Genomic DNA, 114137 nt, shown 5'->3' with positions numbered 1-114137 from the left:
CGGCCTGACCGGCCTTCACGTCGCCGACGCCGAGCGTCACATCCAGCGCCCCGGCCGGCGCCTGGGGCTGCGCCGCGATGTCGACGGCGACGAGGCGCAGGGCCGCCGCCTTCGGAAGCGCGAACGCGACCGAACCGGAGGCGTCGGGCCGTGCCGTCACGGGGACCGCTTCGCCCGCCGAAGTCGCCAGCCAGGCCGTAGCGGCGGCGGCCTGGATGCGTCCGGTGCCGGCGGACGCGGTGATCCGCAGCGTCAGCTCCTTCAGCCCCGCTGGGAGGTCGGCACCGGGGATGCCGCCGCGGTCGGGCAGGCCCGCGGCGATCCCTGAGCTGTCGAGGAGGTAGGAGCCCACCGGTGTCAGGGCGGGAAGGCGGGTCGCATCCGCGACGACGACCGCGATGTCCGTGTCCCCCACCGTCCCGTCGTCGACGATGGCGGGCGACACGCTCACCCCTCGCCGTTCCATGGCGGTGGCGGGCGACAGGTCGGACGCAGAGCTCGGTGCACCGCTCACGCCGAGGTCGGCGCGGACCTCCGCACCCGCGACGAGCAGGCTCGAGTCGCGCAGGAACCCGCCGAAGGTGCCCGCGTATCCCGCCGCAAAACTGAGCGACCCCACCGCCAGGACGATCAGGGCGACCGGGCCCGAGAACAGGGCGACGCCGCGTCCGACCTGACGCGCGGGCAGGACGCCGGCGACGCCGCGACCGCGTCCGGCCAACCGCTCGACGGCCGCGGACGCCGGTCCGAACAGCGAGAGACCGAGGAGGGCGATCGCGCACAGCACGGCCGCCGGGGCGAGGACTCCGGCCGGATCGGGGCCGGCCGCACCGCCCGCATCGGCCGCTGAGGAGCTGAAGAGTACGAACCGCCATAGCGTCACGGCGGCCGCGATCAGCGCCAGCACGGCGAGCCCGGCCGACACCGCGCTCCGCGCCCGTCCCGCCTCGACCGCTCCCGGCGAGTCGCTGAGCGAGCGCGCCGACGCCACCGCGGTCAGCGTCGCGGTGACGATCGCGGCGACCAGCGTCACCAGCGCGGGCAGAGCCACGTCAAGGACACCCGCCCGGGCGCCAGGGCCGCCGGTCAGAGGAGCGAGGACGAACTGGGCCGCGACCGTCCCGACCGCGACGGCGACGACGGCCACCGCCGCGGACTCCCCCGCTGCAGCCCCCGCCAGCGCGGGATACGTCACCCCGCGCGAGCGGAGCAGCCGGGTCTCGATCCGGCGCGCGTCGGCCAGCAACTGCCCGAGGAGCGCGAGAGCGAGCACCGAGCACACCGCGAGCACGGCGAGCGGGACGGGGATGACGGCCTGGAGGGCGACGACCGAGCGCTGCATGGCCGTGACGGTGGCGAGCGCCTCCCCGCTCGAGGAGAACGGGCTCGCCGCCGTGTCGGGCTCCTCGCTGAGCGCATCGGCGACGCCGGAGAAGCCGCGGTGCAGGCGCGGAAGATCGGCTGCGGTGAGCCCGACCGCATCCGGAGTCAGCACCCACTGGGCGGACGTGCCGTCCCCGGCCGACTCCGCCACCGCGTCCGAGACGATCACCCGCCCATCCGTGCCGCCGAGGCCGCTGGTGAGTCCCAGCCAGGCGGCGGCCGACGGATCGGAGGCCCGCCACACGCCGCTCACGGTGACGCGTACCGCACCGTCCGGTCCGGCGAAGTCGAATGCGCGGCCGTCCCGCAGGTCATGGGCCCGGGCGAAGCCGTCATCCACAGCGACCTCGCCTGGCAAGGACGGCCACTGCCCGGCCGTCAGCCGGACTCGTCCCTTCAGGGCGTCGTCGGCCACCAGCAGCAGCGCGGTCCCGCCACCGGCGACCGGGGCGGCCGGGACGAACGCCGTCCGCGCGGAGAGCAGCGGAGCGCCGGAGAACGCGCGCCGCACGACGGAACGGACCGCGGCGGATTGGGCGTCCGCATCCGTCGCCAGGGAGGACAGGACCGCGAGCGAGGTCACGGCGGCGGGCTCCTGCTCGACGGTGGCGCGGACGGCCGCATCCGGCGACCGCAGCGCCAGACCGGTCATCAGCGAAGCGAGGAAGGCGACGACGAGCACGACCAGCGCGGTGGAGACGAGGGTCCCGCGCTGGGCGCGGCCGCGGAGCAACCAGAAGGGGCGCACCCGTCCTCGCCCCTCCTGCGCACGCACCGTCTCAACCTAGCGCGACGGACCCCCGGCGCTTCGACGCGTCGCCCGTCAGGCGGATTCCCGCCAGGTGATCTCGGTCTGCAGGATCACTCCGGCGGTGTCGATCTCATCGCCGGCGATCTGCTGCAGGACGAGCCGGGCGGCTTCCTGACCCAGCGTCATGGCGGGCTGGTGGACGGTGGACAGCTGCGGCTGGGACCGGAGCGCCCAGGCGCTGTCGTCGAAGCCGACGACGCCGACTTCCTGCGGGACCGCCTTGCCGTGAGCGCGGAGCACGTCGATCGCGGCCGCCGCGATCGCATCCGATGCGGCGAAGACGCCGTCGATGCCGGGGTCGCGCGCGAGCAGTTCGCGCATCCCCGCCAGTCCGCTGTCGTAGCTGTAGAACGGATACTCCACGACGAGGTCCGGGTCGAACCGCTCCCCGAGAGCCTCGCGGAATCCCGCCAGACGGTCCTGACCCGAGTCGCGGTCCAGCGCGCTGGCGATCATCCCGACCCGCTTGCGCCCGGTGGCGAGCAGCCGCTCGGTGATCGTGCGGGCCGCACTGACGTTGTCGATACCGACGTAGACGATGTCCGCGAGTCCGGGCGGATGCCCGACGAACACGGCCGGGATCTTCATCCCGGTCGCGGCGCGACCGATGGGGTCCTGCGCACGAGCCGAGATGATGATGACCCCGTCCACGAAGCCGCCCCGCAGATAGTCGGCGACGCGCTCGCTGTCGCGATTCGAATCGACGACCAGTGTGACGAGCTGGTAGTCCGCGTCGGAGAGCACGGAGTTGGTGCCCAGGACGATGGCGCCGATGTTCGGGTCTTCGAGGAACAGCGAGTGCGGTTCGTGGACGATCAGGGCGACCGCTCCGGACCTGCGCGTCTTCAGGTTGCGGGCGGCCGTGTTCGGCACGTACCCGACTTCGATGATGGCGGATTCGACGGCGGCTTTGGCGGCGGGTGAGACGTACGGCTCGCCGTTGATGACGCGGGATACGGTCCCCCGCGACAGGCCCGCAGCGGCGGCGACGTCGTGGATCGTCGCCTGACGCGGCCTGGTCGAATCGGAAGCCATACGCACACATTAGCTTGACAGCGCACCCGCGGCCTGCTTAGTCTGTGCACGTTCCCAGACCTTCTCGGCCTGTTGACCCTGAGAGGCTCTGGGAACGTTCACAGAAGATGCGACGAGGAGGTCGATGTGACGCTCGGTACGGTGCGCTCCGCGCTTGAGGGCCTGACGACGGACGTCGACGAATCGGGCAGCCGGTTCGTGTTCGGCTGCGACTACAACCCCGAGCAGTGGGACCGCTCCGTCTGGGAGGAGGACATCCGGCTCATGGTCGAGTCCGGTGTCTCGCTCGTCGCCATCAACGTCTTCGGCTGGGCCCAGCTCCAGCCCAACCCGGACGAGTTCGACTTCTCCGCACTCGACGACATCATCGGACTGCTGCACGGCGCGGGCATCGGCATCAACCTCGGAACGGGCACGTCGTCTCCCCCGCCGTGGCTGAGCACGCTCCACCCGGAGATCCTGCCCGTCTCGCAGGAGGGCCTCCGGGCCTGGCCCGGCGGCCGGCAGGCCTACTGCCCGAGCTCCCCGGTCTTCCGCGCGGCCGCGGAGCGTCTCGTCACGGCCGTCGCCACCCGCTACGGCTCGCACCCCGCGGTGCGGCTCTGGCATGTGTCCAACGAGCTGGGCTGCCACAACGCGCTCTGCTACTGCGACGTGTCGGCCGACGCCTTCCGCCGGTGGCTGGAGCAGAAGTACGGCACGGTCGAAGCGCTCAACCGGGCGTGGGGCACCGCGTTCTGGAGCCAGCACTACGGCGCCTGGGAGGAGATCCTCCCGCCGCGCCGCACCCTCTCCTCGGGCAACCCCGCGCAGGCGCTCGACTTCTCGCGGTTCTCCTCCGACGAGGTACTCGAGTGCTACCTGATCGAGGAGCGCATCCTCCGCCGGCTCTCGGACGTGCCGGTGACGACCAACTTCATGGTGACCTCGCACATCCGCACCCAGGACTACTGGCAGTGGGCACCGCTGGTCGACGTCGTCGCGAACGACCATTACCTGGACCACCGGCTGCCCGTCCCCCACCAGGAGCTGTCGTTCTCCGCCGACGGCACACGCGGCCTCGCCGGCGGCCGCCCGTGGATGCTGATGGAGCAGTCCACCGGCGCCGTCAACTGGCAGCCGCGCAACATCGCCAAGCAGCCGGGCGAGCTGATCCGCAACTCTCTCGCGCATGTCGCCCGCGGTGCGGACGCGATCTGCTTCTTCCAGTGGCGCGCATCGGCCCAGGGCACCGAGAAGTTCCACTCCGCGTTACTCCCCCACGCCGGCACGGACAGCCGGAAGTGGCACGAAGTCCTCGAACTCTCCCGCACGCTCGACGCGATCCGGGAGGTCGTGGGCACCGAGGTCGTCGCCGAAGTGGCGATGGTCTTCAGCTGGGAGACGTGGTGGGCGACCGACCTCGACTCCCACCCGTCCGAGGAGGTCCGGTACCTCGACCAGGTGCACAAGATCTACCGCGCCCTCTGGGAGGCGGGGATCACGGTCGACCTGGTCGCGCCGGGCGCCGACCTCAGCCGCTACCGCATGGTCGTCGTCCCCTCCCTCTACCTCGTCCGCGACCACGAGGCGGCCACGATCAGCGACTTCGCCGCCGCAGGCGGAACCGTCGTCGTCACCTACTTCTCGGGCATCGTCGACGAGGACGACCGGGTCCGCCTCGGCGGCTACCCCGGCGCCTTCACCGAGTTGCTCGGCCTCCGCACTGAGGAGTTCTTCCCGCTCCCCGAGGGCGCCCAGACCCGGCTGGACAACGGCGCCACCGCCTCCATCTGGACCGAGCGCATCCAGACCACGACCGCGGACACCGTCTCCTCGTTCCTCGACGCCCCGCTGCCCGGCGAGCCCGCCCTCACCGTGAACGAGTTCGGATCGGGCCGGGCCTGGTACCTGGGGACGGACCTCGACCACGATCATCTTTGGGAACTGCTCGAACAGGCCGCCCTCGGCGCGGGCGTCACCGTCCCGCCCGCCCACGTCACCGGGATCGAGTCGGTCCTGCGCCGCGGACCCGAGGCCGACTACCGGTTCTTCATCAACCACACCGGCCTGCCGCACACCCACACCATCAGCGGTCACGAACTGATCACGGACCAGCCGGTCACCTCCCTGGAGATCCCCGCCGGCGCCGTCCGCGTCGTCCGAACCGAGCGCACCGAAAGCTGAGGACACAGCGATGACAGCGACGTCACCCACCACCACGAGTCCGGCGACACGGCCGACGGCACCCCGCCGCCGAGGACGGAGCCTCTGGCGATCCATCCTGATCTTCGTCGCGCCCTTCGGCGTGCTCTACCTCCTCTTCTACGCGGTCCCGATCGCGTACGCCGTCTACCAGTCGCTCCTGACCGTCGAACGTCAGGGGACCTTCGGGCCCGCGACCCAGGTGTTCGGGGGACTCACTCAGTACGTCGCGGTGTTCCAGGACAGCGCGTTCTGGACGTCCGTCGGCCGGGTGCTGCTCTTCGGCGTGGTCCAGGTCCCGGTCATGCTCATCCTGGCGCTCGTGTTCGCCCTGCTCCTGGACTCCCCGCTGCTGCGCGGCAAGAAGTTCTTCCGGCTCGCGTTCTTCGCGCCCTACGCCGTCCCCGGCGTCATCGCCGCAATCATGTGGGGCTTCCTCTACTCGCCCTCGCTGTCCCCGTTCACGGCGCTGACGCAGAACGTCAACTTCCTCGGAGCCGACCTGGTCCTGTGGTCGATCGCGAACATCGTCACCTGGGTCTACATCGGCTACAACATGCTGATCATCTACTCGTCGCTCCTGGCGATACCGCAGGAGATCTACGAGGCCGCGAAGCTCGACGGCGCCAACAACTGGCAGGTCGCCGTGCGCATCAAGATCCCGCTGGTGATGCCGGCGATCATCCTCACCGCCGTGTTCTCGATCATCGGCACGCTCCAGCTGCTGGCCGAACCGCAGACCCTGCGCACGTTCAGCACCGCCATCAACAGCACCTATACACCGAACCTCGCGGTCTACACCACGGCGTCCATCCCGAACTACAACCTCGCCGCAGCGATGTCCGTCGTGCTGGCGCTGTTCACGTTCGTGCTGTCGTTCGTGTTCCTCAAGCTCACCCAGAGAAGGGCGTTCGCATGACCACCATCACGGCTGCCACCCGCCGCATCGCGCGCGGCGACGCCCCGCCGCGCGGAGCGGGCCGCGAGAACGTCGTCTCGCGCACCGGCGCCATGCTGGTCATGGCGATCTTCACCTTCTACTTCCTGATCCCGATCTGGTGGCTGCTGGTCTCGTCCACCAAGACCCGGGCGGAGTTCACGAGCACCGCTGCGCTGTGGTTCACGCCGAACGGCTTCGCGACGTTCGTCAACAACCTCGGGACGCTGTTCACCTACGACTCCGGCGTCTACATCCACTGGCTGATCAACAGCGTGCTCTACGCCGGTTTCGGCGCGTTCCTCGGAACGCTGGTGGCGGCGATGTGCGGGTACGCGCTGGCGAAGTACCGCTTCCGCGGGCGGGAGGCCCTGTTCAACGGCGTCCTCGCCGGAGTGCTGGTGCCGGCGACGGCGCTCGCGCTGCCCCTGTTCCTGATCTTCTCCCAGGTGCAGCTGACCAACACCTACTGGTCGGTGTTCCTCCCCAGCATCGTCAGCCCGTTCGGGGTGTACCTGGCGCGGATCTTCGCCGCCGCCAGTGTGCCCGACGAGCTGCTGGAAGCGGCCCGTCTCGACGGGTCGAGCGAGGTGCGCACCTTCTTCACCGTCTCCGTGCGACTCATGTCGCCGGCACTCGTGACCATGTTCCTGTTCCAGTTCGTCGCGATCTGGAACAACTTCTTCCTGCCGCTCATCATGCTGCGGGATCAAACCCTGTTCCCGGTGACCCTCGGTCTCTACGCCTGGAACAGCGCAATCGGCCAAGCCCCGGAACTCCGATCACTGGTGATCATCGGGGCGTTCGTGTCGATTGTCCCGCTGATCATCGCGTTCCTGAGCCTGCAGAGGTTCTGGTCCGGTGGTCTCGCCGCGGGAAGTGTCAAGTAACCACATCCCCCACCACGACAAACGATCAACAAAGGACACATGATGAAAGCACGGACAAGGATGGTCGCCGCCGCCGTCGGCCTCACCGCAGCTCTCGCCCTCACCGCGTGCACCGGTCAGGGCTCCAGCGGCTCGGGCACCGCGGCCGCGAGCGGAGACTGCAAGCCGTCCTCCGGCAAGGTCAACCTCACCTTCACCACCTGGGTCCCCGGGATGGAGAAGGTCGTCGACCTGTGGAACAGCAAGAACCCGGACATCCAGGTGAAGTTCCAGACGGGCCCCTCGGGCAACGCCGGCACCTACCAGAACTTCTTCAACCAGATCAAGGCGGGCAACGCTCCCGACCTCGGCCAGGTCGAGTACGACGCCCTCCCGAACTTCCGCGTGCAGGACGGCCTGACGAACATCGCATCGTGCAAGCCGGTCGCCGACGCCAAGAACGACTTCGTCGACTGGACCTGGAACCAGGTCACCTTCGGTGAGGACAACGCCGTCTACGCGGTCCCGCAGGACACCGGCCCCATCGCACTGTTCTACCGCAAGGACCTCTTCCAGGCGGCCGGCATCCCGGTGCCGACCACGTGGGACGAGTACGCCAAGGACGCCGCCCTGATCAAGGCGAAGGGCGCCTACATCACCAACTTCCCCAAGACCGACGTGAACTGGTTCGCGGGCATGGTGTGGCAGGCCGGCGGCGAGTGGTTCAAGAACGACGGCAACAAGTGGACCGTCAACCTGACCGACGACAAGTCGAAGCAGGTCGCCGACTACTGGCAGAAGCTCATCGACGCCGGCCAGGTGTCCAAGCTGGCCTCCTTCTCGGACGACTGGAACAAGTCGTTCGACGACGGACAGCAGTGGACGTGGGTCTCCGCCGTGTGGGGCGCCTCCACCCTCGAGACCGGAGCGCCGAGCACCGCCGGCAAGTGGGCCGTGGCCCCCATGCCGCAGTGGTCCGCGGGCGACAAGAAGGCCGGCGACTGGGGCGGTTCCTCGACCGCCGTCCTCAAGGGGTCGAAGCACCCGTACGAGGCCGCGAAGTTCGCCATGTGGCTGAACACCGACCCGGAGGCCCTGGCGCTGGAGAACAAGCTCGGCGGCCTCTACCCGGCGGCCAAGGCCGGCGCCGACCTCGACGCGTTCACCTCCGGCCAGCCGTTCTACGGCGGTCAGAAGATCTACGACGTGTTCAAGCAGGCCTCCAGCGAGGTGGACCCCGACTTCACCTGGGGCCCGACGATGACGCAGACGTACACTGACGTCTCGGATGGCTTCGGCGCCGCCCTCGGTGGCAACGGAACCCTGCTGGATGCGCTCAAGACGGGTCAGCAGAAGACCATCGACGCACTGAAGGCCCAGTCGATCCCGGTCAAGGAGTAGACCAGGCGATCGTCACTGCGGGCGCCGGGGGTCACCCCCGGCGCCCGTACCGTTTCCCCACCGCTCATCGAGGAGATCATGCGCCCCGACCTCATCCACCTCACCGCCGACGGCGTCAGCGCCCTGCTCGATGTCCGCCGGGGACGGCTCCCCGCCCTCGTGCACTGGGGCGCCGCCCTCGGCCCCATCGATCTGGCGGACGCCACGGCGATCGCGCTGACCGACGTGCGCCCTCCGGCCCCCAGCTCGCCGGACGACCCGGTGAGGCTCGCGGTCCTGCCGGAGCAGCACACCGGGTGGCTGGGACGGCCGGGGCTGAGCGGCAGTCGCGACGGGGAGTCGTGGTCGCCCTGGTTCCGGGTGACCGAGGTGAGGACCGGGACGGCGGATGCCGACGGGTTGATCACGCTCTCCGGAGGCGGACGGGTCGAGCTCGAGGCAAGTGACGACACCGCGCAGCTCGGGCTGGAACTGGTCATCGAGCTCAGCGCCGCCGGCGTTCTCCGTGCGGCGGCGACGCTCACCAATCGGGGTGCGACCTACCGGCTGGACGACCTCTCGCTCGCGTTCCCGCTCCCCGCGCGGGCGCACGAGGTGCTCGACTTCGGCGGCCGCTGGGCGAAGGAGCGCACACCGCAGCGCGGGCCGCTGAACGTCGGCATCCACCTGCGCGAAGGACGCCGCGGCCGGACGGGTCCGGACGCCGCGACGCTGCTCACGGTTGGCGAGGCCGGCTTCGGCTTCGCGCACGGCGAGGTCTGGGGCGCGCACGTGGGCTTCAGCGGCAACCACCGGCATTACGCCGAGCGGCTCTCCAGCGGCGAGCAGGTCATCGGCGGCGGCGAGCTCCTGCTGCCCGGCGAGATCGTGCTCGAGCCAGGCGAGAGCTACCGCACGCCCTGGGTCTACGGGGTGTACGGCGACGGGCTCGACGACCAGGCGCGGCGGCTGCACCGGCACCTGCGGGCGCGGCCCCAGCATCCCCGCCGCCCGCGCCCGGTCACCCTCAACGTGTGGGAGGCGGTCTACTTCGACCACGACCTCCCGAAGCTTCTCGCCCTGGCCGAGCGCGCGGCGACGGTCGGTGTGGAGAGGTACGTTCTCGACGACGGCTGGTTCCGCGGACGCCGAACCGATCGTGCCGGCCTGGGCGACTGGTACGTCGACGACGAGGTCTGGCCGGACGGTCTCACGCCGCTCGTCGATCACGTGACAGCGCTCGGGATGGAGTTCGGCCTCTGGTTCGAGCCGGAGATGGTGAACGCCGATTCCGATCTGGCACGCGCCCATCCCGAGTGGATCATGCAGACCGGTGGCCGCCTGCCCGTCGAAGCGCGCCACCAGCAGGTCCTCAACCTCGGCATCCCGGAGGCGTACGCCTACGTCCGCGACCGCATGGTGCAGATCATCGCGGAGAACGATGTCCGCTACGTCAAGTGGGACCACAACCGCGACCTGGTGGATGCGGGGACGGCGCCGGGCGGCGCCCCCGGCGTCCACGAGCAGACGCTCGCCGCCTACCGTCTGATGGCCGAGCTCAAGGAGCGCTTCCCCGGTCTGGAGATCGAATCGTGCTCCTCGGGCGGCGCCCGGGTGGATCTCGGCGTGATCGAGCACACGGATCGGGTCTGGGTGTCCGACTGCAACGACCCCTTCGAGCGGCAGGAGATGATGCGCTGGACGCAGCAGCTCCTGCCGCCCGAGCTGCTCGGCGCGCACATCGCCTCGCCTCGCTCGCACACCACGCATCGGGTGCACGACCTGGGCTTCCGCGCCGGCTCGGCGTTCTTCGGCCACTTCGGCATCGAGTGGGACATCACCCGGGCCGGCGACTCTGAGCTCGACCAGCTGACCGAGTGGATCGCTCTCCACAAGCAGTACCGTGAGTTGCTGCACCACGGGGAGCTGGTCCGGATGGACCCCATCGACCCGACGCTCTGGGTCCACGGGGTCGTGGCGCCGGACAAGCGGGCCGCGCTGTTCGCGTTCGCCTTCCTCGGGCGGTCGGATGCCGCACCCCTCGGGAGGGCCACGCTGCGCGGACTCGACGACGGCACCCGCTACCGGGTCGCCCTCCTCACCGGCGAGGACTCCTCCGGCGGTCAGCCCGTGCCGGCCGAGATCGTCCTGCCCGGCCGGGCGCTGCGAACGGTAGGGGTGCAGGTCCCGCTCTCCCACCCCGACACGGTGTGGCTGTTCCGTGTCGAGGCGGAGGAGTGGGCGGTCGGTCAGGCGGTGAAGGGGACGCTTCCCGCACTGCAGTAGGAGCCGGGGCTGTGCACCAGGTGGGCGATGCGCAGTTCCGCATCCTGGTCGCCCATCGGCTCGGGCCGTAGCTGCGAGTCGATGGACCACTCGAACTGCGGGGCGTCCTCGTTGCGCTCGGCGTGGATGTCCAGCGCGACGGGGAGCAGGCGCAGCCGGCGGTCGACCCACTCCGCATCCCAGGGGCCTTCGGCGAGGATCTGCTCGGCGGCCCGGAACTCGTAGTAGATGGTCCGTCGCAGCCGGTTCCCGAGCGCCGCCTCGGAGCCGTGCACGACCATGACGTCGTGGACGAGCACGTCGCCCGGGTTCAGTTCCACCTGGATGACGCCGGGCGCATCCCAGCCGTACTCCTCCTCGAGCTGGCAGACGTCCACCGGCTGCTTGTGTGAGCCCGGCGCCACGCGGAGCGCGCCCTCGCCCTTGCGCGAGGGATCCAGGTAGACGTCGATGTTGAAGATGCGGTGCGTCCGCGGGTGGACGGCGTCCTGGTGCCAGCTGATCGGCGCGCCGTCTCCGGCCTTCTTGAAGACCAGCGACTCGTAGGTGGGGACGAAGTTCGGCCCGGCGAGGCTCTCGGCGATGCCGAGGACCGCGGGCGACCCGAGCAGTTCGAGCGACGCAGCGTCGTTCTTGTTGTGGAGGTAGTCCACCCGGAACATGACGCGGCCGCTCGGCCGGTTCGCGTACGCGTAGTCCTGGGCGCGCTCGTCGCCTTCGGGCAGTGCCGAACCGTCCGCGATCCAGCGGTCGGCCGCGTCCTGCAGCCGGTGCAGGAGGTCCTGGGGGATGCGGTCGCGCAGGATGAGGTAGCCCTGCTCGTCGAACTGCTCGATCTCGGCGGGGCTCAGGTGGTGTGTCGTGAGTGTTGTCATGTCGCTACGCTAAGAGCCGGGTGCACCGCACATCCACCGCCATAAGTAGCGAAAAGATCCGGGAAAGTAATGTCTGCGACGATCGTTCAGGGTTCGTTCGGCCTGGCGTCGTGGGAGGGCGACACCGCGGGGATGTCGGAGCCCCACCTTCACGACGATGTGGAGATCAACGTCTGCGCCTCCCCCATCCGCTACGTCATCCGCGGCCAGGAACTGCTCGTTCCGAGCAACGCATTCGTCCTGTTCTGGGCGGCTCAGCCGCATCAGCTGCTCACGGTGGAGCCGGCCCGCATGAACTGGGTCACCGTGCCCCTGCGACGGATGCTGACCTGGCAGCTGCCCGCTCCGCTCCTGCAGCGCCTCCTCAGCCGGGAGGTCATCACCGGCCCGTGCACGGCAGCCACCTTCGACGAGGAGAGCGTCCGGGTGTGGCGCTCCGAGCTGGAGGGCGATCGCATCCAGCGCGACACCGCGGAGCGGGACATCGAGGTGCGGCTGCGGCGCGTGCTGCTCAGCCACGAGCCGGGGTCCCGTGGCGAGACGCCGCCGGCGGGGATCACGGCGAGCGGGTCCGGCACCGACGCCGTCGCCACGATGGCGCGGTACATCACCGAGCATGCGTCCCGGCCGCTCCCGGTGGCCGAGGTCGCCGCGGCCGCGCACCTGCACCCCAACTACGCGATGGCTCTGTTCAAGCGCGTGCTCGGCGTGACGATCGGCGAGTACGTGGCGAGCTGCCGCATCCACGAGGCACAGCGTCTGCTGATCACCTCGACCACGTCGATCGCGGACATCGCCCACCAGTCCGGGTACAGCTCCGTCAGCCAGTTCCACGACCGCTTCCGTCAGGTCGTGGGCATGAGCCCGGGGGCGTACCGCCGGGCGCGCCTCCCGCGGTAGTCCGGCGTCAGCGAAGCGCGGTCACGGCCCTGCGGGCCCGCGCGGCTCGTCCCAGTGGCCGCCCTGCTCCGGCTCCCCCGTCGCGGTGAGGATGTCCTCCTCGATCAGCCGGTAGCTCGACCGATGGCGGTCCAGGACGAAGAGGTAGACGGCGTCCAGCACGCCGAGCGTATTGGTCAGCAGCAGGGCGACGAACCACGGCTTGCTGCCGTTCCTGGCCGCGCGCCAGAGCGATGCGCCCTTCCAGGCGAGGCTCCAGGCGATCACCGCGACGAAGATGGCACGTCGCGCCGGCGGAATGTCGGGCATCCGCATCCCGAACGGTCCTGTGTCGTTGTGTCTCATGGGGCTATTGCACCGCCGTCGGCTGCGGGCTGGCAAGGGGCGTTCGAGGCGTGAGCCTTCCAGCGCCGACGCCTTCCGGACTACGGTGGGCGGCGATCTCACGCGTCGACCGGGAGGACGAGGATGAAGCTGCTGCTCACGTCGGGAGGAGTCACCAACGCCGGCATCCGCGAGGCGCTGATCGGGATGCTCGGCAAGCCGTTCGCCGACAGCGACGCCCTGTTCGTCCCCACCGCGCAGTGGGGACAGCCCGCCTGCAGCCCGCAGACCGTCTGGAGGTCGACCGCGGACCGCTGGGACGACGACCCGGGGCTGGTCGGCCTCGGCTGGAAGTCGGTCGGAGTGCTCGAACTGACCGCGCTGCCGAGCCTGGCCCAGGAGCGCTGGATGCCGTGGGTGCGTGACGCCGACGTGCTGCTGGTGGACGGCGGCGAGGCCCGGTACCTCTTCACGTGGATGCAGCAGTCGGGTCTGGCCGCGCTGCTCCCCGAGCTCGTCGACACCGTCTGGGTGGGCGTGAGCGCGGGCAGCATGGTGATGACGCCGCGCGTGGGGCGGGAGTTCCTCGACTGGCAGCCGGACGGTCCCGACGACACCCTCGGTCTCGTCGACTTCTCGATCTTCCCGCACCTGGACTATCCCGGATGGTCGGGCAACACGCTGGAGGCCGCGCGCGGCTGGGCCGAGCGCATCCCGGGGCGGTCGTATGCGATCGACGACCAGACGGCGATCTCCGTCGTCGACGGTCGCGTCGAGGTGATCAGCGAGGGCCACTGGGAGCAGTTCGACCGCTGACCCGGCATTCTTACCGCGGCGCGGGCTATTCTCACGTCATGAGCGTCCGATTCGACTCCGTCACCTTCGTCTCGGGCGACCCGGAGGCGGACGCAGCGTTCTGGGGAGCGGTCCTCGGCCGGACGCCGCAGGCCGACGGCGGCGGCATCCTGCTGCCGGGTGACCACAGGCAGGTCGGACTCCGCTTCGCCGGGGGCGCCGCCCACGGCACCGAACGGAACCGGCTGCACCTGCACTTGAGTCGCGCCGAGCGCCGTCAGGCGGAGGCGATCGCGGCCGCGGTGGAGCACGGAGGTCGGCTGCGCGGCAACGGCCACGTGCCGACGGGCAGCTACGCAGCGATGGCCGATCCGGTCGGGGACGAGTTCTGCGTCATCGAGGACGAGAACACCTACCTCGCCGGGTGCGGGCCACTGGGCGAGGTGACCTGCGAGGGGACCCAGGCGACCGGGATCTTCTGGAGTCGCGCCCTCGGCTGGCCGGTGGTCTGGGACGAGGGCGAGGAGGTGGCCATCCAGGCGCCGGCCGGGGGAACCAAGCTCGCGTGGAGCGGCGAACCCGTCGACGCGGGCAAACCCACGGATCGCCAGTACTTCCTCCTGACCGCGCCGCCGGACGAGCTCGCCGACGAGGTGGCCCGGCTGGTGGGGATCGGGGCCACGGACGCGGTCTCCACTGCACCCGATGCGACCGCGCTACGCGACCCGGACGGGATCGTGTTCCTCGTGCGCGCGGACCGGCCCAGCGGCTAGAACAATGCGGAGACGCCCGCGGCGACGCTGTAGATCGCGAGCCCGGCGAGCGCGCCAACGACCGTCCCGTTGATGCGGATGAACTGGAGGTCGCGGCCGATCTGCGTCTCGATCTTCTCGGTGGTCTCGGCCGGATCCCACGCCTGCACCGTCTCGGTGATGACGTGCGCGATGTCGCTCCGGTAGGTCGACACGAGGTGCAGTGCTGCGCCGGTCAGCCGGCTGTTGAGGGAGGCTCGCAGCTCGCCGTCGGCGAGGACGCGGCGGGCGATGTCCGAGACGAACGCCTCCGCACGCTGCCGCAGCTCCCCGTCCTCGTCGGCGAGCGCATCCATCGCCGCGGTGCGGGCGGCCGCCCACGCGGACGCGGCGAGCTCGCGGATCCGCGGGTCGTCGAACGCCCGCCCTTTCGCCGCCTCCAGTCGTTCGATGGTCGCCTCGTCGTGCTGCAGCCGGTCGGCGAACTGGATCAGGTACTCGTCGAGCGAGCGTCGCAGGCGGTGATCGGGATCCTCCCGCATCTCCCGCACGAACCGGCGCGCCTCCGCGTGGAGGCGTTCGTCGATCACGCGGTCCACGAACGACGGCAGCCACGACGGTAGGCGCCGTGACACCACCGACTCGAACGCCTCCGGATTCGCCGCGAGCCACTCGTCGAGCCGGTCCAGCACCAGGTCGATCGCCTCGCGGTGGCCGCCCGAGTCGAGCACCCGGGCGCCGAGCCGCCCGAGCGGCGGGCCCCACAGCGGCGCCACGAGGTTTGTGCGGACGACCGCCTCCACGGCCTCCCGCATCCGGTCGTCGTCGAGCAGGGCGACGAGCCCGGTCACTCCGCGCGAGGCCTCCGCCACCACCCGGCGGGCGTTCTGAGCCTCGGAGAGCCAGTCGGCGGCCGCGCCGGCGAGGTCGATGGTGCCCAGCTTGCCGGCGACCACCTCGTCGGAGAGGAAGTTCGTCTCCACGAACTCGCCGAGGCTCGCCCCGATCTCGTCCTTGCGGTTCGGGATGATCGCGGTGTGCGGGATGCGCAGCCCGAGCGGATGCCGGAACAGCGCGGTCACCGCGAACCAGTCGGCGAGCGCACCCACCATCGCGCCCTCGGCGGCAGCGCGCACGAACCCGAGCCAGGGGTAGCGGTCCTGCAGCGCGTACGCCACGGCGAACACCACGGCGGCCGCGACGAGCAGGCTCGTCGCGAGACCCTTCATCCGCCGCAGGGCGAGGCGGCGCTCCGCGTCGGTCGGGAGGGCGGTCACGCGATGGGGCCCTGCGCCGGCGCCGCGTCCGCTGCGGCTCGCGTGATGCGCTTCACGGTCTCCTGCACGTCGTGCGTCTCCTCCCGTCGGCCCCCTGGCGCACAATACGCGCGGTCTCTGAGTCGTGGCCGTTCGAAAATCCCCCCGGCGCGTCAGTGCGAGAACACCAGCCAGTTGACGTTGGCGAATTCGTCCGCGCTGCCGGTCCGGGCGCCGACGAATCGCAGGTAGACGCGGTCGGTACCGGTCGGCGAGAGGGCGAGCGGAACCGTCTTCGTCACCCACCGCTGCCATCCTCCCGTCGACGCGACGGGGATGCGGGCGAGCACCGGTCCGGCGGGCGAGCCCGTGCGCACCTCGATCGTTCCGGTCGCGGTCGCACCGGAGGCGAGCCGGACCGAGACCGACCGCGGAGCCGTGGATCCGAAGTCCACGTCGAACCACCCCGCGAAGTCGCCGTCGGCGAGGTGGCCGAGCGCGCGCCCGCACGCGGTATCGCTGCAGTTCTCAGTCGACGTGCCGCGCTGATCGTCGTAGTAGACGGCGCCGATCGTGTCGTAGGCGGACTGTCCGGTCGTGGGATGAAGCCCGTAGCCCGCGGAGAAGAGGGCGTTCTGGCCGTCGCCGGCGTTGATGGGCTGCTGTCCGGCATCGTGCATCCACGTCACCGGCAGGGTGCCGGTCGCCCGAACGCCGCCGTACAGGATGTCCGCGACGCCGGCGCCTTCCGTCCCGGGCAGCCACGCCTCGACCGCAGCGCGCACGGATCCGAGCTGCTCGTCGATGTCGAGGGGGCGTCCGCTCAGCAGCACGAGCGTCACGGGCACTCCCGATGCGGTGACGCGGTCGATGAGAGCCCGGTCCGATGCGCTCAGGCGCATGTCGCCGGTGTTGTCGCCTTCGTACTCCGCATACGGCTTCTCCCCCACCACGACGACGGCATCGTGATAGCTGTCGTCGATCCCCGACCCGTCGGGCGAGTAGGTGACCGTGGTGCCGGGGGCAACCGCGGCGCGGATACCGCCGAGGATCGTCGTCCCCGGCTCGATCGGGCCGAGGGAGCCCTGCCATCCCATGGTCCATCCACCGGACTGCTGACCGATGTCGTCGGCTCCGCTTCCCGCGACGAAGACCTTGCCGGCACTTCTGGGCAACGGCAGGAGTCCCCGGTCGTTCTTCAGCACGACCGTCGACTCGGCGACGGCCTTCCGGGCGATCGCGCGGTGCGCGGCCGACCCGACCTGGTTCGCGAGGGATCGATCGGCGTAGGGATGCTCGAACAGCCCCTTCTGGAACTTCTTGGTCAGGATGCGCGAGACGGCGTCGTCGATGCGTGCGCGCGAGACACGTCCGGCGTGGACCTCGGCCACGAGCTCGGCGTGGAAGTGCGAGTACTCGTCGGGCACCATGATGAGGTCGATGCCCGCGTTCACGGCCGTGCGCACGTCGTAGGCCGAGAGGGTGGTCTTATCGCCATCCAGATAGTCCACCCCGCCGTAGTCGGAGACGAGGATTCCCGAGAAGCCGAGCTCCTTCTTCAGGACATCGGTCAGCAGATACTTGTCCCCGTGAAGGCGCGCACCGTTCCAGCTCGAGTAGCTGACCATGACGGCCGAGACTCCGCGGCGGACGGCCTCGCGGAACGGAGGAAGGTGGATGGCCCGCAGGTCGGCCTCGCTCAGCTGCGTGTTCCCCCGGTCGACCCCGCCGGTCGTCCCCCCGTCGCCGACGAAGTGCTTGGTCAACGCCATGACGGAGTCCGCCGCCGACAGCGAGGACCCCTGCTCGCCCGTCACCATGGTCGTCATCGAGGAGACGAGGGCCGGATCCTCGCCGAACGACTCGTAGGTGCGTCCCCAGCGGTCGTTCCGAACCACGGCGACGGTCGGCGCGAAGTTCATGTCGATGCCGAGCGCACTCACCTCCTGCGCGACGGCATGGCCGATCTGCTGGACCAGCGCCGGATCGTGGGTCGCACCGAGACCGATGTTGTGCGGAAAGATGGTGGCGCCATGCACGTTGCCCGCGCCGTGGACGGCGTCCATCGCGTAGAGCATGGGGATGCCGAGCCGGTTGCGCAGGGCGGCCTTCTGGAAGCCGTCGTACATGTCCTCCCAGCCGGCGACGGTATTGCTCGCCGGCGTCGAAGTGCCCGCCGAGAACCCGGCGCCGACCATCCCGCTCGCGAGTCCGTCATCCGACAGCCAGCGGCGCTCGATCAGCGTCATCTGGCCGATCTTCTCGTCGAGGGTCATGCGGCTCAGGAGGTCCGCCACCCGCGTCGCGACGCTCCTGCTCGGATCCTGGTACGGGAGGGGCGCCGCGTTCGCCGCCATGGGAACGCCGACGATCATGGCGCCGCCCACGAGAACGGCCGCCACGGCGGCGATGGTTCGGGAATGCATCCGGATGTTCACGTTCGACTCCCCTGAGGATCGACAATCGTGTACTCAGCGCCTTTGCCGGATTTTCGGCGAGAGTAGCAGCCGCCTCCTGTCGCCGGGAAGAGGCGACTCCATCGGCGGATCGGGGGCGCCGTAACCCAGAAGCTCCTAGAGTCCCCGGCCGCGCAGTGCCACAATCATCCCGTCGGGCGTCTCATCGCGGCCGGCAACCACTCCCCGGAAGGAGGGGCAGTGCGCACGGACGCGTCACCGGGTGCCGTGGGACTTCCGTCGCCGTTCACCAGCATGGTCGGCCGGCGCGCAGAGGTCGCGCGGATCCGGCAGCTTCTCACCTCGACCGCCCGGCTCGTCACCGTGGTGGGGACAGGCGCTGTCGGCAAGAGCCGGATCGCGATCGAGGCCGCACACAGCCTGAGGCGTTCGCACCGTGACGACATCTGGTTCGTGGATCTGGAGGGCGGCTCGCTCGACGTCACAGCGACCCTGATCCACGACCTGCGGATCCCTGCCGACTCGCCCCGGCTGAGCGCCCTGACCGATGCGCTCGCGCAGCGAGACATGCTGATCGTCATGGACAACTGCGATCGTTCGGTCGCCGAGGTCAAAACCGTCGCCGAGGCGGTGCTGACCGCGTGTCCGGGGGTCCGGTTCCTGGCGACCAGTCGCCAGCCGCTGGGGTCGGCTGCCGAGGTCCTGCTTCCGATCGAGCCGTTTCCGTCGGCGGGCCTCTCCGAATCGAGCGCTGCCGTCCAACTCTTCATCGAGCGGGCGCGCCAGCACGACGCGACCTTCGAGCCGAACGCCGACGATCTGGAGCAGATCATCGACATGTGCGAGATCCTCCAGGGCGTCCCGCTGTCGATCGAGCTCGCCGCCGCACAGATGCAGTTCATGGATCTCCGGCATCTCGATGGCCGGCTCCACTCGCAGTTGGACTCCCTGCGCTCCCCCTCCGCGGCGGCACCCTCGCGCAGCGACTCCCTGCGCCATTCGGTCGCCTACAGCTGGGCTCAGTGCAGCTCGGAGGAACGCGACGCCTGGGCCTGTCTCAGCGTGCTCGCGCCCGGATGGGATCTCCCCTTCGCCGAGGCCGTGCTGTCGAAGGTCCTGGGCGCCGGCGTCGACGCGACGGGGCTGGTTTTCGACCTGCTCCGCAAATCCATCGTCGAACGCCGGCCGGCCGACGGCGGCAGCCGCTATGCGATGCTCCCGGCACTGAGAGAATTCGGCGCCGAACATCTGATCGACGACGAGATCGCGCATCGGGCCCAGGCGGAGACGGTCCGTGCGCGCTTGGAGGAGATCGAGGATCTCTGGTTCTCCCGGCGGCAGGATGCGATCCTCACCGGGATCCGGAACGATCTGCCCAACGTCCGCATGGCGTTACGGTACGCGAGTCGTCAGCAGGACGGGGAGCTGGCGCTGACCCTGTGCACGACCGCCTACCGCCAGGCGTGGCAGACCCACGGGACTTTCGACGAATACGACTCCTGGGTGGCTGCCGCCCTGGCGACGCCCGCGAAGCCGGGGCAGCTCGTGGTCGAGGCGCTCGCCGTCCGGTCGCTCACGCACGCGCTCGCAGGCAGGCACGCGCTCGCTGCCGCCGACCTGCACGCGGCGCGAGAGTTCGACGGCCCCCGGTCGACGAGCGCCGAGATCTCCCTGGCGATCGCGGCAGCGCACTGCGAGAGCGGCGATGTAGAGGCGATCGGCTGGTTCCGGCGCGCCGTCGAGCTCGATGGGGAGCACGCGTTCACGTTCCGCCGGTTCAACACGCCGGAACGGCTCGCGCACCGTCTGCTCAAGGCCGGCCAGTGGGAGGAGGGCGAGCAGTTGAACGCACTCATCCTCGAACACTGCAGCCTCGCCGGAGACCGGTTCGAGCAGTCGCTCGTTCACTCGTACACGGCCGCCGAGTGGCTGGCTCTCGGCGAGTACGAGCGGGCGACGGAGGAGGCGAACGCCGCGCTGGAGCTCAAGCGCAGACTCCACAACCCGCTCGGAGTCGCTCAGAACCAGGAGCTCCTGGCCGAGATCGCCCGGCTGACGGGCAGCCCGCGGAAGGGGGCCGAGCTCCTCGGATCCGCCGCCGCCCGCTGGCGTGACCTGGGCGCTGTCGTGATGGTCGCGTATCCGCCGTTCGAGTTCCACCGGTCGGGTGTGGAGTCGGCTCTTCGTTCCCGGCTGGGCGACGAGACCTTCGACAAGTGCTTCCGGGCCGGCGCCGGGCTCGATGAGGAGGCCAGCATCGGCTTCGCGGTGTCCGGGACGACGGAGCACGCAGAGCTGAGCTCGGTGCCGCGTTCGGTGCTGACACCGCGCGAGACGGAGGTCACCGCGCTGGCCGCCGACGGCATGACGAACAAAGCCATCGGATCCCAGCTCTTCATCTCCACCCGCACCGTGGAGGCGCACATCCAGAACGCGCTGGTCAAGCTGGGACTGCGGTCGAGGACGGAACTCGCCGTCTGGTACAAGTCGCAGACGTTCGGCTGAGTCCGAGCCCGTCAGACCGAGGCGCCGGCTCCCACCCGCACCGCGGCGAACCCGTCCCGCACCGCGGCGACGAGGTGGCGCACCGCGGGCGACGGACGACGGCCCGCCTCGTCGGGGGATGTCGTCGCCACGAGGATCGAGCGCACGAACGACGGGTCGTTGATCGGCCGCAGGACGATGCCGGGGTGCTCGGCGGTCGTCGCCAGACTCGGGATGATCCCGACCACCATCCGCGCGGCGGTCATGCCGAGGAGGACCTGGAAGTCGTCGGTCCTGATCGCGACGTCGAGGACGTGGCCCTCTGCCGCGAACGCGTCGGTGAGGACGCGGTCGATCGCGTCGTCTGCGGAGGTGGCGAACACCCAGCGCTCATCGCGGAGCGAGAGCAGGGCGGCGAGATCGATCGCCGGGCGCGACGCGAGCGGATGACCGGCGGGCAGCGCCAGCATGAGGGGATCGCGGTACACCTCCATCGCATCCACGGTGGGGCGGAAGGGCAGCTCGTAGCCGGGCACCGTGAAGACGAGGGCGGCGTCGAGCGCGCCGCGGTTGATCTGGTCGACGAGCGTGGGGACCTCCTCCACCGTGGCGTCGATCCCGATGCCGAGGTCGCCGATGGAGGCGGCGATGAACGGCAGGATGCTCGCCGCCGCCGTCGCGAACGTCCCCAGCCGCAGCCGGACTCTCCCGAGCTCGGTGAACTCGCGCGCGTCGCCGATCGCCCGCTCGCTCAGCGTCAGGATCTCCTGCGCGCGATCCAGCAGCAGCATGCCGACCGGGGTCAGCCTGCTGCCCCGGGGCGAGCGCGTGAGCACGGGAGATCCGATGAGCCGCTCGAGGTTCTTCAGGTGGTAGTCGACCGTCGGCTGGCCCCAGCCGAGGCGGCGGGCGGCCGCGGTGACCGAACCTTCGGCGTGCACCGCCTTGAGCGCCTCGAACTGTCGCAGATCTGCCATCGGGATGCCCTGTTCGTGGTGGGATGGACGGCCCGATCGGGTGAAGAGCCACATACACTCTATGTGGGCCGGGAGGACTTTAGGGGTTCTCGTCCGGCGGCGCCGCCCTGACGATGGAAGGGTGTCCCTCACTCGTTCGTCTCCGTTGCTGCCGCCCGCCGCCGACCTCCGCCACTGGGAGACGCCCTACGCGGACGCTCTAGAGCGCCACGCGGCCCGCGTCCCCCTTCCGCTGATGGTGCCGGGACACGGCGGGGACGGCCTCGGCCTCAGTGCGCGTCTCGCCGCGTTCCTCGGCGACCGGCCGCTGCAGCTGGATGTCCCGATGCTGGTCGACGACATCGACCTCGGTGACGACTCGCCGCTGAGCCGCGCGCTCGAGCTGGCGGCGGACGCGTGGGGCGCACGCCGCACCTGGTTCCTGACCGGCGGGGCATCGCAGGCCAACCGGATCGCAGCGCTCGCTGTGCGTGGACTCGGCGAGAACATCCTGTCGCAGCGGAGTGCCCACTCCAGTTTCAGCGACGGCGTCCTCTCTGCGGGCCTCGCGCCCTCGTTCGTCCTTCCGTCGCTGGACTCTCATCACGGCGTCGCGCACGGCGTCTCGCCGGCCGCCCTCGACGAGGCGCTGACCGCGGCGGCGAGCGCCGGGCATCCGTCAGACGCGGTGTACATCGTCTCCCCCAGCTACTTCGGCGCTGTCGCCGATGTCGCCGGTCTGGCGCGGGTGGCGCACGCACACGGCGCGCCGCTGATCGTCGACGGCGCGTGGGGGCCGCACTTCGGGTTCCATCCCGATCTCCCCGAGTCGCCGGCGCGGCTGGGCGCGGATCTGGTGATCTCGAGCACCCACAAGCTGGGCGGCTCGCTCACGCAGTCCGCCATGCTGCACCTCGGCGACGGCCCGTTCGCCGATGCGCTCGAGCCGCTCGTCGAACGAGCCGTCTCGATCACCGCCTCGACCTCCACCTCCGCGCTGCTGCAGGCCTCGCTCGATATCGCCCGGCACTCCCTCGCCACCGGTGCGGAGCTGATCGGCCGGTCGATCACCGTCGCCGACTCGTTCCGCGAAGCCCTCCGGTCCGACCCGCGCTTCGGCGTCCTCAGCGACGGGTTCGGCGCGTTCGACGACATCGTGGCCGTCGACCCGTTGCGGGTCGCGATCGACGTGTCGGGCACCGGGGTCAGCGGCCACTGGCTGCGTCAGCGTCTCATCGACGCCGACGGGATCTTCTTCGAGATGTCGACGGTGACCACCCTCGTCGCGCTCATCGGCGCGGGCAAGACGCCGGATGTCGGCCGGGCGCACCGAGCGCTCGTCGCGGCGGCGGACTCGCCGGAGGCCGGCGCCGAGCGGGCGAGTGGCAGGACGGACGCCTTCCCCGCGCTGCCCGAGTCCGGCCCCCTGCGCATCCTCCCGCGCGACGCGTTCTTCGCCGAGACCGAGCTCGTCCCGGCGGCGGAAGCCGTCGGGCGCATCTCCGCCGACACGCTCGCCGCCTACCCGCCCGGGATCCCGAACCTGATCCCCGGCGAGGAGATCACGGCGCAGACCGTGGCCTTCCTGCACGCGGTCGCCGCGTCCCCGTCCGGGTATGTGCGCGGCGCGGCCGACCCGGGGGTCGAGCGGTTCCGGGTGACCGTCACCCCCTGATCCCCCACCATTCAAAGGAGACTGGTATGCCCACCATCGCCCAGCAGCTGCTGCGCAGAAAACCGACGACGCCGCCCGCGGCGGGTGAGGTGCAGCTGAAACGCAGCATCGGCCTGTTCTCGCTGACCATGATCGGCGTCGGCGGAACGCTCGGCACAGGAATCTTCTTCATCCTGTCGCAGGCGGTCCCCGTCGCCGGGCCGGCGGTGATCTGGTCGTTCGTCATCGGCGGCGTCGTCGCCGGGCTCACCGCGCTCTGCTATGCCGAGATGGCGGGCGCCGTCCCTGTCTCCGGTTCGACCTATTCGTACGCGTACGCGACGCTCGGCGAAGGGACGGCGATGGCGGTCGGGGCGTGCCTGCTGCTGGAATACGGGGTTTCCACCGCCGCCGTCGCCGTCGGCTGGTCGCAGTACGTCAACCAGCTGCTCCAGAATCTCGTCGGCTGGCAGCTCCCGGTGCAGCTCTCGCAGGCGCCGGAGCAGGGCGGCATCGTCAACGTGCCCGCCGTGATCGTCATCGTGCTGTGCTCGCTGCTCCTGCTGCGCGGAGCGCGCGAGTCCACGACGGTCAACAGCATCATGGTCGTCATCAAGATCGCCGTCGTCGTGTTCTTCTGCGCCGTCGCCTTCACCGGCTGGAACACCGACCACTTCCACAACTTCGCGCCGGCCGGATTCGCGGGCATCGTGGGCGGCGCCGGAATCATCTTCTTCTCGTTCGTCGGTCTCGACGCCGTGTCGACGGCCGGTGAGGAGGCCAAGAACCCGAAACGGAACCTCCCGCTCGCGATCATCTTCGCGCTGCTGATCATCATCGTGCTCTACGTCGCCACCAGCCTCGCCGCCCTCGGCGCCCAGGCGCCGGAGAAGTTCGCGAACCAGGATGCCGGACTCGCCGCGATCCTGCAGAACATCATCGGCTCCACGTGGCCGGGGACCGTCGTGGCGATCGGCGCGATCATCTCCATCTTCTCCGTCACGCTCGTCGTCCTGTACGGGCAGACGCGCATCCTGTTCGCGATGTCGCGGGACGGGATGATCCCGCCGGTCTTCGCGAAGGTCAACCCGCGGACGATGACGCCGGTGCGCAACACCGTCATCGTCATGATCGCTACGAGCATCCTCGCCGCCGTCGTCCCGATCGACTTCCTCGCCGAGATGACGAGCATCGGCACGCTCGTCGCCTTCCTCGTGGTCTCGCTCGGCGTCATCATCCTGCGCGTGCGCGAGCCGGAGCTGGAGCGCGGCTTCCGCCTCCCACTCGGCTGGACCATCCCGATCCTGTCGATCGTGGGCTGTATCGCGATCATCACCCAGCTGCGCGTGATCACGATCGTCGTGTTCGTGATCTGGACCGCCGTCTTCCTCGTCTTCTACTGGTTCTACGGCCGGAAGCATTCCGCGCTGCAGACCGGGCGGCCGGTCGCCGGGGAGGAGCCTCCGTACACGAGCAACTTCGCCCAGCCCAGCAAGAGCGAGATCAGTGACGCGGCTGCCCGCAGGAAGGCGAACCGGAGATGAGCATCGTCGTCGGGGTGGACCCCGCACACCGCTCCGCATCCGCGCTGCACCTCGCCGCGATGCTCGCCCGCTCCTCCGGCTCGGATCTCATCGTGGCCGCCGTCATCCCCCCTGCGTGGCCGTCGACGGCGGGCGGAGCGGACGCTGAGTGGCGCGGGTACACCCGGGACAACGCCGACAGCGCCCTCGACCACGCCGCCGCCGTGCTCGGCGGTTCGATCGCCGCCGAGTACCTCCTGCACGAGGCGCAGTCGGCCAGGCGCGGCCTCGTGGAGCTCGCCGAGCAGCGCGAGGCGTCCCTGATCGTCGTCGGCTCCGGAGCCGGGGGTCAACCGGGGCGCATCGCGCTCGGCGCCGAGAGCGACACCCTGCTGCACGCGTCGCCGCTCCCGGTCGCGATCGCGCCTCGCGGGTACCGCGCCGACGAGGGTGCGCGTGTGAGCCGGGTGACGGCCGCGTACCGGGGCACGGGCGCATCGGCCGGCCTCGTGCTCGGCGCGGCGGGCGTCGCGTCGGCGATGGGCGCGGAGCTGCGCGTCGCCTCCTTCGCCGTCGTGCCCCGGGACTCCGGGACATCGGGCGCGGGACTCGACGCCGAACTGCCGATCGCGGACACGTGGTCGGCCGACATCGAACGGCACGCGGCTTCGGTGGTGCGCCAGGTCACCGAACTCGAGGACGCCCCCACCGTCTCCGGTGTCGTCGTGGGCATGGGTGTGACGTGGGAGTCGGCGATCGCGGACATCGGGTGGGAGCCCGGGGAGGTCCTGGTGGTCGGCTCGAGCACGCTCGGGCCGATCGCCCGCGTGTTCCTCGGCTCGCATGCGGCGAAGATCGTCCGTCACTCGCCCGTTCCGGTCATCGTCGTCCCGCACGGCGTCGCGGGCTGGGAGCAGGACTGACCTCCGGCACCACCAGCCGGCCCACCGAGCCTACCTCCACCGCCGATCCCATCCGACCGAAGGGCGCAGCCATGCCACATCCCCTCCTCGACCTCTTCCCCACCGGGACGGCCGTCGATCCCGACGGCACGCTGGTGATCGCCGGGTGCCGGGTGGACGACCTCGCGCGGGACTTCGGCACTCCCGCGATCGTCGTCGACGAGCGCTGCCTGCGGGCGAGGGCGAGCGAGTACCGCACGGCCCTCACGTCACGCCGGGCGAACGCGCGCGTCGTCTTCGCCTCGAAGGCCTTCCCGGCGACCGCGGTTCAGCGCGTGATGGTGGAGGAGGGGCTCGGCCTGGACGTCGCGGGCGGGGGTGAGATCCTGAGCGCCCTGCGCGCGGGAGTGGACCCCGCACTCATCGTCATGCACGGCAACGCCAAGACCACCGAGGAGCTGCGGATCGCGGTCGAAGCCGGTGTCGGCCTCGTCGTCGTGGACAACGAAGACGACGTCGACCGGCTCGAGCAGCTGGTCCAGCCGGGGCGCACGCAGGCCGTGCTCGTCCGTGTCATCCCCGGCGTGGTCTCCTCCACCCACCCGCACGTGCAGACCGGGCAGGTGGGGTCCAAGTTCGGCCTGACGGCCGAGGCCGCCCGACTCCTCATCGCCCGGATCGAGGCGAGCCCGCTTCTCGACATGCGGGGAGTGCACGCCCACGTCGGTTCGCAGATCATGGATCCGGCGGAGCTAGCCGCGGCCGTCGCGCCGTTGGCGGCGCTCGGCACGTTCGCCGTCTACGACCTCGGCGGCGGCTTGGGAGCCCGGTACACCCTCGCCGACCGGCCGGCGACCGTCGACGAGTACGTGGAAGCGCTGCTGGCGGCCGCCCGCGAACACCTCCCGGCGGACGCGGAGATCATCCTGGAGCCCGGCCGCAGCATGGTCAACCAGTCGGCCTTCACGCTGTACACCGTCACCACCGTGAAACGAGACGCCCGGAACTTCGTCGCCGTCGACGGCGGCATGGGCGACAACCTGGAGGCGGCACTGTTCCAGCAGCGCTACGAGGCAGTCCTCGCCGGCCGCATGCACGAAGCGGACGCGGAGGACGTCGTAGTGGTGGGGCGGCACTGCGAATCGGGGGATGTGCTCATCGATCCGCTCCGGCTCCCGGCCGCGCGGGTCGGCGACCTCCTCGCCGTCCCCGCCACGGGCGCCTACACGCACACCATGGCGAACAACTACAACGGCTACCGACGCCCGCCCGTGGTCTTCGCGCGCGACGGCGAGGCGCGGGCCGTCATCCGCCGGGAAACGTGGGAAGACCTCTTCGCCCGCGACGTGTGAGCCGGGTGGTTGACGCGGCCCGTTCCTCTCCGCGGTCTAGCGCTGTCCGAGCTCTGAAAGACGGGTTCGTCTCCAACGCGTCCGCCTCTTCTCGGGTGATGAATCCGCGGATTACGGGCACGGCGGCGACTACTCGGTAGTCCGGGGGCATTGGGTGCTCCTCACTAGGATTCGGTCATGGAGTGGTTGTGGGGCGCGATCGGGGGCTTCGCCGTCGGCGTCGTGGCGATGTTCACAGCGATCGAGAAGGGGCGCGAGCTCGCCACGGTTATCTACCAGGCGATATGGCTGCGCTGGCGGCCGTGGCGTTTCGAGGTCTACACGGACTGGTTGCGGAGCGGTCAATTCACGGAGCATCTGACCGCCGAGAAGAACTACCGCCCCGAGAAGCCGTTCGGGCTGCACAACCGCGGCACGACTGACGCTGTAGCCGTCAAGCTGAAACTGACGCAAAAGGGCGGCGGCTCGGGAGGCAACACCTTCGACGTCGTCTCCGCGGACGAGATCAAGCCGATCCAGCTGCCGCCCGACAACAGCCGGTGGGACGGCCTCGTCACTTGGACGGACGCACGCGGCATTCACACGCAACGTGTGAGGACGCCGAAGTGGGAGGTGGACTCTTACCTCAACTAGGGCGCTCATGCGGGCACCTCGGCCGTCTTGTGGCAGTCGCAGATGAAGTTCCGGCCGCAGCCGGAGGGGGTCGTGCAGCAGGCGTTGCACCGGGTCTCCTGGTATTTTCGCCGCGGCGAGGCGTCGACGCCGCTGTAACGCCGCCGTTCGCGGGTCCGTGCCGCGCCATCAGAACGGCACCCCGCCGTCATCCCGCGGCGGCTCGCCTGTGCCGCACGGCTCCGCCGGTGGCTCGTCCGCCCACCGCGGCTCGGCCCTGCGGGTTCGTGGTCGGCGACCTCTGGCTCGTTGATCGAGACGTTGAAGTAGGTCTTGTCATCCTTCACCTCGCGCCGCCAGGAGAGCCACCCCTGCACTTTGATCACATCGATACGATGACGGCCATGACGACGACGCGCCGCGACCCGTCTGACCAACTCGACGCGGACGACTAGGGGGAATCGAGAGTGCCTTTTTGGGATAGCCGCGCCGTCGTGCTGATATGCGCAGCCTGGGTCGTCATCGTCGCGACCGCTGTGATCGTCTTCCGCAAACGACTTGCTGGGTATCTGCAGCGGTTGGCAGAACCACAAGAGAACGTGGCAGCACAGCGCCGCGACATCACCATCGGAATCATTCTCGTGGCGGTGTTCGCCTATGTGCTCGCCGCCACGCTCGCCGCACTCCTCCTCCTACCGGCCGGTACGCCACCGTGGCCGCTCGCGGGTGGGCTTCCGCTGATGGCGCTTCTTGCACTCCTCTATTCGGTCAGGTTCTCGAATGCCGGGCTGTCTGCGGTGAACTGGATTCGACGCTGACCGCTCAGAGAAGGCTTGAGCGATCCCGACCCCGATGTCGATAACGTGAGCGCATGCGGGCGAGATTGTGGATGTGGGTCGTGCTCGGTGCAGCGGCCATCTTGGTGTTGGTAGGCGCCGGAGTGCTGCTGTTCGCGCCCGTCACATTCGGCACATTCGGCTGGACCGCCTACGCGCCTCTGAGTGGCGAGACCTTCTCCTTCAGCGGCATGTATCCACTGACGCCGAGGCGGGCGACCGGCGCCCTGTGCGTGATCGCCGGTCTCCTGCTGGTCGCGGGCGTCCTCGGATGGGTGCTCGGTCGACGAGCGGGCCGGCGGGATCAGCTGCGGATGGAGGACCAGTGAGTGAGCAGAGGGTGCCCGCGTCCGGCGCGGGGCCTTTCAGGGCCTGTAGTCCCGGTCCCGGCGTTCGTACAGAGCGCGCGCTTGCTCGTCGCCTGAGCGCGACCCGTTGAGCGAGCTGCCCACGATCATCAGCACTCGCACCAGGCGGCTCAGAACCGCCCTCGAAGCGCGAGTGATTCGTCGGGCCGGCTGAGAAGGTGGCACGGTCATGATCACCTCCCGGTCGAAATCCGAACGCTTCCACCGGCGTCCCTGATTTCCGTCTTTAGCTGACCATAGCGGCTGCTGAACGTACGGACAGCCGGTGTGCAGCCCGACCCGGCCGCACTACTCCTGGCTGGTTCGGGCTCGCACGCGACGCCGGCGGAGCGCGCTGATGGCGATCGGCGCGATCGAGAGCACCACGACGACGATCATCAGCACGTCGATGTTGTTCGCGATGAACGGGATCCCTCCGAGCAGCACGCCCACGACGACCATCACGATCACCCAACTCACGCCGCCCAGGGCGTTCCACAGCAGGAAGCGGCGGTAGGGCATCGCCGCGATCCCGGCGGAAAGCGGCACGTAGGTGCGGACGAAGGGCACGAAGCGTCCGAGCACCAGCGACGGTCCCCCGTACTTGGCGAAGAACGCCTCCGCGGCCTTCAGACGTTCCGTCTTCAGCACGCGGGCGTCGGGCTTGAACAGCCCCCGCCCGAATCGCTTGCCGATCCAGTACCCGGTCTGGTCGCCGAGGAAGGCGGCGACCACGGCGACGACGGCGATCTGCCAGACCTGGATGCCGAGTTGCGGCGCGAGGATGGCCGCGGTGATCAGCAGCGAATCCCCTGGCAGGAAGGGGAACAGGACCCCGGACTCGATGAAGATCACGACGGCGATCCCGACGAGCACCCAGGGTCCGAAGGCGTGCAGCCAACTCGAGGCGTCGAGGAACGGGATGGAGGCGTGCGCGATCATGGAGCCCACTATCCCCCTCGACCGCTAAGAGGCCTCTAAGATGCGGCGATTCCGAAGGCGTCGACGAGGAGAAGGACGACGAGGAGGACCGGCCCGTGTGGATGGTTGGAACGGGCCGGTCCCCCTGGCTTGGGATCAGCCGTTCGCGCCGGCCGGCTTGGTGGTGGCGGTGAGACCCTCGAGTTTGAGGGCCGCGTCCGCGTACTTGTTCGTGAACGTGTCCGAGATCTTCACGTTCGAGGTGTCGACGCCGAGGGTCTTCTCCATGTCGAAGATCACCTTCGGGCCGCCCGCCGGCATGATGCCGTCCGGGAGGAACTGCCCCTTGTCGGTGGTGAGGCCGTCGATGTACTGCTGCTTGGTGATCGTGCTGTTCTGCACGAAGTCCTGGGGCAGCTTGTTCGCGATGTCGGCCGCGCTGTGCGTGGAGATCCAGTGCATCGTGGCGACGAGCGCGTCGACGACCTTCTGGGCGGCATCCTCGTGGCTCTTCACCCAGCTCTCGTTGGCGAGCAGGCCGGCCGCGGGCCACGCGCCGCCGAGGGCCTTGGTCGCCCCCTTCGTGGTAGCGAGATCAACGCCGGTGACGGCGAGCTTCTGCGAGGTGAGAGCGCCGACCGTCGGCTGGGTGGTCATCACGCAGTCCGCCGAACCGCGCTGGATGGCCGCGATGGCGGTCGAACCGGCGTGGACGGCGATGGTGTTGTACTGCTTCTTGTCGACCCCGGCCTTCGCGGCGAGGAACTGGGTCAGCTCGTCGGTGCCGGAACCGAGATCGGTGACGCCCATGTTCTTGCCCTTGAAGTCGGCGGCCGAGTTGACGCCCGCCTTCGGGCTGCACATGACCCGCTCGCCCGGGGCACCGGAGAGCTGGACGAGGTTGACGACCTTCTTGCCCTTCGACTGGAAGTCGACGGTGTGGATGTACCAGGCTCCGGCCATGTCGACCTGGCCGGACGCCATGGCCTCCTCGGCGCCGACGCCGCCGTTCTGCTCGGTCGACAGCTCCATGTTCACGCCGTACTTCTTGTAGAAGCCGAGGCTCTGGGCGAGCTGGTACGGGAGGTAGATCTGCTTGTCGATCCCGCCGACCATCATCTTGACGGTCGGCATCGACGCGCTGTCCGAGCTGCCGCCGGAGGATGCCGCGCCTCCGGCACCCGAGCTGCAGGCGGACAGTGCCAGGGCGACGATCCCCGCCGCCGCGATGACACCGATGGTGCGCTTCTTCATGTGGATGTTCCTTTCGTGGTGCCGGCGAGCCGGCGGTCTGCGTCGTTGCAGGTTCGGGGTCGGCGCGAGGCCGGGGATCAGATGGCCTGGGCCGATTCGGAGCGGCTCGGCGGCCGCCACTTCAGCAGGGCCTTCTCGAGGAGGGTGATCAGGTACTCGGCGATCAGGGTCACGACGGCGACGATCACCATGCAGGCGAACACGGTGTTCGGGTCGAAATTGCCCTGCGATTGGCTGATGATGAGGCCGATGCCGTGCTGCGCCCCGAGGACTTCGGCCACGAGCGCGCCGATGATGGCGAAGCCGAACGCGGTGTGCAGGCTCGCGATGATCCACGTCATCGCCGACGGGATGGTGACGTGACGCGCCACCTGGAACGGGGATGCGCCCAGCACTCGCACGTTGGCGATCAGGTTCTGGTCGACCTCCCGAACACCCTGGAAGGCGTTGAAGAACACGACGAAGAACACGAGCACCGCGGCGAGGAGCACCTTCGGGAGGACGCCGAGCCCGAACGCGACGATGAAGATCGACCCGAGGACGATGCGCGGAATCGAGTTGACGATCTTGATGTACGGGCCGAACACCGACGCGAGGTAGCGGTTGGAGCCGAACAGGATGCCGATGACGACACCCGCGATGGTTCCGGCGATGAAGCCGAGGAACGCCTCCTGGACGGTGATCCAGAGGTTCTCCCAGATGGTCCCGAACGCGGTCCCCTGAGTGAACAGACGGACCAGGCTGTCCCAGATACCGGACGGCTGTCCGTAGAAGAACTTGTCGACCCAGCCGGCGGAGGTGAACCACTGCCAGCCGCCGATGACGAAGACGGCGACCCCGATGCGGCCGACCCACACCCACGCGGTGCGACGCCGGCGAGCGCGCCGGCCGGCGAGCTGCAGCTCGATCTCGTGCCGCTGTCCGGCGGACTCCGCGGTGGCCGGCGGGCTGGTCGTGGTGGTTCTGGATGTACTGGTCATGGTGCTCACGCCGCCGCCCCTGCCGTCTGCTGGTAGGCCCGCGTCACTTCGTCGCGCAGCGACTCCCAGATGCGGCCCTGGATCTCGAGGAAGCGCTCCTCGTGGCGGATCTCCTGCACGTCGCCGCGGGGGCGGGGCAGGTCGACGTCGAAGACGTCCTTGACGGTGCCCGGGCTGCTGGTCATGATGACGACCCGGTCCGAGAGCGCGACGGCCTCGTCGAGGTCGTGCGTGATGAACAGCACCGACGGCCGCAGCTCCTCCCACAGGCCGAGCAGCTCGGTCTGCATGATCGCCTTGGTCTGCACGTCGAGCGCGCCGAACGGCTCGTCCATGAGGAGGATGCGCGGGTTGTTGATCAGCGAGGCCGCCATCGCGACGCGCTTGCGCATCCCGCCGGAGAGCTGGTGCGGGTAGCGGTCCTCGAAGCCGGCGAGCCCGACGCGGCGCAGCCAGTCCATGGCGAGCGCCTCCGCCTCCTTCTTGGGCGTGCCGACGAGCACGGGCCCGATCATCACGTTCCCGAGGACCGTCTTCCAGGGGAACAGGGAGTCGGCCTGGAACATGTAGCTCACGCCGCTGGTGATGCCCTCGACGATGCGTCCGCCGACGCTCACCGTTCCTGCGCTCGGCCGTTCCAGGCCGGACACCTGGGCGAGCGTCGTGGACTTGCCGCAGCCGGTCGGGCCGACGATGGCGCAGAACTGCCCGGGCTCCACGGTCAGCGTGACGTCGTGGATGGCGGTGAAGGTGTCGCCCTTGGGGGTGAGGAACCGTTTGGTCAAGCCGACGATCTCGATGCCGGCCGGTTGCTCCGCCCCCGGTGAGCCCGTCGTGTGGTGGGGTCGCTGGTCGCCCATGTCGAAAGACCTCTCTGTCTTGCGGGTGTGTCGAGAACCGATGCTCGCCCCGAGACGGTGTGCGCGTCGCGCTTGTGCGCCATTCGCTCCGTTCTGCGCGTTCACTCGGGTTCTGCGCGTTGTGCTCACAGGCGGCGGCCGTCGCCGGGTGACATGATTTCCTGTGATGCGACGACGGATCCGACGACTGTCGAGCCAGATACTCCTGGCTCAGGTGGCGATCCTGACCGCCTCGATGGTCATCGGCTTCGTACTGTTCGCGCAGACCGCCCGCGCGAACCTCGATGCGGACTACCAGGCGAGGGCGGCGGGGATCGCCCAGACGTTCGCGGGCATGCCCGCCATCCAGTCGTGCATGACGACCCCCTCCGCCGGGTGCGAGGCGACGATGCAGTCGCTCGCGTCGCAGACCGCGAACCGCACGGGCGCCGCCTATGTCGTCGTCATCGACCTGAACCGGGTGCGGCACACCCACCCGGATCCATCCCTCATCGGCAAGAAGGTCTCCGAGCCGATCGTCGCGCGTGACGGCAAGGTGCACCTGGGAACCGACAGCGGAGCCACCGGCGTCAACGCGAACGCCCGCGTCCCGATGTTCGGGACGGGCGACCGGGTGATCGGCGAAGTGTCCGTCGGGATCCGCGAGAGCAGCGTCTCGGGCGAACTGCTGAACGAGCTCCCCTCGTACGCACTGTGGTTCGCACTGGTGCTGGCCATCGGCGCGCTCGCGTCGTTCGCGCTGGCCAGCCTTCTCAAGCGCCGCACGTTCGGCCTCGAACTGGATGAGATCGCGCGGCTGCTGCAGGAGCGGGAAGCGACCCTCCACGGCATCCGGGAGGGCGTCATCGCCATCGACCCGGCCGGCCGGATCACCGTGGTCAACGACGAGGCCCAGCGACTGCTCCGCCTCCCGGAGGGCGCCCGCGGCCGCCGCCTGGACGACGTGCTCGCGGCCAGTCCGATCCGCGACACGCTCACCGGGACGACGGAGGTGAAGGACGCGATCGTGGTCACCGACGAGCACGTGCTCGTCATCAACCGCATGCCCGTCTCCCTCGCCGGACGCGCACACGGGGCGGTGTTCACCCTCCAGGACCGCACCGAGCTCACCGGCCTGACCCGCGAGCTCGACGGCGAGCGCAGCTTCACCGAGTCGATCCGCGCCCAGCAGCACGAGTTCTCCAACCGGATGCATGCGCTCTCGGGTCTGCTCGAACTGGGTCGCACTGAGGAGGCTCGTCAGTATCTGACGGAGATCCGCGGGACGACCGCCGACCTGGACAACACACTGCGCACGCACATCGGCGCCCCCATGGTCATCGGCCTGCTCCTCGGAAAGGCTGCCGAAGCGAACGAGCGCGGCATCGAACTGGTCATCTCCCCGGACACCGACCTCGGCGAAACGCCTGACCGGGTCCAGGCCCTCACGACCATCCTGGGCAACCTGATCGACAACGCCTTCGACGCCCTGGCGTCCGCCACAGCCCCCCGCCGGGTCGTCATCAGCATCATCGAGACGGCGAGCGCGCTGACCCTCCGCGTCTCCGACAACGGCCCGGGCGTCCCGAGCGCCGAGATCCCCCGGATCTTCGAGAACGGCTACACCACCAAGCGCGGGTCGCTCGTCCGTCACAGCGGCCTCGGGCTCTCACTCGTGCACTCGACGGTCACAAAGCTGGGCGGGACGGTGACCGTCTCCGGGGACGGCGGCGCGACGTTCGAGGTCGTGCTTCCCAGCACCACGACGACGGCGGGGGTCCGCTCGTGAACGGCGCCCCGCTCTCCGTGCTGGTCGTCGACGACGACTTCCGTGTGGCCAGCGTCCACGTCGGCTTCGTCCAGGCCGTGCCCGGCTTCCGCGTGGCTGGGCAAGCGCACACGGCCGCTGAGGCCATCGACCTGGCCGAGTCGCTGCGCCCGGACCTCGTACTGATCGACATCTACCTTCCCGACGGCGACGGCCTGGAGGTGGTGCGACGCCTCCTCGCCGATCCGGCCCCTCCCGCCGTCATCGTGATCTCGGCGGCGAACGACATCCCGACGGTCAAGCTCGCGGTCCAGCTCGGAGCGCTGCACTACCTCGTCAAGCCCTTCGGCTTCGCCGAGCTCTCCGGGCGGCTCACCGCCTTCCGCAAGGCGCACGACGACCTCGCCGCCTTCCCTGCCGAGGCGACGCAACAGGATGTGGACCGTGTCTTCGACCTGCTCCGGTCGCCGCCCGGCGGCCAGACGGAAGCCCTCCGCCGCTTGGCGCCGACACTCCAGGCGGTCTACGACGCAGTCGCCGCCGGCGCGGACAGCAGCTCGGCCAGCGAGATCGCGGCGGCGGTCGGCATCAGCCGTGCGACCGCCCAGCGCGCGCTCACCCAGCTGGAGCAGAGCGACGTCCTCCGCCTGGAGCTGCGTTACGGCGCAACCGGGCGCCCCGAGCATCGCTACGCGGTCCGCCGTCGCTGAGCATCCGGGTACGGTCTCGATGAGATTTACTCATAACTCTTGTGCACGAGTGCCCGCCGGCGTAACCTCGCGGCCGGGTGCGCGTTGGCGCCCCTGGCATCGAGCGTTGGGGGCGGTATGCGGAGAACGGCGCACACGGCGGCGATCGCGGCGGTGGTCGGAGCGCTGTCGTTGATAGCGACCGCGCTGACCGCGACCAGTGCGCAGGCCGGAACCGTGCCGCCGGTCCTCTCGATCAAGTTCGGCGTCGATCAGTCCTCCCAGCCCGCCTTCCAGTTCGGCGACAACGGTGCGGCGAAGTTGTACTACGGCACCCTCTCGCGGGGCATTTCGGTCGGGACGTCCGCCGTCTCCGTGACGGTCACACCACCCCCGGGGCAACCGCTGCGGATGGGCGACTACGCCGTCGTCAACGGAAACCAGTCCGACAGCGCCCAGCCGCAGGTGCGCCTCGACGCCGGCGGTTCCACGAGCGGGTTCACCGGAGAGCTCGACATCCGCGACCTGCAGTGGAACAGCATCGGCCAGCTCTACACCTTCGACCTCGTGCTGCAGGGCATCGGCGAGGTCAGCATGAACGAGCCGCACCCGGGCGGCGTCGATCTGGGCGCACGGACGCTCGCCTTCCCGGCCACGCCGATCGGCTTCTCCAGCGTGCCCGCTCAGCAAGCCGAGTGGGTGCACAACACCACGTCGTCCACGATCTCCCTCGGCGCTCCGGCGTTCGCCGGTACGGGCGCCGCCGACTTCACGGCGTCCCACAGCACCTGCGGCAGCAGCCTCGCTGCCGGGGCGACATGCTCGTGGAAAGTCGGATTCTCGCCCAAAACCGCCGGACCGCGGACCGCCACGATGCACATCGCCGTCGGCGGTTCTACGCAGTCGGTCGCCCTGACCGGAGCGGCAGCGATCGGGACGTCGTCTATCACCACCTCCGGTGCCGACCCCCTGGATCTCGGCGCCACCAACACGTACGCGAACGGCCCCTACATCGTCGCGGAGTCGACCTTCTACGGCGGGTACGCCTGGACGGCGGCCTCCACCGACGCGTCCAAGAACGCCCAGATCGTCATCACGCCGCCCGGCGGAGGGCCGGCCAGCAACGGCCCCCCGATCACGTCCGGCGTTCACACCACCGCACCCTGGGACGGGCCGGTGCCGACGACCCAGTACGGCTTCCAGGTGACATTGGACAGCCACTCCTGCGGCGCGCCGATGACCGGGACGATCGACGTCGAGAACCTCATCGTCGATGCGCTGGGCCTGGTCGAGATGGCGAAGATCACCTTCTCCGAGCGCTGCGCCGGACTCCCCAACTCCAACCCGATGACCGGCACGCTGCTCTGGCAGCTGCGTTCGGATGCGGTCGCGCCGACGGCTGCCAGCGGCGTGACAGTAGGTGCCGGGTCAACGCCCACGATCAGCTGGAAGCCGTCGGCGTCGTCCGACGTCGCTCACACCATCGCGAGGGTGTCGCCCGGTCCTGCTTCCGCTGTGAGCATCCTCGGCGGTATCCCGCTCTCCGACGGGAGTGCGACCTCGGCGACATCGCCGAAGCTGACCGCCGGTCAGTACACGGCGGCGGTCTGGGCCGTCGACACCAGCGGCAACGTCAGCGCCCCCGCCACCTCGACGTTCACGGTCGGGACACCGCAGACGCCGTACACCGTGCCGAGCCCGCCCACGTCCGTCTCGGCCGTCTCGACGGACGGCGGCGGCGTGATCTCGTTCTCGCCCCCGGCGAGCGACGGCAACCTCCCGATCACCCAGTACGAGATCCGTAACGGCAACACCGGCGCGACGACGCTGGTGCCGAGTACTGCGCGCAGCGCGACCGTCACAGGACTGCCCAACGGGTTCCACTTCCAGTACACCGTCCGCGCCATCAATGCGGCGGGCTACGGCACCCAGGCGGACGTCGTCGTCAGCCCGGTCGCATCCACGACCCCGCCGCCTCCCCCGCCGCCGACGCCCACGCAGCTCCTCCCGGACCCCGGATTCGAGTCGGGAGCAGGAGGCTGGAAGGCGTTCGTCACGGGCACGCTCGCGACGGTCGCGTCCCCCGTGCACGGCGGGGTTTCCGCCCTTCGCGTCACCGCGCCCACCGCGTCACCCGGTCTGGTCGGCCTTACTCAGAACACCGTCGTCGCGAACTCCGCCGCCGGGACCGTCTACACCGCATCGTGCTGGGTCCGCCCGAGCGCAAGCGGGCTGAACATCCGGGCTGAGTTCCTCGAGTACACCCAGAACTTCAGCAGCGACGTCCACCTCCCGTCGACCAGCATCGCCTCGCTTCCCGCCGGCACCTGGACGAAGGTCACCTGGGCGGGAACCGCCCAACGCTCGGGCGAGCGGATGGTGCCCCAGATCTACTCGACGAACCAGACGTCGGCGACGGGCTCGATCGTCTACGACGACTGCTCGGTCGTCGCCGGGTGACCTCAGCGGTCCAGCACGGGCCGGACTCGACTTCGCGGCCGCGGCGCGTACGTTCGGCGCATGAGCCTCGACCTGGTGACTTTGACGCCGGCGCAGTCCCTCGGGATACCGGTGGCGCTCGTCGGTTCCGTCTTCCTGGCGGTCGGCGCGCAGCTCCAGCAGCGCGGTGTGGCGAAGGTGGAGGCGGAGCCGAGTGAGCGAAAGCGGAGCACCCTGGGCATCGGCCAACTGCTCGCGTTGGCGAAACGGCCGTCCTGGCTGCTGGGCACCGTCTGCCTGGGGCTGGCGATCCTGTTCCAGCTCTTCAGCCTGTTCCTCGCTCCCCTGACGGTGGTCCAGCCGCTGGGCGCGCTGGCGCTGGTGATCACCGCGGTCCTCAACGCGCGCGTCACCAAGGTGAAGCTGGATGGGCGCGCGATCCGTGCGATGGCGCTCTGCGTGGTCGGCGTCGGGCTCTTCGTCGCGGTCGCGGCTCTGACGACGACCACCCTGCCGATCCAGGAGCCGCAGCTGATCGCCGTGGTGATCATCCTGGCCGTCGTTCTCGTCGCCTTCGGCGTCTGCTTCGGGCTGCTGCGGAAGCGTCTCACCCGGATCTTCTACGTCGTCGGAGCGGGCGTGCTGTTCGGCTTCGTCGCGACGCTCGCCAAGGTGCTCATCGGCCGCATCCAGACCATCTTCGAGGCGAACTTCCGTCTGGTGCCGGCCGACTGGCTCACGCTGGTCTGCCTGCTCGGCCTGCTGGCCGCGGCTGTCCTGGGCACCTACTTCGTCCAGACGGCGTACTCCTCCGGGTCCCCGGACGTGGTGGTCGCGGGGCTGACGGTGATCGATCCGATCGTCGGGGTCACGATCGGCGTGGTGGTTCTCGGCGAGGCCGCGCACGCCCCGCTGTGGGCGGGTTTCGTGTTCGTCGTCGCGGGGGTGATCGCGATCTTCGGTGTCATCCAGGTATCGCGAAGCGGTGCCCGGCTGCATCCGGATGAGGCCGGTCCGCGGCAGGGCACTCCGGAGGCCTCCGCCGGTATGGGCTGACGACCCGGCGACAGGAGGGAACCATTCCGACCCGTCCGGACAGTAAGGAGTGAAGCCGGGTGGTCCGGCAGGGGGAAGGAACACCATGAACAAGTCATTCGGGCTGCTCATCGCGGCGGCACTGGCGGTGGCGATCGCCGGATGCTCGGGGATACACGTGGAAGCGCAGGGGTCATCCGGTACCGGGTCGGTAAACGCATCCGGCACCGTCCACGTTGAGAGGGCACTCTCCGGAACCACGGCCACGTCCGTCCGCCCCATGATCGGTGTCGGGCGCATCGCGGGCGGCGACCGCTACGCGACCTCCGTCGCCGTGTCGAAGGCGGAATTCCCGGGTACCGCGCCCGTCGTCTACATCGCCTCGGGCGCCAACTACCCGGACGCGCTCGCCGCGGGACCTGCCGCTGCCAAGAGCGGTGGTCCGCTCCTGTTGACGACGCCGTACGAAGTGCCCGGCGACGTGGTCGCCGAGGTGCAACGCCTCCACCCGTCGTCGATCCTGGTCGTGGGCGGTCCGTTCCCCATCTGGGACGCCGCGCTCGACCAGCTGCGGGCTGCGGTTCCCGGAGCGACCGTCGCGCGTGTGGCGGGAGATGACCGCTTCGCCACCTCCCGCGCGCTCGTCTCGGGCGCTTTCACCACCGCGAGCACGGTGTACGTGGCCTCGGGCAACACCTTCCCCGACGCGCTCACCGCCGGAGGCGCGGCCGGGGCTCAGGGCGCCCCGATCCTCCTGGTCGACGCGAACGCGCCACGTGTCGACACCGCGACGGCGTCGCTCCTGTCGTCTCTGAAGGCGAAGAACGTCAAGGTGATCGGCGGCACGGACGCCATGTCGACCGGCATGGTCGCCTCGCTGACCGACGCCGGCTACATGGTCACTCGGCTCGCCGGTTCGGACCGCTATGGAACGGCACTGGCCGTCAACACCGACGCCTACACCCACGCGACCACCGCGCTGCTCGCGACCGGCTTCGGCTTCCCGGACGCCCTGTCGGCGACGACGCTGGCCGGCTCGACCTCCTCGCCGCTCTACCTGGCGCCCTACGACTGCGTGCCGCGTGGTGTGCTCGCCGACTTCACCCGCCTCGGCGTCACGACGGTCACACTCGTCGGCGGCCCAGCGATGCTCTCGGCATCCGCGGAGTCCCTCACCCCGTGCACGTGGTGACCGTTACCGCTGGGTTGCTGTAGCGCCCGACCGGTATCACGGGAAAACCCCCGGATCCCTTGTGAAGGGATCCGGGGGTTTTCCATGGGGGCTCCGATCCGTGCATCCGGATAGGCTGCCATGGCTTCTGAATGCTGTTGTTTTCCCGGTGCCCCGAAAAATGGAACCATCCGGGCCGGTCCGGACAGTAGAGGGTATGAGCAGGGATGATTTCGACGAGGCCGCGGCCTGGTCGGCGGCACGCGGCGGGGATGGTCCCGCATTCGCGTCGCTGTTCGACCGTCACCGCGACCGCGTCTTCGGCCACGCGCTGAGGCTGGTGCGCGAGCCGCACGACGCCGAGGACGTCACGGCCGTCGTCTTCCTGGAGGCGTGGCGCAAGCGCGAATCCGTCCGGCTCGTCGAGGGCTCGATCATCGGCTGGCTGCTGGTCACCACCAACTTCGCCGTACGCAACCACACCCGCGGCACGCGCCGCTACCGCGCCGCCCTCGCGAAGCTGCCCGCCCCGGCCCCGCAGGCCGACCATGCCCCGACCGTCGACGAGTCGCTCGACGGCGCGGGCCGCGACCACGAGGTCCGCGAAGCGTTCTCGAAACTCTCCCAGAAGGACCAGGACGTCATCACCCTCTGCCTGCTCGAGGGGCTGACCACCGCTGAGGCCGCCGACGCACTCGGCGTGCCCGAGGGCACCGTCAAGTCCCGCCTCTCCCGCGCCCGCAAACGCCTCATCGAGCTGGCCTCACCGCTCGCCGCCGAACTCGATACAAACTCCACGATTCTCGAAGGAGGTGCACGATGAGCACCACGGATTTCACCCCGGAGCGCAGCGCCGCCATCCGGCAACTGCTGATCGACACCGTCGCCGACGAGCCGCGCCGCCGCAAGCACCTCCAGATCCTGCTCACCAGCCTGCTCTCCGGAGTCGCGATCGCGCTCGCCTGCGGGACGGCCGCGCTCGCCCTCACCGGCGTCATCCACCTCGGCGGCGACACCCCGCCCCCGCCCGTCCCGACGCCCACCGGGATCGTCACGCCGACGCCCACTCCGACTCCGACGCCGAGTCCGACGCCGGCGGCCCCGCCGCTCGTCGACTCGGGCGTCATCGAGCCCCACGACGTCAACAGCCTGCGGGCGACGACCCGCTGGTCACTCGACCTGCCCGGCATGACGGACTGCACCGGAATCCGCACTTTCACCCTGAGCGACGCTCGCGCGGTGCTGGTCTCGGGCATGCGGCCGAAGGAGTACGAAGGGGTCGGCGACTGCGGCAGCCAAAAGGAGGAGGACTACGGCGTCACCCTGGTCGACACCTCGAACGGCACCGTGCTGTGGCAGCGCGAGTGGCGCTTCACCCCGGAGAAACTCGACTACCGGGCCGGCTTCACAGTGCTCGGCACCTCCGGCCGGGCCGTGTTCGTCGGCCCGGATCCCACATCGGGCCCGCACGACGTGCTCGATCTCGCGACAGGAGAGACCGTCGCGACCTTCCACCCCGGCGGCGACGACTTCGCTCCCAACATGGACATGCAAGCGGTGCCCGGCGACTCCGGTGACGTGCTTGTTCTGACCCGCAAGCGAGACGCCGACGGCCGGGAGGTCGAGGACACGATCACGCGCGTGCGGCCGACCGCCCCGGCCGAACCGGTGTGGTCGACTTCTCTCGGGAAGGTCGAATCGTACCTGAACGAACCGGTGCCCGGCTCATCCGTGGTGACCGCCCAGGGCTGGAGCTCGACGAATGGCACGTACCAGACCTCCTTCCTCGACGTGGAGGCGGGCGAACTGACCCCCGTCTTGGACCAGCAGGTCAGCCCGATGAGTCAGATCCTGGTGGGACGGCCGTATTCGTCTGAAGGGACGTCCTCCGATATCACGGGGTTCGGGCTGGATGGACGTCCGGTGTGGACGAAGAGTCTGGCGCCCGGTGGATTCATCTTCACTGCCTCCGCGCCCGGCGACCAGGTGCTCGGCTCACCCGATACCGGCCAGTTCTTCGTCGCGGACCGGGCAACCATCACCCTGTTCGACCAACAGACGGGCGATCAACTGTGGAGTGTGCCCACACCGACTTGCATCACGAGCGGATCCGGCCCGGAGCGGGCGATGCTCGATGCCGCCAACGACGCCTTCGTGCTCTGGTCCGGAGCCGATCACTGCGAATTGAGCCGAGCCACAGGCGCCGCGGTCGGGAACTTCCCCTCGGCGTCCACGGGTCGCATCGAACTGTTCGGACTGACCAACGTGTACACGTACGTCGGCGAATCGGAGCCGGGCGCCGCCTACGACCTCGCGACCGGCAAGAAGCTCTGGTCGATCGACCGCACGGGCTGGCCGAGTTGGTCGTTCATGGGCGGATACCTCGTCAGCGTCCACGGCAACCACGTCGAGTCGATCGGCTGACCGATACCCGGGGGAAACAAGGGGGGCGGCGAACGGCCCGCGGATCGGGGGACCCGCGGGCCGTTCGTCCGTTGCGCTCAGTTGATGGACGCGCACGCCTACGCGGTACCTCTAACGAAGCAGCACGCGACCTGCGGCCTGGCTCAATACAGATGGGCCAGCCCTCCGGCTAGCCCATCCGTGCTCGCCGCGTGGCAAGCGCCGGACCTCAACGGCTGTTGCTAGTCACCAGCATTGTCGGTTGCGCCCGTCATAGAAAAACTAAACGCGTCTTACCTCCTGACGCATCGATGGAAACGATCTCGCGGCCGCTTTGAAGTTCCTGGTCGATGGCTTCCATCATGCCGATAGCTCGACGGAAAACGTCTGTCACACTAACGCCCTCTCGGGCGGCCGTCGCACGATAGGCGGGCAATCGGATGGATCGCCGCGCCCACCGCCGAGTCATCGGGCGTCCCCCTTCGTCAACCTCACAATCGATACTGATGCCATCCGGCTCCTTGGGGATGTAGTGTGCGCACACTCGTCCGCGCGAGAGGGGCCCGAAATGGAGTCATTGGTTTCAACGAGGTCAAGCTGGGCATTCAGGATCGATTTCAGAACAGGCGAGAGATGGACCCTGGACACCGACCGTGATTCGATCCAGCTGTCTAAGGCTGGCAACGGAGTCGTAACAATCCGCAGCTTGGCGCCGGGGCTGCCGTTGAGCCGACAGGACATGATGACGGTTGAGGGCCTTGGATATGAATCGAGAAAAGACGCGGAACGTGAAGCAAAACGTTGGCGCGATGCACTTGCACTATTCAGCGTGGTGTCGGGCGCAACGGTCGACTTTGGCACAGGCGGTCAACGTTCAGCTGGTGATCGAAAGACCGACATGTACAACTCACCCGAGGGCCGAATTGCTTTTGTTTCAACGGGAATGACCATCTATCGACCGGATGTGACGCTGCAGTTTGCTTCAGTAACCGCTTCTCTTAGCGCTGCATATCCCCTGGATCAGTTCAAGCGCGATCTTTTTGAATCTTTTACCGCGGATGCGGACTTAAACGAAGACCTGTTTGCCGCGTGCACCCTCTACAACAGTTCTATGCTCGCTGACATTCAGTCGGTTCGCCTCGTCCTACTGGTCACGGCTGTCGAATGCCTCAGCGACCAGGCGAGTGCCTCGGATCCGGCGAAACTCATGATCGCCGACCTCATTTCTCAAGTGCAGTAATCAGAACTCTCGCAGTCGGACCAGGCGATCCTTATTGGCCGTCTCCGAGAGGCTCGAAAACAGAGCATCTCTGCTGCGTGCAGGCAGCTCGTGCATGAATTCATTGACGGTGAATACCAGGGTCAATCGGCGGCGAAGTTCTTCAAGGACCGTTATGAGGCGCGCAGCCGGTTCGTGCATAGCGGCGAAGATTACGACTACAACGACATGATCACCGACAACAACGCGCTTCAGCAGCTCGTTGCCGATCTCATTCAAGCGATCGCGCGTGGCCAAAAGGTTTCGACTGCCATGGACTCAGCGAAGAACTAGAGCCAATCGTTTTCTGTCGTGCGAAGGCGACAGATGTAGTCAAAATGTAGTCAAACGCCCAATCCTGGCAAAGCGAAAACCCCCGGATCCCTTGTAAACATTGGGATCGCGGGGGCTTTACGATGGCGGTACCGGTGGGATTTGAACCCACGGTGGGCTTTCACCCACACAACTTTTCGAGAGTTGCACCTTCGGCCGCTCGGACACGGTACCGCGGACCATCGTACGCGATTCGTGCGGTTGTCTCCAATCGGGCGGGAGCGGGGTCCGTGCCCATCGCCGGGTCGGTGGCTCGGGGTACTCTTCCGTGCATGAAAGCTCTCCGCCGCATCCTCATCGCCGCGGCCGGCCTCATCGTCAGCGGCGCGCTCGCCGCGGTCGGGTGGCAGCGTGTCCAGGCCAAGCGGGCGTCCGTCGCCGAGGGGCGCGTGCGCCTCAACGAACTGCTTCCGGTGCACTCGAAGTGGTGGCGCGACGCCGCGAAGGATCCGGGCGAGCTGCTGTATGTCGCCATCGGCGACAGCGCGGCGCAGGGCATCGGCGCCTCGGCGCCGAAGAACAGCTACGTCGGCGTGATCGCCGACCACCTGCGGGCAGTCACCGGCCGGTCGGTCCGGGTCGCTAACCTCTCCGTCTCCGGCGCGACGGTCGCCCTCGCGGTCGCCGACCAGCTGCCGCGTTTTGCGACCTTGCAGCCCGACATCGTGACCGTCTCCATCGGCGCCAACGACATCGCCGCGTTCGAGCCCGAGCGGTTCAGGGCAGGCCTGCGCGCGGTGTTCGCGGCGCTCCCCGAACATGCGATCGTCGCCGACCTCCCCTACTTCTACCTGCCCTGGAACGAGCGGCTGGTCGCCGAGGGCAACCGGATCCTGCGCGAAGAGGCAGGGGCCCGCGGCCTCGAAGTGGTCCCACTGCACGGCACCATGCGGCGGCAGGGGCTGCGCGGCGCGTTCACCCAATTCGCCGAGGACCTCTTCCACCCCAACGACCACGGCTACCGGGTGTGGGCGTCGGCGTTCCTGCCCGCCGTCACCGCCCGGGCGCGCGAGCTGTACCCGCGCCACGGACGGACGGAGCAGGAGGAGGCGCTCAGCGCGTGACGTTCGCGGGCGCCAGATGCGACAGGATGCGCCCCCACGTCGGCACGATCGCCAGGTGCCCGACGCCGGGCACCATCTCCATCCGCGCATCCGGAATCGCGCGCTGATACCAGGCCGCATGGGCGTGACCGGCCACGGCGTCGGCCTGGCCGGCGATCACCAGCGTCTTGGCGGCGACGTCGCCCGGCTCGAAGCCCCACGGACGGGCGGTGTAGCTGAGGATGTCGCCCGCCACGCCCGACGTCCCCTGGCGGAACGCGTCCCTGAGCATCCGGCCGAGCCGGTCGTGGACGCCTCGGCCCGCGAGGACCTGCGCATCCACCGCGCCGATGCCGAGAAGGTCGAGCGGCACGTCGCCGGGCTCGTCCGCGGCCGCGACGGCGTCGGCCTGCGGCTGCAGCATCCCGCCCAGCCGGCTCATCGCCTCATCGGGCGCCATCGCGCCCAACTGGTCCGAGAGCGCCTGCAGCTGCGGATCGATCCACGGCACCGCCTCATTCGGTGCGGGCGTGCCGACGATGGCGACCCGGTCGACGAGCTGGGGATGGCGCGCGGCCAGCGCCAGGGCCACCCGGCCGCCGGCCGACCAGCCCGCGACGCCGACCGTCCGCGGCCGGGTCACTCCGATGACCGTCTCCGCGACGACGACGGAGCGCACGTACTCGGCGATGTCGTCGGCCGCCCGGACGATGCTCGGCCAGGTCCCGAGCGGCCACGGGTCGCTGGAGCCGTACCCGGGCCGGTCGAGCGCCACGATGTGCGCACGGCGCTCGGCGGAGGCGTCGGGGTCCGGATCGAAACCCGACGAACCCGGCGCCGGGTGGCAGAGGACCACCAGGCGCTCTGCGTCGGCGTCGCCGAAGCTGGACAGCCCGAGCACGCGGCCTGAGCGAAGGGTGAACGTACGGTCAGCCATGCGGCCCATTCTGCACGCGGGAACCGACACGCAGAAGTGCCCACAGCCGACGGCTCCGGCGGGATGTGCACAGCCGGCCGCGATCCTCCCTGCGATGACGGTGGCCCCCCGTAGTGTGGATTTCGATCGAGGAGGTGCCGTGCCGAAGGCGTCTGTCAACTACCGCTGCTCCGAATGCGGGTGGTCCACTGCCAAGTGGGTGGGCCGCTGCCCGGAGTGCCACGCCTGGGGCACCGTGGCCGAGACCGCCCAGCCGACGGGAGCCCTCCGCGCCCTCAAGCCCGTGACGATCGCCGCCGGGCGGGAGGCGCGCTCGATCGCCGAGATCCGGCCCACCGAGGGCTCGAACCGCCGCCCGAGCGGCATCGGCGAATTCGACCGCGTCCTCGGCGGAGGGATCGTGCCGGGGGCTGCGATCCTGCTGAGCGGCGAACCCGGCGTGGGCAAGTCCACCCTCCTCCTCGAGGTGGCATCGCGGGCGGCGCGAGCACGCAACCGGGTGCTCTACGTGAGCGCTGAGGAGTCCGTGAGCCAGGTCAGGATGCGCGCCGAGCGCACCGGCGCGGTGCACGACGAGCTCTACCTGGCCTCCGAGACCGACCTCGCCACGATCATCGCGCAGATCGACGCGGTCGACCCGTCGCTCGTGATCGTCGACTCCGTCCAGACCGTCTCCAACAGCGCGACCGAGGGCCTCGCCGGCGGTCCCAGTCAGGTCCGCGAGGTCGCCAGCGCCCTCATTCGGATCGCCAAAGAGCGCGACCTGCCTGTGCTCATCGTCGGCCACGTCACCAAAGACGGCTCGATCGCCGGCCCGCGGCTCCTCGAGCACCTGGTGGATGTGGTGTGCCAGTTCGAAGGCGACCGGCAGACGGCGCTGCGGTTCGTCCGTGCCCTGAAGAACCGCTTCGGCCCGACCGACGAGGTCGGCTGCTTCGAGATGGCCGGAGACGGCATCGCCGAAGTGCCGGACCCGAGCGGTCTGTTCCTCAGCCGCAACACCACCCCGGTGTCCGGCACCTGCGTGACCGTGGCCATGGAGGGCCGCCGGCCGCTGCCGGTCGAGGTCCAGGCGCTCGTCGTCGGCACTACCGCGCCCAATCCGCGACGGGTCACGAACGGCGTGGATGCGTCCCGCGTGGCCATGCTGCTCGCGGTCCTCGAACGCCGGGCCGGCATCCGGCTCGGCGATAAAGACGTCTACGTCTCCACCGTCGGGGGTGTCCGGCTCACCGAGCCCGGCGCCGACCTTGCCATCGCGCTCGCGATCGCGTCGGCGGCGACCGAGCGCGCGATTCCCCACACGCTCGCGGCATTCGGCGAGATCAGTCTCGCCGGCGAGATCCGCCCAGTCGTGAGCGGGAAGCAGCGCACCGCGGAGGCCACCCGGCTCGGCTTCACCACCCGTGTCGACGACCGCAGCGCGACCATCCGCGAGGCGCTTCGCGTCGCATTCGCCGCGGCATCGACCGACCGCGAACGCGAACTCGACGCGGCGTTCTGACCATCCGGTCGAAAAGCCGCAGCCTCGGACGACGTGATGATGACGACATCCACACACCGGAAGGAACAACCATGCCGCAGTTCGCCATTTTCATCTTCTCCGACCCCACCATCGACCATGACGCGGCCGAGCTCGCCGAACACGACGAGCACTCCGCCGAGCTGATCCGCTCGGGCGCCCTCAGCGCCGCCTACGCCCTCGCCTCCCCCGCCACCGCGCGGTCGGTCCGCGGCACCGGCATCACCGACGGGCCCTACACCGAGAGCAAAGAGATCATCGCGGGCATCGGCATCATCGAAGCACCCGACCTCGAAGCGGCTCTGACCATCGCGCGACGCAACCCCGCCACCCGCCACGGTGCGGGCGTCGAAGTGCGCGAGATCGAAGGCGCCTACGTCCGCGGGGCCGACGTCACTGCAGGATGAACTGCTTCGTCTCCGCGCTCTTGATGCCCGAGACGGTCGTCTCCAAGTGGTACGACGCGCCGGCGGCAGGAACCTGCTCGCGCTTCGCCTGACACGTGGACGGGTCCGAGCGCGTCCGGTCCCACGTGATCGGCGTCTTCGACGAGATGGTCTTGGCCGGCGCCAGCAGCACCTCCGCGTCGACCTTGTCGGTCTGGCAGTCCGTCGACTTCCAGTAGATCTCGGCGCCGCTCGTGATCGTGAACAGCTGCTGCGCCGTCCCCGCGTCGATCGTGCACGACTTCGACCCGGTGTTCGTCAGCGCGACCGAGAGCTGGGGCAGCTCCCCGGGCGCGTAGACATCCTTGTCGGTGACGGCCTCCACCTTGATGTCGGCCGGCTTGCACGGCTGACCGTCGGCCGAAGCACTCGCGGTGGGGATGCTGGTCGCTGCGGCCGGCGGCTTCGTGGCCGCACCGGCGGGGTGCTGCTTGGCCGGCTCGCCGTTCGAGGCGCCGGGCCGGACGAAGAGGAGGACGATCACGACCACTACGGCGACGACGCCGAGGAGAACGACGAGTCGGCGGCGCCAGTACACGCGGCTCGACTGGGGGCCGACCGGGTTCTTGATCGTCGACATGCCCGCACTATAACCACGCGTCGCCTACGCCCGGGGCAGGCGCGCCCGCCGTGATGCGAGCGCTCAGAGATGCTTCAGCATGCGGGTGTTGCCCAGAGTGTTCGGCTTCACCCGCGCGAGGTCGAGGAACTCCGCGACGCCCTCATCGTTCGACCGCAGAAGCTCCGCATACACCTGAGGATCGACGCTCCCCTCGCCCATCTCCTCGAAGCCGTTGCGGGCGAAGAAGTCGACCTCGAAGGTGAGGCAGAACAGGCGGTCGAGGCCGAGCTCGCGCGCATCCCCCTCGAGTCGGCCGAGCAGCGCGCGACCGACCCCCTTCCCGAGCCACTCGTCCGCGACCGCGAGGGTGCGGACCTCGCCCAGGTCGCTCCAGATGACGTGCAGAGCGCCGCAGCCGATCAGCCCGCCCGACGCGTCCTGGGCGACCCGGAACTCCTGCACGGACTCGTACAGCGTCACCATCTCCTTGCCCAGGAGGATGCGGCGCTGCACCAGCGGCTCCACGAGCTCCTGGATGCGCGGGACGTCACTCGTCCGCGCACGCCGGATGATGAACCCTGGATCGCTCTCGCCACTCACGATTCCACCCTACCGAGACGACGAAAGGGCCGGCCTCCGAAGAGGCCGGCCCTTGTCGCAGAACGTCAGTTCAGCGAGATCACTCGTTCGCTGCCAGGTCCGGCGTGGCCGGTCCGGTGCCGATCGCGGCGGTCGCGTTGATCCCCGCACCGATCGGCTCCTTGCGGGCCGTGGTCGTGAAGACGAACTCGCCGTCGGCGAAGTCGACGTGGACGTGGTCGCCCGCGTTGAGCTCGCCGTGCAGGATCCGCTCGCTCAGCCGGTCCTCGATCTCGTGCTGCACAGCGCGGCGCAGTGGACGGGCGCCGAGCGTCGGGTCGAACCCGACCTCGATCAGCCGCTCCTTCGCCGGCAGAGCCAGCTCGATGGTCATGTCGCGGTCGAGCAGACGGGTCGACAGGCGCTTGATGAACAGGTCGACGATCTGCAGGAGCTCGCTCTTGTCCAGCTGCGGGAAGACGATGATCTCGTCGACACGGTTCAGGAACTCGGGCTTGAAGTTCTTCTTCAGCTCTTCGTAGACCTTGCCGCGCATCCGGTCGTAACCGGTCTGCGGGTCACCCTCGATCTGGAACCCGACGGGGCCGCCGGAGATGTCCTTGGTACCGAGGTTGGTGGTCATGATGATCACGGTGTTCTTGAAGTCGACCACGCGACCCTGACCATCCGTCAGACGTCCCTCCTCCAGGATCTGGAGCAGCGAGTTGAAGATGTCCGGGTGCGCCTTCTCGATCTCGTCGAACAGCACGACGCTGAACGGCTTGCGGCGGACCTTCTCGGTGAGCTGACCGCCCTCTTCGAAGCCGACGAACCCGGGAGGGGCACCGAACAGCCGGGAGACGGTGTGCTTCTCGCCGTATTCCGACATGTCGAGCGAGATCATGGCCGACTCGTCGTCGAACAGGAACTCGGCGAGCGCCTTGGCCAGCTCGGTCTTACCGACACCGGTGGGGCCGGCGAAGATGAACGAGCCGGAGGGACGCTTCGGGTCCTTCAGGCCGGCGCGGGTGCGTCGGATGGTCTTCGAGAGAGCCGAGATGGCCTCCTCCTGACCGATGACGCGCTCGTGCAGAGCCTTCTCCATGTAGACGAGTCGCGCGGACTCCTCTTCGGTGAGCTTGAACACGGGGATGCCGGTCGCCTGGGCCAGCACCTCGGCGATGAGCCCCTCGTCGACCTCGGCCGTGGTCTTGACCTCGCCCGAGCGCCACTGCTTCTCGAGGCGGAGCCGCTCGCCGAGCAGGTTCTTCTCCTCGTCGCGCAGGCTGGCGGCCTTCTCGAAGTCCTGGTCCTCGATCGCGCCCTCCTTCTGGGAGCGGACGGCGGCGATCTTGTCGTCGAACTCGCGCAGCTCCGGCGGGGCCGACAGGATCGACAGGCGCAGGCGGGCGCCGGCCTCGTCGATCAGGTCGATGGCCTTGTCCGGGAGGAAGCGGTCCTGGATGTAGCGGTCGGCGAGGTTCGCCGCGGCCACGATCGCGCCGTCGGTGATGGAAACCTTGTGGTGCGCCTCGTAGCGGTCGCGGAGACCCTTGAGGATGTTGATCGCGTGGGGCAGCGACGGCTCGGCCACCTGGATGGGCTGGAACCGGCGCTCGAGCGCGGCATCCTTCTCGAAGTGCTTGCGGTACTCGTCGAGCGTGGTCGCACCGATGGTCTGCAGCTCACCGCGGGCGAGCAGCGGCTTCAGGATGCTGGCCGCGTCGATCGCGCCCTCGGCGGCACCGGCACCCACGAGGGTGTGGATCTCGTCGATGAACGTGATGATGTCGCCGCGGGTGCGGATCTCCTTGGTGACCTTCTTCAGGCGCTCCTCGAAGTCGCCGCGGTAGCGGGAGCCGGCGATCAGCGAACCGAGGTCGAGCGTGTAGAGCTGCTTGTCCTTCAGCGTCTCGGGCACGTCGCCGCGGACGATGGCCTGCGCGAGGCCCTCGACGACGGCGGTCTTGCCGACGCCGGGCTCACCGATCAGGACCGGGTTGTTCTTGGAGCGGCGCGACAGGATCTGCATGACGCGCTCGATCTCCTTCTCGCGTCCGATCACCGGGTCGAGCTTGTTGTCGCGGGCGGCCTGCGTGAGGTTGCGGCCGAACTGGTCGAGGATCTGGCTACCGGCCTGCGCGGTGGTCTGATCGTTGCCGCCCACCTGGACCTGCTCCTTGCCCTGGTAGCCGGAGAGGAGCTGGATGACCTGCTGGCGGACGCGGTTGAGGTCGGCCCCGAGCTTCACGAGCACCTGGGCGGCGACGCCCTCGCCCTCGCGGATCAGGCCGAGCAGGATGTGCTCGGTCCCGATGTAGTTGTGGCCGAGCTGGAGGGCCTCGCGGAGGCTGAGCTCGAGGACCTTCTTGGCGCGCGGCGTGAACGGGATGTGCCCGGTCGGCTGCTGTTGGCCCTGGCCGATGATGTCCTGGACCTGCTCGCGGACGGCGTCCAGCGAGATGCCGAGCGACTCGAGCGCCTTCGCGGCGACGCCCTCACCCTCGTGGATCAGGCCGAGCAGGATGTGCTCGGTCCCGATGTAGTTGTGGTTGAGCATCTTGGCCTCTTCTTGGGCCAAGACGACGACACGGCGGGCGCGGTCGGTGAATCTCTCGAACATGTCTACTCCTCGTACGACACCGGGCAGGTTCGGCGTCGATACAAAGAGAGTAACCACCGCTCCCCCCGTCGCGTGGGCCTGTTCGCCGTGGGCGTGACAGCTCTCAGGCGGCCGGGAGGATTGGGCGGTTCAGCCCTGACGGGCGGGCAGAGTGAGGGTCGCATCCGGCAGGACGACGTTCACCTCGGCGCTCTTCGTGATGTGGTCCGGAGTGGCGAAGACGGTGGTGTGGGGTACGTAGTCGCGGGTGCAGATGCCGCCGGGCGCGGGCGCGAGGACCGCCTTGATCGTGTCGGCGCCGCTCACCGAGATGTTCTGCACCTTCGGCGGGCACGACGAGCTGCCGTAGAGGACGATCGCCACGCGCGCGCCGTCCTCGAGCCAGGCGGCCCAGGCGGCGCCGCCGGCGCTGCTCGCGGGCGCCTGCACGCCCTTCGGCTCGCCCGCGTAATCGTCGACGGGCCGGCCCGGCGCGGAGGAGCATCCGGCGAGCGCCGCCACGGCCACGAGGGCGGCGACGGCGGGGAGGAGTCGGGTGGCGGTCCGGGGCACGAGTCCATTCTAGGAAGGACCGCTCCGTGCCCGCTGGCGGACGCCTAGGATGCCGCTATGAGCAACTTGGAGAGGGATCCTGCTGAGCTCGTGGCGGACTCCGCAGTGCTCACGGACGCGGGGATCGACATCCTGGAACCGCGCGATGTGCCGCTCGGCGGACCGCGCGCGATGACCGTCCGCCGGACCCTCCCGCAGCGCCGCCGCTCCCTCATCGGCGGCTGGTGCTTCATCGACCACTACGGTCCCGACGACGTCTCGGCGACGGGTGGGATGCGCGTCCCGCCCCACCCGCACACCGGCCTGCAGACGGTCAGCTGGCTCTTCGAGGGCGAGATCGACCACCGCGACAGCGTAGGGAGCCACGCGCTGGTCCGCCCGGGTGAGCTGAATCTCATGACGGCCGGCCGCGGGATCAGCCACTCGGAGGTGTCGACACCGCGGACGTCGCGTCTGCACGGGGTGCAGCTGTGGGTGGCGCTCCCTGCCGTCTCGCGCGATGTCGCCCCGTTCTTCGAGCACCACACCCCGGTGGCCGGAAGCATCGGTCCGGCGGCGGTGCGGACCTTCGTCGGCTCGCTCGCCGGAAGCGGCACCGACGCGACCGTCTTCTCGCCCCTGGTCGGCGCCGAGATCCTGATGCCGGGAGGCTCGACCATCGACGTGCCGCTCGACCCGTCGTTCGAGCACGGGGTGCTGGTCGACGCGGGCGAGGTGACCGTCGAGGGTGTCGCCGTCCCCCGCTCGCACCTGGCCTACCTCCATCCCGGTCGCGCCGCCGTCACCGTCAGCGCCGCGACCCCCGCACGGCTGATCCTCGTCGGCGGCGAGCCTCTGGGCGAAGAGATCGTGATGTGGTGGAACTTCATCGGCCGCAGCCATGAGGACATCGTCCGCTACCGCGCCGACTGGCAGGACGAGGTCATCGCCGGCGCCGAGCCGGACGGCCGCTTCGGCACGGTCGAGGGCTACGACGGGATGCCGCTGCCGGCACCCGAGCTGCCGACCGTCCGCCTGCGCCCCCGCGGCTGAGCCCCTCCCCTTTCGTCCACACCGCGCCTCCGACGGACTTCTCCACAGAGTCCGCGACTGCGCTCTGCGACGCGCTGCCCGGGGAACATAGAGCTGCTCAGGGAGCTGGTCTCCTGATCCGCCCGCGCGCTACTGCAGGGCGGAGGTCAGCCGTGCGAGGTTGTCGAGCACCGTGGAGCGGAGCGGCTGCTTCATCCACTCGTCCAGGGTGAGTTCGCGGCTGTCGCGGCGGTAGCCGTCCTCCACCTTGCGCATCTCCTCGACGAAGGACTTGCCGCGCACCATCAGCGACACCTCCATGTTGAGCTGGAAGGAGCGCATGTCCATGTTGCTCGAACCGATGACCGCGACGTCGTCATCGATCGTGAAGTGCTTCGCATGGAGGATGTACGGCGCCTTGTACATGTAGATCCGCACGCCGGCGCGCAGCAGCGCCTCGTAGTACGAGCGCTGGGCGTGGTAGACGAGCACCTGGTCTCCGATCTCCGAGACGAAGAGCTCGACCGAGATCCCGCGCTGCACCGCAGACGTGATCGCCATGAGCATCGACTCGTCCGGCACGAAGTAGGGCGACGTGATGACGATGCGCTCCTGCGCGTAGTACAGCAGCGCGAGGAACAGCCGGAGGTTGTTCTCACCGGCGAACCCGGGGCCGGAGGGGACGACCTGCGCATCCAGCTCGTTGTCGTCGATGTCATCGGTGATCGGCTCGGTCTCGCGGCGGAGCAGTTCGTCGGTCTCGCTGTACCAGTCGGTGATGAAGATGGCGTTCAGACCGGCGACGATGGGGCCCTCCAGCCGGACGATGAGCTCTTTCCACTTGAGGCCGCGCCGGAGATTCGACTTCTTGTTGTAGCTGCGGTCGATGACGTTCTGCGAGCCCATGAAGCCCACGCGGCCGTCGACGATGAGCAGCTTGCGGTGGTTGCGGAGGTCGGGCCGCTGATAGCGTCCACGCAACGGCTGCACCGGCAGCATGAGCTGCCACTTCGCGCCCATCGCGGAGAGCCGTCGCAGCGTCCGCTTGTAGTCCGGGGTACGCAGCGAGGCGATGTGGTCGAGCAGCACGCGCACGGTCACTCCGCGCTTGACCGCGCCCTCGAGCGCGTCGAACAGCGGCGCCGTCGTGTGGTCGAGCGTGAGGATGTAGAACTCGACGTGCACGTACCGGCGCGCCTTGCGGATCTCCTCCGCCATCGAGTCGAGCGACCCCTGGTAGTCGCCGTTCAGCGTCGCGCGGTTGCCGCCGACCAGCGGCATCGCGCCGAGCTTGCGGTTGAGCTCCACGACGCCTTCGAGCCACGGCGGCCACGGGTGATCGCGGCGCACGCGCTCGATGCCCTCGGTGCTGTCGATGATGAAGCGGTTGATCTCCTCCTGCTTGTCCCGCCGGCGCTTCGGCAGCTTGTAGCTGCCGATGAGCAGGAAGAACAGGATGCCGACATACGGGATCAGGAAGATCGCGAGCAGCCACGCGGTCGCGGAGGTGGGCTTGCGATTGCGCGGGACGAAGATGATCGCCAGGACGCGGATGACGAAGTCGACGAGCAGGGCGAGAACGATGGAGAGGGAGACCCAGAACCCCGTCTCCATGCACACATCCGTCCGTCGATCGCCGTGAGGCACGGCCGCGCCCCAGAGCTACCGTATCGGGTGCCGGCGACGTGGGGCACGCGGAGCGACCGCGCGGCGGGCGCTGTGGGACCGCTCAGAGGGCGGCCAAGGTCCGGGTCAGGGCTTGGGCGCGAGGCCGCGGCGGGCGCGCTCCTCCGCCTCCAGGCGGTTGTACGCCTTCCGCTCGCTGCGGTCGGCACGCACGACGGCACGCATGATGAGCCAGAAGAGCAGGCCGACCAGCACGGTCGGTGCGAGGGCCCAGACGATACCGCTGATGACGTCGTTCATAACGCACCCATCGTAACTCCGGCCGCTGGGAGCGCTACTTGACCAGCGGGAACAGGATGGTCTCGCGGATGCCGAGGCCGGTCAGCGCCATCAGCAGCCGGTCGATCCCCATGCCCATTCCGCCGGTCGGCGGCATCCCGAACTCGAGGGCCCGCAGGAACTCCTCGTCCAGGCGCATCGCCTCATTGTCGCCGGCCGCCGCGAGCTTCGCCTGCTCGACGAAGCGCTCGCGCTGCACGACCGGGTCGACGAGCTCGGAGTATCCGGTCGCCAGTTCGAAGCCGCGGGTGTAGAGGTCCCACTTCTCGACGACGCCCTCGCGCGAGCGGTGCGCACGCACGAGCGGGCTGGTGTCGACGGGGAAGTCCATGACGAACGTCGGCCGCACCAGGTCGGTCTTGACGTAGTGCTCCCACAGTTCCTCGACGTACTTGCCCGGCAGCGGGTGCTCGATCTCGATTCCGGCCAGGGCCGCGAGCTCGCGCAGGCGCTCGATCGGTGTCTCGGGCGTGATCTGCTCGCCGATCGCGTCGGAGAGGCTGTCGTACATCCGGATGCGGTCCCACTCGCCACTCAGATCGTACTCGGTGCCGTCGGCCCAGGTGACGACGTGCGATCCGGAGACGGCGACCGCCGCATCCTGGATCAGTCGCTGCGTCAGGTCGGCGATCGAGTTGTAGTCGCCGTAGGCCTGGTACGCCTCGAGCATGGCGAACTCGGGCGAGTGGGTGGAGTCGGCGCCCTCGTTGCGGAAGTTGCGGTTGATCTCGAACACCCGGTCGATTCCGCCGACGACGGCGCGCTTCAGGTACAGCTCGGGCGCGATGCGCAAGAACAGGTCGGTGTCGAACGCGTTGGAGTGGGTCACGAACGGCCGCGCCGAGGCGCCACCGTGGATGACCTGCAGCATCGGGGTCTCGACCTCGAGGAAGTCGCGCTCGGTGAAGGTTCGGCGCAGGCTCGCGACCGCCTTCGCGCGGTCGAACACCGTCTTGCGCGCCTGCTCGCGGGCGATCAGGTCGAGGTAGCGGGCGCGGACGCGCGTCTCCTCGCTGAGCTCGCTGTGCAGGTTCGGGAGGGGCAGCAGCGCCTTGGCCGCGATGCGCCACTCCTGCGCCATCACCGACAGCTCGCCGCGGCGGCTCGAGATGACCTCGCCGGAGACGAACACGTGGTCGCCCAGGTCGACCAGTTCCTTCCAGGCGCCCAGCGACTCCTCGCCGACCTCGCCCAGGGAGACCATGACCTGGATGCGCGAGCCGTCCCCCGCCTGGAGCACAGCGAAGCACAGCTTGCCGGTGTTCCGGAGGTGCACGACACGGCCGGCGATGCCGACGATCTCGCCGGAGGTCTCGTCGGCCTGCAGGTGGTCCCACTTCGCGCGCACGGCCGGGATCGTCGTGGTGACGGGCACGTCGACGGGGTAGGCCCCGCCTCCGGGGCCCTCCGCCTCGGCCAGCAGCCGGTCGCGCTTGGCCAGCCGGACCGCCTTCTGCTCGCTGATCTCGTCCTCGCTGATCCCGCCCTCGCCGAGCTGGTCGGGTCCGGGGGCGGCCGAGGTGGTCTGCGCGTCGGTCATCGCTGTCTTTCCGTTCGAGAAGGCGGGCGGGGCTTCGGCGGTCACACCGTGAGGCGCTGGTTGTCGATCAGCCGGGTCGTTCCGACGCGGGCGGCGATCAGCATCAGGGCGGGACCGTGGTGGTCAGGCGACGCTTCGCGGAAGGTTTCCGGGTCGACGATCGCGAGATAGTCCAGCTTAACCGCTGGCTCCGCTTCGATGCGTGCGCGTGCCGCCTGGAGGGCGGCGTCGACTCCGCCGGAAGCCGTCTCGGCCCCGGCGGCGAGCGCCTGCGAGAGGGCGACGGCGGCCAGTCGGTCCTCCTCGGCGAGGTACCGGTTGCGGCTGGAGAGCGCCAGGCCGTCGGTCTCCCGCACCGTGTCCACCACGGCGATCGAGACGGGCAGATCGAGGTCGTCCACCATGCGGCCGATGACGTGCGCCTGCTGCGCGTCCTTCTGGCCGAACACGGCCACATCCGGCTGCACGATGTTGAAGAGCTTGGTCACCACGGTGAGCACGCCGTCGAAGTGGCCGGGACGCGAGGCGCCCTCGAACCTGGTTCCGGACTCGCCGGCGCTCACCCGCGTCTCCGACGGACCGTGCGGGTACATCTCCGCCGCCGTCGGCGCGAAGACGATGTCGGCCAGGCCCTCCAGGGCGACGACATCCGCGTCGAGAGTCCGGGGGTAGCGCTCGAGGTCCTCCCCCGGCCCGAACTGCAGCGGGTTGACGAAGATCGACACCACGACGACGCCGCCCAGGTCTCGCGCCCGCGAGACCAGCCGCAGGTGGCCGTCGTGCAGCGCCCCCATCGTCGGCACGAGCACCACCCGTCCGGTCGGCGCGTCGGCCGGCCCGTCCTGCCGGGCGGCGCGACGCGCCTCGGCGACCCGTGCCCTCAACGTGGCGATGGTGGTGATGATCTCTGGCATGCGCGTCCCTTCAGCCGGCGGCGACCGGCCGCAACAAGGCTACTCGCCGCGCAGGAACCAGCCGCGCCCGTCGTCGCGCGGATCACCCGGGCCGCCGTCGCCGGAGGCCTCGTCGTGCAGGGCGTCGATCACCGCGTCGAGGTCGAGCCGCGTCGGCGCGCCCGCACGCGTGAGGGCATTGTCCACCGACGACCGGATGAGCGAGCTGAGGAACGAGCCGGGGTTCTCGACACCGATGGCGTGCAGCAGCCCGGTCGACTGCTCCACGATCGACCGGGAGAACGAGGTGGCCGTTGCGATGGCCTCGGCGTACGCCGGCCGGTCCGCCTCGGCGACGACCACGGGCTCCCCGCCCATCTCGACGACCAGTGCCTGGGCGATGGGCAGCACCGCTGCGGGTGCGGTCACCGCGAAGTAGCTCTCGCCGAGCCGCGACAGGTCGAGGCTCGTGCCCGTGAACTCGACGGCCGGATGCACGGCGAGCGGGATGGCGCCGGCGGCGGCCGCGGGACGCAGGACGTCGATCCCGAAGCCGGGGGCGGTGTGCAGCACGATCTGCCCGGGCTGCCAGGTGCCGGTTGCGGCGAGCCCGGCCACCAGGCCGGGGAGCTCCGCGTCCGGGACGGCGAGGATGACCAGCTCGCTGCGCTCGACCACTGTCGGGACGTCGAGGATGGGCACGCCGGGCAGCATCCCCTCGGCGCGCTCACGGCTGGTTTCGGAGACGGCGGAGACGCCGACGATCGCGTGGCCCGCACCGGCGAGCGCGAGGCCGAGCACCGGTCCGACGCGGCCGGCCCCGACGATGCCGAGGCCCAGCCGCCCGGAGCGCTGCGACGGCGGACGGGCGGATGGCTGCATCAGGGTGTCTCCTCGGGGCGGGGTGCCGGGTCGGGTGTCGTGCGTCCCCAGCGGTGGCTGCGGTCGGCTGCGGAGGCCGCCACCGCGCGGGCGGAGACCTCCTCGAACAGCCGGACGCCGGTGGGTGCGTCGATCGCGGCCAGCCGCGGGCGGACCGGGCCGGACACGGTGTGGAAGCGGGCCCCCGCGAGCGCGAGCGCCGCATCCAGAGGTCCCTGCTCGAGTTCGAGGCTCTGCAGGCGCGCGAGCGGCACGATCGCCAGGCTGCGCCAGACGATGCCCCGCCGCAGCAGGATCGCGTCGTCGACCAGCCGGAAGCCGGTGCGCTGCCAGGAGAGCGGCCGGATCCACGCCGCGCGACGCGGGCTGCCCGTGAACTCGTCGCGGCCCCGGGAGGACATGCCCGCCTCGATGAGGCCGCGGTGCTCGTCGGTGGCGAAGCCCGGAAGGACGAGCGAGAGCACGCGCGAGACGTCACGCGCGTCGCCGACGGGCAGCATCGTCGTGTTCGGCTGGCCGGCCGCGCCCTTCTCGCGCGAGTGCCCTGCGGTGTCGATCCGGATCTGCCACCACCCGAAGGGCCGCCAGAGCAGGGGCTGAAGCACCTCGACGGCATGGATGCGCCCGGGCGGCAGCGTCTCGTTGCTCGTGCTCAGCAGGCCGAAGCCGACCCGGACGCCGTCCGCGGTCCCCGCGATGGAGTAGCGCAGCGACTTGGTGAAGCGGTTGATGTAGAAGCTCGCCGAGCCCAGCAGTCCCGGCAACACGACGATCAGCAGCCAGAACGCGCCGCTCGAGGCTCCCCAGATCAGGATGGCGACCACCACGACGACGAACACGGTGAAGCCGCTGAGGAGCAGCGATCCGAGCAGCCGCAGCGGCGGGATCTTGACCACGGACTCCGGGGGCGCCGCGTTTGGGTCGAGCTCCGGGGCGAGGAACTCGTTCACCCGGCGGCCGACGAGGTCGCCCACCGCGGCCGCGCGGGACGGGCCCGCGCCATCGGCGCCGGTTCCGGCGACTGCGGCTTCCGCCTCGGCGGCCTCCGCGGCCCGGACCCCCGACGCCAACCGCAGCACGTCGGCCCGCAGGCCGTCCGCGAGCGACGACCCGAGGTAGGCGAGCTGCACGTTCGCGTCGTGCCCCGCCACCGAGATGTCCAGCTTCGCCGCCCCGAAGATCCGGGCGATGAGCGGGCGGACGACGTTGATGCCCTGGATGCGGTCGAGCCGCGCCTTGCGCTGCGTGCGGAACAGGATGCCGCTGCGCACCTCCACCGCGTCGCCGGTGATCCGGAAGCTGTGCATCCGCCACGACAGGTAGAACGCCCCGAAGCAGAGCAGGAGCACGACGGCGACGCCGAGCAGGGCCCAGCCCTCCCAGCCGTGGTCGTAGATCGCGTCGAGCGGGTCGCCGCCGTAATTCGGTGCGCCGACGAAGAAGCTGATCAGCCGCTCGCGCAGGTTGGACAGCACGAAACCGAAGAGAGCGATGAAGACGATCCCGCCGCGCAGCAGCGGCGTCGCCGGGTGCAGTCGGTGCCACTCGCCGTCGGTGTACCGCTCGGCCGCGCGCTCCGCGGGCGTCAGGGGCGCCCCCGTCGGCAGCCGGCCGCTCGGCGTGCTCACAGTCCCGCCCGTCTGCTCTCCGCCAACTCGACCAGCCGGTCGCGCAGGTCCGCGGCCTGCGGCTCGGGCAGGCCGGGCACCATCACCCCGGTGGACGCGGCAGCGGTCACGAACTTGAGGTCGGCGAGCCCCAGCATCCGGCTGACCGGGCCGCGGTTGATGTCGATCAGCTGCATTCGGCCGTAGGGCACCGAGACGAAGCGCTGGAACATGATCCCGCGGCGGAACAGCAGGTCGTCATCGCGCAGGCGGTACCCGATCGAGCGTGCGCGCCGGGGCGCGATGATGAGCGCGATGACGGTGATCACGACGACGGCCGCGAGGGCGATCCAGCCGAACGGCCATCCCCCGACCAGCCAGAGGAAGAGGGACGCCGCCGACAGCACCAGTCCGGTGATCACGGTGCTGGCGATGACGACGAGGACGTACTTCGGCGAGACCCGGTGCCAGTCCCCGACGGTGAGGTCAATCCGTTCCGGCATGGACGCTCTCCGTGCGCTCGTCGTCGTCGCCCGGGGGCAGGGTGCAGAACAGCTCCGCCACGAGTCCCGCGATCAGCAGAATGACCGCGCCGGCGGTCGCGAGAGCGGTGAGCAGGATGGCGTTCCCGCCCGGGAGCACGTCGCGCGAGAGCAGGTACGCACCCACGCCGACGCCCATCCCCGTGAGCAGCGCGCCGCTCAGCGCGCACGCCTTGGCGAGCACGACGATGCGCGTCGCCTGGAACGGGTCGATGCGGCGGACGGTGTTCCCGCGGACGGCGCGGCGGATCGGCAGGGCGAACGCCACGACGATGACCGCCACGGCGAACAGCGTGATCGGGAGGGTGAGCGGCGGGATGAACACGGTCTGACCGGTCCCGGACAGAGCGAGTTCGGCCAGGAAGCCGACGACGAGCCCGGCGACCCCCAGACCGATGAGCGAGCTCGCGCGCGTGCGCTTCACGGGCGCTCCTCCCACAGCCGGACCGGGTCGATCGCCCGTGCGGCGAGCTCGGCGACCGGCCCGAAGCCGGGGAGCTGAGCGCCCGGGTCGACGTCGAGCCACGGCACCAGGACGAACGCGCGCTCGTGCGCGCGCGGATGCGGCAGAACGATGCGCGGGTCGTCGTCCGAGACGATGCCGCCGTAGTCGACGATGTCGATATCGATCGTTCGGTCGCCCCAGCGCTCCTCGCGGACGCGGCCGAGGCCGTCCTCGATGGCGTTGACCAGCTCCAGGAGCGGCAGTGGGTCGAGCAGCGTGTGGATGAGCGCCACTGCGTTGAGGTAGGCCGGGGCGTCGCCGTCGATACCCTTCGGCTTCAGCGCCGGCGTCTCGTACAGGCGCGAGACGGCGCGCACATCGACGCCCGCCTCGGCGTTGAGCGCGTCGACGGCGGCGCGGATGGTGCCGGCTCGGTCGCCGAGGTTGCTCCCGAAGGCGAGCACCGCGGGCGAGCCCACGCGCATGCGGACGGGCTTGCCGAGCGGAGCGGCGTTCATGCGCGACCCCGCGTGATGCGGACGGCGACGTCGCCGAACGGCACGCTGATCGGCGCCTGCGGCTTGTGCACCGTGACCTCCACCACCTCGACCTGCTGATGCGCGAGCGCCGTCACGGCGACCCGCTCGGCGACCGTCTCGATGAGGTCGACCGGGTCGCGCTCGACCGCGGCCACCACCTCCTCGGCCAGCTCGCCGTAGTGGACCGTCGCCGCCAGCTCGTCGTTCGCGGAGGCGGCGGAGAGGTCCAGCCACGCCGTCACGTCGACGACGAAGTCCTGCCCCTCGGCGCGCTCGAAGTCGAAGACGCCGTGATTGGCCCGGACGCGCAGGCCGGTCAGCACGATCGAATCGGCCGGCCGCGACTGGATGCTACTCATCGCGTCCAGCTTGCCACGCCCGCACCACGTCGAGGGCGATCCGGGTCGACGGCACGTCGTGCACGCGGACGGCCCACGCCCCCGCCTGTGCGGCCAGGGCGGAGATGACGGCGGTCGGGGCGTCGCGGTCCTCCGCCGGTGCGCCGTCCGGCAGCAGGGCGCCCAGGAACCGTTTGCGGGAGGCGCCGATCAGCACCGGATAGCCGAGCGTCTCGATCTCGTGCAGCCCGGCGAGCACCTGCCAGTTGTGGTGCCCGTTCTTCGAGAATCCGAGCCCCGGGTCGAGGATGAGCTTTGCCGGGTCGACGCCGCGCTGCAGCAGGTCGGTCACGCGAGCGGACAGCTCGGCGCGCACCTCCGCGACCGTGTGGGTGTAGACCGCGCGCGAGTCGGCCGCGTCGAGTCGCCCCCGCCAGTGCATGACGACGTACTGCGCGTCCGTCTCGAGGACGACCTCGGGCATCCGCGCATCCGCCAGTCCGCCGGAGACGTCGTTGATGATCGCCGCGCCGGCCTCGACGGCAGCACGCGCGGTCGATGCGTTCAGCGTGTCGACGCTGACCGTCACGCCGTTCGCCGCGAGTTCGCGGATGACCGGGACGACGCGGCTCTGCTCCTCGGCGGGATCGACGCGGATCGCGCCCGGGCGCGTGGACTCGCCCCCCACATCCACCAGGTCCGCGCCCTGGGCGACCAGGTCGAGCCCGTGCGCGATGGCGGCGTCCGGCTCCAGCCAGAGCCCGCCGTCGCTGAACGAGTCCGGCGTCACATTGAGGACGCCCATGATGAGGGTCACTCGGTGCCGCGTCCGATCAGGGCGATGAGTTCCGCCCGGACGGTGGGGTCGGTGTAGGCGCCGCGCGCGGCCATGGTCACCGTGGTGCTCGAAGTCTGCCGCGCGCCGCGGGTGGTGACGCACGCGTGGACCGCGTCCAGCACGACGAGGACGCCACGCGCCTGGGCGCCGCTCTCGATCGTGTCCGCGATCTGCTCGGTCAGCCTCTCCTGGATCTGCGGGCGAGCCGACAGCGTCTCGATGACCCGCGGGATGCGGCCGAGACCGACGACCTTCTCTCCCGGCAGGTACGCCACGTGGGCGACGCCCAGGAACGGGAGGAGGTGGTGCTCGCACACCGAGCGGAACTCGATGTCGCGCACGATGACGGTCTCCGCGGTGCGGCCCTCTTCGAGCGGCACCGGCTCGCCGAGGTCCTCGGCGGCGTCACGGCCGAGCCCCGAGAAGAACTCGGCGTAGGCATCCGCCACGTGCGAGGGCGTGCCCTGCAGGCCCGGACGCGCCGGATCCTCGCCGATGGCGGCGAGGATCTCGGCGACGGCCGCTTCGATGCGCGGACGATCGATTTCGGTCATGCCCGCGACGGCCCTAAGCGGTGGCCGGTCGGGGCTTGATGGCGGGTGCGCGCTTCGGCTTCGCCGCCGGCGGCTCGGAGTCGACCCCGCCGTCCACGGCGCCCGCGTCGATCGGGGCCTTCGGGAACGGGATGGGCGGAACATCCGAGATGGGACGCTTGTCGCTGGAGAGCCACTGCGGGCGCTCCGGGAGCTTCTTCACGTCGGCGAAGATCTCCGCGATCTGGTTGTGGTCGAGCGTCTCGTGCTCGAGCAGGGATGCGGCGAGACGGTCGAGGGTCGCCCGGTTCTCGTTGAGCACCTCCCACGCCTCGTCGTGCGCCTTCTCGATGAGCTCGCGCACCTCGGCGTCGACGCGCTCGGCGATCCGCTCGGAGTAGTCGCGCTGGTGACCCATGTCGCGGCCGAGGAACATCTCGCCGTTCGCCTGGCCGAGCTTGACCGACCCGATGTCGGAGCTCATGCCGTACTCGGTGACCATCTTGCGGGCGATGGAGGTCGCCTTCTCGATGTCGTTCGAGGCGCCGGTGGTGGGGTCGTGGAACACGATCTCCTCGGCGACGCGGCCGCCCATGGCGTACGCGAGCTGGTCGAGCAGTTCGTTGCGGGTGACGGAGTATTTGTCTTCCAGCGGCAGCACCATCGTGTAGCCGAGGGCGCGACCGCGCGGAAGGATGGTGATCTTCGTCACCGGGTCGGTGTGGCGCATGGCCGCGGCGGCGAGAGCGTGGCCGCCCTCGTGGTACGCCGTGATCAGCTTCTCCTGGTCCTTCATGACCCGGGTGCGCTTCTGCGGACCGGCGATGACGCGGTCCACCGCCTCGTCGAGCGCGCGGTTGTCGATCAGCTGCGCGTTGGAGCGAGCGGTCAGCAGTGCGGCTTCGTTGAGGACGTTGGCGAGGTCGGCACCGGTGAAGCCCGGGGTCTTGCGCGCCAGCACCTCGAGGTCGACGGAGCCCGCCAGCGGCTTGCCGCGGCCGTGCACTTCGAGGATCTTCTTGCGGCCGAGCATGTCGGGCGCATCCACGCCGATCTGCCGGTCGAAGCGGCCCGGGCGCAGCAGCGCGGGGTCGAGGATGTCGGGTCGGTTGGTCGCCGCGATCAGGATGACGTTGGTCTTCGGGTCGAAGCCGTCCATCTCCACGAGGAGCTGGTTCAGCGTCTGCTCGCGCTCGTCGTGCCCGCCGCCGAGGCCGGCGCCACGGTGGCGGCCCACCGCGTCGATCTCGTCGATGAAGATGATGGCCGGCGAGTTCTCCTTCGCCTGCTGGAACAGGTCGCGGACACGGCTTGCGCCGACGCCGACGAACATCTCGACGAAGTCGGAGCCCGAGATCGAGTAGAACGGCACGCCCGCCTCACCCGCGACGGCGCGGGCCAGCAGCGTCTTGCCCGTTCCGGGAGGGCCGTACAGCAGCACGCCCTTCGGGATACGGGCGCCGACCGCCTGGAACTTGGCCGGCTCCTTCAGGAAGTCCTTGATCTCCTGCAGCTCCTCGATGGCCTCGTCCGACCCGGCGACGTCGTCGAAGGTGACCTTCGGCGTCTCCTTGGTGACGAGCTTGGCCCGCGACTTGCCGAACTGCATGACCTTGTTCCCGCCGCCCTGCATGCCGGAGATCATGATCCAGAAGAACACGCCGATCAGCAGTGCCGGGATGAGGAAGCCGAGGATGTTGACGAACCAGTTCGGCTGGGGAACCTCGTCGTCGTAGCCCTTGGGAAGGTTGGCGTCGTCGACAGCCTTCACCACATCCTGGCCACGCGGGGTCACGTAGTAGAACTGCACCTGGTTGCCGAGGTTGCCGTCCGGCTCCTTCAGCGTCAGATCGACACGGTTCTCACCGTCGACGATCTTGGCGCTCGACACCTTGTCCTGGGAGAGGTACTCCATGCCCTTCTGGGTGGAGACGCTCTTGAACCCCGACATGGTGATCAGGCTGGAGCCGATCCATACCGCGACGATCGCGAGCACGACGTACAGGATCGGGCCGCGGAAGATCTTCTTGACGTTCATGGTGCGACCACAGTACCGCCTGGGCGCTGTGGGCCGCCTGCGTGTTCGCTCTGGGCACTCTCCATGCCCGGGCGGGCGATCAGCTGTAGACGGCGGGCGCCAGGATGCCGACTCCGCGGAGCGTGCGATACCGCTCGTCGTAGTCGAGGCCGTAGCCGACGACGAACTGGTTCGGGATGTCGAATCCGACGTAGGTGACGTCGATCTCGACCCGAGCCGCCTCGGGCTTGCGCAGCAGGGTGAAGATCTCGATCGACTCCGGACCACGGCTGCGCAGGTTCGACAGCAGCCACGACAGCGTCAGGCCCGAGTCGATGATGTCCTCGACGATGAGGACGGTCTTGCCGCTGAGGTCGGTGTCCAGGTCCTTCAGGATGCGGACTACCCCGCTCGACTGCGTTCCGCTGCCGTAGGAGCTGACGGCCATCCAGTCCATGGTGACCGGGATGCGCAGCTCGCGCGACAGATCGGCCATCACCATCACGGCACCCTTGAGGACGCCGATCAGCAGCACATCCTTGCCGGCGTAGTCCCGCTCCACCTCCCGGGCGAGTTCGGCGATGCGGGAGCGGATCTGCTCCTCGGTGATCAGAATCTCGGTCAGGTCGTTCTGAACGTCCGTGAGTTCCATGGGGGTGGCGCTGTCCTTACGTGGTGGGGTGAAACGAGAGCAGGCCGTTCTGCCTGACCACTCTAACGCCTGGCAGGTCGAGCGGCCCCTGCCCGTGCCAGTCCGTGATGAGGGCGGCGACGGCCAGCGTGTGGGTGCGCGTGAGGGAGATCCCGAACTCCGCGGAGACCACCAGGCGGATGATCCGCTGGCGCAGAGCCGCCGGGTCGGCGGCGAGTCCGCGGACGTCCAGGGCGACCGATCCGTCGTCGGCCTGGCTGACCAGCTCCTGGGCCCACTCGAGGGCGAGACCGTCGAGGGCCTCGTCGTCCTCGCGCAGCTGTTCGGCCGTGCGTGCGAGCGCTTCGGCGACGCCGGGCCCGAACTCGCGTTCGAGAACCGGGAGCACCGCCGTCCTCACGCGCACGCGCGTGTAAGAGGGGTCGTCGTTGTGCGGGTCGTCCCACGGATCGAGGCGGCTGTCGACACAGAACGCCCGGGTCTGCGCGCGCCGGAGTCCGAGGAAGGGCCGCAGCAGCCGGCCGGTGTCGGGCAGCATCCCCTGCAGGCTCGACGGTCCCGATCCTCGGGCGAGGCCCAGGAGCACGGTCTCCGCCTGGTCGTCGAGGGTGTGGGCGAGCAGGATGCGCTCGGCGCCGGTCGCGGCCAGGGCGCGGTCGAAGGCGGCGTGCCGGGCGGCGCGGGCCGCTGCCTCCGGCCCTCCCTCCGACGAGACGTCGACGCGGTCGACGAGCACGGGGTAGAGCCCGAGGGCGGCCGCCTGTTCGGCGGCGCGCGCGGCGACGGCGTCGGAGCCGGGCTGGAGGCCGTGATCGACCACGATCGCGCCGGCACGGAACCCGGTGCGCGGAGCCTCGAAGGCCGTGGCCGCGGCGAGGGCGAGCGAGTCGGCTCCCCCGCTCAGGCCCACGATGACGAGCGCGCCCGGGGTGAGCGGTGCGGGCCGCGCGGGCCCGTGGTCGTCGTGCGGATCGACCGCGGGGAGAGTGGCCGCGGAGGACAGGGCCGAACGGACGGCCCGCCTCGCGTCGGCGATCGGCGGGGTGAGGCGCGGGCGGCGCTCCGGGCCGGGCGAGGCCTGGCCGGCCTCCGATCCGTCGAGGTGCATCCAGTAACGTTAGTGCAGGTTTGCAACGAGTTAAGGAGCACGGCATGGCCGAATACGACGTCGTCATCGAGATCCCCAAGGGGAGCCGCAACAAGTACGAGGTGGACCACGAGACGGGTCGTGTGTACCTCGACCGCGTGCTGTTCACGAGCTTCGTGTACCCGACCGACTACGGCTTCTTCGAGAACACGCTGGGCGACGACGGCGACCCGCTGGACGCGCTGGTGCTGCTCGAGTACCCGCTGTTCCCGGGCGTCGGCGTCAAGGTCCGCCCCGTCGGCGTGCTCAACATGAGCGACGAGGCCGGTGGCGACGCCAAGGTCATCGCGGTGCCGTACAAGGACCCGCGCTGGCTGCACATCCAGGACGTCGACGACATCCCGGAGCAGACCCGCAAGGAGATCGAGCACTTCTTCGCCCGCTACAAGGACCTCGAGCCGGGCAAGTTCGTCAACATCGAGGGCTGGGGCGATGCGGCCGAGGCCGACGGCCTCATCCAGAAGGCCATCGCCAAGCTCGCCGAGTCGCACTAACCGACCGGCCCCCGAGCACAGGAAAAGCGCCCCGGATTCTTATGGATCCGGGGCGCTTTTCCTGTGCTCGGGGGCTGAACGGAGGGGACGGGTCAGGCGCTCGGGCGGGCGACGACGCCCCAGGGGCTTCCCCAGACGGACTGGACCTTGACGACGTCGCCCTCGGTCGGGGCCGCGATCATCATGCCGCCTCCGATGTAGATACCGACGTGGTAGAAGTCGCCGGGACCGTCGCCCCAGAAGATCAGGTCGCCGGCCTGCTTGGCGCCGTACGACACCAGCTGACCGCGGTTCGCCGCCGTGTAGTACTGGTTGTTCACGGAGTGCGAGCCGATGTAGACGCCCGCGTAGGCGTACGCCTTCATGGTGAGGCCCGAGCAGTCGTACCCGGTGGGGCCTTCGCCGCCGAAGATGTACGGCTTGCCCAGCTGGGCCCGGGCGTAGGCGATCGCAGTGTCGACCACGTTGCCGTTCGGTGCGGCCGGGGCGGCAGGAGCGGCCGGGGCCGCGCCTCCGCCGCCGCCTGCGGGAGCGGAGCCTCCACCGCCGCCGCCGGAACCGCCGGACGACGCGGGCGGGTGGTTGGCGGCAGCCGCTGCTGCGGCCGCCGCGGCAGCAGCCGCCTCGGCCGCCTTGCGCGCCGCCTCCTGCTGAGCCCTGATCTGCTCGCCCTGAAGGTAGGCGGCCTCGGTCTGGGCCGACGTGTTCTTCAGCGTCGCGAGCTGCGCGACGAGCTCGGTGGACTTCTGCTGCTGCGTCGCGAGGGCGGCCTGCGCCTGCGCCTGGGCCGCCTTCGCGGCCGAGAGCGCCTTGTCGGCCTCGGCGGCGAGCGACTCACGCTCGGTCTTTGCGACCTTGGCCTGGGCGGTGAGCGCGTCGGCCGTGTTCTTGTCCTTGGTGGCCTGGTCGTACACCGCCTTCGACTGCTCGGTCAGCTTGCTCATGGTGCCCAGCTGGAACAGGAGCTTGTCCGCCGCAGAACCGGAGCCGCCGCCCTTCAGCATCAGGTCGGTGGTGACGTCGCCGCCACCCGACTTGGCCAGGTGCGAGGCCAAGAGCCCTGCACGCATCTTCGACGTCTTCGCCTTGCTCGCGGCGGAGCTCGCCTGCTTCTGCAGGTCGGTGGCCTTCTCGGTCGCCGCCTGGAGCGCATCCTTCGCCTGGAAGTAGGCCTCGGCCGCCTTCTCGGAGGCGACGCGGGACGCATCCACGTTCGACTGCAGGTTGCCGATGAGCGCGGTGATGTTGTCGATCATCGCCTGCTGGTTGGCGACATTGTTCTTCGCCTGCTGCACGTCGTTCCACGACGGGTAGTCGACCGCCTGCGCGGGGGCGACGATGCCGATGGATGCGGTGACCGCTCCCATGACGCCCGCCCCGATGGCGAGGCCCGGGCGGACGCGGCTCGTCTTCTCGTTCTCGTTAGCCAAGGGGTGCCTGCCTGTCTCTCATGAACGGGATGCCGTCGATCTTCGTCCCGTTGATGCGCACCTCGAAGTGGAGGTGGCAGCCGGTGGATGCGCCGGTCGTCCCGACGCGGGCGATCGGCTGGCCGGCGCCGACGCTCTGGCCGATGCCGACGAGGATCCCGCCGTTGCGGATGTGGGCGTAGCCGGTGTCGACTCCGCCGCCGTTGTCGATGAGCACGAAGTTGCCGTACGAGCCGTTCGGTCCCGCGTAGATGACGGTCCCGCTGTGCGCCGCGTAGATGGGGGCGTTGCACGACGCGCCGATGTCGATGCCCAGGTGGTAGGTGCTGCCGACGCCGCCGGGCGACGGTCGCGCGCCGAAGCCGTCCGTGATGGGACCGGCGGCCGGGACCGCCCAGCCCTGCGGTCCGACGTAGCCGCCGGGAAGGCCGCCCGATCCGCGCGCCGCTGCTGCGGCCGCCGCGGCGGCGACGCCGGCCTGGTAGCCGGACACGGTCTTCGCCGTGGCGTCGCGAAGCGCGGCGAGCTGCGCCTGCATCACGATGATCTGCTTCTGCTGCTCGGCCAGCTTGTCCTGCGCGGCCTTCGCCGCCTGGATGGCCGCCTGCATCGCTGCGTCCGCGATCACCCGAAGGCGCTCGCGCTCCGCCTTGGCCACGTCGGCCTGGGCCGACAGCGCCTTCGCCGTGTTCTGCGCCGCCTTGGCGTCGGTGTAGACCTTGTTCGAGCTCTCGACGAGCTTCGACATGCTGCCGAGGTCGGAGAGCAGCTGCTCGGGGCTCGTCGACGTCGCGTGGTTGCCGCTGAGGAAGAGGTTCGCGGTCAGGTTGCGGCCACCGGTGCGGTAGAGCTGTGCGGCCAGCTTGCCCGCCTGGACGCTCGCGTCGTCCGCCTTCTTCTGGCTCGCGGCGGCCTGCGACTCGAGGTCGAGCGCCTCCATCGTGGCCTTGTCGAGCGCGGCCTGGGCCGCCTCCAGCTCTTCGCCGCGCTTCACGGCCGCCGCCTGCGTGTCGGCGACCTCCTGCTTGAGCTGGGCGATCAGGCCGTTGATGCGGCTGACCTGGGCGGACGCGGCGGACTCGTTGGCCTTGGCGTTCTGGACGTCCTGCCAACTCGGGTAGTTGTCGGCGTAGGCCGGCGCTGCCACCGATCCGACGGCGATGACGGCGGCGACGGCCGCTGCCGCGAGGGCGCTCCGGAACGCCCGGCGGCGGGGGCCGCCAGGCCCGGTCGGGGGAACCGTTCGGCTGTTGGTCTCGCGTCTCATAAGTGTGTGTGACCCGCTCACTTCGCATTCACATCCGTAACACCCGTCACGCGAGCCCCGGAGTCAACATGCGCAACTCTAGCAACATGGCTTCCCGGGCACCCCGGGGGATGGCCGGAAGGGGGTCGGAGTCGGCGTGCGTCGGCACGGGCGGCCGGGGGACCGCCTGGGCGGCAGACTATGGCGGCGGGCAGCGGCCCGCGGGGATTTGGAGTGGGCGTTGCGGGAAGCGAGACATCCTCGCTCCCCGTCGACCCGCCCGGGATCTGATCCCGATTCGCATTCTCGACGGCTGTTCCGTATGCTTGTTCGTCGGTGGTCATCGAGCAGTGAAAGCTGTTCGGGCGATCCGGCCCCATCGTTTAGCGGCCTAGGACGCCGCCCTTTCACGGCGGTAGCACGGGTTCGAATCCCGTTGGGGTCACGTCCAACGGTCCACTACAATTCAAGAAGCAACACAATAAGGCCCTGTAGCGCAGTTGGTTAGCGTGCCGCCCTGTCACGGCGGAGGTCGCGGGTTCAAGTCCCGTCAGGGTCGCTACGGCGACAAGCCCTTCCCCCTCGGAAGGGCTTCCGTCTACGTAGGCGCGAAAGCGCCTTACGGCTCTGTAGCTCAGTTGGTAGAGCGTTCGACTGAAAATCGAAAGGTCACCGGATCGACGCCGGTCGGAGCCACCGAAGGAAACCCCCGGTCCTGCCAGGAATCCGGGGGTTTTTCGTTGGTCGGGCGCGGCCAGCGAAATGGTGTTTGACTACATTTTGACTACAACTGATTTGGCGGCTTCGGCATCGAGTGCATTCGCGACATCGTCAAGGTCGTCGTCAAAGAGGTCGGCGTAGACGTCGAGGGTCATCGCGGCAGACGCGTGTCCGAGCATCCGTTGCACGGATTTGACGTTCGCGCCAGCCGAGACGGCGAGCGAAGCGGCCGTGTGTCGGAGGTCGTGAGGAGTCAGTCGCGGGAAGGTGCCATCCTTCTCCATGCATCGGGCGACGGCCTCGTTGAAGACACGGTTGCGGAAGTTGCCAGCCCGGAGCACACCGCCGTCGGCGCCGACGAACACCGGCTCGTCGGGGTCGCGACCGGCGCACCGAGCCTCTAACGGAGCGATCAGCAGCGCCGGGAAGGGGACAGAGCGCCGCTCGTGATTCTTCGGCGTGCCCCACACGATCACTCCCCGCGGTTCGGATATCGCCCGGGCTATGTCGAGCCGTCGGCGGGTGAAGTCGACGCGATTGATTTGAAGGCCGGCCATCTCGCCCCAGCGAAGCCCCGTGTATGCAAGGAAGAGGACGACATCACCCTGGTTATCGCACTCGGCTGTCAAGGCCCGCACTTGCGCGTGCGTCAGGTAACCGTGTTCCCGCGATGACAGCCTCGGCAGTTGAATACCGTCGGACGGGTTGAGGGTGATGCGCCCATCGCGGATGGCGTACTTCAGCACGCCCGCCAGGACGAGATGTATCTGCCGCACCATCGAAGGGCCAAGGGTGGTCGAGAGCTCCCCCACCCACGCCTGGACGTCGCTGTGCCGCACGTCGACCAGTCGGGTGTTGCCCCAGCGCGGAAGCACATACTTGTCGAGGTGGAATCGGTAACCCGAGCGAGTTGTCGGTTTCACTTGCACCTGGGCGCGGAACCACTCCTCGGCAACGTGCGAGACCGGCGTTCTCGCCTTCGTAGGGTCGACCCACTCGCCTTTAGCTTGCGAGACGTTGACCGATGACAGGAAGAGCTCCGCTGCACGCTTCGTGTTGAAGCCTCGCTTCATCGTGTTGCGATGATCAGGCGTCCGGTATTGAACCCGGTAGCGCTTGCCTGCTGCGGTCTCATAGGACTCAATCGATCCCACGTCCGACACCTCCAGAGTCGATGAGGCGATTGTCCGCCGGACCACTGACTGTACGGTCCTGTTTCTCCCGCAGCTTGCGGAGGTTCACGAATGGCACACCTGCCGTTTCCGCGGTCAGCGCCGCCAGTCGCCCGATTAGGGTGCGAGGGTCAGCGGCGATCGCCCACCCGTCGCCCGCGTACCGGCTCACGGTTTCTACGCATTCCTTCTTCTCCTCCGCGGTCGGGAAGACCGAGCCGACCACGCCGATCAGTCCGCCCTGCAGTTCCGGACCCATGTTTCTGGTGTCGATGACGAATACCCGCATCACAATCACTCCCCTGTCGATCGTTTTTGTTTGCCTTCCGGCGGAGAGATCGATTGCGAGTGGGAGGGGAGGGAGTGCCGGGACCGTGGAATACCGGAGGGAGCGATAGCGAGTGAGGATATGCCGCGAAAGCCCGGCACGGACGCCCCGGGAACGAGCTACGATCGGCCGGCGGAAAGACAAACAAAACGGCAAGATGAGCGCCGCCGCAGGCGGCACCACCCACCGAGGCACGCCACCGTACGTCGCCCATGAGGCTGCGTTGCCGGGCGATCAGGTTTGAAGGCCTGTCGTGGACCTGCTATCGCAGGCTGCCCTCATGCACTGAGGTGGTGGGCTGTCCGGCCGTTCATCGTAGGTCGCTGACGCACCTTGCCGTTCCAACCGCTCTGTCACGCGCCCTCCGGGCTTATCTCCCGGCAGAGCGGCTGGCACTCCCGGCGCTCCCGCTCCCCGCCGACTCCCTTACCGAACAGCCCACCAAACCGGGTGACCACAAGGGAGCAGAAACCATGACCACACAGACCGGACAGGCAACGCGCACCCCGGAGCAGCGAAGGGCCCTAGCAGAGGCGCTTCACGCATCCATCATCGACCAGGTGCAGCAGCTAGCCGACAGCGGCAGGTGGCGGCAGTTCCTAGACTTCGCGCGGTCCTTCCACACCTACAGCCTGAACAACCTACTGCTGATCCTCGCCCAAAAACCCGACGCGACCATGGTCGCCGGATACCGGCAATGGCAGACCAAGGGCCGGCACGTGCGCACCGGGGAAACCGGCATCAGAATTTTCGGCTACAGCCAGAAAAAGGCGAGCATCACCGAGGAGGGCACTACCGACGAGAACGCGGAAAGGGTCGTGCGGTTCTTCCCCGTCCTGTCCGTATTCGACATTTCCCAGACCGACGCCATCGACGGCGCTACGCCCACCCCGGAAAACCCGGCCCAACTGCTCACCGGCAACAACGATCACAACCTGATCGGATCGCTCACCGCCCACCTCACCACCACCGGATGGACCCTCACCCGCAAGCCCCTCACCCACGCCAACGGCTACACGGATCCCGAACGACGAAGCATTGTGCTGCGAAACGACCTCGCCCCGGAGCAGGAAGCGAAAACCCTCCTCCACGAGACCGCGCACATCCAGTTGCACCACATCGACGACCTCGACCAGTACCGCGCGCACCGCGGTCGCATGGAAGTCGAAGCCGAATCCGTGGCCTACATCGTTGCCGGGCTGGCCGGCCTAGAGACCAGCACCTACAGCATCGGCTACATCACTCAGTGGGCCGGCGAAGACCTCGACCTCATCCGCGACACCGCCACCCGCGTCCTGAAGGCGACCCACGCAATCGCAGACATCTTGCCCCAGTGATCCTCCCCACCGATCGAATCGAGGAGATAGGCGAATTGGATCACAAGTTGACGTCGGCGAAGGAAACGGACCATCGTCCCGACGCACGAACACGGGACGACATCATCGTCCTTCACGCCAGCTGCAAGGGTCGCGGTACTCACCCTTTCGCCTCTCGCTCCTCCTCGATTGACGGGTGCGAGAAAGGAACTGAGTATGATTGTTCTGACAATCGGAGAGGCGATGTGATGCACATGCAGACGGAGCATCCCCTCCCGCGGGAGTTCTTCACCGATCTGGACAAAACCAGTCCCGTGCCGCTCTACCATCAGCTGTCCGTCCTGCTCGAGCGAGCGATCCAGGATGAAGTGCTCCCTGCCGGAGCGCGACTCGAAAACGAGATCGCCCTCGCTCAACGCCTGTCGCTCTCGCGGCCGACGGTACGCCGGGCGATTCAGGGCCTGGTCGACAAGGGGCTGCTGATCCGCCGGCGCGGCGTCGGGACGCAGGTCGTCCGCGGCCCGGTCACCCGCAACGTCGAGTTGACCAGCCTCTACCAAGACCTCTCCGAGTCCGGCCGAACCCCCAGCACCTCGGTCATCCGACATGAGGTCCGGCCGGCGAGCGCCGAGGAGGCGGAACAGCTCAACATCGAAGCCGAATCCGCGGTCCTGCATGTCGTCCGCGTCCGATTCGCCGACGGGGTGCCCCTGGCGATTCTCGACAACACCCTGCCTACGGAGTTCAGCACCATCAGCGCCGACGATCTCGAGGCCCGCGGTCTCTATGAGCTGCTCCGCGATCGCGGTGTCAACGTCCGCATCGCCCACCAGCGCATCGGCGCTCGCGAGGCCACGGCACGCGAAGGCGAACTCCTCGAGCTCGCCAAGAGCGCCGCCGTCCTGACCATGACCCGTACCGCGTTCGACACCTCAGGACGCGCGGTCGAATACGGTCAGCACTGCTATCGCCCCGACCTCTACTCGTTCGAGATCACCCTCGTCGACCGGTAAACGCAGCGGCCATCCCGCCGCCTCACCCGAGGAGCGGGCGCTGCCTCTTCCGCTGCTCGAGGTACTCGTCGCGCGCCGTGCGGGTGCTCCGCAGCTCGGAGACCTCCGCCACCGGAACGTCCCACCAGCCCCCGCCATCGGGGGCGTACAGGAACGGGTCGGATTCGATGTGGATGAGCGTCGACGTGGGCGACGCTTTGGCCGCAGCGACCGCGGCGGACAGCTCCGCGGTCGCGTCCGTGCCTCGCGCGATTTCGACGACGTCGATTCCGTAGCTGCGCGCATTGGCGGCAAGGTCCACGGGCAGGAAGTCCCCGCGCTCGAAGTTGAGCTCGGCGTCGTTGCGGTAGCGATAGCGGGTGCCGTAGCGCTGCGATCCGACCGTCTCCGACAGGTGGCCGATGGAGGCGAAGCCCTGGTTCTGGATGAGCACGACGACTATCTTGATGCTCTCGGCGACCGCGGTCGCCAGCTCGCTGTGCAGCATCAGGTAGGAGCCGTCGCCGACCATCACGATGACGTCTCGGTCGTCTCCCGCCGCCTCCAGACCCCGCTTGACGCCCAGTCCGCCGGCGATCTCGTAGCCCATGGTCGAGAACGCGTACTCGACGTGGTAGCCGAGCGGGTCGCGCACACGCCATAGCTTGTGCAGGTCGCCCGGCAGCGAACCCGCCGCCTGGACGACGACATCGCGCGGGTCGCTCGCCCCCTGCACAGCGCCGATGATCTCGGCCTGGCTCAGCAGCTCCGCACCGGTCGGCGCGAGCGCGGACTCGACCACCGCATCCCAGTCGCGCTTCTCGCTCGCGATCCGCTCGGCGTATCCGGCAGCGACCGTCGTGGCGGCGAGCGCCTGGCGGAGCGCATCCAGCGTCTCCCGGGCGTCCGCGATGACCGGAAGCTGGGTGCCGTGCTTGTAAGCATCGAACGCGGCCACGTTGATGTTCACGAACGTGACATCCGGGTTCTGGAAGACCGTGCGGCTGCCGGTGGTGAAGTCGCTGTAGCGCGTGCCGACGCCGATCACGACATCCGCGTCGCCCGCAAGCCGGTTCGCCGCCGTCGTGCCCGTGGCGCCGACCCCGCCAAGGTACTGCGGGTGGTCCCAGGCAAGAGCACCGCCGCCGGCCTGGCTGGTGCCGACCGGGATGCCGGACTGCTCGACGAACGCGCGCAGTGACTCCTCGGCCTCCGAGTAGAGCACACCGCCGCCCGCGACGATGAAGGGCCGCTCAGCGTTCCGGATCGCGTCGGCAGCAGCCTGGAGTGCCCAGCGCTCGGGCAGAGGGCGCCGAATATGCCACTCTCGCGGCGCAAGGAACTCCTCCGGCACATCCAGAGCCTCGGCCTGCACGTCCTCTGGCAGCGCGATGGTCACCGCACCGGTCTCCGCCGGGTCGGTCAGAACGCGCATCGCCGCCAGGGCGATCGAGAACAGCTGCTCCGGCCGGTGCACGCGGTCGAAGAAGCGCGACACCGGACGGAACGCGTCGGTGACCTGAATGCCGAGGTCGTGCGGGTGCTCGAGCTGCTGCAGAACCGGGTCGGCGACGCGGGTGGCGAAGGTGTCCGACGGCAGCAGCAGGGCCGGGAGGCGGTTCGCCGTGGCCAGCGCCGCCCCGGTCAGCATGTTCGCGGCCCCGGGGCCGACCGATGCCGTCGAGGCGAGCGTTGCGCGGCGCCGGTGGATGCGGGCGTAGCCGACGGCCTGATGGACCATCGCCTGCTCGTTGCGAGCCTGGTAATACGGCATCAGCACGGGGTCGTGCACGTTCGCCTGCTTGAGCGCCTGGCCGAGACCGGCGACGTTCCCGTGCCCGAAGATGCCAAGCATCCCCGGGACTGTGCGCTCGCGGATGTCGCCGTCGACCGTCCACTGATTGGCGAGGAACTCGACGAGCGCCTGGCCGACGGTCATCCTGCGGGTGGTCATGGGGTCGCTCCTCGCGTCGTCTGTACGGAGTCCTGATCTTGGCTGTACGGCAGGCGCGGGTCGGGATCCTGATCGGACCACGTCTCGCGCAGCCACGCCTGGCGCGGGTCGTCCCTCACGAGCCACACCCGCTCCTCGTCCGGGCCCGCCATGACGTTGAGGTAGTAGAGGTCGTATTCCGGCGCGGCGACGGCGGGGCCGTGGTAGCCGAACGGCACCAGGGCGATGTCGCCGGTCCGCACGAGCGCGTTGGTCTCGATGGCGCCGGCGGCTGACGCGTAGGTCGCGAACGTCCCGAAGGCGTCCGCGCCGGCCGGGGCCGCGAGGCCGCGTGCCGGAGCGGCCTCGAAGTAGTAGATCTCCTCGAGTCGCGATTCGTGCCCGGGCACGTTCTCGTCGTGCTTGTGGGCGGGATGCGACGACCAGTTGCCCGCGGGCGTGATGACTTCGCAGACGATCAGCGCTGCGGCGTCGAGTGCCGCGGGAGTGCCGAAGTTGTGGACCTGGCGGGTGTCCCGCCCCGCGCCGCGCAGCTCGACCGGCACTTCCTCGGCCGGGATGTACGCCGTCGATCGGGGAACGGCGGTGGGTGCCTCGGCGATGGCCACGCGGCCGGAACCACGAAGCTCGAACCCGATCCCGGCGCCCACGTACAGAACGTCGGTCGGGCCCTCGAACACACAGGAGCGCCCGGTCAGCCGCGTGGTGCGGCCTTCATGCTCGACGGTGAACGAGCCGGCCAACGGGACGACGATCCGCTCGATATCCCCGGCGGGCAGCTCCACCGCGTTTCCCGCCAAGTCGGCGACCCGCAGGCCCGTGTGCTGCCAGCCCGCCAAGGAGTCGTCGACCGCTGATTCCCATCCGCCGTCGCTCAGCGAGCCGCGCGGGAAGAACCATTCGTTGCGCTCTGCCATCGTGTTCCGCCTACGCGTCAGTCGTTCTGGGGGAAACCGAGGTTGATGCCACCGTGCGTGGCGGGGTCGAGCCACCGGCTGGTGATCGCCTTCTCGCGGGTGAAGAAGTCGAAGCCGTGCGCGCCGTATGCCTTGGCGTCGCCGAACAGCGAGGCCTTCCAGCCGCCGAACGAGTGATACGCGACCGGTACGGGGATCGGCACGTTGATGCCGATCATGCCGACCTGCACCTCGCTCTGGAAGCGGCGCGCGGCACCTCCGTCATTGGTGAAGATCGCCGTGCCGTTGCCGAACCGGCCCGAGTTGATGAGGCCGAGGCCCTCCTGGAAGGTCTTCACCCGGACCACCGAGAGGACGGGGCCGAAGATCTCCTCCTGGTAGGCGGCAGAGCTCGTGGGGATGTTGTCGATCAGCGTCGGGCCGAAGAAGAAGCCGTCCTCGTTGCCCTCGACGGTGAAGCCGCGGCCGTCGACCACGATGTCCGCGCCGTCCTGCTCCGCAATGTCGACGTAGGAGGAGACCTTGTCGCGGTGCACGCCGGTAATCAACGGGCCCATGTCGGGCTCGCCGCCCGGACCCCCGGCGCCGTCGCCGACGCGGAGCTTGACGATGCGCTCCCGGATGCGGCCGATGAGATCGTCGGCGACCGGTTCAACCGCCAGGACGACCGAGACGGCCATGCAGCGCTCGCCCGCCGCGCCGAAGCCGGCGTTGACGGCCTGGTCGGCGACGAGATCGAGGTCGGCGTCGGGCAGGACCAGCATGTGGTTCTTGGCGCCGCCGAGAGCCTGGACGCGTTTGCCGTTCTTGGAAGCCGTCTCGTAGATGTACTGCGCGATCGGCGTCGACCCGACGAACGAGATCGACTGCACGACCGGGCTGTTCAGCAGGCCGTCGACGGCGAGTTTATCGCCCTGGAGCACGGTGAAGACGCCGTCCGGCAGGCCCGCCTCCTTCCATAGCCGCGCAAGCCACAGGGCTGCCGACGGGTCCTTCTCCGACGGCTTGAGGACCACCGCGTTACCGGCTGCGATCGCGATGGGGAAGAACCACATCGGCACCATTGCCGGGAAGTTGAAGGGCGAGATGATCCCGACCACTCCGAGCGGCTGCTTCAGCGAGTACACGTCGATGCCGGTCGATGCGTTCTCGGAGTAGGCGCCTTTGATGAGGTGCGGGAACCCGGTCGCGAGCTCCACGACCTCCTGGCCGCGCAGGATCTCGCCCATCGCGTCGGAGATCACCTTGCCGTGTTCGGAGGTGATGATCGCGGCCAACTCGCCCTTGCGGGCGTTCAAGAGCTCGCGGAACGCGAACAGGACCGTCTGCCGCTTTGCGATCGAGTACCCGCTCCACACCTCGTAGCCGCGCTGCGCCGCGGCGATCGCCGCGTCGACCTCGGCCTGGTCGGCCAGTGCGACGTTCGCGATCGGGATGCCGAGCGCAGGGTTGAAGACCGGAGCGGTGCGGCCGCTGCGCGAGGGGTACTCCGCTCCGTCGATCCAGTGCGTGATCGTCGGGAGGTCGGCGCCGGAGGCGGCTGTGACAGTGGAGGGGGTGGTGGTCGTCATCGGATTCCTTCAGGGGTCGAGGAGGTGCGGTGCGGCGCGCTGCCGTGGACCAGGGCGGACGCGATGTCGACGGCCTGCGCGACATCGTCGTCCTGCGGGTAGAGCAGCGTGCGGCCCACGACGAGGCCGTGCACGCCCGGGAGGCGGAGCGCCGCGTCCCAGGAGGCGTAGGTCTCCTCGGGCGCCGCGTCGGTATCGCCGCCGAGCAGCAGCGTCGGGAGGGTCGTCGCGGCCATCACGCGCTCCATCTCACGCACGACCGGCATCTTCAGCCAGGTGTAGGCGGACGAGGTGCCGAGGCCGGCGGCGATGGCGATCGAGTTAATCACGGCGTCCGGGGTCAGGTCGTTCACGATCCGGCCGTCCTTCCAGGAACTCAGGAACGGCTCGAGCATGATGGGCAGTTCGGCGGCGGCGGAGGCGGAGACGGCTGCCGCGCTCCTCTCCAGCGTGAGAACGGTGCCCGCATCCTCGAGGTTCACACGGACCAGGAGCTTCGCGGCGTCGAGGCCATCGCGCACCACGGCCGGCACGTCGTACGCCGTGTTGCGATCGTCCATCTCGAACACCGATCCACGCAGGCCACCACGGTTCATGGAGCCCACGACGATCTTGTCATCGAGGACCCCGAGCAACGCGAGGTCGTCGATGATGTCCGGTGTGCCCAGCACGCCGTCCACACCGGGCCGAGAGAGAGCGAGGGCCAGGCGCTCGAGCAGGTCGTAGCGGTCGGCCATGGCCATCCCGTCGGCGCGGACGCCGAGCGCTCCGCGGGCGGGGTGGTCGGCGGCCACGATGAAGAGGCGGCCGTCGTCACGCACCAGTGGCCGGCGGGCGCGCGCGGCAAACGCCGCCGCGACCGCGCCCGGCTCGCTGTGGCGGAGCCTCCGCAAGCGGCCGAAGGCGTCCTCGCCGATGACCGGAGCGTCGCCACGGATCAGGTCAGCTGCCGACATGCTCGACCTCCTTCAGGATGTCCTCGACCTCGGCGGTAGTCGGCATGGCTGTCGAGCACTCGCGCCGGGTGGCGACGATCGCGCCGGCGATGTTGGCGAACCGGAGCACGCGGTCTAGCGGCCACCCCTGGAGCAGGCCGAAGCACAGCGCGCCGCCGAAGCCGTCGCCGGCTCCCAGTCCGTTGACAACCTCGACCGGGTAGGGCGGCACCTCGACGGTCTCCTCGCGGGTCTTGGCGAGCACACCGCGCGGACCCTGCTTGACGATCGCGAGTTCGACGCCGCGCTCGAGCATCGCATCCGCCGCCCGCTGCGGGTCCGTCTCGCCTACCGCGATCTCGCACTCCTCGCGATTGCCGACCGCCACCGTCACGTGCTCCAGCGCACGTTCGACTTCAGCCGTCGCCCTCTCCGGCGACGCCCAGAACATCGGGCGGTAGTCCAGGTCGAGGATTGTCAGAGGCGCCCGGCCGCGCGCCTCCCAGGCGACGTGGTGGGCCGTGCGGCTCGGGTCGCGCGATAGGCCGGTCACAGTCGCCCACAGGATGCGCGCGCTGCTCAGGGCGTCGAGGTCGAGCTGCTTGCCCGTGATGGCCAGGTCGGGCGCCAGCGGATCTCGGTAGAAGTAGAGCGGGAAGTCGTCCGGAGGGAAGATCTCGCAGAAGGTGATCGGCGTCTTCAGCGAGGGGACGGTCCCGACGAAGCGGTCGTCCACCCCCAGCCTCCGCAGCTCGCGATGGGCGTAGCGGCCGAACGGGTCGTCTCCGGTCGCCGTCACGACGGCCGAGCGGAGCCCGTGCCGTGCCGCGGCGATCGCGACATTGGTCGCGCTGCCTCCGAGGTACTTGCCGAAGGTCTCGACGTCTTCGAGACCGACGCCATCCTGCAGCGGATAGAGGTCGATGCCGATCCTGCCGACGGTGATGACGTCGAAGCGGTCGGACATAGCGTTCTCCGTCATGACTCTTGACTCCCGGAACCGTGATTCTCTCTCCGGCCAGCATAGTTATGTCTTAACAAACTTACAAACTCAGTTCTCGGCGCCCCAGGTCAAGGCCAAAGGCTGGTGACGCGCGGCCAGCTCCAGGAGTGCGGCCCGGGTCGCCTCCGGAAGCGGCGCAAGTGGCGCCCTCACGCGGTCGCTCCGGATCACGCCACCGGCCTGGAGGACCGCCTTGGCCGCCACCAGCCCGGCCTGGCGGTTCTCGTAGTGGATGAGCGGCAGGATCTCCTCCCACCTGGCCGTCGCCGCACGGAGTTCTCCGGAGCGGGCGAGGCGCACCACCTCGCCGAGGACCTCCGGGACGAGACAGCTGCTCATGGTCCCGACGGCTCCCGCCTCGAGGTCGGGGATGGCCGTCACGCCCTCCTCGCCGTCGAAGACCCCGGGCAGATCGGATCCGGCCGCGGCGATCACCTGGCGGATCTTCTCGGCGGCGCGGGGGACTTCGACCTTGGCGTAGCGCACCTGGGGAACCTCGCGCGCGATCGCAGCGAGCGTGTGCACCGACAGGGGTGTCGTGCTGAGAGGGGCGTCCTGGATCATGATGTCGATCGAGAGACCGTCCGCGACGCGCTTGAAGTATTCGAGGACGAGGCCCTCGGGGACGCTCATCGTCACGCCGAAGAACGGTGGCATCAGCATCACCATGCTCGCGCCGGCCGCCTCCGCCTGCCGGGCACGCTCGGCGGCCACCCGCGCACTGAAGTGACTGGCGGCGACCACAACGGGGAGCCGCCCCTCGGCGCGCGCGAGCGTCGCGTCGACCACCCGGACCCGCTCCTCGTCCGTCAGCGAGAATTGCTCGGAGTAGTTCGCGAGGACGCACACCCCGTCGGCCCGAGCATCCACCAGGAAGTCGACGATGCGCTGCTGACCGTCGAGGTCCAGTTCTTCGTCGTCGCGGAACACCGTGGGGGCGACCGGCAGGATGCCGGTGAGTACCTGGTCGTTCATGAGCACCTTTGCATCGCGGAGTTGACCGATTCATCCAATCATATAATGATTGCGCTCATGAGCACAGGCGCTTTCGATGTGTCCCTGTCGCGGGCAGGTACACTGCACGCCCAGGTCGTCAACGTCCTCGGACTGAAGATCGCGGGAGGTACGTTCCCCTCGGGCGCGACCCTTCCGGCCGAACCAGTGCTATGCGACGCGCTCGGCGTGAGCCGCGGCGCGCTCCGCGAGGCCGTCAAGGCGCTCGCCGCTAAGGGCATGCTCGAGCCGCGGCCGCGGACGGGAACCGCCGTCGTCCCGCGCGAACGGTGGAACCTCCTGGACCGGGACGTGCTGACCTGGCTGGCAGCCAGCGACCGGGATGCGCTAATCGGGCATCTCACCGAGATGCGCCGCTTGGTGGAGCCCGGCTCTGCCGCCTTGGCCGCCGAACGGGCCACCGGGGCGGAGGCCGCGGAGCTCTTGTCGGCGTACCGGACGATGGCCGTAGCCGGCGAGACGGGCACCGTCGATGCCTACGCGGATGCCGATGTCCGCTTCCACCAGGTGCTCTCCCGGATCAGCCACAATCCGATGCTGGCTGCCCTCAGCGCCTCGTGGGACGTCGCGCTCCACACGTCGTTCGAGACCACGTCCGGAGCGGAAGGCGCCATCGCGGCCAGTCTGCCCATCCACGCCGGGATCGCGGAGGCCGTCGCGCACCGCGACGCCGATCGCGCAGCGGTCCTCGCGCTCGAGCTGGTCGACGCATCCGCCGCGAACCTGAGCGCCGTTCGCCGACAGGAGGGCACGCTGTGAAGATCGAGTCGGTCCAGACCGTCGTGGTCAACGCGAAGCTCCGCAATTGGGTCTTCGTCAAGGTCACCGCCGACGACGGGACGATCGGGTGGGGCGAGGCCTCCCTCGAATGGCAGGCCCGGGCGGTAGCGGGCGCGGTCGCCGACCTGACGCCGATCCTGCTCGGTCAGGACCCGCGTCGCATCGAGCACCTGTGGCAGGCGATGTACCGCGACCACTTCTTCAAGGGCGGGGTGGTCACCATGAGCGCCATCTCGGGGGTCGACCAGGCGCTGTGGGACCTGAAGGCGCGCCACCTGGGCGTACCGGCCTACGAATTGCTCGGCGGAGCGGTGCGGGACACGCTGCGGATGTACGACCACCTGGGCGGTGGCGACAGCGCGGCGGTCTACGGCGATGCGAGCATCGAGGGGTTCGGCGCGGCAGCGCGTCGTGCCGTCGACGACGGGTTCACGGCCTTGAAGATCCTCGCGGTACCGAGCGGCGGCGGACTGCCCTCGAACGCCGACCTCGCCGGCGCAGCGGCGCTTATGGCGACAGTGCGCGAGGCGGTCGGAGATGACGTCGACATCATGGTCGACCTGCACGGCCGCACGACCGCGGCCGGCGCGCTGGCGTACGGCCGCGCTCTCGCCGAGTTCCGGCCGTGGTTCTTCGAAGAACCGTGCGCGCCGGGGAACCCTCGCGAGCTGGCGGAGGTCGCACGCGCGCTCCCCTTCCCGGTCGCGACCGGCGAACGCCTCATCGCGCTGACCGAGTTCCGCGAGCACCTCGCACAGGGAGCCTGCGCGGTGCTGCAACCGGACATCTGCCATGTCGGCGGCCCCACCGGTCTCAAGAAGATCGCCGCGTTCGCCGAGAGCCACGAGATTCCGCTCGCGCCGCACAATCCGCTCGGTCCGATCGCGACCGCCGTGAACCAGCACGTCGCGTTCGCGACTCCGGGGGTCATCATCCAGGAGGTGATGCGATCCGACGTCCCGTGGCGCGACGACGTCGTCACCGGCACGTTCCCGATCGTCGGCGGCGAGATCGGGATTCCGGACGGCCCAGGGTGGGGCATCGAGGTCGACGAGGAGGCGGCGGCCCTGCACCCGTATGTCCCGGAGCTGCAGATCACCACGCGCAACCGCGACGGATCGGTGGCGGACTGGTGAGCGCGCGCACCGCCCTTGTGACAGGCGGCTCGCAGGGCATCGGCGCCGCCGTCGTCCAGCGCCTCGCCGATGACGGGTACCGGGTCTGTTTCATCGATCTCGCGGAGGCTCGCGGAACGCAGCTGGCCGAAGTGCGGTCGACGGAGGGGCACGACGTCCGGTTCCACCGCGGGGACGTCCGCGTGGACGCTGACCTGCGTGCGGCCGTCGACGGCATGCTCGAAGACTGGGGCCGGCTCGACGTGCTCGTCAACAACGCCGGCCGCAACAGCTATCACGACGCGGTCGCAATGACCGAGGACGAATGGGACGAGGTCTTCGCTGTCGACCTGAAGTCCGCCTGGCTCTCGGCACGCGCGTGCCTGCCCGCGTTGCAGCGGACGCGGGGCGCCATCGTCAACGTCTCCTCCATCCACGCCCGGCTGACGACTCCGGGCATGTTCCCCTATGCCGCCGCCAAGGCGGCGGTCGAGGGACTCACCCGGAGCCTGGCCGTCGACTACGCCCGCAGCGGTGTCCGCGTCAACGCAGTCGCCCCCGGTTGGACGCGCACGCAACTCGTCGACGAATGGCTCGACAGGCAGGCCGACCCGGACCAGGCGCGTCAGGACATCCTCGACGCCCATCCACTCGGCTACATCGCCGAACCGGCCGACGTCGCCGCCGTGATCGCCTTCCTGGCGAGTCCCCTGGCCCGCGCCGTCACCGGCGCGGTGTTCCCCGTGGACTGCGGCCTCGGCGCGACCTTCGCGATCGGCTAGCCGCCGGACCTACTCCCGGGCGAGCACGACGCTGCCCCACGCGTCCAGGGAGATCGTCCCGGCGATGCGTTCCCCGGTCGCGGCGTCGGTGAGGGCCTCACTCCGCGGCAGCGCGACCTCCACGGCCTGCCATCCATTGTTCGAGACGAACCAGACCCGCGTCCCGTCAGGGCGGCGCATGCTCGTCACGTGCACGCTCTCCGGTCGGCCGGACCAAACGTCGGCGACAGGCTCGACGTCTCGCTCCGCGAGCGCCCAGCGCACCACCGCAGACACGGAGCCCTGATCGGGGAGCACGCCGAGCCAGGTCATGCGACCTCGGCCCACCGTGTTGCTGGTGATCGCCGCGTAGCCGCCGAGGAAGGAGTCGTCGACTTTGGCGAGCACTTCGGCGTCCTCGGGCACCAGGAGGTCCATCCAGCCCTCCGCGACAGCGTCCGCCGACAGGCTCGGGCCCACAGCAGTGTCGGACGCCGCGAGCAGCCGACGGGTCCCGATCAGCGTCGACGACTCCTGATACGACGCCCCGACGGCCGGTCGAAGCGCTCCGGGCGCAGTGGCCCAGCGGGCTCGCACCCATTCGTCGGTGTAGCCGGAACGGAACGTCAGGACCACGTGGGCGCCGTTCTCGGCGTGCTCGATGAGACGCTGCAGGAGGACGTCGTCCGCGACATAGAGCGCCGGTACCAGGAGGACCTTCTCGCCCCTCCAGTCGGAGTCGGGGTGGACGACCCGGACCTGAACCCCCTCGTCCACCGCAGCGTCGTACATCCGCATGAACACTCGATGGTAGCTGTGAACGTCCGGCTGCGCCGTCCCCGGCACGAGCAGCATGGGATCGAACTCGAGCGCCTGCAGCGAGTCGCGTGAATAGAGCAGAGCGACGTCCGCGTCGGGGACAGCGCCCTCCAACGCGGGAGCGAGCTTCCGGAGCTCTTGACCCAGTTCTGCGACCTCCCGGTAGATCCTTCCCGGCTCGAGGTCGTGGCCGATGACCCCACCCCAGTATGTCTCCGCTCCGTAATGGAGGGTGTGCCAGTGCCAGTAGGCGAGGAGGTCGGCGCCTCGAGAGGCGAACAGGTGGGCGAGCTGACGCAGCTGGCCGGGGAAGGGCGGCACGTGGGTCGCCTGTGCTCCGATCGATCCCGCCTGCGCCTCGGTGATGGCGAACGACGACCCGCGCGGTCCGCGCAGGCTGTACGCGAGGTCGGCCTTCCACTCCGGCACGGAGGGTCCGGCGTCGAGCAGCCAGAAGGGTGCAAGACCGGTGGTAGCCGCGTCGGGCGCCTGCGGCCGCTCGAGAGCCCGCTGCATCGGAAGGTAGACGTTGACGGCCGTATGGTCGAGCGCCTCAGCGATCGGGCGGAGCGCCGTGCTCCCCAGGCTGTCGCCGCCCACGGTGTCGTGGAAGATGAACCGGTCGTCGGCGACATGCTCACGCAGGATGTCCCGCTGCCAGCCGAGGAACTCCACTGTGAGTGCAGCCTGGAACCGCATCCACTCGAGGGCGTACCCCGGGTTGGTGTTCCCCTCGGGGCCCCAGAGCTCATCGATGCTGCTCAGCCGCTGACTCCAGTAGGTGAGGCCCCACTTCGCGTTGATGCTGTCGACGTCGCCGACGTGTTCGAGGACGTGCTGGCGGAACCGTTCCATAACGGCGTCACCGGCCAGACGATACACACCGATCTCGTTGTCCACCTGGAAGCCGATCACGCCGGGGCGGTTGCCGAAGGCGTCGCCCATCGCGCGGATGATCCGCTCGGCGTATCGGCGGAACGTCGGATGGGTGAAGTCGACGTTCTGCCGGCCGCCGTACGCGACAGGGCGCCCATCGGCGAGGACGGCCATCACCTCGGGATGGGCACGGAAGAGCCACGGCGGGATGGCGTACGTCGGCGTCCCGACGATTACCTCAAGGCCTCGCTGGTGAGCGGCGTCGACCACCCGCTCCAGCGCGGCGAAGGAGATCTCGCCGTCGGCCGGTTCGTACGACGCCCACGTGGACTCGCCGACGCGGATGGTGGTGAACCCGGCTTCGACCATGAGGTCGAGGTCGGCTTCCAGCCGTTCGTACGGCTGGTACTCGTGATAGTAGCTCGCTCCGAATCGCACGGTCACACCGCCGCCGGGAGCGCGGTCGGGATGCGCTCCAGCTCGACGTCGGTGACCAGCTCCCGCTCGGGACCGGTCTCGCGCACGTCGCCTCCCAGCACGACGGAGTCGGTGAGACCGCCGGCGGTGGCCGATGGAGCGACAGTGAAGACGAACTCCCCCGGCTCGACCTGCCAGCGCAGGCCGCGCCCGACCAGTGCCAGCCTGTCCGCAGGCACGGTGAAGCGGATCGCGGCGGCCGCGCCCGGGTCGAGTTGCACCCGCGCCCACCCGACGAGCTGGCGGAGCGGCCGTGTGACCGACGCGGCGACGTCGCGCACGTAGAGCTGGACGACGTCCGCGCCCGCCCGGTGGCCGGTGTTCTCGACCGTGCACGAGACCGTGATCGTCGACGACGTGTCGGCCGGAGCGGCGACCTCGACCTGCAGGTCGCTGTGCCGGAACGTCGTGTAGGACAGTCCGTGGCCGAACGGGAACGCCGGAGCGGGGTTGATGTTCGAGACCGGGTTGGCCCCGCCGAGCCGCGGGTGCCGGTACGTGTACGGCTGGCCGCCTGCGCTCTTCGGCATGCTGACGGGGAGTCGCCCGCTCGGGTTGACCCGTCCGCTGAGCACGCCGGCGATCGCCGCGGCGCCCTCCTCACCCGGGAAGAAGGCCTGGATGATCGCGGCAGCCGACGACTCCCACCGAGCGACCGGATAGGGGCGGCCGGTGAGCAGCACGACGACGACAGGAGTCCCGGTCGCGATGAGCGCATCAACGAGGTCCCGCTGACGGCCGGGGAGCTCGAGCTCCTCGATGTCGCTGCCCTCGCCGACCGTGCCGCGGCCGAACAGCCCGGCCCGGTCGCCGACGACGGCGACGCAGACCTCCGCCGCCCGGGCAGCTGCCACCGCTGCCGCGATGCTCAGGGCCGCAGCCTCGTCGGTCTGGTCCTCCGCCCGGACCGTCGTGCCCGGGGCGAAGGTGACCCTGCCCTCGGGGAACTCCTGACGGATTCGCTCGAGCACGGTCGGCAGCGCGATCCCCAGCGGGGTCCCGTCCTGCACCTCGACATGGTTCGTGAACGAGTAATTGCCCAGGAGCGCCTCCCCCGCGTCCGCGTTGGGGCCAACGACCGCGATCGACGCGGAGGCGGTCAGCGGCAGGGTCTCCGCGCCGTTCGTCAGAAGGACGACCGACTGCTCGGCCAGTTCGGCCGCCACGTCACGGGCCTCCGCGGGGTCGAGCTCGACCGGACGAGGCTCGACGCGCGGTCCGAACACCCCGAGCCGGAGCTTCTGCTCCAGGACGCGCCGGACCGCGCGATCCACTACTGCTTCGGGGATCCGTCCGGCGCGGACCGCCTCGGCGAGCGGTTCCAGATAGTCGTTGCCGGTGGGCAACTCGACGTCGACGCCGGCCTGGAGGGCGATGATCGCAGCTTCGACGTCGTCGGCGGCGATGTCGTGCAGGTTGTGGAGGAACGCCACACCGAAGTAATCGGCGACGACGGTGCCTGCGAATCCCCAGGTGTCCCGGAGCAGTCCGGTGAGGAGTTCGGGATCGGCGGCGATGGGGACACCGTCGATCTCGGCGTAGGAGTGCATGACGGCTTCCGGATGCGCTAGCCGGACGGCCATCTCGAACGGAACCGAGAACGTTTCGAGGACCTCGCGGCGCCCCGCGTGCACGGGCGCGAGGTTGCGGCCGGCCTGTGATCCCGAATAGCCGAGGAAGTGCTTCAGGGTCGCCCCCACCCCGGCGGACTGGACGCCCTGCACGTAGCGGCTGCCGATCGTGCCGATGAGGTACGGGTCTTCGCCGATGCACTCCTCGACGCGACCCCACCGCGGGTCCCGGACGACATCCAGCACTGGAGCGAGGCCCAGGTGGATGCCGAGGTCGCGCATCGACCGCCCGATCTGCTTGCCCATCCGGTCGACCAGCTCGGGGTTCCAGGATGATCCCCAGGCCAGCGGCGTCGGATAGGTCGTCGCGCCGTAGAGCTGTAGGCCGGTGAGGATCTCCTCGTGGACGAGCGCGGGGATGGCGAAGCGGCTGTTGGACTCGATCTCCTGCTGCACGCGCTCCACGGCTCCGAGCATTCGCTCGATGCCGGTTACCTGGCTGCCGAGGGGTCGGGTGAGCTGACCGACGCCGTGGCGCGCGAAGGTGGCGAAGTCGTCGACCTTGGCGATCATCTCGTGCTGCATCGGCGCGATGTTGCCGCCCTCGCCGACGGAGTCGTCGAGCTGCAGCCAGAGCCCCACGAGCTGGGCGAGCTTCTCGTCGAGCGTCATGTCGGCGATGATCCGCTCGACGTCAATGTCGACGTCCTGGTCTGCGGGCTCGTGGGCAGGCTGGCGCTGGTCGTGAACAGTCACGGCTCTCCTCGGATGGTTCGTGGGGTGAAAGAGTTGTCGGCCGGCGTTCAGCCCTTGACCGCGCCCTCCATGATCCCGGCGACGAGCTGACGCCCGGCGAGCAGGAACAGGAGGAGCAGCGGGATGGTGGCGAGCACCGATCCGGTCATCACGGTCGAGTAGTCGATCGTGTACTGGGTTCGCAGTTGCTGGATGGCCACCTGCGAGGTGAAGTTGTCGGGCGTGTTCAGGATGACGAGTGGCCACAGGAAGTCGTTCCAGGCCGACATCGCGGCGAACAGACCGAACACCGCCGCAGAGCCGCGGATATTCGGGAGGACGAGGGAGCGGAAGATCCGGAACGTCGACGCGCCGTCGACCCGGCCGGCCTCGACCAGCTCGTCGGGGATCGAGCCGACGATGACCTGCCGCATCCAGAACACACCGAACGCCGACACGGCCCCCGGGACGATCAACGCCTGCAGGGTGTCGACCCAGCCGAGGCTGGACATGATCATGTACATCGGCACCAGACCGAGCTGACCGGGGATGGCCATGGTCGCCACCACCGCGATGAAAAGCCAGTTTCGCCCGCGGAACTGCAACTTGGCGAAGGCGAAGCCGGCCAGGCTGCAGAAGAAGATCTGCAGCAGCGCGACGCTCACCGCCACGATGGCGCTGTTGATCAACGACCGTCCGAACGGGACGGTGCCGTTGATGATGTCGAGGTTCTTCAAGAAGTTGCCGCCCGGCGTGAACACCGGCGGGAACTGCGACACGGCCGAGCTGCTGTTCGAGCCAACCACGAACATCCAGTAGAGCGGCGCGAGCGCCAGCAGGACGGCGACGGTCAGCACGGTGTAGGTGAACCAGGAGACGCGCCGCCGCTTGCGGAGTGAGCCGACCGGGCGGTCGCGCGCGGTACGGTTCGATTTCGCGGCCGCTCGTGAGACGGGACGTCTGGGCGCCACGCGGTCGTCGCGCGGTTCGGCCTCGGGACGGGTGGAGGTTGTCGTCATCAGGAGCTCCTAATCAGCCGCGCGAGGGCGAAGTTCACCAGTGCCAGCATCAGCACCACGAACAGCAGCGCCATCGCGATGGCCGACGCGTATCCGAACTTGAACGAGTTGAACGCCTGCCCGTAGAGGAGCAGCGTCATCGTGAGCCCCTGCCCATTGCTGCCTCCGGTCGGCGACGTGAACAGCAGCGGCTCGGTGAAGATCTGCAGCCCGCCGACAGTGGAGGTCACCACCGTGAACAGCACCGTGGGGCGGATCATGGGAAGCGTGACCTGGGTGAAGGTCTGCCAGCGGCCCGCTCCGTCGATCTCGGCCGACTCGTACAGCGAGTCGGGAACGGCCTGCATCGCCGCGAGGTAGATGAGGGCGTTGTAGCCGGTCCAGCGCCAGATCACCATGAGCGCGATCACCGACTGCGTCGTCCAGGGATTGGCTCCCCAGTCGATGGGAGGCAGGCCCAGCACGTGAAGGCCCCAGGCGATCGGGCCGTAGTCACGACCGAAGATGGAGCTGAAGACCAGCGTGACCGCGACGAGCGGCGTGACGTTCGGTACGAGCAGGGCCATCCGCCAGAACGTCTTGACCTTCAGGCTGCGGTTGTTGAGCGCGGTGGCGATCAGCAACGCGAGGACGAGTCCGGGGATGGTGGAGAGCAGGAAGATCGTGAAGGTGTTTCCGAGCGCCTTCCAGAACCGCGGGTCGGCCAGCATCGCCTGATAGTTGCCGATGCCCACGAACGGGTGGTCGGTCTCCAGGGGCGCCCAATTGTGGAGCGACACCCACGCGGTGTAGATCAGCGGGCCGAGCCCGAAGGCGAGGAAGAGCAGGAAGAACGGGGCGATGTACACGTACGGCGCCATCCGCTCCCGGAAGGTGACCCGGCGCCCTCGGAGAAGGGCGGGGCGGGCAACGGTCATCGTTGACACGGCAAGTCCTTTCGTGGCCGGCGCGACTGTGCCGACTCAACGAGAGTTCCAAATCCGGAACGCCTTGTCAAGACTTTCGCGAAAGTTGCTTAGTCGAGTTTCTCGTCGAAGGGGGCGGTGCTCTGACGCACGACGATTTCGGTCGCGAGCTCCACGGCGGTCGCCGTCCTCACTCCGTCGATCAGTTGGCGAAGTATCCGCACGGACTCGCGTGCCGTGTCGTCGATCGGCTCGTGCACCGTGGTCAGCGGCGGCGACGCCCACTGGGCGATGGGCACATCGTTGAACCCGACGACGCTGAGGTCCTGCGGGATGCGGAGGCCCCTGATGCGGGCCGCCTCGTAGACGCCGAGGGCCTGCTCGTCGGAGGCGGCGAAGATGGCCGACGGCGGCACCGGGAGGGCGAGCAGTCGCTCGGCTCCGTCCCGGCCGCCCTCATAGCCGAACTCCGTCTCGACCAGGTATTCGTCTGGCACGGTGATGCCGGCCGAGGAGAGGGAGGCGCGGTACCCGTCGACGCGGGCACGACTGAACACGAGGTCGAGCGGCCCGCTGACCATCGCGATCCGGCGGTGACCCAGCTCCAGGAGGTGCGCAGTGGCCGCCCACGCGCCTCGCCAGTGGGTGATGCCCACCGTCGGGACGTCGGTCGACTGCATCACGCGCGGGTCGATGACGACGTAGGGAAGCCCCAGCTCCTGCATCCGGTCCCTCTGGGCAGCGGACATCTCGACGACGGCGAAGACGACGCCGTCGACCGCCCGGGCGGCGATGAGGTCGATCCAACTCTCGTCCGCACTCCCGCGCATACGGGTGAGGATGACCCCCAGACCGCTGGCGTGGGCGGCTTCCTCGAGGGCACCGACGAGCGCCACAGACCAGGGGCTGGTCAACTCGGCGAGGACCACGGCGATCATGCCCGTCGTGGGCGAGCGGCGCGGGGTGTACTCGTGCTGCTCGAGCAGGGCGGTGATCCGCGCCCGCGTGGACGCGGAGACGCCAGGCCGGTCGTTCAGCACCTTCGACACCGTCGGGACCGAGACGCCCGCGACTTCCGCGATGTCGGCGATCGTGACCCGATCGGTCGGTACGGTGCTCATTGCGCTCCCCTCACGGGCATCCCCGGTGCGGGACACACATCACCTTAGAGCGTTCGAGAAACTTTCGCGAGGCGCTCGCGGGCTTTCGAAAAGCCTCCCGGCCGCGGTCGGGGGAACCGCGGCCGGGAGGTCGATCCACCGAATGGTGCTAACCGTTCGCCGCTTCGCGTTTGGCATCGGATAGCGTCTGCTGCCAGGACGCGTCAGCGCTCTGCTGCCCCTGATCGACTCGTCCGAGGCCGTTCTCGAACTGGTTCTCGATCGCCCGGTCCTTCGGTCCGACGGGGTGGCCGTGGTAGGCCTTCACACTGTCGACGTAGATCTGGCCGGCGGGAGCGTCACTGAAGAACGAGTCCTTGTAGCCGGTCACGGCGGGGTTCGAGTAGAGCGAGGGAACGGCCGGGAAGTCCGCGGTCTCCTTGAACAGCGACAGCTGCTGCTCCGGCGCCTCCAGCCACTTGATGAACTCGTACGCCTCTTTCGGGTGGGCGGCGTGCTTGGGCACGACGAGGAAGGATCCGCCGTCGTTGCCCGCCGCGCCCGGGAGGCTGGCGATGTTCCACTTGCCGGCGGTGGCGGGGGCCTGCTGCTTGATCGACAGCAGCATCCAGGCCGGAGCGATCAGCGTCGAGATCCCGCCGTCCGCGAGAGCGGCGTTCCACTGCGGCGAGTAGGTCGGGACGTTCGCCGAGAGGCCGGCGCTGATGGCGTCGACGCCGTACTGCCACGACTGCTTGATGGCGGGATTCGTGGCGTAGACGAGCTTGCCGTCCTTGTCGGTGTACTTCAGGTCAGCCTGGTTGGATGCGGCGCGGAAGATGGCCTTGCCGCTGTCGATGAACTTCTTACCGGTCGCCGCCACGTACTTCTTGCCGGTGCTGATGTAGTCGTCCCAGGTCGGCCACAGCGCGCTCACGGCCTTCGGGTCCGTCGGGAGCCCGGCCGCCTGGAACAGATCCGTGCGATACGCGACGGCCATGCCGCCAACGTCGGTGGGGATGCCCACGACCGTGCCGTCCTTGGCGACACCGCCGCTCCAGCGCCAGTCGAGGTAGTCGCTCTTGATGTCGTTGGCGCCGAACGTCCGCAGGTCGGTGAACGCCTGCGGGGTCGCGGTGAACTCCGCCATGTAGTCGATGGCGATCTGGCCGATGTCCGGACCCTTGCCCGCGCTGAGCGCGGTGAGGAGGGTCTGGTGCGCGGCGTCGTAGTCGCCGATCTTCTGCTGGATCTTGATGTTCGGGTGAAGCTTCTCGTACTGCTCGACCTGCGGCTTGTACAGGGACGAGAATCCCCAGACGTTGAGCGTGATCGGGCCGGACGACGTCCCGCCGCTCCCGGAGCATCCGCTGAGGACCAAGAGGCCCGCGGACACGATGGCGATCAAGGCAGCTCTCTTAGGTGCCTTCATGGATTCAGACCTCCGAATAGGGAAGAGCTCGTTCTCTTCGCAATGAGCGTGACCGGCGAGCAGGACTTTGTCAAGACTTTCTTGAAAGTTGCTCGCATAACTTTCTTGTCACGGACCCTCTCGCATGCATTTCTGACCACCTCGCGTGGGCCATGATGTGCCGGCTGGAGAAGTTTGATACGAAGAACGCGTTGACGCGGGATGAGTTCGGCTCGTAACCTGACGAAGAAAGTTTCGCGAAAGGGTTACCAATGGCACGAGTCTTCCTCATCGGTGCGGGAGCGATCTCCAGGCATCACGCCGCCGCGGCCTACGACCGCAGCGTCATCGACGAACCGGTGGAGGTGCACGTCACAGACACGAACGCCGAAACTCTTCGAGCGTTCGTCGAGCAGTTCCCGGACGCGATCGTCCACGACGACATCACCGCGCTCCTCAGCGGCCGGCGGGAGCCGGACGACATCGCCGTGGTCGCCACTCCCCCGTTCACCCACTTCGACCTGGCATCCGCCGCGATCGCCGCCGGCTTCCACGTACTGTGCGAGAAGCCCCTCGTGCTCACCGCCGGCGACGCGGCTCTTCTGGCCGCCCAGGCGAACGCCGCAGGTCGGGCGCTGGAGGGATGCGACTCCCGTTTCCGCTCCCTCGCCACCACGCAACGCGTTCGGAGCCTGTTGCGCGACGGGGCTCTCGGAGAGATCTATCACGCGGAGTTCGTCAATCGGTCCCAGCGCGGGCGGAGCGGCTTCGAGTTCCAGAGCGAATCGAGCTGGTTCCGCGACCCGTCCCTCAGCGGCGGGGGCGTGATGATGGACTGGGGTCCGTACGACGTCGCCGTGCTCGACGAGGTCTTCGAGCCGGTCGCCGTCGAGATCCGCGACGCGTGGGCGGGGCGTCCGCACACCGGCGGCCCGTTCGAAGCAGACTCCGACCGCGCCGAGCAGCACATCGGGGCGACCTTCCGGCTGACCCTGGCCGATCGATCGATCGTCGATGTCTCGTATGAGCGCGCGGCCGCCACGCACGGGTCGGAGCACTCCTCCGTGGAGATCACCGGTGCCGCAGGCGCCGTCTCCTGGGATTGGCTGGACTGGGAGGGCGACGAGGTCCGCGTGAGCTCTGACCGTGGCGGCGCCGTCGTCACCCAGACGGAACACCACCCGACCACTGGGCCGGTGTTCCACGCGCGTCCGCTCGCCGAGTTCCACGCGGTGCTGCGGGCGGGTGAAGACCCGCGCACGCGGACCGCCCGCACGCTGTTCTCGTTCCAGTGGCTGCGCGCCGTCGTGGAGTCCGCGACGACGGGACAGCCGGTGCTGGTCGAGTACCCCGCGGTTCCTCGGCCCGTCCGGTTCGAAACCGCGACGGCCGGGGCCCTCTGATGGCGCACGACCTGGTCGGGATGGACGTCGGCTTCTACAGCCGCGGCGGCGCCTATCCGCTGAATACCCGATTCGAGATCCTGGCCGAGCTCGGCTACGACGCGACCAACCTCACCCTGTGGAGCGAGCCGGCATGGGCCGACCTCCCCGCACTCGGCGAGATGGCGAGACGACACGGCCTCGACGTCGCCTCGATCTACCTCACCATCGACCTCTCCGCACCGGGAAGCGCCGAGTGGAACCGTGCGCTCGACACCATCGGCTCCGTCGACGCGACCCGGACCGTGGAACTCGCCCTGCTGAACGAGTCGGGGGAGCGCTCGGACGCCGCATTAGACGCCGACGCGCGCCGGTTCCTCGACGCCGCCCTGGAGCGGGCGCGGTCGAACGGTGTGCGCCTCCTGCTCTACCCGCACACGTTCGCCTGGATGGAGCGGCCCGGCGATGCGCTGCGCCTCGCGTCCGCCTACGACACCACCGATCTGGGCATCACATTCGCGGCGTTCCACTGGTACGCCGCCGACGGCGACGACCTCCCCGGCACGCTCGCCGCACTCGCACCGTTCCTCGGCATGGTCAACACCAACGGGAGCAGGCCGGTCGCAGGCTCGTACTTCCCGGCGACGATCGAGCCCATCGGCGACGGCGAGTTCGACAACTTCCACCTGCTCGGGCTCCTCCGCGACGTCGGCTACACCGGACCGCTCGGCGTGCAGTCATACGGCATCGGAGGCGACCCGTACGTGCACTTCGGGCGCTCGCTCGCCGCAGTACGCGAGATCGAGGGCCGGCTCGACCGGCATCCCGACTGGGTCCCGCTTCGCACCGACCACATCTAGGGCAGCCACGGTATGGGGTCGGTCAGCGACCGGCCCCATACCGTTCCCGCTGTTCGCGGAGGAAGCGCAACCCGTCGACCGCCAGCTGATCCTGCGTGGGAGCCAGCGGGCGCCAGATGGATGCGGCGGTTGCGATGGACGCGTTGTCGGCGGTGAACGACTCGATGCCGAGGAGCCCGGAGTACCCGATCTCGTCGAGCGCGCCGAAGACGTCGTCCCACGGCGTGAGGTCTCCGCCAGGAGCGCCGCGATCGTTGCCGCAGACCTGCAGGTGCAACAGGCGGTCTCCAGCCGCGCGAAGAGGTTCGGTGAACGACCGCTCCTCGATGTTCATGTGATATGTGTCGAGGTTCAGACCAATGACCGCAGGGTCGAACGGCTCGATGAAATCCAGCAGCTGCGACGTGGTGTTGAACAGGCTCGTCTCATAGCGGTTCAGCGGCTCGAGTGCGATCCGCACGCCGCGCTCGCCCGCATAATCGGCCAGGCGACGGTAGTTCTCCGCCAGCTCGCCCAGCACCTCGCCGCGTTCGGCCGGACTGATGCGCCAGGTGCGGCCCACCGAGGTGTACGCCGGGCCGATGACCATCGACGACCCCTGCCGCTGTGCGGCGTCGATGGCCGTGCGCATGTACTCGAGCGTCGACTCCTGCGTCGCGCTGTCCGCGGCGGCCAGCTCCCGCCCCGGCGCGAACACCGCCCCGACCACGGCGGTGAGCCTCGTCTGCTCCAGCAGGTCGCGGGTGCGCTCAGGGTCCCAGTCGCCCGGGTTCTCCAGCGGAAGCTCGACGGCGTCGAACCCCCACTCTGCCAGCCGGGGCAGCCGGTCGGCGAGGATGGCGTCGGTCAGCGGCGAATGCCAGATGAACGTGTTCGCTGCGAGCAGCCAGGTCATGGGGTCTCCTCCGTGACGGTTATGAGAGATCGGCGGACGTAGGCGCCGGTGCGCCGCACCGCCTCGTCAGGATCGCGCTCGGCCAGCGGCGATTCGTCCTCGAACGCGATCCACCCGCGATAGCCGACGTCGTCCAAGGTCGCGACGATCGCGGGAATGTCGAGGACGCCTTCGCCCGTCGCAGCCCAGCCGCCGTCGGAGTGGATGTCCTTGATGTGGACGTGCCGGATGCGGTCCGAGGTCCGGCGGACGAGCGCGATCGGATCCATCCCGCCCTTTGCGATGTGCCCGACGTCGGGGGTGAACCCCAGCGGCTCCGGCAGTTCGTCCAGCAGCAGCTCGTAGTCGTCCGGGGTGCGGAACACGGACCCGGCCGGTGAGTTCGGGTGGAAGGTGGCGACCACGCCGCGGTCGGCAGCGCGCTGTGCGACCTCCCGCATGCACGCGAGCGCGTTGCGCTGCCGCTCGCGCAGGTCTTCACGGTCCGCTCCTGGCATCACCACCAGGTTCAGCACCGCGCCCGGGTGGCCCGCGACGGCGTCGATGGCTGCGTCGGCCTCGCGCCGCTCCTCGTCGCTCTCGGACGGGCCGCGCCAATCGTGCACCAGGCAGAGGGCGGCGAGCTGGATGGGGACGGAGGCGAGATCCGCGTCGAGCCGACGGGCGTTCCAATCGGCACCGAGCATGAAGACCTCGGGTTCGAACCCCGCGAAGCCCGCGTCGGCGGCGACCTGCGCCATATGCCGGGTGGTTCCGCGGAAGCGGTCGGCGGACATCTGCCAGCTGTAGGTCTGGCAGGCGAAACGAGCCCTGGGAAGACTCACGTCAGCCACTCCTCCACGATCGTGTTGAACTCGTCCAGCCGCTCCCAGTGGTGCACATGCCCGGTGCCGCCGAACATCTGGAGTCGTGCTCCGGGGACGCCGTCGGCGACCTCGTACGAGCGCGCCGGCCGGATGAAGACGTCGTCCGCTCCGACCGTCACCAGCGTCGGAACCCCGATCGCCGAGAGCCGATCCCGGGTGTCATGGCCGGCGCACGCGCGAGCCTGCGCTGCGAACGCGTCCACGCCGATCGGCGGCTCCGCGCCGAGCTGGGCCTCGAACTCGTGGGCGTGGTCGTTGATCCACTCTGGCGTCCACACCGTGTTGCGCAGGAGCAGGTTGAAGTGCCGGGCCGACGAATCGGTCCGCGACGCGGTCAGGGATTCGAGCACGCCGTCGGTGTACGGGTCGCTGGCCGCCCAAGGGGCGACCAGGACGAGCCGGGCGACCAGATCCGGTCGCTGCAACGCCAGCTCCTGCGCGGTGCACGCGCCCATCGAGATCCCTGCGACGGCGACCTGCTGTACTCCCAGCTCGTCGAGCAGGTCCGCGACCCGAGCGGCGATTCCGGCGACGGTCAGCGGTGCGTCGCCGAGGTCGGACTCGCCCGCGCCGGGGTTGTCGACCGCGATGCAGCGGAACGTCCTCGACCACGCGTCCAGGTGCGGACGCCAGGCCTCGGCGCGCGCGCCCAGACCCATCAGCAGGACGAGCGGCGGGCCGGAACCCTCCTCAAGGTGACCGAGCGTCGAGGCCTTCATCGGTCCTCGCCGATGGCCCAGCGGACCGCCTGGGTGAGCAGGCGCACCACTTCCGACCGCTCGAGATCGGACTGACTCCCAAGGCTCGTGTAGAAGACACGGCGGCCGTCGTCATCCCAGCTCCAGGCCACCGGGGACGGCTGCGGCGGGATCTCCGGGTCGATCGGATCACCGGCGAGGAGCACCCGCGCGGCGGCGGGCGGCTCGTTGACGTAGAGCCACGAGTCCACCTCGAACACCGGAGGGAGCCCCTCGGTGATCGGGTCGTCCGGGGCCACGACCTCCACCCGCGTGCGCGAGCTGTGGCCGTGGTGGGTGGACCACGCCGAACCGAGGTAGCGGTCGGCGAATCCCGCGGTCCAGTCCTCCCACGGCGACGCGGCGACCGGATGGAACGCGTGGTTGGAAGTGCGCAGCGCGACGACGGCGCCCCCTCGCTCCAGGTAGGCGGCCAGCGCGGCGACTTCGTCGTCTGGCAGCACTCGGAACCGGGTGTAGAGGAGGAGCAGGTCGGCATCGGCGAGCACGTCCAGCCCGCCGAAGCTCGACTCGGGGAAGTCCGGGGTGTCCTCGATGATGCTCGGCGTGCGGTAGTCCAGGGTCGCCCCGAGTTCGCGCGCGATGGTCTCGGCGACCGGGCGCATGGTGACGTCGGACTCGTACTCGCCCTCGCCGGCGAGGGTGACGATGGTGGTCACAGGTCCTGCACCTCCGTGGGGAAGAGGAGCACCTTGCCGCAGCGGCCGGAGTCCTGCACGTCCATCGCCTCCGACACCCGATCGAGCGGGAAACGGTGCGTGATCGCCGTGTCGATGAGGCCGCTGGCCTTGCGGATGGTCTCGATCATGCGCCAGCCGTCGGTCTGGTGCTTCCAGTGCCAGACGCCGTGCACGTCGAGGCCGAGCGGCACGATCGGCGGCAGTGTGATGTCCAGGCCCCACGCCACGATGCTCAGGCCGGCACGACGCGCGGACACGGAGGCCAGGAGCGCCGGATTGGAGGGCACACCGCTGGTCTCGATGGAGGCCGTGACGCCCCAGCCGTCCGTCGCGTCGAGCACCTGGTCGACGATATCGGGAGCGGTCGGATCGAAGACGGTCGCTCCGAGCTGCCGGGCGAGGTCCGCCCGCCACGGGTTGACCTCGAGCGCGAGCACGGTCGCGTTGCGGGTGACGCCGTTGATGATGGCTCCGAGGCCGACCGGCCCGCACCCGGCGACGAGCAGGGTGTCGCTGGCGGCCACGTTCATCCGCTGACTCGCATTGAAGCTCGGGCCCAGCAGGCAGCACGCGGCAGAGGCGTGGACCAGCGAGACGTCGTCGGGCACCGGGACGAGGAGCCAGTCGGGCTTGAGCACGTACTCGGCGTAGGTCGCCGTGCCGTACGGCTGCTCTGACTCGGCCAGCACGTCGCGCTGGAACGGGCAGTGGATGTGCTCGCCCGCGATGCAGTAGCGGCACGTCCCGCAGGCGTAGCCCGGCATCACCACGACCCGGTCGCCGACCGCGACGCGGGTCGAACTCCCCGCGTCGACGACGACACCGGCGGCCTCGTGACCGATCGAGTCGGAGACGTCGCCGGCCTGGCGGGACTTGAACTCCGTGCACATCGGGGCGACGAGGATCTGCACGACGACGAGGTCGACCAGGCCGTGTGGCTGCGGGCGGTCGACGATCTCGACGGCGCCCTTGCCTGTGATCGCTGCTGCTCTCATGCGTGCTCCCGGATGCTCTGCTGGCGGCTGAGGAATGTGTCGCGGATCGCGCGGAGCTCGCTCGCTCCACGGAGGGCATCCACCTCCGTCTCCGGCCAGAAACAATAGTCGGCCGTCCACCACTCCAACCCTGCGGCGACCGGGCCGAGCCCGTCCAGCACCTCCTGGAAGTCGAGCTCCCCGAGTCCGAACGGGAGGTGGACGCTGGTGTCGTCGTCGTGGAGGCTGCCGTCGCTGTCGATCAGGTGCAGGTGACGCACCCATGGCGCGACCAGCGAGGCGAACTCCGCCGCGCCGCCGGCGAGCAGTTCGGGAGCGGGACTCTGGCGGCGGCCGTAGCGGCCCAGCGTGTGGGCGTGCGAGGTGTCGAACAGCAGCCCGAAGTTAGCGTGGTCGACCTCCTCCACGATCCGCAGGATGTCGCTGGGGCGGTTGATCCAGAAGCCGGGCTCGAACTCCCACACCAGCTGGGCGCCGGCGTCGGCCAGGCGCTGCGCGGACGCGCGCCACGTCGTGACCAGGCGTGCACGCGCCTCGGAGTCGTCGACGGAGACGGGACCGGTCGGCGGCGTGATCGTGTCGACCCGCACCGTCCGGATCTCCGCAGCGCGGACGAAGTCGGCAATCCTGTCGATTCGCGCCAGATAGACCGCCTCCTCGACCTCGGCCGGCGGCGTGGACCGCAGATCGGGGGCGAAACCGGAGATGCCTAGGCCCTTGTCGGCGAGCCGGATGCGAAGGCCCTCAGCCTCCGCCGCGGTGTAGTCGTCCTCGTGCGGGTGCGGACGGAAGCCGTTGATCTCGACCCCGTCGTATCCGGCGTCGGCCGCGAAGTCGGCGAACCGGTCGAAGCTCCAGGGATGCGACTCGTAGGGACCGAAGCTGAAGGCCCAACTTCCGATCGAGACCTTCGGCCTCTCTGTGCGGGCGTCATTGTCCATGTGTCACGAGTCCTTCCTCATTGCCTTCTTCGACGATAAGGAGCGCCCCGTCGGCCGCCGTTGGAAATTCCGATTCGATCCTTGTAAATTTCGGCCGAGTCGACCCCGGGACTGTTGTGCTGCCGTCCGCCCCGGAGTGATGCTTGTCCTGACATGAACGGGCGGCCTATCCCGGGCTTTACCAATGATCGCAACGCACGAGGAGGTGCAATGGAAAGCCTCGCACGGTCTGCGGCCCCGTCCCGGGGCAGCGGCCTTCCGTTGGCCGGCTTGGAACAAACCGGCAGGGCTCTGATCAGCGCCTTCGACCACGTGCCCGATCTGTTCATCTTCGTGAAGAACGCCGAGCGCGTCTTCGTCGACTGCTCGGAGCCCTTCGTGTCGCTCATGGGCTGCCGGAGCAAGGCTCAGATCATCGGCAAGCGCGACGAGGACTTCTCGCCGGAATACCTGGTAGAGCACTACCGCAACTACGACAACGCGGTGCTCGAGACCGGCGAGCCGCTGATCGACCTAGTGGAGCTCGTCCGCAACCGCGACGGCTCTTACGACTGGTTCGTCAGCACGAAGACCGCGATCCGCGATGCCGACGGCGCCATCACCGGGCTCCTGGGCGTGACCCGGAGCCTCACCATCAAGGAATCGGCCTCCGACGGCCTGCGCACCCTGACACCGGCGATCGAGCTGATCACCCGCGACTACGCACGAGCGCTGACCGTCGGTGACCTGGCGGGCAGCGTGCTCATGTCGCCGAGTAACTTCAGCCGACTGTTCAAGCAGCACTTCGGGGTCACTCCGTACAAGTACCTGCTCCGGGTCAGGTTGATGGCCGCGTGCGACCTGCTCGCCACCACTTCGCTGTCGATCGGCGAGATCAGCCTCCGCACGGGCTTCTACGACACCAGCCATCTCACCCACGAACTCCGCCGCAGCCGCGGGATGACGCCGACCGACTATCGGTCGGAGTACCAGACGTCCCACTCCTACCGCCAGCGGCACCACGCGTCCGACGCCCCCGTCAAGGACGCGCTCGAACTTCAGCCCGATCCCGTCGGCTGAGAGGGGGAACCCCCATCCGACCGGTCCTTTCGTGTCCGGTCCCCCACCAAGAGGAGAGACGATGAAGTCAACACAACGGCGCGAGGGTCGCCGCGTCCGCCGCCGCCTGGCGACACTGATCGCAGGAGCCGCGGTCGTCGGGATCGCACTTGCCGGCTGCTCCGGCTCCGGCTCGAGCGGCTCCGGCAGCATCAGCATCATGAACCGCTGGTCGGATCCGGTCGGAAAGGTCGCCGCTCAGCACCTGTTCGACGGTTTCACGAAGGCCACGGGCATCAAGGTGCAGAACCAGGTCCAGCCGAACAGCGGATCCACCTACCAGCCGGCCGTGCGTACCGCGCTGTCGTCCAGCAACCCGCCGTCGCTCGCCAGCGACATCTCCGGGCCCGAGGTCTACAACTTCGCGAAGTCAGGCGTCATCCAGGACATCACCTCGTTCTACAACAGCACCATAAAGTCGCGGGCGCTGGGTGGAGCCGTCACTGGTAACACCTATAAGGACAAGGTCTACGGCATCAGCACCGGCTATAACGTCGGCAACCTGATCTGGTTCAACCCGGACTACCTCAAGAAGTTCGGCATCGAGGCCTCCTCGATCCACACCTTCGAGGACATGCTCGCCGCGATGAAGAAGATCAAGTCGGCCGGAGGCAATGCCGCCGTGATCGGCGCGAAGGACCAGTGGCCCGGCGGCCACTACCTGAACGACCTGGTTCAGCGCGCGCTCGGCTCCAAGGAGACCCAGCAGCTGTACGACCGCAGCGTGAGCGCCGGCCAGCCGGACACGCCCAAGTGGACGGATCCGGAGGTGGTGAACGCCCTGCAGTCGTACGTCGACATGAAGCCCTACTTCCAGGACGGCTTCCTTGGCGAGGCCCAGGCCACCGCGGACTCGCTCTTCCTGAAGGGCGACGTCGGGTTCTACGAGATGGGCTCCTGGTTCCTGAACACCATCCAGGCGCAGCCGCCCTCGTTCACGCCGGGCGTCATGCTGTTCCCGCCGTTCAAGGACGGCAAGGGTAAGGGCACCGACATCACCATCGCCAACTCGGTCCTGATGGTCAGCAAGAAGGCCGACACCAAGTCGGTCGAGAAGTTCCTCGAGTACTTCAGCCGGCCGGAGGTCGCGAGCACCTACCAGAAGGAGTCGCTCTCCTTCATGCCGTACAAGACGAACAGCAGCGCGCTGGACGTCGACAAGTCCATCAAGACGCAGTGGAACACCATCTCCGGCTTCGTGAAGGACACCGGTTCGGACGGCTCGGCCCTCTACAACGACCAGGGCATCGACGTGAACATCTACACGAAGTACATCTGGCAGGGCAGCGTCGGCCTCATGTCGGGCGACATCACACCCCAGGAGCTCGCGCAGCAGCTGGAGTCGGCCACCGAGGCCGCACAGAAGGCGAATGGCTGAGAACCTCATGGCAACAGCAGTGATCTCGACTGCGAAGCTCCGCGTCCGGCGCGTGTCACGCGCCGGCGCGGAGCCGTCGTGGAAGGCCTACGCCATGATCGCGCCAGCGGGCATCCTGTACGCGGTGTTCCAGCTGGTCCCGATCGTGGGCGCGGTGGTGCTGAGCTTCACCTCGTGGAACGGCATCAATCTGGCGGACATCAAATTCGTCGGGGTCGCCAACTACCAGCGACTACTCACCGACGGGCTCTTCTGGACCAGCTTCGGGCACAACGTGTTTGTCGCCGTCATGGTGTTCTTCTTCATGTCCGTCGGAAGCTTCGTCCTCGCCGCCATCATCCATGCGGGCATCCGGGGCGGCGCATTCTTCCGGATCGTGTTCTTCGCTCCCGTCGTCATCTCAACCGTCGCGATGGCCATGCTGGCGATCTTCTTCTTCAGCCCGTCGCAGGGCCTGATCAACGAGGGGTTGCGCGCCGTTGGCCTCGGCGCGTGGGCGCAGCCGTGGCTGGGCGATGCCAAGTGGGCGCTGCCGTCGGTGACCGCCACGTACATCCTGCAGAACTTCGGCTTCTCGGTGGTGCTCTTCCTCAGCGCGCTGACGCAGGTGAACGACGAGATCTGCGAGGCTGCGGAGGTCGACGGCGCCTCGCAGGGCCGCATCCTCTGGCAGATCGTGCTGCCGACGATCAAGCCGGTCGCGTCGGTGGTGGTGCTGCTCGGCTTCATCAACTCGTTCCGGCTCTTCGACACCGTCTACGTGATGACGGCCGGTGGTCCGTTCCATGCCTCCGACACGCTCGTCACCTACCTGTACAGTGTCTCCTTCGGCGGCAACGATGTCGGCTACGGCAACGCGATCGGCGTCGCCCTGTTCGTGATCCTCTGCATCATCGCGGTCGTCCAGCTCCGGATCACCCGCGGCGAGAAAGCCCCCCGTTAGGACCGCCATGAAATTCGCACGCTTCTCCCTCCCGGCGCGAGTCGGCTCCTACGTCTGGCTCTGCGCCCTCGCGATCGCCGTGCTGTTCCCGCTCCTCTGGGTGACGACGAGCGCGTTCAAGAAGTCCTCGGACATCATCGCGAACCCGTTCTCGCTTCCGACCTCGCTCAACTTCGACAACATCGTGAACGCCTGGAATCAGGGCGCGTTCGGGACGCTGTACATCAATAGCGCCCTGATCACGATCGTCTCCGTGACCGGCATTCTGATCATCGAGGGGTTGGCGGCCTACGCGTTCGCGCGGATGAAGTTCGCCGGCATGGCCATCCTGTTCGCGGTCTTTGTCGCCGGGCAGCTGATCCCGGCGCAGACGATCGTTCTCCCGTCGGCGCTGCAGATGTCGGCGTTCGGCCTCAGCGACACGCTCGTCGCGCTGATCCTGCAGTACCTGAGCTGGGCCCCGTTCGCGATCCTGTTCCTGCGCGCCGCGTTCATGGCGGTGCCGAACGAGCTGGAGGAGGCCGCCCGAATCGATGGAGCAGGTCTGCTCACGACGGTCTGGCGGGTCGTCCTTCCGATGACGCGCTCGGCGTTCGCGACGGTGGGCACGGTCTACGCGCTGTGGATCTGGAACGACTTTCTCTTCCCTCTGGTGTACGAGCGGTCGGCGGAGAACTTCACCGTCCCGCTGGGCCTCGCGCAATTCCAGGGCACGTTCACGACCTTCTGGGGGTACCTGGTCGGTGCGATCTTCGTCTCGGTGTGGCCGCCGCTGCTCGTCTACGTCGGCCTCAGCCGTCAGATCCAGGACCGCCTGTCGTTCGCGGGGTCGAAGGGCTGACCGCGGCTCAGCGCAGTTCGCCGCTCCACTCGTGGACCGGGGCGCCCTCGCCGGCGCCCGGGATGACGAACAGCGCGCCCGCGCTCTTCTCGGCCGCGGAGCCGAGAGCGTAACGGGAGGTGGTCGCAACGAGGCTGCCGGCGAGTTCCCCTGCGCCCACGAATGCGACGGCCGTCGGCTGCAGGACGGGGACGGGCACAACGGCATCCTCTCGTCCGTCGGGCCCGTACCTGCGCACTGTTCCGCCGCCGAAGAAGGCGACCCAGACGCCGCCGTCCGCGGCGACGGCGAGCCCGTCCGGGATGCCTGGGGCGTGGGAGACGTCGACCCAGGGGCGCCTCCCGGTCAGACCGTGTACTGGATCCCAGTCGAACCGGTCGACCCGGCGCAGGGTGCTGTCGATGTAGAACGCGCTGCCGTCCGGGGCGAACCCGAGGCCGTTGGAGATGGTGGCAGGGCAGACGGTGTGGATGCTGTCGCCCTCGACCGCCGCGAGGAAGCCGCGTCCCTCGGCTGCGTCGTTGTCCATCGTGCCGAGCAGCAGGGTGCCGTCCGGTGCGCAGGTGCCCTCGTTGCTGCGGATGCTGGCGTCGGCCCACAGTTCCGGGCCGGCCTGCAAAGGAGCCTCGAGGTCATCGGCGGTGGTCGCGCGCAGGCGCGCCCTGTCTGCCACCACCCAGCCGCCGCCACGGCGCGGACGGGTCATTGCGGCCACGTCCCCCGCCCGTCGCCGACGGACCGAACCGTCGGGCTGCAGCTCGAGGAGGTCGCCGGCGAGCATGTCCACCCAGCGGGGTCCCGCCCACCGGTCCGACCAGGCCGGCCCTTCTCCGTGTTCGCAGAGGGGTGCGGTGAGCTGCTCCGCTTTCATGGCTGCGGGTGGTTGCGGATCAGGTCCGTCATCGTCCGATGCCAGTCCACGTCCGCCCACAGTGCCGGGAAGTGCGGCTCGGTGAAGTTCGAGGTACACACGCCTTCCCAGCCGAGCGCGAGTGCCTTCGGCACGGCGTATTCGGCGACGGCCTTTACGTAGTCCCAGGCGTGCCGTCCGGACGGGGAGGTGAAATCGTCGAGCAGGATGTGCGACCAGCCTTCGGTGGTCCACAGCGGTCGCTGCTGCGTGTGCGCGAGCTGTGCCCATCGCGTCAGCTGCTCACCCAGCAGGCGGTGCCACCGCTCCGGATCGGGCCAGTAGACCTCGTCGAGGCTGTCGACCTGCTTCTGCCACGCTCCGGGGAACCCGTGCTCCTCCAGCGAGAAGTTCGTCAGGGCGGCGAACTCGGCGACGTTGCTGGAGAGCCAGATGTGCGTCTCGATCAAGTCCAGGTCGCGATAGTCGAGGTCGTAGACGGAGTCGGAGACCGGTGCGACCGAGACGGTGAAGCGGAGCTGCGGCCACCGTGACCGCAGTCCGTCGACTGCGGTGAAGTACTCGCGGATGCGCTCGCGCTGCTCCGCATTCCAGGTCCAGCCGCCTTCGACCGCCTGGCCGGGGATGCTGGGTTGTGTGTTCTCCGGGCGACCGAAGATTGCTTCGTGAGCTTCGGGGAGCCAGTCGTCCAGCGGGAACTCGTTGCAGAGGTCGACGTATTCGATGGCGTCGAGAAGGCCGCGGTCGTCGAGCACGGCGAGTGTCTCCTGCCACACCCGTGCGAGGTCGGCAGGGGTTCGGATCCCGAGCCGCCGGTGCTCGTCGTCGTCGTTGAACCAGCTGGAGAGGGCGACGGTGATCCCACGCTCTCGGCAGCCGGCGACGAAGACGGCGAGCGCACCGGCCGGATCCTCCACGACCACGTTGCCGCCGTGCGGCCCCCACATGAAGTGATCGGGCTGCGGATGGACGACGAACGTCGTGCTGGTGCGCCCCGTCCGATCGGCGGCGATGAGATGCGGGAATGCGTCGATCCGGACGCAGTCGTACCCGCGCTCCGCCAGTTCGTCGAGCACCCGCTCGGTGTCGGCGTACTCGCGCTGCTGCCCTTGCCGGCGCAATAGCCAGGAGAACTCCCACATGGTGACGGCCCGTGCCATCTCGTACCTTCTTTCGGGTTCTGGACGTCCGTGTTCTAAACGTCTCGGACGCTGCCGTCGGCCGCGTACGCTTCGCTGGGGACGGCGATGGGTTGCACCGGCCGGTCGAGGATGGCGTCGACATCGAGGTCGACGCCGAGGCCCGGCCGATCCGGAACGAGCAGGCGGTGTCCGTCGAGCGTCCACGGGTCGTCCACGATCTCCGCGGCGCGCGGGCCGTCGAGGCAGAGCTCGAGGATGTCGAAGTTCGGGATGGCCATGCCGACGTGCGCGGCGGCCGCGGTCGAGACCGGGCCGGCGGGATTATGCGGCGCGACCGTGGCCCGGTACACCTCGGCGAGCGCCGCGATCTTCACCACTTCGGTGATACCGCCGGCATGGCAGAGATCGGGCTGGACGACATCGACGAGCTGGCGTTCGAGCACCGGGCGGAACTCCCAGCGCGAGAACAGCCTCTCCCCGAGTGCGACAGAGATTCCGTGGCGGCGCGCGGCCTCCGCGACGGGTGCGACGAGTTCGGGCGCTTCCGGGGGGATGGGCTCCTCGATCCAGCGCGGACGGGAGGCGGCGGCGGTCTCGATCAGCCGGATCGCCTCGTCGGGGCGGGCCCGGCCGTGGTTGTCGATCAGGATTTCGACGTCGTCGCCGACCGCGTCGCGAAGGGTTCGGAGGCGTCTCTCGGCGCGCCGGAGGCGCTCGCGTTCTGGTGCGACGCTGTCCGCTACCCACGCTCCGGTCTTGAGTGTGCGGGCGCCGGCGGCGACCAGGGCTCTCGCTTCATCTGCGAGTTGCTCGGCGTCGTAGATCCCGACGTGGCGGTAGGTCTCGATCCACGATCGTGCCGGGCCGCCCAGCAGACGGTAGACGGGCACTCCGTGGAAGCGTCCGCGGATGTCCCACAACGCCTGGTCGATGGCGGAGAGCGCGGTTGTGAGCACCACGCCGCCGCGCCAGAAGCCGTGGCGGTTCGCGCGTTGCCACAGCGGCTCGGTGGCGAGGGCGTCGGCCCCGAGCAATCGTCTGCCGAGCTCGTGCACGGCGGACTCGACCGTGGACTCCCACAGTTCGGTGGACGCTTCGCCCCAGCCGTGCAGGCCGTCCGACGTGGAGACGCGGACGAAGAGCCAGTTGCGGACCCCGCCGAACGTCGAGAAGGTGTCGATCGCCGAGATCCGTGTGGTGGATTCAAGCACAGTCGACCAGCACCTTCAGCACTCCGAGATCCGCGCTGTCGAGGAGCCGGATCCCTCCGACGACGTCGTCGAGGGGGATGCGGTGGCTGATCAGGTCGGCGACCGGGACGCGGCCGCGCACGATGAGGTCGAGGGCCACGGCGCTGTCGTCGTCCCAGAGGTGGGCGGCGGAGCCGACGAGGTGCTTCTCCTTCAGGACGAGGTCGATGCGGTCGACCATCACCGGCTCGGGGGCGATCCCGAGGGCGACCGTGGTCCCTCCCCGGCGGGTGAGCCGGACCGCGAGCGGGAGTGCGGTGGGCGAGCCGCTCGCCTCCACGGCGACGTCGGCCTCGTCCTGGCTGCTCTCGGCTTCGGCCGGGGTGAGTCCGATGGCACCGTGGCGACGTGCGAGGTCGAGCCTGTCGGCGACCGGGTCGATCACCGTGACGCGGGCGGCCCCGAGGGCGGTCGCCACGCGCGCGACGAGCTGGCCGATCGTCCCGCCGCCGACGACTGCGACCGAGGCACCCGCGACCGATCCGGCCTTGGCGAGCGCTCGCACCGCCACCGAGGCCGGCTCGACCAGCGCGGCCTCCTCGGCGCTGACGCCGTCGGGAACGACCAGGCAGGTACGCGCACGCGCGGCCATGAACGTGGCCAGGCCGCCGTCCTCCGTCTGCCCGCGCACGGCGAGCTCGGGGCACAGCCCCTCCTGATGGCGCAGGCACCACCGGCATTCGCCGCAGCCGATCACCACATCCGGAACGACCCGGGTGCCGACCGGCGGCCCACTGCCGTCTTCGGCCGCGACGGCCACACGGCCGACGACCTCGTGTCCGAGCGCGATCGGCGCCAGGGTGTTACGTCGCGGATGGGGCCGGGCCACCGGGATGGTGATCGGTCCCTCCCGGTACTCCTCGAGATCTGTGCCGCAGATGCCGCACCATTCGACGCGGACGATCAGTTCGTCCGGAGCGGGCGTCGGTTCGGGCACCTCCTCCACGCGCACATCTCCGCGGGCGTGCCAGCGCGCGGCCTTCACGCGACGCGTCCGGCGACAGCGCTCAGCGCGGGCATCGTCAGCACGCCATCGACGCGACGCGGGATGTCCGCATCGCCGTCCCGCAGCTCGACGGGGAGCACGGACTGCGGCGCGTCCTGCCACGCGAACGGCCGCAGGAATCGGCGCACCGCCGTCACGCCCACGGAGGTGTGCTGCGTGTTCGTCGCCGGCCACGGACCACCGTGGTTCTGCGCCCACGACACGCGCACTCCGGTGGGGTAGCCATCGAAGACGAGGCGCCCCGAACTCGCCTGCACCCGGGCGATCAGCGTCCCGAGGGCGTCGCCGGGTTCGCTGTGGATGGTCGCCGTCAGCGAGGCGGGGATGCGTTCGAACGCGGCGATGAGGTCCGTCTCATCTCGGTAGCGGACGACGACGACCAAGGGGCCGAAGCACTCCTCCGCGTGTGCCTCCCGGAAGTCCGCCGCGTCGAGCTCGAGCAGAGCAGGGGCGACGCGATATCCCGGGTCGGAGGCCTCGGCTCCCGTGGCGATGACCGGTGCGCCCTCGGACAGGCGGGCGCGGATCTCGCCGTACGAGGCGGCGATGCGGGCATTCAGGAGCACGGCGGCCGGGCTCTGCCGGATGGAGTCGGCCAGCTCGCTGACCAGGGCATCCCCCGCAGTGTCGGCGGGGATGAAGGCGATCCCCGGCTTCGTGCAGAGCTGGCCACCGGACCCCGTGACGGAGCCGTGCAGGCCGCGCGCGATCTCGGCGCCGCGACGTCGGGCGGCGGCGGGCGTGACGATCAGCGGATTGATGCTGCTGAGCTCGCCGTAGAACGGGATCGGCTTGGGCCGCTCCGCGATGGCCGACTGCAGGGCCTCCGCGGCCCCCAGGGATCCGGTGAAGCCGACGGCTGCGATGTCGGGCGCCTGCACCAGGGCGCGGCCGGCCTCCTGACCGAACACGATGCCGACGGTTCCCTCGGGGAAGCCCGCGATCAGCACTGCTGCGCGCAGCACGCTGTGCGACAGCGCCGACGTCTGCGGGTGCGAGCTGTGCGCCTTCAGGACCACGGGGTCGCCGGCCGCGAGTGCGGACGCCGTGTCCCCGCCGAGCACCGAGAACGCGAACGGGAAGTTGCTCGACCCGAACACCGCGACCGGGCCGATCGGGATGAGCATCCGCCGGACATCCGGAGCGGGCCCGAGGGGTGTGGGCCCGGCATGGTCGATGGCGGCCTCAAGGAAGCCGCCCTCTCGGACGGCTTTCGCGAAGAGCCGGAATTGGAAGACGCTGCGACGCACCTCCCCCTCCAGCCGCTCTACGCCGAGCCCCGTTTCGCGCGCGGCGACGGCGACGAGATCGGCGGCGGACGCTTCGGCGGACTCTGCGATCGTCTCCAGCAGGTCCGCTCGGCGATGGCGATCCAACGCGGCCAGCTCACGGGCGGCTTGGGCCGCACGTGCGACCGTGCGCTCGACATCCTCTGCCGAGGACGGCGCGATGCCGGTGTCCTCCGCTTCGCCTGTTCTCGGATCGTGGCTGAGGATCATGACCGTCCTTCCGTTGCAGGGATCGGTGCGGCCGGCGCGGTGAGCTCGCGCGCGGCCAGGTTCTGGAACAGCGCCGCTAGGCCGAACGTCCACGGCGGACAGTCTTCGCTGTGCTCTACGCGGTTCGTGAGCGTGCCGAGCGCGGGCGACGAGATGCGCACGATGTCGCCCGGTTCGTGCGAGAACCCGAGCCCGGGGCCCTTCCGGTCGGCGGTCGGGGCGAACAGGGTGCCGAGCATCAACACGGCGCCGTCGGGGTACTGGTGATGAGCTCCCATGAGCTGACCGACCAGGTCGAGCGGGTCCCGGCTGATGAGGCTCATGTCGGACCAGCCCTCGAGTTCGAACCCGTCCTCACCGGTCACGTCGAGCCGGACCCGGGCCCGGCGCACGTCGTCGATGGCGAACTCGTCGTCGAACAGCCGCACGAACGGGCCGAGAGCGCAGGACGCGTTATTGTCCTTCGCTCGCGGCAGCAGGAGCGCCGACCGCCCTTCCACGTCCCGGAGGTTCACGTCGTTGGCCAGCGTCGCCCCGGCGGCGTGACCGCGGGAGTCGACGATGACCGCCACCTCCGGTTCGGGGTTGTTCCACTCCGACGATCTCAGCACGCCGATGTCGGAGCCGAATCCGACGGCGGACAGCGTGGCGGCCTTCGTGAAGATCTCCGCGTCGGGGCCGATCCCGACCTCGAGGTATTGGCTCCACCAGCCCTGTTCGATCAGGTACTTCTTCAGAACACCGGCGGCCTCCGAGCCGGGCGTGAGGCCGGCCAGGTCTTCGCCGATACGGCTGCTGAGCTCGCGTCGGATCGCGGCGGCCTCGGCGACATCGCCTCGGGCGCGTTCCTCGATGACCCGCTCGATCATCGACACGGCGAACGTCACGCCCGCGGCCTTGAGGACCTGGAGGTCGACGGGCGCGAGCAGCGAGGGCTGCGAAGGGTGTGCGGGCTCCGGACCGGTGTTGGCCGCGATGTCCTCGACGGTTCCGATGACCGTGCCTCGTGCGCTTTCCAGCGCGTCTGCGGCACAGCCGGTCTCGATGAGACTGCTGACCGTGGGGAAGTCGGCAGTCACATCCCGCAGCTCGCCCTCGCGGACGGCGACGACCGAGGGTCCGACGTCCGGTATCCACGCGCGTCCGACCAGGGTCGCGCGTTCCTGGTCCACCGGAAGGATGTCCACGCTCATCGGACCGGCTCCTTCGCTGCATCGAAGTCGACGCTCGCCTCGGCCCGGATCGCATCCATCAGTTCGAGGAACGTGATCGTGTCGTCGAGGGGCCGAACGGCCGACTCGGTGCGCCCGGACGCGATGTCGCGAGCGACGGCCGCCACCTCGAAGTGCAGTCCGGCGTGCCCGATGCGCGCCTCATCGAAGGCGGCGCGCACCCGTCCCTCCCGCGTGCGGAGGAGCACGCTGCCCGGCTGATAGAACGGGCCGGGAAGCTCAATGGAGCCCTGCGTGCCGAGGATTGTCGCGGCCGTCCCGCTGCCGGCGATGAGGGAGGTGTGCACGACCGCCATGCGTCCGCCCTCGTCCTGCACCAGTGCGCCGGTCTGGGCGTTGACTCCGAACCGGTTGCTCTCTCCCACCGCGTGGACGGCCACCGGACGGCCGGTCCAGCGGGCGGCCAGAGCGATGGGGTAGGTCCCCAGGTCGAGGAGGCTGCCGCCGGCCAGCGCCGGATCCATCGCCCTATGGTGGTCCGGGAGGTACTCGCCGTACTCGGCCAGCACCGTGCGCACGTCGCCGATCTCGCCGCCGTCGATGAGGCGGCGGACGACGTCGAAGCGCGGCAGGAAGAATGTCCAGAGCGCCTCCGCGCAGTACACCCCCGCCTCGCGGGCTCGTGCGGCGACCTCGCGCGCCTCCGCCGCGTCGAGGGCGAGCGGCTTCTCGATGAGGACGTGCTTGCCCGCTTCGATGGCAGCGATCGCCAGCTCTGCGTGCGACGGGTGCGGGGTGGCGATGTACACCACGTCGACGGACGGGTCGGCGAGGAGCGCGCTGACGTCCGGGTGCGCGGTGGGGACGCCGCGCTCGGCGGCGAACGCCCGTGCGCGTTCGTGACGCCTGGCCGCGACCGCGACTACGCGCTGACCCGTGTACGCGAGGAGCGCGTCGACGAAGCGCTCGGCGATCCACCCCGTCCCGATCACGCCCCAGCCGAGTGATGGGGCGTCGCGGGAGTCCGGAACGGTGGAGGTCAGCATCGGCACGCCGCTCATCGCGGCACGTCGACGGATCGGCGCTCGTGCATCGAGTCGATGACCGCCTGGGCGAGGACCGTCGCCGCACGGCCCGCGCGGGCGTCCGCGAGCGGGCTCGGCCGTTCGTCGCGGAGCGAGTCGACCCACGCCTGCACCTCGATGCGGTAGGCCTCAGCGAAGCGGCGGCGCCAATCGGCGCCGTAGCTCTCGGCGCGCCGCAGGTCGCCGGTGGTCGTCAGCCGGGCATCGTCGGTGGTGTGGATGGCCGCCGTTCCCGTGGTGCCGACGGCTTCGCAGCGGATGTCGTAGCCGTAGCGGGCGTTGAGGAACGTCTCGACGACAGCGAGGACCCCGCTCGCCGTGCGCAGAGTTACGACCTGCGGGTCGAGCAGCCCCTCCACGGCCGAGTCGGGCGCATCCCATCGCACCTCGACGACGGGCGAGTCCAGGAGCCACGGAACGATGTCCAGCTCGTGGATGGTCGAACCGGTGACGGCGCCTTCGCTCGTCGTTCCGGGAGCGCTCGTCACTCCGCGGCTCTCGCAGTTGAGCAGGACCGTTCGCCCGATCGACTGCTCGGCGATCGCGCGCTTGAGGGACACGTATGCGGGGTCGAACCGCCGCATGAAGCCGACGGACACCAACCCGCGGCCGAAGCGCTCCCTCGCGCGATCGTCGGCTGC

The 114137-nt window shown here is 69.3% G+C and carries 103 protein-coding genes and 4 tRNA genes (2 of these 107 only partly in view); 44 read left to right on the top strand and 63 right to left on the bottom strand.

The window, feature by feature from the left end:
• Nucleotides 1-2158, bottom strand: the 5' portion of a protein-coding gene (locus QRN40_RS10590) for an FtsX-like permease family protein (RefSeq protein WP_285115585.1). 905 nt of this gene lie to the left of the window's left edge; only the first 2158 of its 3063 coding nucleotides appear in the window; the start codon lies at nt 2156-2158; the stop codon falls past the left edge of the window.
• Nucleotides 2159-2206: 48 nt separating this feature from the next.
• Nucleotides 2207-3229 carry a LacI family DNA-binding transcriptional regulator gene (locus tag QRN40_RS10585; protein ID WP_285115584.1) on the bottom strand — a complete coding sequence of 341 codons (1023 nt, stop codon included), beginning with the start codon at nt 3227-3229 and terminating at the stop codon, nt 2207-2209.
• Nucleotides 3230-3355: 126 nt separating this feature from the next.
• Here QRN40_RS10585 and QRN40_RS10580 point away from each other — a divergent pair, with 126 nt between their 5' ends.
• The 5 genes from QRN40_RS10580 to QRN40_RS10560 all read left to right on the top strand — a co-directional run bounded on the left by QRN40_RS10580 (nt 3356) and on the right by QRN40_RS10560 (nt 10885).
• The gene (locus QRN40_RS10580; protein ID WP_285115583.1) at nt 3356-5395 is read left to right on the top strand and encodes a beta-galactosidase; all 2040 of its coding nucleotides are present in this window, start codon (nt 3356-3358) and stop codon (nt 5393-5395) included.
• A 10-nt stretch (nt 5396-5405) separates the two neighbouring features.
• Nucleotides 5406-6332, top strand: coding sequence for a carbohydrate ABC transporter permease (locus QRN40_RS10575; RefSeq protein ID WP_285115582.1), 927 nt, complete (start codon nt 5406-5408; stop codon nt 6330-6332).
• Nucleotides 6329-7240: a carbohydrate ABC transporter permease gene (locus QRN40_RS10570; RefSeq protein WP_285115581.1), complete on the top strand. Its 912-nt coding sequence runs from the start codon at nt 6329-6331 to the stop codon at nt 7238-7240. Before QRN40_RS10575 ends, QRN40_RS10570 begins: the two co-directional genes overlap by 4 nt.
• A 42-nt stretch (nt 7241-7282) precedes the next feature.
• Nucleotides 7283-8620 (top strand): ABC transporter substrate-binding protein, encoded by a 1338-nt coding sequence (locus QRN40_RS10565; protein ID WP_285115580.1) that lies wholly within the window; start codon nt 7283-7285, stop codon nt 8618-8620.
• Between the two features lie 78 nt (nt 8621-8698).
• Nucleotides 8699-10885, top strand: coding sequence for an alpha-galactosidase (locus QRN40_RS10560; RefSeq protein WP_285115579.1), 2187 nt, complete (start codon nt 8699-8701; stop codon nt 10883-10885).
• Here the strand turns inward: QRN40_RS10560 and QRN40_RS10555 are convergent.
• Nucleotides 10849-11760, bottom strand: a complete 912-nt coding sequence (locus QRN40_RS10555; RefSeq protein ID WP_285115578.1) for a phytanoyl-CoA dioxygenase family protein — start codon at nt 11758-11760, stop codon at nt 10849-10851. The genes QRN40_RS10560 and QRN40_RS10555 overlap by 37 nt on opposite strands.
• A 69-nt stretch (nt 11761-11829) precedes the next feature.
• Between QRN40_RS10555 and QRN40_RS10550 the strand changes: the two genes are divergently transcribed.
• On the top strand, nt 11830-12660 hold the full coding sequence (locus tag QRN40_RS10550) for a helix-turn-helix domain-containing protein (RefSeq protein ID WP_285115577.1): 831 nt from the start codon (nt 11830-11832) through the stop codon (nt 12658-12660).
• 21 nt (nt 12661-12681) lie between these two features.
• Here QRN40_RS10550 and QRN40_RS10545 read toward each other — a convergent pair whose 3' ends face one another.
• Nucleotides 12682-13005 carry a DUF5652 family protein gene (locus tag QRN40_RS10545; protein ID WP_285115576.1) on the bottom strand — a complete coding sequence of 108 codons (324 nt, stop codon included), beginning with the start codon at nt 13003-13005 and terminating at the stop codon, nt 12682-12684.
• Between the two features lie 123 nt (nt 13006-13128).
• Here QRN40_RS10545 and QRN40_RS10540 point away from each other — a divergent pair, with 123 nt between their 5' ends.
• Together QRN40_RS10540 and QRN40_RS10535 are read left to right on the top strand one after the other, a co-directional pair.
• A complete protein-coding gene (locus tag QRN40_RS10540) occupies nt 13129-13800 on the top strand; it encodes a Type 1 glutamine amidotransferase-like domain-containing protein (protein WP_285115575.1) in 672 nt (223 codons plus the stop codon).
• 38 nt (nt 13801-13838) lie between these two features.
• A complete protein-coding gene (locus tag QRN40_RS10535) occupies nt 13839-14552 on the top strand; it encodes a VOC family protein (protein ID WP_285115574.1) in 714 nt (237 codons plus the stop codon).
• Here the strand turns inward: QRN40_RS10535 and QRN40_RS10530 are convergent.
• On the bottom strand, nt 14549-15808 hold the full coding sequence (locus tag QRN40_RS10530) for a DUF445 domain-containing protein (protein ID WP_502878912.1): 1260 nt from the start codon (nt 15806-15808) through the stop codon (nt 14549-14551). The two genes, QRN40_RS10535 and QRN40_RS10530, sit on opposite strands and share 4 nt — an antisense overlap.
• A gap of 152 nt (nt 15809-15960) precedes the next feature.
• On the bottom strand, nt 15961-18213 hold the full coding sequence (locus tag QRN40_RS10525) for a glycoside hydrolase family 3 protein (RefSeq protein WP_285115573.1): 2253 nt from the start codon (nt 18211-18213) through the stop codon (nt 15961-15963).
• A gap of 231 nt (nt 18214-18444) precedes the next feature.
• Here QRN40_RS10525 and QRN40_RS10520 point away from each other — a divergent pair, with 231 nt between their 5' ends.
• Complete coding sequence (locus tag QRN40_RS10520; protein WP_285115572.1) at nt 18445-20709, top strand: ATP-binding protein; 2265 nt, start codon at nt 18445-18447, stop codon at nt 20707-20709.
• 11 nt (nt 20710-20720) lie between these two features.
• On the opposite strand, the gene QRN40_RS10515 is transcribed toward QRN40_RS10520, so the two are convergent.
• Entirely contained in the window at nt 20721-21665 is a 945-nt protein-coding gene (locus tag QRN40_RS10515) for a LysR family transcriptional regulator (protein ID WP_285115570.1), read from the bottom strand.
• A gap of 121 nt (nt 21666-21786) precedes the next feature.
• Between QRN40_RS10515 and QRN40_RS10510 the strand changes: the two genes are divergently transcribed.
• The 5 genes from QRN40_RS10510 to QRN40_RS10490 all read left to right on the top strand — a co-directional run bounded on the left by QRN40_RS10510 (nt 21787) and on the right by QRN40_RS10490 (nt 27708).
• Nucleotides 21787-23319: an aminotransferase class I/II-fold pyridoxal phosphate-dependent enzyme gene (locus QRN40_RS10510; RefSeq protein WP_285115569.1), complete on the top strand. Its 1533-nt coding sequence runs from the start codon at nt 21787-21789 to the stop codon at nt 23317-23319.
• A gap of 26 nt (nt 23320-23345) precedes the next feature.
• Nucleotides 23346-24842: an amino acid permease gene (locus tag QRN40_RS10505; RefSeq protein WP_285115568.1), complete on the top strand. Its 1497-nt coding sequence runs from the start codon at nt 23346-23348 to the stop codon at nt 24840-24842.
• Nucleotides 24839-25744, top strand: coding sequence for a universal stress protein (locus tag QRN40_RS10500; RefSeq protein ID WP_285115567.1), 906 nt, complete (start codon nt 24839-24841; stop codon nt 25742-25744). Before QRN40_RS10505 ends, QRN40_RS10500 begins: the two co-directional genes overlap by 4 nt.
• A gap of 71 nt (nt 25745-25815) precedes the next feature.
• Nucleotides 25816-27075 (top strand): diaminopimelate decarboxylase, encoded by a 1260-nt coding sequence (gene lysA / locus QRN40_RS10495; RefSeq protein WP_285115565.1) that lies wholly within the window; start codon nt 25816-25818, stop codon nt 27073-27075.
• A gap of 177 nt (nt 27076-27252) precedes the next feature.
• Entirely contained in the window at nt 27253-27708 is a 456-nt protein-coding gene (locus QRN40_RS10490) for a hypothetical protein (RefSeq protein ID WP_285115564.1), read from the top strand.
• Between the two features lie 5 nt (nt 27709-27713).
• Here the strand turns inward: QRN40_RS10490 and QRN40_RS10485 are convergent, their stop codons facing one another.
• Nucleotides 27714-28073 (bottom strand): hypothetical protein, encoded by a 360-nt coding sequence (locus tag QRN40_RS10485; RefSeq protein ID WP_285115563.1) that lies wholly within the window; start codon nt 28071-28073, stop codon nt 27714-27716.
• 81 nt (nt 28074-28154) lie between these two features.
• Between QRN40_RS10485 and QRN40_RS10480 the strand changes: the two genes are divergently transcribed.
• Together QRN40_RS10480 and QRN40_RS10475 are read left to right on the top strand one after the other, a co-directional pair.
• The gene (locus QRN40_RS10480; protein ID WP_285115562.1) at nt 28155-28505 is read left to right on the top strand and encodes a hypothetical protein; all 351 of its coding nucleotides are present in this window, start codon (nt 28155-28157) and stop codon (nt 28503-28505) included.
• A 53-nt stretch (nt 28506-28558) separates the two neighbouring features.
• Nucleotides 28559-28852: a hypothetical protein gene (locus QRN40_RS10475; protein ID WP_285115561.1), complete on the top strand. Its 294-nt coding sequence runs from the start codon at nt 28559-28561 to the stop codon at nt 28850-28852.
• A 327-nt stretch (nt 28853-29179) separates the two neighbouring features.
• Here the strand turns inward: QRN40_RS10475 and QRN40_RS10470 are convergent, their stop codons facing one another.
• The 4 genes from QRN40_RS10470 to QRN40_RS10455 all read right to left on the bottom strand — a co-directional run bounded on the left by QRN40_RS10470 (nt 29180) and on the right by QRN40_RS10455 (nt 32885).
• The gene (locus QRN40_RS10470; RefSeq protein WP_285115560.1) at nt 29180-29812 is read right to left on the bottom strand and encodes a DedA family protein; all 633 of its coding nucleotides are present in this window, start codon (nt 29810-29812) and stop codon (nt 29180-29182) included.
• 135 nt (nt 29813-29947) lie between these two features.
• The gene (locus tag QRN40_RS10465) at nt 29948-31045 is read right to left on the bottom strand and encodes an ABC transporter substrate-binding protein (RefSeq protein WP_285115558.1); all 1098 of its coding nucleotides are present in this window, start codon (nt 31043-31045) and stop codon (nt 29948-29950) included.
• A gap of 77 nt (nt 31046-31122) precedes the next feature.
• Nucleotides 31123-32025: an ABC transporter permease gene (locus tag QRN40_RS10460; protein ID WP_285115557.1), complete on the bottom strand. Its 903-nt coding sequence runs from the start codon at nt 32023-32025 to the stop codon at nt 31123-31125.
• A gap of 5 nt (nt 32026-32030) precedes the next feature.
• The gene (locus tag QRN40_RS10455) at nt 32031-32885 is read right to left on the bottom strand and encodes an ABC transporter ATP-binding protein (RefSeq protein WP_285115556.1); all 855 of its coding nucleotides are present in this window, start codon (nt 32883-32885) and stop codon (nt 32031-32033) included.
• A 214-nt stretch (nt 32886-33099) separates the two neighbouring features.
• On the opposite strand from QRN40_RS10455, the gene QRN40_RS10450 reads away from it, so the two are divergent.
• The 9 genes from QRN40_RS10450 (at nt 33100) to QRN40_RS10410 (ending at nt 43921) form a co-directional block, all read left to right on the top strand.
• Nucleotides 33100-34653, top strand: a complete 1554-nt coding sequence (locus tag QRN40_RS10450; protein ID WP_285115554.1) for a sensor histidine kinase — start codon at nt 33100-33102, stop codon at nt 34651-34653.
• Nucleotides 34650-35342, top strand: a complete 693-nt coding sequence (locus QRN40_RS10445) for a response regulator (RefSeq protein WP_285115553.1) — start codon at nt 34650-34652, stop codon at nt 35340-35342. Before QRN40_RS10450 ends, QRN40_RS10445 begins: the two co-directional genes overlap by 4 nt.
• A 117-nt stretch (nt 35343-35459) precedes the next feature.
• A complete protein-coding gene (locus QRN40_RS10440; RefSeq protein ID WP_285115552.1) occupies nt 35460-37781 on the top strand; it encodes a fibronectin type III domain-containing protein in 2322 nt (773 codons plus the stop codon).
• A gap of 60 nt (nt 37782-37841) precedes the next feature.
• Nucleotides 37842-38816: a DMT family transporter gene (locus QRN40_RS10435; RefSeq protein WP_285115551.1), complete on the top strand. Its 975-nt coding sequence runs from the start codon at nt 37842-37844 to the stop codon at nt 38814-38816.
• Between the two features lie 85 nt (nt 38817-38901).
• Nucleotides 38902-39987 carry a cell wall-binding repeat-containing protein gene (locus QRN40_RS10430; RefSeq protein ID WP_285115550.1) on the top strand — a complete coding sequence of 362 codons (1086 nt, stop codon included), beginning with the start codon at nt 38902-38904 and terminating at the stop codon, nt 39985-39987.
• A gap of 196 nt (nt 39988-40183) precedes the next feature.
• Nucleotides 40184-40789: an RNA polymerase sigma factor gene (locus QRN40_RS10425; protein WP_285115548.1), complete on the top strand. Its 606-nt coding sequence runs from the start codon at nt 40184-40186 to the stop codon at nt 40787-40789.
• Complete coding sequence (locus tag QRN40_RS10420) at nt 40786-42390, top strand: outer membrane protein assembly factor BamB family protein (RefSeq protein ID WP_285115547.1); 1605 nt, start codon at nt 40786-40788, stop codon at nt 42388-42390. Before QRN40_RS10425 ends, QRN40_RS10420 begins: the two co-directional genes overlap by 4 nt.
• Before the next feature lie 547 nt (nt 42391-42937).
• Nucleotides 42938-43609 (top strand): hypothetical protein, encoded by a 672-nt coding sequence (locus QRN40_RS10415; protein ID WP_285115545.1) that lies wholly within the window; start codon nt 42938-42940, stop codon nt 43607-43609.
• A 90-nt stretch (nt 43610-43699) separates the two neighbouring features.
• Nucleotides 43700-43921 carry a hypothetical protein gene (locus QRN40_RS10410; RefSeq protein WP_285115544.1) on the top strand — a complete coding sequence of 74 codons (222 nt, stop codon included), beginning with the start codon at nt 43700-43702 and terminating at the stop codon, nt 43919-43921.
• Nucleotides 43922-44044: 123 nt separating this feature from the next.
• Here QRN40_RS10410 and QRN40_RS10405 read toward each other — a convergent pair.
• A tRNA-Ser gene (locus tag QRN40_RS10405) sits at nt 44045-44134 on the bottom strand.
• Nucleotides 44135-44232: 98 nt separating this feature from the next.
• Here QRN40_RS10405 and QRN40_RS10400 point away from each other — a divergent pair.
• The gene (locus QRN40_RS10400; protein ID WP_285115543.1) at nt 44233-45024 is read left to right on the top strand and encodes an SGNH/GDSL hydrolase family protein; all 792 of its coding nucleotides are present in this window, start codon (nt 44233-44235) and stop codon (nt 45022-45024) included.
• Here the strand turns inward: QRN40_RS10400 and QRN40_RS10395 are convergent.
• Nucleotides 45014-45940 carry an alpha/beta fold hydrolase gene (locus QRN40_RS10395; RefSeq protein ID WP_285115542.1) on the bottom strand — a complete coding sequence of 309 codons (927 nt, stop codon included), beginning with the start codon at nt 45938-45940 and terminating at the stop codon, nt 45014-45016. The two genes, QRN40_RS10400 and QRN40_RS10395, sit on opposite strands and share 11 nt — an antisense overlap.
• 139 nt (nt 45941-46079) lie before the next feature.
• On the opposite strand from QRN40_RS10395, the gene radA reads away from it, so the two are divergent.
• Nucleotides 46080-47444 carry a DNA repair protein RadA gene (radA, locus tag QRN40_RS10390; RefSeq protein ID WP_285115541.1) on the top strand — a complete coding sequence of 455 codons (1365 nt, stop codon included), beginning with the start codon at nt 46080-46082 and terminating at the stop codon, nt 47442-47444.
• A gap of 71 nt (nt 47445-47515) precedes the next feature.
• The gene (locus tag QRN40_RS10385; RefSeq protein WP_285115540.1) at nt 47516-47869 is read left to right on the top strand and encodes a YciI family protein; all 354 of its coding nucleotides are present in this window, start codon (nt 47516-47518) and stop codon (nt 47867-47869) included.
• Here QRN40_RS10385 and QRN40_RS10380 read toward each other — a convergent pair.
• The 4 genes from QRN40_RS10380 to QRN40_RS10365 form a co-directional block, all read right to left on the bottom strand.
• Nucleotides 47856-48488, bottom strand: a complete 633-nt coding sequence (locus QRN40_RS10380; RefSeq protein WP_285115538.1) for a hypothetical protein — start codon at nt 48486-48488, stop codon at nt 47856-47858. The two genes, QRN40_RS10385 and QRN40_RS10380, sit on opposite strands and share 14 nt — an antisense overlap.
• A 63-nt stretch (nt 48489-48551) precedes the next feature.
• Nucleotides 48552-49070 carry an amino-acid N-acetyltransferase gene (locus tag QRN40_RS10375; RefSeq protein WP_285115537.1) on the bottom strand — a complete coding sequence of 173 codons (519 nt, stop codon included), beginning with the start codon at nt 49068-49070 and terminating at the stop codon, nt 48552-48554.
• Between the two features lie 79 nt (nt 49071-49149).
• Nucleotides 49150-51672 carry an ATP-dependent Clp protease ATP-binding subunit gene (locus QRN40_RS10370; protein WP_285115536.1) on the bottom strand — a complete coding sequence of 841 codons (2523 nt, stop codon included), beginning with the start codon at nt 51670-51672 and terminating at the stop codon, nt 49150-49152.
• 129 nt (nt 51673-51801) lie between these two features.
• Nucleotides 51802-52224 (bottom strand): hypothetical protein, encoded by a 423-nt coding sequence (locus tag QRN40_RS10365; protein WP_285115535.1) that lies wholly within the window; start codon nt 52222-52224, stop codon nt 51802-51804.
• Nucleotides 52225-52281: 57 nt separating this feature from the next.
• Here QRN40_RS10365 and QRN40_RS10360 point away from each other — a divergent pair, with 57 nt between their 5' ends.
• Nucleotides 52282-53256, top strand: a complete 975-nt coding sequence (locus QRN40_RS10360) for a pirin family protein (RefSeq protein ID WP_285115534.1) — start codon at nt 52282-52284, stop codon at nt 53254-53256.
• Nucleotides 53257-53385: 129 nt separating this feature from the next.
• Here QRN40_RS10360 and cls read toward each other — a convergent pair whose 3' ends face one another.
• The 15 genes from cls to tilS all read right to left on the bottom strand — a co-directional run bounded on the left by cls (nt 53386) and on the right by tilS (nt 67134).
• Nucleotides 53386-54849, bottom strand: a complete 1464-nt coding sequence (cls, locus tag QRN40_RS10355; RefSeq protein ID WP_285115533.1) for a cardiolipin synthase — start codon at nt 54847-54849, stop codon at nt 53386-53388.
• 138 nt (nt 54850-54987) lie between these two features.
• A complete protein-coding gene (locus QRN40_RS10350) occupies nt 54988-55161 on the bottom strand; it encodes a hypothetical protein (protein ID WP_285115532.1) in 174 nt (57 codons plus the stop codon).
• A gap of 34 nt (nt 55162-55195) precedes the next feature.
• Complete coding sequence (gene lysS, locus QRN40_RS10345; protein ID WP_285115531.1) at nt 55196-56740, bottom strand: lysine--tRNA ligase; 1545 nt, start codon at nt 56738-56740, stop codon at nt 55196-55198.
• A gap of 41 nt (nt 56741-56781) precedes the next feature.
• On the bottom strand, nt 56782-57654 hold the full coding sequence (gene panC / locus QRN40_RS10340; protein ID WP_285115530.1) for a pantoate--beta-alanine ligase: 873 nt from the start codon (nt 57652-57654) through the stop codon (nt 56782-56784).
• Between the two features lie 39 nt (nt 57655-57693).
• Complete coding sequence (locus QRN40_RS10335; RefSeq protein ID WP_285115529.1) at nt 57694-58515, bottom strand: Rossmann-like and DUF2520 domain-containing protein; 822 nt, start codon at nt 58513-58515, stop codon at nt 57694-57696.
• A complete protein-coding gene (locus QRN40_RS10330) occupies nt 58515-60143 on the bottom strand; it encodes a PH domain-containing protein (RefSeq protein ID WP_285115528.1) in 1629 nt (542 codons plus the stop codon). The genes QRN40_RS10335 and QRN40_RS10330 overlap by 1 nt, the downstream gene beginning before the upstream one ends.
• Nucleotides 60140-60625 (bottom strand): PH domain-containing protein, encoded by a 486-nt coding sequence (locus QRN40_RS10325; protein ID WP_285115527.1) that lies wholly within the window; start codon nt 60623-60625, stop codon nt 60140-60142. The genes QRN40_RS10330 and QRN40_RS10325 overlap by 4 nt, the downstream gene beginning before the upstream one ends.
• Nucleotides 60609-61088, bottom strand: a complete 480-nt coding sequence (locus QRN40_RS10320; RefSeq protein ID WP_285115526.1) for a DUF3180 domain-containing protein — start codon at nt 61086-61088, stop codon at nt 60609-60611. Before QRN40_RS10320 ends, QRN40_RS10325 begins: the two co-directional genes overlap by 17 nt.
• Entirely contained in the window at nt 61085-61627 is a 543-nt protein-coding gene (folK, locus tag QRN40_RS10315; RefSeq protein WP_285115525.1) for a 2-amino-4-hydroxy-6-hydroxymethyldihydropteridine diphosphokinase, read from the bottom strand. Before folK ends, QRN40_RS10320 begins: the two co-directional genes overlap by 4 nt.
• On the bottom strand, nt 61624-62007 hold the full coding sequence (folB, locus tag QRN40_RS10310) for a dihydroneopterin aldolase (RefSeq protein WP_285115524.1): 384 nt from the start codon (nt 62005-62007) through the stop codon (nt 61624-61626). Before folB ends, folK begins: the two co-directional genes overlap by 4 nt.
• Nucleotides 62000-62803 (bottom strand): dihydropteroate synthase, encoded by an 804-nt coding sequence (gene folP, locus QRN40_RS10305; protein ID WP_285115523.1) that lies wholly within the window; start codon nt 62801-62803, stop codon nt 62000-62002. The genes folB and folP overlap by 8 nt, the downstream gene beginning before the upstream one ends.
• On the bottom strand, nt 62800-63378 hold the full coding sequence (gene folE / locus QRN40_RS10300) for a GTP cyclohydrolase I FolE (protein WP_285115522.1): 579 nt from the start codon (nt 63376-63378) through the stop codon (nt 62800-62802). Before folE ends, folP begins: the two co-directional genes overlap by 4 nt.
• 13 nt (nt 63379-63391) lie before the next feature.
• On the bottom strand, nt 63392-65395 hold the full coding sequence (ftsH, locus tag QRN40_RS10295) for an ATP-dependent zinc metalloprotease FtsH (protein ID WP_285115521.1): 2004 nt from the start codon (nt 65393-65395) through the stop codon (nt 63392-63394).
• A gap of 79 nt (nt 65396-65474) precedes the next feature.
• On the bottom strand, nt 65475-66026 hold the full coding sequence (gene hpt / locus QRN40_RS10290; protein WP_285115519.1) for a hypoxanthine phosphoribosyltransferase: 552 nt from the start codon (nt 66024-66026) through the stop codon (nt 65475-65477).
• A 16-nt stretch (nt 66027-66042) separates the two neighbouring features.
• Nucleotides 66043-67134, bottom strand: a complete 1092-nt coding sequence (tilS, locus tag QRN40_RS10285) for a tRNA lysidine(34) synthetase TilS (RefSeq protein WP_285115518.1) — start codon at nt 67132-67134, stop codon at nt 66043-66045.
• 44 nt (nt 67135-67178) lie between these two features.
• On the opposite strand from tilS, the gene QRN40_RS10280 reads away from it, so the two are divergent.
• Nucleotides 67179-67667, top strand: a complete 489-nt coding sequence (locus QRN40_RS10280) for an inorganic diphosphatase (protein ID WP_285115517.1) — start codon at nt 67179-67181, stop codon at nt 67665-67667.
• Between the two features lie 92 nt (nt 67668-67759).
• On the opposite strand, the gene QRN40_RS10275 is transcribed toward QRN40_RS10280, so the two are convergent.
• Both QRN40_RS10275 and QRN40_RS10270 read right to left on the bottom strand, forming a co-directional pair.
• Nucleotides 67760-69097 (bottom strand): C40 family peptidase, encoded by a 1338-nt coding sequence (locus QRN40_RS10275; protein ID WP_285115516.1) that lies wholly within the window; start codon nt 69095-69097, stop codon nt 67760-67762.
• Nucleotides 69090-70364: a M23 family metallopeptidase gene (locus tag QRN40_RS10270; RefSeq protein ID WP_285115515.1), complete on the bottom strand. Its 1275-nt coding sequence runs from the start codon at nt 70362-70364 to the stop codon at nt 69090-69092. The genes QRN40_RS10275 and QRN40_RS10270 overlap by 8 nt, the downstream gene beginning before the upstream one ends.
• Before the next feature lie 351 nt (nt 70365-70715).
• Here QRN40_RS10270 and QRN40_RS10265 point away from each other — a divergent pair.
• The 3 genes from QRN40_RS10265 (at nt 70716) to QRN40_RS10255 (ending at nt 71039) form a co-directional block, all read left to right on the top strand.
• Nucleotides 70716-70788, top strand: a tRNA-Glu gene (locus tag QRN40_RS10265).
• A gap of 40 nt (nt 70789-70828) precedes the next feature.
• Nucleotides 70829-70902, top strand: a tRNA-Asp gene (locus tag QRN40_RS10260).
• 64 nt (nt 70903-70966) lie between these two features.
• Nucleotides 70967-71039, top strand: a tRNA-Phe gene (locus QRN40_RS10255).
• Between the two features lie 77 nt (nt 71040-71116).
• On the opposite strand, the gene QRN40_RS10250 is transcribed toward QRN40_RS10255, so the two are convergent.
• Nucleotides 71117-72226, bottom strand: a complete 1110-nt coding sequence (locus QRN40_RS10250) for a tyrosine-type recombinase/integrase (RefSeq protein ID WP_285115514.1) — start codon at nt 72224-72226, stop codon at nt 71117-71119.
• Nucleotides 72204-72524, bottom strand: a complete 321-nt coding sequence (locus QRN40_RS10245; RefSeq protein WP_285115512.1) for a hypothetical protein — start codon at nt 72522-72524, stop codon at nt 72204-72206. Before QRN40_RS10245 ends, QRN40_RS10250 begins: the two co-directional genes overlap by 23 nt.
• A gap of 512 nt (nt 72525-73036) precedes the next feature.
• On the opposite strand from QRN40_RS10245, the gene QRN40_RS10240 reads away from it, so the two are divergent.
• Both QRN40_RS10240 and QRN40_RS10235 read left to right on the top strand, forming a co-directional pair.
• Nucleotides 73037-73900, top strand: a complete 864-nt coding sequence (locus QRN40_RS10240) for an ArdC-like ssDNA-binding domain-containing protein (protein ID WP_285115511.1) — start codon at nt 73037-73039, stop codon at nt 73898-73900.
• Nucleotides 73901-74133: 233 nt separating this feature from the next.
• Nucleotides 74134-74892: a GntR family transcriptional regulator gene (locus QRN40_RS10235; protein WP_285117475.1), complete on the top strand. Its 759-nt coding sequence runs from the start codon at nt 74134-74136 to the stop codon at nt 74890-74892.
• A 22-nt stretch (nt 74893-74914) separates the two neighbouring features.
• Here QRN40_RS10235 and iolD read toward each other — a convergent pair whose 3' ends face one another.
• From iolD to QRN40_RS10205, 6 genes are all read right to left on the bottom strand, one after another.
• The gene (gene iolD / locus QRN40_RS10230) at nt 74915-76825 is read right to left on the bottom strand and encodes a 3D-(3,5/4)-trihydroxycyclohexane-1,2-dione acylhydrolase (decyclizing) (protein ID WP_285115510.1); all 1911 of its coding nucleotides are present in this window, start codon (nt 76823-76825) and stop codon (nt 74915-74917) included.
• A complete protein-coding gene (gene iolB, locus QRN40_RS10225) occupies nt 76822-77742 on the bottom strand; it encodes a 5-deoxy-glucuronate isomerase (protein WP_285115509.1) in 921 nt (306 codons plus the stop codon). Before iolB ends, iolD begins: the two co-directional genes overlap by 4 nt.
• Before the next feature lie 17 nt (nt 77743-77759).
• Nucleotides 77760-79313, bottom strand: coding sequence for a CoA-acylating methylmalonate-semialdehyde dehydrogenase (locus QRN40_RS10220; protein ID WP_285115508.1), 1554 nt, complete (start codon nt 79311-79313; stop codon nt 77760-77762).
• Nucleotides 79310-80269 carry a Cgl0159 family (beta/alpha)8-fold protein gene (locus tag QRN40_RS10215; RefSeq protein ID WP_285115507.1) on the bottom strand — a complete coding sequence of 320 codons (960 nt, stop codon included), beginning with the start codon at nt 80267-80269 and terminating at the stop codon, nt 79310-79312. Before QRN40_RS10215 ends, QRN40_RS10220 begins: the two co-directional genes overlap by 4 nt.
• Complete coding sequence (iolC, locus tag QRN40_RS10210; protein WP_285115506.1) at nt 80256-81230, bottom strand: 5-dehydro-2-deoxygluconokinase; 975 nt, start codon at nt 81228-81230, stop codon at nt 80256-80258. Before iolC ends, QRN40_RS10215 begins: the two co-directional genes overlap by 14 nt.
• Before the next feature lie 69 nt (nt 81231-81299).
• Complete coding sequence (locus QRN40_RS10205) at nt 81300-82226, bottom strand: dihydrodipicolinate synthase family protein (protein WP_285115504.1); 927 nt, start codon at nt 82224-82226, stop codon at nt 81300-81302.
• A gap of 57 nt (nt 82227-82283) precedes the next feature.
• Here QRN40_RS10205 and QRN40_RS10200 point away from each other — a divergent pair, with 57 nt between their 5' ends.
• From QRN40_RS10200 to QRN40_RS10190, 3 genes are read left to right on the top strand one after another with little or no spacing between them, the layout of a single operon-like run.
• Nucleotides 82284-83024, top strand: coding sequence for a FadR/GntR family transcriptional regulator (locus QRN40_RS10200; protein ID WP_285115503.1), 741 nt, complete (start codon nt 82284-82286; stop codon nt 83022-83024).
• Nucleotides 83021-84181, top strand: coding sequence for a galactonate dehydratase (gene dgoD, locus QRN40_RS10195; protein WP_285115502.1), 1161 nt, complete (start codon nt 83021-83023; stop codon nt 84179-84181). The genes QRN40_RS10200 and dgoD (QRN40_RS10195) overlap by 4 nt, the downstream gene beginning before the upstream one ends.
• On the top strand, nt 84178-84942 hold the full coding sequence (locus QRN40_RS10190) for an SDR family NAD(P)-dependent oxidoreductase (RefSeq protein ID WP_285115500.1): 765 nt from the start codon (nt 84178-84180) through the stop codon (nt 84940-84942). Before dgoD (QRN40_RS10195) ends, QRN40_RS10190 begins: the two co-directional genes overlap by 4 nt.
• 9 nt (nt 84943-84951) lie before the next feature.
• Here the strand turns inward: QRN40_RS10190 and QRN40_RS10185 are convergent, their stop codons facing one another.
• From QRN40_RS10185 to QRN40_RS10160, 6 genes are all read right to left on the bottom strand, one after another.
• The gene (locus QRN40_RS10185; protein WP_285115499.1) at nt 84952-87060 is read right to left on the bottom strand and encodes a beta-galactosidase; all 2109 of its coding nucleotides are present in this window, start codon (nt 87058-87060) and stop codon (nt 84952-84954) included.
• The gene (locus tag QRN40_RS10180; RefSeq protein ID WP_285117474.1) at nt 87057-89336 is read right to left on the bottom strand and encodes a glycoside hydrolase family 3 N-terminal domain-containing protein; all 2280 of its coding nucleotides are present in this window, start codon (nt 89334-89336) and stop codon (nt 87057-87059) included. Before QRN40_RS10180 ends, QRN40_RS10185 begins: the two co-directional genes overlap by 4 nt.
• A gap of 131 nt (nt 89337-89467) precedes the next feature.
• Nucleotides 89468-90418, bottom strand: coding sequence for a carbohydrate ABC transporter permease (locus QRN40_RS10175; protein ID WP_285115498.1), 951 nt, complete (start codon nt 90416-90418; stop codon nt 89468-89470).
• Complete coding sequence (locus QRN40_RS10170; RefSeq protein ID WP_285117473.1) at nt 90418-91335, bottom strand: carbohydrate ABC transporter permease; 918 nt, start codon at nt 91333-91335, stop codon at nt 90418-90420. Before QRN40_RS10170 ends, QRN40_RS10175 begins: the two co-directional genes overlap by 1 nt.
• Before the next feature lie 98 nt (nt 91336-91433).
• On the bottom strand, nt 91434-92444 hold the full coding sequence (locus QRN40_RS10165; RefSeq protein ID WP_285115497.1) for a LacI family DNA-binding transcriptional regulator: 1011 nt from the start codon (nt 92442-92444) through the stop codon (nt 91434-91436).
• Between the two features lie 148 nt (nt 92445-92592).
• Nucleotides 92593-93831 carry an extracellular solute-binding protein gene (locus QRN40_RS10160; RefSeq protein ID WP_285115496.1) on the bottom strand — a complete coding sequence of 413 codons (1239 nt, stop codon included), beginning with the start codon at nt 93829-93831 and terminating at the stop codon, nt 92593-92595.
• A 275-nt stretch (nt 93832-94106) separates the two neighbouring features.
• On the opposite strand from QRN40_RS10160, the gene QRN40_RS10155 reads away from it, so the two are divergent.
• A complete protein-coding gene (locus QRN40_RS10155) occupies nt 94107-95237 on the top strand; it encodes a Gfo/Idh/MocA family protein (RefSeq protein WP_285115495.1) in 1131 nt (376 codons plus the stop codon).
• Nucleotides 95237-96076: a sugar phosphate isomerase/epimerase family protein gene (locus QRN40_RS10150; protein ID WP_285115494.1), complete on the top strand. Its 840-nt coding sequence runs from the start codon at nt 95237-95239 to the stop codon at nt 96074-96076. The genes QRN40_RS10155 and QRN40_RS10150 overlap by 1 nt, the downstream gene beginning before the upstream one ends.
• Nucleotides 96077-96098: 22 nt before the next feature.
• Here the strand turns inward: QRN40_RS10150 and QRN40_RS10145 are convergent, their stop codons facing one another.
• Genes QRN40_RS10145 through QRN40_RS10120 form a run of 6 tightly spaced genes read right to left on the bottom strand, consistent with a single transcriptional unit; the run spans nt 96099 to nt 101211 of the window.
• The gene (locus tag QRN40_RS10145) at nt 96099-96971 is read right to left on the bottom strand and encodes a sugar phosphate isomerase/epimerase family protein (protein ID WP_285115493.1); all 873 of its coding nucleotides are present in this window, start codon (nt 96969-96971) and stop codon (nt 96099-96101) included.
• Nucleotides 96968-97795: a sugar phosphate isomerase/epimerase family protein gene (locus tag QRN40_RS10140; RefSeq protein ID WP_285115492.1), complete on the bottom strand. Its 828-nt coding sequence runs from the start codon at nt 97793-97795 to the stop codon at nt 96968-96970. The genes QRN40_RS10145 and QRN40_RS10140 overlap by 4 nt, the downstream gene beginning before the upstream one ends.
• Nucleotides 97792-98556: an alpha/beta fold hydrolase gene (locus QRN40_RS10135; RefSeq protein WP_285115491.1), complete on the bottom strand. Its 765-nt coding sequence runs from the start codon at nt 98554-98556 to the stop codon at nt 97792-97794. Before QRN40_RS10135 ends, QRN40_RS10140 begins: the two co-directional genes overlap by 4 nt.
• Nucleotides 98553-99254 carry a ThuA domain-containing protein gene (locus QRN40_RS10130; RefSeq protein ID WP_285115490.1) on the bottom strand — a complete coding sequence of 234 codons (702 nt, stop codon included), beginning with the start codon at nt 99252-99254 and terminating at the stop codon, nt 98553-98555. Before QRN40_RS10130 ends, QRN40_RS10135 begins: the two co-directional genes overlap by 4 nt.
• The gene (locus tag QRN40_RS10125; RefSeq protein WP_285115489.1) at nt 99251-100270 is read right to left on the bottom strand and encodes a zinc-dependent alcohol dehydrogenase; all 1020 of its coding nucleotides are present in this window, start codon (nt 100268-100270) and stop codon (nt 99251-99253) included. Before QRN40_RS10125 ends, QRN40_RS10130 begins: the two co-directional genes overlap by 4 nt.
• The gene (locus tag QRN40_RS10120; protein WP_285115487.1) at nt 100267-101211 is read right to left on the bottom strand and encodes a sugar phosphate isomerase/epimerase family protein; all 945 of its coding nucleotides are present in this window, start codon (nt 101209-101211) and stop codon (nt 100267-100269) included. Before QRN40_RS10120 ends, QRN40_RS10125 begins: the two co-directional genes overlap by 4 nt.
• A 270-nt stretch (nt 101212-101481) precedes the next feature.
• On the opposite strand from QRN40_RS10120, the gene QRN40_RS10115 reads away from it, so the two are divergent.
• From QRN40_RS10115 to QRN40_RS10100, 4 genes are all read left to right on the top strand, one after another.
• A complete protein-coding gene (locus QRN40_RS10115) occupies nt 101482-102270 on the top strand; it encodes an AraC family transcriptional regulator (RefSeq protein ID WP_285115486.1) in 789 nt (262 codons plus the stop codon).
• Between the two features lie 61 nt (nt 102271-102331).
• Nucleotides 102332-103687, top strand: a complete 1356-nt coding sequence (locus tag QRN40_RS10110) for an ABC transporter substrate-binding protein (RefSeq protein ID WP_285115485.1) — start codon at nt 102332-102334, stop codon at nt 103685-103687.
• Nucleotides 103688-103694: 7 nt separating this feature from the next.
• Nucleotides 103695-104630: a carbohydrate ABC transporter permease gene (locus QRN40_RS10105; protein ID WP_285115484.1), complete on the top strand. Its 936-nt coding sequence runs from the start codon at nt 103695-103697 to the stop codon at nt 104628-104630.
• Nucleotides 104631-104637: 7 nt separating this feature from the next.
• A complete protein-coding gene (locus tag QRN40_RS10100) occupies nt 104638-105471 on the top strand; it encodes a carbohydrate ABC transporter permease (RefSeq protein ID WP_285115483.1) in 834 nt (277 codons plus the stop codon).
• A 7-nt stretch (nt 105472-105478) separates the two neighbouring features.
• On the opposite strand, the gene QRN40_RS10095 is transcribed toward QRN40_RS10100, so the two are convergent.
• The 8 genes in view from QRN40_RS10095 to QRN40_RS10060 are tightly spaced (at most 35 nt apart) and all read right to left on the bottom strand, a layout consistent with a single transcriptional unit that may run on beyond the window.
• Entirely contained in the window at nt 105479-106342 is an 864-nt protein-coding gene (locus tag QRN40_RS10095; protein ID WP_285115482.1) for an SMP-30/gluconolactonase/LRE family protein, read from the bottom strand.
• Complete coding sequence (locus tag QRN40_RS10090; RefSeq protein ID WP_285115481.1) at nt 106339-107502, bottom strand: cellulase-like family protein; 1164 nt, start codon at nt 107500-107502, stop codon at nt 106339-106341. Before QRN40_RS10090 ends, QRN40_RS10095 begins: the two co-directional genes overlap by 4 nt.
• A gap of 35 nt (nt 107503-107537) precedes the next feature.
• A complete protein-coding gene (gene dgoD / locus QRN40_RS10085) occupies nt 107538-108695 on the bottom strand; it encodes a galactonate dehydratase (protein WP_285115479.1) in 1158 nt (385 codons plus the stop codon).
• Nucleotides 108688-109719: a zinc-dependent alcohol dehydrogenase gene (locus QRN40_RS10080; protein ID WP_285115478.1), complete on the bottom strand. Its 1032-nt coding sequence runs from the start codon at nt 109717-109719 to the stop codon at nt 108688-108690. The genes dgoD (QRN40_RS10085) and QRN40_RS10080 overlap by 8 nt, the downstream gene beginning before the upstream one ends.
• Entirely contained in the window at nt 109716-111239 is a 1524-nt protein-coding gene (locus tag QRN40_RS10075; RefSeq protein ID WP_285115477.1) for an aldehyde dehydrogenase family protein, read from the bottom strand. Before QRN40_RS10075 ends, QRN40_RS10080 begins: the two co-directional genes overlap by 4 nt.
• Entirely contained in the window at nt 111236-112432 is a 1197-nt protein-coding gene (locus QRN40_RS10070; protein WP_285115476.1) for a fumarylacetoacetate hydrolase family protein, read from the bottom strand. The genes QRN40_RS10075 and QRN40_RS10070 overlap by 4 nt, the downstream gene beginning before the upstream one ends.
• Nucleotides 112429-113472, bottom strand: a complete 1044-nt coding sequence (locus tag QRN40_RS10065; RefSeq protein ID WP_285115475.1) for a Gfo/Idh/MocA family protein — start codon at nt 113470-113472, stop codon at nt 112429-112431. The genes QRN40_RS10070 and QRN40_RS10065 overlap by 4 nt, the downstream gene beginning before the upstream one ends.
• Nucleotides 113469-114137 carry the 3' portion of a Gfo/Idh/MocA family protein gene (locus QRN40_RS10060; RefSeq protein ID WP_285115474.1) on the bottom strand. The gene runs 327 nt beyond the window's last position, so only the last 669 of its 996 coding nucleotides appear in the window; its start codon lies beyond the right edge, outside the window; it ends in the stop codon at nt 113469-113471. Before QRN40_RS10060 ends, QRN40_RS10065 begins: the two co-directional genes overlap by 4 nt.

Source organism: Leifsonia sp. fls2-241-R2A-40a (assembly GCF_030209575.1).
Lineage (GTDB): Bacteria > Actinomycetota > Actinomycetes > Actinomycetales > Microbacteriaceae > Leifsonia.
This window is presented reverse-complemented; position numbering and strand designations above follow the sequence as displayed.

Bases quoted from the DNA above. Each gene is read 5' to 3' on its own strand.
- QRN40_RS10215 (WP_285115507.1), bottom strand. From the start codon at position 80,269: ATGTCGGCAGCTGACCTGATCCGTGGCGACGCTCCGGTCATCGGCGAG.
- QRN40_RS10430 (WP_285115550.1), top strand. From the start codon at position 38,902: ATGAACAAGTCATTCGGGCTGCTCATCGCGGCGGCACTGGCGGTGGCG.
- QRN40_RS10125 (WP_285115489.1), bottom strand. From the start codon at position 100,270: ATGAGAGCAGCAGCGATCACAGGCAAGGGCGCCGTCGAGATCGTCGAC.
- QRN40_RS10205 (WP_285115504.1), bottom strand. From the start codon at position 82,226: ATGAACGACCAGGTACTCACCGGCATCCTGCCGGTCGCCCCCACGGTG.
- QRN40_RS10095 (WP_285115482.1), bottom strand. From the start codon at position 106,342: ATGAAAGCGGAGCAGCTCACCGCACCCCTCTGCGAACACGGAGAAGGG.
- QRN40_RS10220 (WP_285115508.1), bottom strand. From the start codon at position 79,313: ATGACGACCACCACCCCCTCCACTGTCACAGCCGCCTCCGGCGCCGAC.
- QRN40_RS10150 (WP_285115494.1), top strand. From the start codon at position 95,237: ATGGCGCACGACCTGGTCGGGATGGACGTCGGCTTCTACAGCCGCGGC.
- folE (WP_285115522.1), bottom strand. From the start codon at position 63,378: ATGACCGAAATCGATCGTCCGCGCATCGAAGCGGCCGTCGCCGAGATC.
- QRN40_RS10385 (WP_285115540.1), top strand. From the start codon at position 47,516: ATGCCGCAGTTCGCCATTTTCATCTTCTCCGACCCCACCATCGACCAT.
- QRN40_RS10155 (WP_285115495.1), top strand. From the start codon at position 94,107: ATGGCACGAGTCTTCCTCATCGGTGCGGGAGCGATCTCCAGGCATCAC.
- QRN40_RS10075 (WP_285115477.1), bottom strand. From the start codon at position 111,239: ATGATCCTCAGCCACGATCCGAGAACAGGCGAAGCGGAGGACACCGGC.
- QRN40_RS10200 (WP_285115503.1), top strand. From the start codon at position 82,284: ATGAGCACAGGCGCTTTCGATGTGTCCCTGTCGCGGGCAGGTACACTG.
- QRN40_RS10245 (WP_285115512.1), bottom strand. From the start codon at position 72,524: ATGCGGGTATTCGTCATCGACACCAGAAACATGGGTCCGGAACTGCAG.
- QRN40_RS10100 (WP_285115483.1), top strand. From the start codon at position 104,638: ATGAAATTCGCACGCTTCTCCCTCCCGGCGCGAGTCGGCTCCTACGTC.
- lysS (WP_285115531.1), bottom strand. From the start codon at position 56,740: ATGACCGACGCGCAGACCACCTCGGCCGCCCCCGGACCCGACCAGCTC.
- tilS (WP_285115518.1), bottom strand. From the start codon at position 67,134: ATGCACCTCGACGGATCGGAGGCCGGCCAGGCCTCGCCCGGCCCGGAG.
- QRN40_RS10105 (WP_285115484.1), top strand. From the start codon at position 103,695: ATGGCAACAGCAGTGATCTCGACTGCGAAGCTCCGCGTCCGGCGCGTG.
- QRN40_RS10165 (WP_285115497.1), bottom strand. From the start codon at position 92,444: ATGAGCACCGTACCGACCGATCGGGTCACGATCGCCGACATCGCGGAA.
- QRN40_RS10120 (WP_285115487.1), bottom strand. From the start codon at position 101,211: ATGGACAATGACGCCCGCACAGAGAGGCCGAAGGTCTCGATCGGAAGT.
- QRN40_RS10575 (WP_285115582.1), top strand. From the start codon at position 5,406: ATGACAGCGACGTCACCCACCACCACGAGTCCGGCGACACGGCCGACG.
- panC (WP_285115530.1), bottom strand. From the start codon at position 57,654: ATGCCAGAGATCATCACCACCATCGCCACGTTGAGGGCACGGGTCGCC.
- QRN40_RS10360 (WP_285115534.1), top strand. From the start codon at position 52,282: ATGAGCAACTTGGAGAGGGATCCTGCTGAGCTCGTGGCGGACTCCGCA.
- iolD (WP_285115510.1), bottom strand. From the start codon at position 76,825: ATGACCACCCGCAGGATGACCGTCGGCCAGGCGCTCGTCGAGTTCCTC.
- QRN40_RS10565 (WP_285115580.1), top strand. From the start codon at position 7,283: ATGAAAGCACGGACAAGGATGGTCGCCGCCGCCGTCGGCCTCACCGCA.
- QRN40_RS10325 (WP_285115527.1), bottom strand. From the start codon at position 60,625: ATGCCGGAACGGATTGACCTCACCGTCGGGGACTGGCACCGGGTCTCG.
- QRN40_RS10070 (WP_285115476.1), bottom strand. From the start codon at position 112,432: ATGAGCGTGGACATCCTTCCGGTGGACCAGGAACGCGCGACCCTGGTC.
- QRN40_RS10145 (WP_285115493.1), bottom strand. From the start codon at position 96,971: ATGACCTGGCTGCTCGCAGCGAACACGTTCATCTGGCATTCGCCGCTG.
- iolB (WP_285115509.1), bottom strand. From the start codon at position 77,742: ATGGCAGAGCGCAACGAATGGTTCTTCCCGCGCGGCTCGCTGAGCGAC.
- QRN40_RS10370 (WP_285115536.1), bottom strand. From the start codon at position 51,672: ATGTTCGAGAGATTCACCGACCGCGCCCGCCGTGTCGTCGTCTTGGCC.
- folB (WP_285115524.1), bottom strand. From the start codon at position 62,007: ATGAGTAGCATCCAGTCGCGGCCGGCCGATTCGATCGTGCTGACCGGC.
- QRN40_RS10435 (WP_285115551.1), top strand. From the start codon at position 37,842: ATGAGCCTCGACCTGGTGACTTTGACGCCGGCGCAGTCCCTCGGGATA.
- QRN40_RS10110 (WP_285115485.1), top strand. From the start codon at position 102,332: ATGAAGTCAACACAACGGCGCGAGGGTCGCCGCGTCCGCCGCCGCCTG.
- folK (WP_285115525.1), bottom strand. From the start codon at position 61,627: ATGAACGCCGCTCCGCTCGGCAAGCCCGTCCGCATGCGCGTGGGCTCG.
- QRN40_RS10335 (WP_285115529.1), bottom strand. From the start codon at position 58,515: ATGCAGCCATCCGCCCGTCCGCCGTCGCAGCGCTCCGGGCGGCTGGGC.
- QRN40_RS10425 (WP_285115548.1), top strand. From the start codon at position 40,184: ATGAGCAGGGATGATTTCGACGAGGCCGCGGCCTGGTCGGCGGCACGC.
- QRN40_RS10235 (WP_285117475.1), top strand. From the start codon at position 74,134: ATGCAGACGGAGCATCCCCTCCCGCGGGAGTTCTTCACCGATCTGGAC.
- QRN40_RS10500 (WP_285115567.1), top strand. From the start codon at position 24,839: ATGAGCATCGTCGTCGGGGTGGACCCCGCACACCGCTCCGCATCCGCG.
- QRN40_RS10505 (WP_285115568.1), top strand. From the start codon at position 23,346: ATGCCCACCATCGCCCAGCAGCTGCTGCGCAGAAAACCGACGACGCCG.
- iolC (WP_285115506.1), bottom strand. From the start codon at position 81,230: ATGACGGAGAACGCTATGTCCGACCGCTTCGACGTCATCACCGTCGGC.
- QRN40_RS10180 (WP_285117474.1), bottom strand. From the start codon at position 89,336: ATGACGCTCGACGAGAAGCTCGCCCAGCTCGTGGGGCTCTGGCTGCAG.
- lysA (WP_285115565.1), top strand. From the start codon at position 25,816: ATGCCACATCCCCTCCTCGACCTCTTCCCCACCGGGACGGCCGTCGAT.
- QRN40_RS10560 (WP_285115579.1), top strand. From the start codon at position 8,699: ATGCGCCCCGACCTCATCCACCTCACCGCCGACGGCGTCAGCGCCCTG.
- cls (WP_285115533.1), bottom strand. From the start codon at position 54,849: ATGGAGACGGGGTTCTGGGTCTCCCTCTCCATCGTTCTCGCCCTGCTC.
- QRN40_RS10350 (WP_285115532.1), bottom strand. From the start codon at position 55,161: ATGAACGACGTCATCAGCGGTATCGTCTGGGCCCTCGCACCGACCGTG.
- QRN40_RS10490 (WP_285115564.1), top strand. From the start codon at position 27,253: ATGGAGTGGTTGTGGGGCGCGATCGGGGGCTTCGCCGTCGGCGTCGTG.
- QRN40_RS10515 (WP_285115570.1), bottom strand. From the start codon at position 21,665: ATGGCAGATCTGCGACAGTTCGAGGCGCTCAAGGCGGTGCACGCCGAA.
- QRN40_RS10555 (WP_285115578.1), bottom strand. From the start codon at position 11,760: ATGACAACACTCACGACACACCACCTGAGCCCCGCCGAGATCGAGCAG.
- QRN40_RS10585 (WP_285115584.1), bottom strand. From the start codon at position 3,229: ATGGCTTCCGATTCGACCAGGCCGCGTCAGGCGACGATCCACGACGTC.
- QRN40_RS10175 (WP_285115498.1), bottom strand. From the start codon at position 90,418: ATGACGACAACCTCCACCCGTCCCGAGGCCGAACCGCGCGACGACCGC.
- QRN40_RS10420 (WP_285115547.1), top strand. From the start codon at position 40,786: ATGAGCACCACGGATTTCACCCCGGAGCGCAGCGCCGCCATCCGGCAA.
- QRN40_RS10395 (WP_285115542.1), bottom strand. From the start codon at position 45,940: ATGGCTGACCGTACGTTCACCCTTCGCTCAGGCCGCGTGCTCGGGCTG.
- QRN40_RS10065 (WP_285115475.1), bottom strand. From the start codon at position 113,472: ATGAGCGGCGTGCCGATGCTGACCTCCACCGTTCCGGACTCCCGCGAC.
- QRN40_RS10415 (WP_285115545.1), top strand. From the start codon at position 42,938: ATGGAGTCATTGGTTTCAACGAGGTCAAGCTGGGCATTCAGGATCGAT.
- QRN40_RS10545 (WP_285115576.1), bottom strand. From the start codon at position 13,005: ATGAGACACAACGACACAGGACCGTTCGGGATGCGGATGCCCGACATT.
- QRN40_RS10380 (WP_285115538.1), bottom strand. From the start codon at position 48,488: ATGTCGACGATCAAGAACCCGGTCGGCCCCCAGTCGAGCCGCGTGTAC.
- ftsH (WP_285115521.1), bottom strand. From the start codon at position 65,395: ATGAACGTCAAGAAGATCTTCCGCGGCCCGATCCTGTACGTCGTGCTC.
- QRN40_RS10465 (WP_285115558.1), bottom strand. From the start codon at position 31,045: ATGAAGAAGCGCACCATCGGTGTCATCGCGGCGGCGGGGATCGTCGCC.
- QRN40_RS10460 (WP_285115557.1), bottom strand. From the start codon at position 32,025: ATGACCAGTACATCCAGAACCACCACGACCAGCCCGCCGGCCACCGCG.
- QRN40_RS10475 (WP_285115561.1), top strand. From the start codon at position 28,559: ATGCGGGCGAGATTGTGGATGTGGGTCGTGCTCGGTGCAGCGGCCATC.
- QRN40_RS10525 (WP_285115573.1), bottom strand. From the start codon at position 18,213: ATGCATTCCCGAACCATCGCCGCCGTGGCGGCCGTTCTCGTGGGCGGC.
- QRN40_RS10440 (WP_285115552.1), top strand. From the start codon at position 35,460: ATGCGGAGAACGGCGCACACGGCGGCGATCGCGGCGGTGGTCGGAGCG.
- QRN40_RS10090 (WP_285115481.1), bottom strand. From the start codon at position 107,502: ATGGCACGGGCCGTCACCATGTGGGAGTTCTCCTGGCTATTGCGCCGG.
- QRN40_RS10455 (WP_285115556.1), bottom strand. From the start codon at position 32,885: ATGGGCGACCAGCGACCCCACCACACGACGGGCTCACCGGGGGCGGAG.
- hpt (WP_285115519.1), bottom strand. From the start codon at position 66,026: ATGGAACTCACGGACGTTCAGAACGACCTGACCGAGATTCTGATCACC.
- QRN40_RS10470 (WP_285115560.1), bottom strand. From the start codon at position 29,812: ATGATCGCGCACGCCTCCATCCCGTTCCTCGACGCCTCGAGTTGGCTG.
- QRN40_RS10240 (WP_285115511.1), top strand. From the start codon at position 73,037: ATGACCACACAGACCGGACAGGCAACGCGCACCCCGGAGCAGCGAAGG.
- QRN40_RS10400 (WP_285115543.1), top strand. From the start codon at position 44,233: ATGAAAGCTCTCCGCCGCATCCTCATCGCCGCGGCCGGCCTCATCGTC.
- QRN40_RS10570 (WP_285115581.1), top strand. From the start codon at position 6,329: ATGACCACCATCACGGCTGCCACCCGCCGCATCGCGCGCGGCGACGCC.
- QRN40_RS10540 (WP_285115575.1), top strand. From the start codon at position 13,129: ATGAAGCTGCTGCTCACGTCGGGAGGAGTCACCAACGCCGGCATCCGC.
- QRN40_RS10280 (WP_285115517.1), top strand. From the start codon at position 67,179: ATGGCCGAATACGACGTCGTCATCGAGATCCCCAAGGGGAGCCGCAAC.
- QRN40_RS10550 (WP_285115577.1), top strand. From the start codon at position 11,830: ATGTCTGCGACGATCGTTCAGGGTTCGTTCGGCCTGGCGTCGTGGGAG.
- QRN40_RS10535 (WP_285115574.1), top strand. From the start codon at position 13,839: ATGAGCGTCCGATTCGACTCCGTCACCTTCGTCTCGGGCGACCCGGAG.
- QRN40_RS10135 (WP_285115491.1), bottom strand. From the start codon at position 98,556: ATGAAGGCCTCGACGCTCGGTCACCTTGAGGAGGGTTCCGGCCCGCCG.
- QRN40_RS10270 (WP_285115515.1), bottom strand. From the start codon at position 70,364: ATGAGACGCGAGACCAACAGCCGAACGGTTCCCCCGACCGGGCCTGGC.
- QRN40_RS10170 (WP_285117473.1), bottom strand. From the start codon at position 91,335: ATGACCGTTGCCCGCCCCGCCCTTCTCCGAGGGCGCCGGGTCACCTTC.